This window comes from Proteus alimentorum, from assembly GCF_002607735.1.
In the GTDB taxonomy this organism is placed as follows: domain Bacteria; phylum Pseudomonadota; class Gammaproteobacteria; order Enterobacterales; family Enterobacteriaceae; genus Proteus; species Proteus alimentorum.
This window is the reverse complement of the sequence record NZ_NBVR01000031.1, coordinates 115,344-230,686: the sequence shown is the minus strand read 5'-3', so window position 1 is coordinate 230,686 and position 115,343 is coordinate 115,344. Positions and strand designations below refer to the sequence as shown.

Here is a 115,343-nt window from a genome sequence, read left to right as displayed (position 1 = left end):
ACGACTTCTAATATTGAGTTGTATGTTTCTGTTTTAATCACTTTATTAATTTTTAAATCTGCTTGATCTAATAATTCAATAAATTCTTCTTCAGTACGTTCCCCCGATTCAGGGAATGCACTCATACAAAGAATATCCATATACTTAGCAACGTCGGGAATGTTCTTTTTAAAGATAACAGGTTCAATAATAAGTATTTTAGAATCTTTCTTCATGGCCTTACGAAAGTTTTTAAAAATTTTAACAACACTATTACTATCCCAATCATGGATAATATATTTAATTAAATAGACATCAGATTCAGGATAATCTCCAAATAAATCACCTGGTATTAATTTCCAGCGACTATCATCACCTAATTCGACGAGTTTTGTTCTTTCTAATACATGTTGACGATCAAATAACTGTCCTTTTAAAGTCGGGTTTTCTTTTAAGACTTCTAATAATAATCCACCTAGTCCACCTGCTATATCAGTGACAGTTTTATTTTCTGGAAACTTATAGTGCTTAATAATAAAATAATTTTCTATTTTTGATAAAGAGCTCATACCTGATTGAAAATCATGATCTTCTCTTACATTCTCTTGCCAATATTGATAAAAAGACATGCCATATAAATTTTCAAAAGCGGGGTTGCCTTGGACTGATTCAATAACATCCCCCACTGGACGCCATAATGTTTCATTTGTTAACATCAATACTGCATCACGTAAACTATATTTATGGTCACTTAATAAAAATTGTCCTGCGGGAGCTAAAGAGTAATAAGATCCCTCTGACTCATAAAATACACTTTCAGACGCTAACATTCTTAATATTCTATTTAAAACATAAGGTACTGAATTTGTTTTCTCTGCAAGTTCATTAATGTTTTTAGGTCCTTCTTTTAATAAATCTGCAATTTTTAATTTCGCAGCAACTCTTAATGCGGCAGGAATAGTAAAACACATTGATTTTTTCATTAAATCTAATGCTGCTGATTTATTATTTAAGTCTAAATTATCATTCATAATGCAACACCCTATAATATACAATATAGTTAAAAGAAAAAATTGAATATCAAGATTAAATAACAGTTTCCAATATAGTATAGATTGTTTTTTTCTTTTGGTAACTTTATATTTAAATGGATATTTTAATTTCTATTTAATTTATTCATTATTGTTTGTGATTATTTTTATTATTACTTTTTAAAATTAAAATAATAAAAAAGCAAGGAATGGAGTGCATCACACTTTTGTTTTCACGTTATACTGTTTAAGTATTTTATTAAAATGGGGTGATTATGTATTTTCAGTATGGTGAAAAAGAGATAAATACATTAAAAAAACGCGATAAGCGCTTATCAGAACTTATTGAAAGAATAGGGGAAATTAAGCGTCCATTAACACCTGATCTATTTACAGCATTAGTTAAAAACATTATTGAACAACAAATTTCGGTTTCTGCTGCTATAACCGTTAATCAGCGATTACTCAATTTATGTGACGGTATTTACACACCAGAACGTATCGCAAAATTATCAGAACAAGAGATACAACAGTGTGGAATGACTCTACGTAAAGCTAATTATATTATAGGCATTGCTGACGCCGTTATTTCAGAAAGATTAGATTTAAATAAAATTCCTGATATGACAGATAAAGAGGTTATTGATACTTTAATTCAACTAAAAGGTATTGGGGTTTGGACAGCAGAAATGCTATTGATTTCTTCACTTAATCGGCCAGATATTTTAAGTTGGGGAGATTTAGCTATTCAACGCGGAATTATGCGTCTTTATCGTCATGAAACATTAGATAAAGCACGCTTCGAACGTTATCGAAAACGCTATTCACCCTATGGTTCCACTGCATCGCTTTATCTATGGGCATTATCTAAAGAACCAGAGTAATTGAGCAATAAACGGAGTTTTTTATTCATTATGTTTATCAATAATAACCATAATCCCGCATTTACAGGACTACCATAATGGAAAATAAACATAATCAACTTATTGAACAAGCCTGCCGTTTTATTGAAAAAAATAATGGTGACGTGTCGCTGACCTGTATTGCAGAGCATGTTATGGCAAGCCCATATCATTTCCATCGCTTATTTAAATCAACGATGGGGATCACACCAAAAGATTATGCTAATGCTTATCGTCAAAAATTAATAAAAAAAGCGTTAATTCAAGATGGCAGTATTACAGATGCGATTTATCAATCAGGCTTCAATGCAAATAGTCGTTTCTATGAAAATGCAACAGCAATATTAGGAATGACGCCAACAAATTGGCGCACCGGTGGTAAGAATATTACCATCTTTTTTGCTATCGCTCAGTGCTCTTTGGGAAGTATTCTTGTGGCGCAAAGTGAAAAGGGGATTTGTGCCATTATGTTAGGGGATGATGCAGAACTGTTATTAGACGATTTGCAAAAACAATTCCCTCTAGCTGAATTAATTGGTGCAAATGAAGAGTTTGAGCAAATCATAGCACAAGTCATCGGCTTTATTGAATTACCTAAACAACCCTTATCTTTACCTCTTGATATCCAAGGTACTGTATTTCAGCAAAAAGTTTGGCAAGCATTATTAGATATTCCTTTTGGTAGCACTATGACTTACCAAGAAATTGCCGACAAAATTGGAGCACCTAAAGCATATCGCGCAGTTGCGAATGCCTGTGCTGCTAATAAGCTAGCAGTTGCTATTCCATGCCATCGTGTTATTCGACAAAATGGTGAGTTATCCGGTTATCGTTGGGGAATTGAGCGTAAGGCCAAGTTACTTCAGGCGGAGGCTTTAAATAACATTCCAACGGGTAAAAAAGAATAAAAAAACCGTTATTGCATGATAAGATAATCAGCAACTTATCAATAAATTTATGAGTCAATATTATGTCGGCAATACCAACAGAAATTACTTTTTTTGAACGTTTAATTCCTTCCATTCTTGAGGAAAAAAAAGTGATTACTATCCGAGATGAAAGTGAAAGTGATTACAAACCGGGAAGCATTGTTGAATTATTTGCTAATGAACATCGTACTCATTATGGAAAATTGAAAATCATAGCAGTATCACCTTTGTGTTATGACGATATCAATGAGTATCACGCGCAACAGGAAGGTATGACACTTCCAGTATTGAAAACGCTTATCAAAGATATTTATCCGACAACACAGTCTTTATATCTTATTGAATATCAGTTAGTAAAATAAGAACATATAAAAAAGGATCACATAGTGATCCTTTTTGCTTAAACAAAACCAATCGCTTTTGCGTGCATATTGGCGGGTATTTCTTCAATAGCAGCAAATCGATATTGTTGTGTTGTACCAATCGCAACACCCGTAAATAATGTTCCAACCGAAAATAAAATTAAGTTTTGATGAAATATTCCAGCAATGGCAAATAAAGCACCAACTAAAATGGTGTTTACCTTATACCAATAGAATTGTTATCGTTATTGAGTCGTTATATCTTGAAATAGTGACGTTTTAACACTCTAAATCATAGAATTTCATCATTTTATCGTAATTTTTCGCAGATAAGAACTATCTACCTACATTGGGGGTTTTTATCATGATATATTGCTACCTATTCGCTATAGCTGTCCTATAAAAGGTTAGAAAATGAGTAAATTAAGAGTCGCTATTATTTTTGGTGGTAAATCCACAGAACATCAAGTTTCATTACAATCAGCAAAAAACATTATTAATGAATTAGATCGAACAAAATTCGACCTTTGCTTAATCGGTATTAATGAACAAGGTCAGTGGTATGAATATTCAGAAACTGATTATTTACTAAATAGCGATAATCCTAAAACTATTTCATTAAACAAACCTTTAAGAGCGGTTGCTATAATTCCTGGTAGTGTAAAAAACCAATTTATTTCACTTGAAGATGGTCAGGCATTACCTCAAATCGATGTTGTATTCCCAATTGTCCATGGTGCGTACGGTGAAGATGGGACACTCCAAGGCTTATTACACATGATTGATATGCCTTATGTAGGACCCAATATCATGAGTTCTGCTGCTTGTATGGACAAAGATATTACTAAACGCCTACTTGATGGCGCAGGATTAGCGGTTGCACCATTTATTACTATTATGGCGCATCAAATTAATGATATTCCTTACAACGAAATGGTTCGTCAATTAGGACTTCCTTTATTTATTAAACCTGCAAACTTAGGTTCTTCAGTAGGAATTAGTAAAGTTAATAATGAAGAAGAATTCAACGCTGCATTAGAAATGGCTTTTGAATATGATCTTAAAGTGATTGTTGAAAGTGCTATTGTCGGTCGTGAAATAGAGTGTGCCGTTTTAGGTAATGAAAATCCAGAAGTTAGCCCTTGTGGTGAAATCGTATTAAACGATGCTTTCTATGCCTATAACACAAAATATATTGATGAAGATGGCGCCAAAGTCGTTGTCCCTGCGGTAATGGATGAAAATACGAGTTTGCATATTCGACAAGTTGCATTAAAAGCATACCGTGTTCTTAATTGCTTAGGTATGGCTCGTGTAGATGTATTCTTAACGCAAGATAATCGTGTTGTGATTAATGAAATAAACACACTACCTGGTTTTACTAATATCAGTATGTATCCAAAATTATGGCAGAGTGCAGGTTTAGGTTATCAATCATTAATTACTAAATTAATTGAGTTGGCACTAGATCACCATAGAAAAACGGCTGTTTTAAAAACGAAGTGTGAACTTTAATTGATGTATAAAAAGTGAGTGCTTGATGAAAATTACACATCTTGATCATTTGGTATTAACTGTTGCTGATATTCAGGTAACCTGTGATTTTTATCACCGTGTATTAGGCTTTAACGTTATTACGTTTAAAGAAGGGCGCAAAGCTCTCACTTTTGGTTCTCAAAAAATAAATCTTCATCAAGTAGGAAAAGAATTTCTTCCCAAAGCAGCAAAACCAACAGCAGGTTCGGCTGATTTGTGTTTTTTAACACAAACACCGTTATCAGAGATTATTGAGCATTTAAATCATCAAGGTGTACAGATAGAAGAAGGACCTGTTCCTAGAACAGGTGCAACTGGCGCTATTATGTCGGTTTATTTACGTGATCCTGATAATAACTTGCTTGAGGTAGCCAATTTAATTGATGAGTAAAACACGCTATATAACCCTATTTAGCGTGTTTTTTAGTTTTTAAAAGCAAGCGTTTAATCAAGCGTATTTTCTTGAGCCAGCGACACAAAAAATAACGCCAAGGGTGACTAACAACATCAATAAATTGACAGATTCATGAAGTAATACTGCGGCTAAACCTAATCCAAAGAATGGTTGTAATAATTGAAGCAGTCCTACTGCTGCGATCCCGCTTTGTGAGATTGAAGCAACCAATTTCCTTGGCTTTCTCCTACACCCGCTTTATCCCATATATACACACCAATGCCAGCATCCAGTAAGCTATTAATTAATGGCAAATATCCACTATTTGAAAAGCGATCTTGGGCACCATCATCATGAACAAAAATAGCGACTGCTCTTATATTATTCTGATTAGGTAAAATTAATGTTCCAGATAAAGTATCTGTTTTAGAAGTAAAATTAATCGGTGTTATCGCTAAGGCATGATCATCCAATTCAAAATCAGAATACTGGCCACGACCAATGATAATCACAAAAAGAAGTACAATAAATCCTAAATAAAACTAAATTGATTTGAAACATTTTTTCATATCTTGAAAAATCCACTATGGGTGTAGACCCGTGAGTACTATAAATAAATCATTTATGTCCCTATTTTATATAATATGTATTAATTAGTCTAATTAGTCTAATTAGTCTAACCAATTGAAATGGTTTTATTAAAATTTGCTTAAATGGGAACTGGCACGATGAGTTTCGCATTAAAGTAAGATTGATTAGATGTTTTCATATTACGTTGCTTAAATGCGAAAAAACAAACAATAGAATATGGCTACTATTTTACTTGGTTTTTTTACAAATGACATGAATTGTTAAATAAAAAAAGATATTGAGTTATCATTTGTTTAAATTTGTATTGAATAAATGTGTTACCTAAACAAAATATCAGTATAATTACTCGGGATGAAATATTGCTATCTAAATTGGATTGTCTAAAACAGAGTGATTTTGCGTTGTTCTCACGTAATTGTCATATAAGAAATATTGCTAAAATGATAACGAACTTACTTTATTGTTATTTTTTAAATTAAGTAGTAAAGGAATGAAGTAAATATCTTTAGCGTATTCTTAATCAAAAAATGGACGGTGTGATGAAAAAACTTATCCTATTCGGTGCAATATCTGGCGGTATACTATTTTGGTCTATACATTTACAAGCAGATAATTTTGATTGTCGAAATGCGGCGACTCAAACTGAAATTAACCAATGTGTATATCAAGATTTTCAGCAAAAAGATGAAGAACTTAACCGTATCTATCAACAATATTACGCTAAATTAGAAGGTGGTCGAAAAGATCAATTTAAGCAAGCCCAGTTAGTTTGGATTAATTTTAGAGACCTCTCTTGCCAATATGAAGCAGACTATTATCAAGGCGGTAGTTTAGCGCCAATGGTATATAGCAGTTGTTTAAAAGATAAAACAAAAGAAAGAATTAGCGATCTTAAAAATTATATTGCTTTATATTAAAGAAAATATTAAACCTAAAAAATACAAACATATAAATATATATTCTTTTTATAATAATCAAATAAGTCTAGTGATTACCATGAAAATATTTTATATATGATATAAATGTAAGTTTTGTATTATTTTGAAACATAAAATTCCTTGACTAATCACTGCCACAAAGTAGTCTGATGCGCAATTAATAAGCAAAAAAGAAGTGAATACAATGAATAAGATATTAAAAATTGGGCTAGGATTACTTTTTTTATCACTACCATTCGCTTCAACATTAGCAGATATTAAACTCGAATATGGAGTAAATCTTATCGATTTTAATGGTGATGGTATTCCTGATGTTGTCGTTAAATCTAAACGACCATTAAGTGATTCAACATCTGTTGATATGGTAACGGTTTATATCAAAGATAGTGATCAAAAGGTTTATATTGTTCCGTCCATATATGCTAACGCATTGAGTCTTTACAACAATAAGATTAAAGGTACAGATATCACCATCTCTGATTTCAAATTTATTGAGAAAAAAGATCTCGTTGTATTGCTAAGTGCTGAAAAAGTGGGAAACAACCTACAAAAACCCACTCCAATTCGCTTTTCAAGTCATTCTATTTCAGAAAATAAAAAAAATGATGAAATTCAGTTTAAATGGCAATTTAATACCTATTGTGTAACTGAATTATCCTATCTTAGCGTAGAAGATGCATATTCTGATAATTGTATAAACAAAATTATTAATGAATAAACTGACAATTGAACAATAAACACATCATATTATGATGTGTTGCTTTTTTGTTTTATAAAACAATGTATTGTAAAAATATAAACAATATTCCTTTCTTTATATGCATTGGGTACTTGTATCATTTCTTGTTCCTTGTTATTAATCTACTGTTAGGATATTTCTTAATCAAAATGATTTTTATGGCACTGTTTTATCAAAGTCTGTTTAAGAGGGAGATATGAAGGAAATTATTACAGGTTTACTTCTAGCCTCAATATCGCTATTTACTGTATCTTGTTCACAAGAAGATACGCATAGAGTAAAAGTGGCAATTAATACAGGGCCTGATCAAGTGATTTGGGATGAAGTTATTCGTTTAGCGAAATTAACTGAAGGGTTAGATGTTGAGGTTATCACTTTCAATGACTATGTTCAGCCTAATAAGGCATTGAATAATAAAGAAGTTGATGCGAATGCGTTTCAATCCATTCCTTATCTTCAAGCTCAAATGAAAGAGCACGGCTACCAATTTCATATTGCCAGTAAAACGTACATCTTTCCTTTAGCTGCATACTCTAAAAAAATTAGCGATATAAATGAATTAAAGCCTGGTGATATCGTTGCAATTTCAAATGAAGTTAGCATGAAAGGGCGTGCACTTTTATTACTCGCAGAAAACCACCTCATTACTCTTAACGATAATGTTGGTTTCACGCCAACAGTAGACGACATTACCGATAACCCAAAAGAAATTACTTTTATTGAGGTCGATACACCTAAGCTTACTGAAGCATTAAATGATCCAAGTGTCACAATGGCTATAATCAATAATAATTTTTCATCTCAAGTCGGTCTCATTGCGACTCGTGATGGGTTGATCTTAGAAAATAAAAATTCACCATATGCTAATGTTATTGTTACGCGTGAAGATAACAAAAATGATGAAAATATAAAAAAACTGGTCTCAGTTCTGCATTCAAGACAAATCGAGTTAAAATTCAAAGAAATGTACAAAGGTGATGCAGTAAGAGCTTGGTAATATCTCTCAACTTAAAGGTAAAAAGAGGCGATCAATCTTTTTATCTTTAAGTTTATCCTGTCTTTTTCCTTTTTTAACTAGAATAATCAACTTTTATTTAGTCAAATCACCTTGATTAAATACCACTCAATGAATAGAACCTTTTATTTAACGTTATTTTTATGCTTGAACCCATTATGTTTATATAACTACTGGTTTTTATTCTATATAAAACATTCTAACAACATGAATTTTTTTCAGTATGATAAAGATCCTTCATTAAACATAAGAAATAAAAAATGACTGACTCTCAAATGAAAAAACAATATATTGGCGAACATAAACTCTCACCAGAAACACTAATGATGAGTTATGGCTATGATCCATTACTCTCTGAAGGCTCAGTTAAACCACCTGTATTTTTAACATCCACTTTTATTTTTAAAAGTGCTGAAGAGGGTAAAGCTTTTTTTGATACCGTAAGTGGTAGAAAACCTTTACCAGAAGGTGAAAAAGCAGGTTTAGTTTATTCTCGCTTTAATCAACCTAATAGTGAAATTGTTGAAGACAGATTGGCTGTTTATGAAAATACGCAATCTTGTGTATTATTTTCATCAGGAATGTCTGCAATCACCACAACATTAATGGCATTAACGCAACCCGGTGATGTTATTTTACACTCACAGCCACTTTATGGCGGAACTGAGACGTTAATTGCCAAAACACTGGCTAAATTTGGTATTCAAGCAACATCATTTACTGACGGATTAAACCATTCACTTATTCAAGAACAAGCGGATAAAGCCCGTCAAAAAGGGCGTGTATCTGTTATTTTTGCAGAAACTCCTGCGAACCCAACTAACTCCTTAGTTGATATTGAAGCATTAAAAAACGTTGCTGACCAATTAGAAAAAATACAAGGTTATCGTCCTATTATTGTTTGTGATAACACATTACTTGGTCCTGTATATCAACATCCGATAGAACAAGGTGCTGATATCTCAGTCTATTCTTTAACTAAATACGTCGGTGGGCACTCAGATTTAGTTGCAGGTGCTGCAATGGGCTCTCGTGAACTTATTAATCAAATCAGATTATTAAGAGGGGCAATAGGGACACAACTGGATCCTCATTCTTGCTGGATGTTAGGTCGATCTTTAGAAACATTGCAAATTAGAATGGAAAAAGCCAATCAAAATGCATTATTAGTTGCAGAGTTTCTGCGTGATCATGAAAAAGTAAAAACAATTCATTATTTACCTTTTGCAGATAAAAATTCTGTTGAAGCTCAGGTTTTTTCCAAACAATGTACAGGTGCGGGATCTACGTTCTCATTTGATATTGTGGGTGGAGAAAGTGAAGCTTTCCGTTTTCTTAATGCAATGAAAATTTTTAAGCTTGCAGTAAGTCTGGGGGGAACCGAATCTCTGGCATGCCATCCTGGTTCAACAACGCATTCGGGTGTACCAATAACATTACGACATAGTATTGGCATTCAAGACACCACCATTCGTTTATCTATTGGAATAGAAAATCCACAAGATTTAATTGCTGATTTATCCCAAGCATTAGCTAATGCTTAATTAAATTGTAGTTTTCATATTAAAAAACACCAGATAATGTGAATTTCACAATCTGGTGTTTTGTTTTAATAGGTCTGTTTTTGATTTCGCGTACTGCTCTTCAATAACGTGATGGAATTTAAATCCACATTTTTCTTGTGCTTTTTGTGATTTCTCATTATCAGCGAAATAGACACACCATAAATTATCTAGTTCCCGTGTTTCAAAACTATGCCGACTGATTTCTTTTACGGCTTCTGATATTAAACCTTTGCCCCAAAATGGAACGTCTATCCAATAAGAAACTCCAGCATTTATCCCCAATCAAGAAATTACTCTCACCTAAAGTGTAACCGTTCTTTTTTTACTGGCATTCATTCCTTGGATCATACAAAACCAAGCAAGACCGCAAATCACCATTAAAATCGCAAATAAGGAAACAGGCGGGAAAGAGGTTAGAATAAAACCACTGGCAAGTGGATTAAGCGCTGCACCTAACCAACCGAGTGACTGTGCAGAGAAATAACTTGCTTTCATTCCTAACGGTGCAATGTTATCAATCATCATATACTCACCAGGTGCATAAATTAACTCACCTAAGGTAAACACAGCGATAGCTAATGCCCAAAATATTAAATTATTACCTGCAAACATAAAACCAAGTAAGCCCATCATAAAAAATAGCGTACCAAGCGTCATTAATTTACGTAGTCTTTCGGCTGTAACATGCTTACCTACAATATATTGTAGAGAGACAACAATGGCGGCATTTACTGGTAATACAACCGCAATGACCGACTCTGCTAATTTCGCATCGTAAACTACTAAAATATATTGCGAAATACACGATGCAAAAGAGCCAAATGTTAATGTACCGAAAAAAGTAGAGAGTACAAACCAACTTAACGCTCTGTCTTTTAGCATTATTTTCGGATCCCATTTCACACTGTTTTCTTCACCAGCCTTTATTGCTTTAGAACGCTGAACAAATAACTGGATCATAAAAAGTGGAACACTGGCAGAAATAGCGGCAAGCCAAAACGGTAATTGTGTTCCATACATTAATAATAAGGTGCCAATAGGTGGGCCAACCGTCCATCCCATATTAATAAAGGTATAGTTTAAAGAGAATATTTTAGGTTTCGCTGAAACTGACAACGTTTCAGAAAAATAGGCCTTTAACACGGTTGAAAATACTAAATAAGAGCAGTTAATCACCGAGAAAAAAATAACGACTAAAACAGTACTATGGATCATAGGTATTGCAGCAAATCCAAAGATAAACGTTATAATAGATAGCAACATATAACGTTTTTTCTCAAATTTATCAGCAAGCATCCCAAAGCCAAGGCTGAAAAAAATACCCGTTGTTAATGCAATAGACATGGCAATACCAATATCATCAACAGGTAATTGATACTCCCGCGACAAATAGATCGCCATAAACGGTAATGTTGCACCTCTCCCTATTGTCAGAAGAAGTGATGAAAATAGCAGTGCAGTTGTTGATCGTGTTTTTTTTGAGAACATATTATCTTTATTCTAATTATTTGTATTTTATAGGATATTTTGTAATTTGTGCGATTTTTTGCGGGTGAAAAAATAACAAATTCGCACTGTATATTAATACATGACTTAATAATTGCTGTATAGCCTAAAGTTAGAGAAAAAGCTCTTTTTGATCTTGTCTTTTTTCCTGCTTATCTCCTCGTAATATTTAATTATCCCATTTTTGATAATAGTGTTTATCAAATTTCTCTCTATCAACACATTGTTATTTTTTCTAAACTGAGTCAATTACTGTTTTATTTACTGCATTAAATCCGAGGCCGTTATGTCTTTTATTCATCTTGAATTTGAAAAACCTATTGTTGAATTAGACGAAAAAATAGATGCATTGCTCACCTTTAAGCAATCTCAAGATGAACCAACAGGTATTAATTTAGATGAAGAGATCGCACGTTTAAGGCAAAAAAGCCTTTCACTAACAAAATCTATTTTTACCGATTTAGGTGCTTGGGAAATTGTGCAACTCGCTCGTCATCCCATGCGCCCATATACCCTTGATTATATTAAAGCGATTTTTACTGATTTTCAGGAGTTGGCGGGTGATAGAGCTTACGCCGATGATAAAGCGATTGTTTCGGGTTTAGCGCGTTTAGACAAAATGCCAGTTATGGTGATTGGGCAACAAAAAGGGCGTGATACAAAAGAGAAAATTCTTCGCAATTTTGGTATGCCATCTCCAGAAGGTTATAGAAAAGCATTACGTTTAATGAAAATGGCGGAACGCTTTCATCTACCCGTTATTATTTTTATTGATTCAGCTGGGGCTTATCCCGGTGTCGGTGCTGAAGAACGAGGACAAGCAGAAGCTATCGCGCGTAATATTCTTGAAATGTCACGATTAAAAACACCTATTATTTGCACTATTACTGGTGAAGGATTCTCTGGTGGTGCGCTAGCTATTGGTGTTGGTGATAAAGTTAATATGTTGCAATATAGTACTTATGCGGCAATTTCACCAGAAGGGTGTGCTTCTATTTTATGGAAAAGTTCTGATAAAGCGCCAATTGCGGCAGAAACCATGGGAATGACAGCACCTAAATTACAATCATTAGGTATTATCGACGCCATTATTCCAGAGCCATTAGGCGGAGCTCATCGTGATCATCAACAAGCTGCAGAATTTCTTAAACAACAGTTATTAACTGACTTAACCTTATTAAAAAACTATTCAACCGAAGAACTTTTAGATAAACGCTATCAAAAACTCATGTCTCACGGTTACTGTTAATTATTAACGAGTGAAAAGAAAATGAATGATACACTGCCTATATTGAGTAATAGAAATACAGTAGGCAGTGAGTTATTTATGCAAATCGATCTTAATTTATTACGTATTTTTTCTGCCGTTGCAGAGCAAGGGCAATTTGCAGCTGCTGCTCGGTTATTATCTATGCCTACCTCAAATATCAGTCGTGCAATTAAACAGCTTGAACAGCAACTTAATTGTAAACTTATTGATAGAACAACTCGAAAAATGCGCCTTACTGAACAGGGTAAAATACTCTATCAGCAAGGAACGAAAACTTTAACTGAATTAGACAATGTGGTAAGCAATATCACCAGTGATGGACCATTATCGGGCACTTTCCGTTTAACGATCCCAAGTGAATATGGCAGTGAGCTACTTGGTAATATTTTGGCTGATTTTGCTGCACTTCATCCCAATTTGCTTATTCAATGTGATACTCAATTAATGCCAAGAAATATCATCGATGATGATATTGATTTGCTATTAACTTTTCATCGTGGAAACTTAGCAGATAGTAGCTATCACTCACGCTTAATTAAATCATGGCGCAGTATTGTTGTGGCATCTAATGAATTATTAGAAAAAACAGGAATACCCACACATATTGAACAATTAAGCAAAATGCCTTGTATCTCTAGCTTGAGCGCACTAGAGGGGCAACCTTGGATATTTATGGATGATGATAAAAAACCAATCAGAGTAACCATTAATAGTAATTATCGAGTAAACAGTGCCATATTGGCAAAAGCAGCCGTATTAAAAGGATTGGGATTTGCTATTCTAGCTGAGCATTGCTGCCTTGATATGATCAAAGAGGGGAAGTTACGAGCTATTGAGTTTCCTCAACAACCCGCAACGATTAATTTAGTGGCAATATATGCAACTCGCAGCACGCTCTCACGTAATATTGAGTCTTTTCTTGAATTTCTAACTCAACGTTTATAAACATTAATCTGTGATTTGTTGGGTAAGTGTCTTATGTTTTGCTTTAACTGGAAAGAGCACAATAAATAGCGTTACAATACATGAGATCCCCGCAGTCACAATTGCATAAGCAAATCCCGAATTAAATGCCTCTGGTAACAGAGTGACAAATCCTTTGTCTAAATTATTTGTCGCATTTTCAGTCACCAAACTAACAATATCGATATAATTTACAGATATTCCCAATACCTGACTTTGTATCACCATATAATGAATTAATAGCAATAAATAACCCCCATATCATGAGTTTTCTGACTGAAAAATAAGAAGATAGTCGTCCAAACGACATCGAAAACAGTGCCATTGCAATAAATTCTGGTGCCATTCTCCAACCCGTTTCTAATGCACTCCAGCCTTGAGCTTTTTGCAAAAATAAACAAAAGTAATTGGGGCAACATTAACAGGACAACTTGTTGATTATTCTGGTGTTCAATCGGATATATGGATTGCAATTAGCGCAAGTGCTTTAGTGATGTTAATTGCATTTATTGGCTGTAAACGAATAAATAATTACAACAGTAAGATTTAGGCATAATCAATAATAATTAAAGCCTAAGAATATCAGCAAAAATTAATGTCAATATCTTAGGCTTTTCAAATCAACGGCTACGATTTAACAGCATTAAACAAAGGAAATAGCTACCGCCTAAAATTGCCACTAAAGTTCCCGCAGCAATTTGTGCAGGATAAATCAATATTTGCCCAAGCCAATCAGCCCAAACCATTAAAGTCGCACCGATTAATCCCGAAAGAATCAATTGTGATTTTATTTTTTGAGCACCAATTAATACCGCCATATGAGGGGCGACTAAGCCAATAAAGGCGATAGGGCCAACGGTTGACGTAACTAATGCGCATAACAGAGAAACAATGATCAATAAAATAATACTTGCTTGTGCTGTATGTAATCCTCGCGCTAAAGCAAAGCTTCGGCCAATAGATATTAATGCCAACCATCGAGTGAGTAATAACACAACGCCCACAATAAAGATGATAGCTAATGCAAAATAAATCGCTTGTTGCTCTGTTACACGATAAGTAGAGCCTGATAACCACAATAATATTTTATAGCTACTTAACGATCCCTTCGCTAAGAAAAACTGAATAAAAGCCTCTAAACTCGCGGTTAATGCAATACCTGTTAAGATCAAACTAGCAGGGGCATATTGGTGTCTTTTACCTAACACTAATAAGATAATCATAACAACACCGCTTCCTAATAGCGCTGTTCCCCATTGTGATGTTTGTAAAGTACTTCCCAGAATTAAGCTAGAAAATACTAAAGCGAAAGTGGCACCAGATGAAACACCTAAAATATCGGGGCTGGCTAACGGGTTATAAATTAAACGTTGTAAAATAACACCCGCAATAGCCAGTGCAACACCCGCAAAAAGTGCTGTTAATAGACGAGGAAAACGTAAAGCCCCTTGATAAACAGAAGGCACTTCCCAAAACCATTGGCGCTCATTAATATGAATAAACAAGGTAAGCGCTAATCCAAGCATTAATAATGCTGTTATTCCTATAACTGTATAATTCGATAGTTTTTTAGTTTGAGAAATAATTGAAATAGAAAGCTGATCTGAAGCTTGCATTTTCTTACGACTAAACCAAATTAATGCAGGCGCGCCAATAGCGGCAGCAGTAACACCACTTGGAATAACCGTATTAAGCCACTGGCCAGCCCATATTGCCAAGCTATCCGTAATAAGCAATAAACATATTCCCATAAGACCGCTGGCAATAAGTTCTTGGCGAGCAGTTCTTGCGCCTAATGTTCTTACAATATTAGGTGCAAGTAATCCGATAAAACTAATCACCCCAACAACAGTAATAGAGACAGAGACTAACCAAGTACATAATATAATAAAAAAGGCAAATGCAGGTAAAACAGATAACCCTCGAGCCGTCGCGCCTTCATGACCCAAACGTAACAATGTAAGAATACGAGGGGCAAAAATAAAAATAAGTAAAATAGGGGTGATCCGGGGTAATAACCAAAAAAACGGTTCCCAACCATCTTGAGCCAAATCTCCGGCTCCCCACATAAATATATTTTGCGCGAATTGAGCGTTTAATGTCACTAATGCCGTTGCAATAGCGCCTAATAGAATATTGACCACCATACCTGAAACAACTAAAGGTAAGCCGGTCATATTGCGAATTCCTGCAATAATAATTACCAAAGAAAAGGCTAATAAAGCCCCCATTGTTGCGGCTACTGCACTATAATCTGCAACCAATCCTGTGAACCAAATATTAACGATCACTAGGGCTAACCAAGCACCAGATGAAGTTCCTAAGGTTAAAGGAGAAGTTAAATTATTCTGCGTTAATTGCTGCATTAAACTGCCAACAACACCAAATAAACCGCCAATAACAACCGTCATGGCTAAACGTGGTAATTGCGCATGTAAGAAAAAAACATCCGCAAAAGGCATTGTTGTGGCTGAATGCGTCAATAAATATAGTTGGCGAGATAAAGAAAGAGAGTTATCAATTTGTAAGCTGATAATACTTAATAAGATGATCGCCAAAAAATAGAAAGTATATTGCTTAATTTTCATTATTCGGTGCCATATCTAATAAGCTTTCTGTAATTGCTTCCGCCATTAACGTTAACGATGTCATTCCTCCATAATTCCAGACAGGCTTGACGGAATGAAAATGCCCATTTTGTACAAATGGCATGGCTTTCCATAATACAGATTTTTGCAACTTACTTTCATCAGGGAAAGGCAACATATAAAGGACATAACCATATTTAATCTGTTGCAATACATTCATTCTTCGTTGATCAATCCCCCAAGGTTGAGGAGGTAATGATATTGCTGATTTCAGCCCCAGCTTATTTATCACATATTCGGTTGTTGAGTTTTCAGTATATAAAAAGACGGAGGTAAGCGTAGAAAAACGAATGACTTCTACTTCGGGTAATGTGATAAATGCCTGCTGTAACTTTGCTCTTAATTGCGCAAAAGTAGCATTCATTTCATCTAATTTTTGTTGTGCGAGAGTTTGCTTTCCCAAAAGTGAAGCAAGGGTATTAAAATGCGTTATAGCAACTTGTGCCGCATTATCTTGACGAGAAAAATTAGGTAAATAAATCACAGGGGCAATGGTTTCTAATACAGGTAGTAAGTCTTGCTGGGAGCTTGACGCTAAAATAAGATCGGGTTTTAACGTCGCTATTTTTTCTAAATTAGGCTCTGCCCGCATTCCGACTTCTTCAATAGAATTCGGTGCAATAGGGTGAGCAACCCATTGGTTATAACCTGCAATTTCAGTTGCCCCTACGGGGATAACGTCAAGTGTTAATATTTGCTCAAGTAAATCCCAGTCTAAAACAATAATACGCTGCGGTATGTTAGGAGCCTTTTCATTATTATTTTGCGCTGCATTTACTGTGGGAATAATGAATAAAATAACTAAACAAAAGGACAGCAAATTAACTATTTTTTGTAATATTACACGCATACCACTGCCACCTTATGTTGTTGTGAGCCTTTATTATCAGGGTGCTCAATCAGCTTAATCGGTGTTTCATAAAGTGCAGAAAGTCGTTTATCATCAAAAAGTAATGAAGCTTCACCTTCAAACGCAATTTTACCTTTTTTAAGCGCGATGATATGAGTGGCATAACGCAAGGCAAGGTTAAGATCATGCAAAATAACAATAATACCAACGTGCTGAGTCTGATTTAATTCACTCAACAATTCCATGAGTTGATATTGATGATGTATATCTAATGCTGATGTTGGTTCATCTAAAATTAAAATAGGTGATTGTTGAGCAAGTAACATGGCAACCCAAGCCCGTTGACGTTCGCCACCCGATAAATTATCAGCCAGCGTGTCAGCAAAAGGAAGGACTCCCGCTTTTTCCATCGCTATTGTGATAATTTCATCATCTTTTTTATTCCAACGGCCTAATGTGCCACGCCAAGGAAAGCGCCCTAAACGCACTAATTCTCTGACAGTTAATCCAGCAGAAGCAGGGAGTTTTTGAGGAAGAAAGGCGATTTGTTTAGCCAGATCACGAGGCTTATAATGTGAGATATTGCTGTTATTTAGTGTAATAGATCCACTATCTGGAACTTGCTGGCCTGATAACAAACTGACCAAAGTCGATTTACCTGAGCCATTATGGCCAAGCACAATGGTTAACCCTAGATCTGAAATGCGCAGTGAGGGGATTGATAGAATAGTGCGTCCACCGCGATCCATTTGAATATTTGAGAGTTCAAACATAGTCACTCATTTATAAAATGATATTCCGCCTTTTATTGTATGGTTAACAACAAAAGGCGGAATAATAAAGAAAATTACCAGCGATATTTAGCATTCAATAAAACGGAACGAGATTGCCCGTAATAGCAGTAATAATCACAACCAGAGAGATACTCTTTATCAAGAATATTGTTGATATTTAACTGTAATTGCCACTGTTTATTGAAATTATAAATTGCAGCCATATCCCATAATGTTGCACTAGGTACTGTTAAATCACTGCTCTTAGGATTATCTTTAGATTTACCTAAATAACGAACCCCCGTTCCTAAAGTTAAATCTTGGGTTCCCGTAATTGGAATGGTGTAACTCCCCCAAGCAGAAGCCGTATGTTTAGGAATTAAACCTGCTTGTTGTTTACCTTTATTACCCGTGTCATCGGTTTGCATATCGGTATAAGTATAATTGGCTTTTAATGCTAAACGTTCCGTTAATTGCATTTCAGTTGTTACTTCAATACCTTTTGACGTTACTTTACCGGTTTGGGTTGAAACAAAAGTCATTGGGTTTGCAACCAGTGCATTCTTCTGTGTGATATCAAACCAAGCAATATTAAAGTAACCATCTATAAAATCAGGTGTATATTTTATCCCTGCTTCAATCTGGTCACCTTTTAATGGTTTATACAGATCATGAGTCGCAGGATCGATAGTGCTCATTACTTCAAAAGACTCAGAATAACTCACATAAGGCGATAGACCATTATCCGCTAAATACATTAATCCTGCATTGAGGCTAAATTCGCTATCCGTGCGTGATTTATCCTCATTTTTTGCTTTGGCTCTATTTTCTGTTTTCACCCAATCTTGGCGTACACCCGCCATGGCGATCCAACGACTATCAAATTTGGTTTGATACTGTGAGTAAAGGCTATATTGTGTTTTATCAATGGTACGATTGACATTATCAGCAGAGTTAAGAGGAATATAGTTGCCGTAAACAGGGTTCCACGGATTAATCTTACCAAAGCTATAATTATCTTGCTCATCACCTTTGGTTTGGTGATATTGCAATTCAGCACCCGCTAATAACGTATGTTCGAAATTATCCGTATCCCATTCACCAACAATATTATTATCAAAAGAAATGCTTTGGTTTTTACCATCACGGAAAACAACACCACGATTTAGTTCTGTTGCTGTAATATCTGAATTAGGGAATGCATAAACACTACGCAATAACAGGTCGTTATAACCATAATTTAAACGTTGAGAAAAACGCCAAACATCATTGATATTACTTTCTAATAAATAACCTGCTGAAATTTGGGTGCGTTTATATTTATCGTAGCTTGGTTCACCTAAGTTAGTTGACGGTTTAATTTTACCAAAAGGAGATGAAATTAATGTACCGGCAGCAGGGAAGAAAGGATTGGTTGGAGTGCCATCATCATGCAAATAAGTTGCCATGAAGGTTATTGCTGTATCGTCAGTCAGATTAATTGCAACACTTGGCGCAAGGTAAATACGCTCATTATCAGTGTGAGATAATTCTCCATCTGACTTTTTCATTAGTCCAACAAGACGATAGCGCACACGTTTATCATCTGTTGTACTTGAAACATCAAAGCCTAACCCACGTTGGTCATTATTTCCGACCTCAAGAAAGACTTCATTTTGAGGCTTAAAGCTGGGTTTCTTTTGTACGACGTTAACCGCACCACCGGGTGTTGATTCGCCAAATAATACTGCTGATGCGCCTTTTACCACTTCAATTTGCTCAAAACCATAAGGCTCCAGTAGCCATGTATAATAACCATCACGAAAGAGACGACTGTTATCTAAATAAGTGGCAGCTTCGAAACCACGCACGCGAAGCCAGTCAGTATCGTTATCAGCACCAAAAGGCTGGGAAACAACACCGGAGGTATAACGTAAGGCTTCATCAAGTTTTTGAGGGGCATGAGTTTCGAGATCTTTTTGAGAAATGATAGAAACGGATTTAGGCGTTTCTTGCAGACTGGTATTTACTTTTAGAGCCTGAGCGCTAACGACAAGTTTCTCAACTTGTTCCGTTTTTGCTGTTTCTTCCGCAAAAGCCTGTGTAGTCAAAATAAAAGGAAGGGTGGCAGAACAAAGTAATGCCACGGGTTTTAATTTAAACGCACAAAATTTAATCACAATGAGTCACCGAATAATAATCATTACTATTACCACTATTATTCATGTAATCGATACTAAGGTAAATTAATTTATGCAAATATCTCTATAAATGACAACTTTTCGGGTTAATTAACTGGTTATGTCGATCCAAACAAGGTATCCACCGACAGAAGTGCTGCAATGTCGTGCATGATGGCTTATTTATAATCTATGCAATAAAAAAAAGGCCTGATAAATAGTCATCAAGCCTTTGTTTATTACTTTAATTCTGTTGCGAAATTAAAGCGTAACCCCTTTTTTCGCAAGAAACTCATCATAAGTGCCTTGGAAATTTGTCACTTTTTCAGGTGTAATTTCAATAATACGGTTTGCTAATGAACTGACGAATTCACGGTCATGAGAAACAAAAATCAATGTACCTTGATAAAGCTCTAATGCCATATTCAGTGATTCAATAGATTCCATATCTAAGTGGTTGGTTGGTTCATCCATAATTAGAATGTTTGGCTTTTGCATCATCAGCTTACCAAATAACATTCTGCCTTTTTCACCACCCGATAACACTTGGACTGATTTTTTCAAGTCATCTTGAGAAAATAGTAAACGACCTAACACACTGCGTACTGATTGTTCGTCGTCTTCTGGTTTCATCCATAAGCTCATCCAATCAAACACGGTCATATTAACTTCAAAATCAGTGGCATGATCTTGTGCATAATAGCCAATGTTTGAGTTTTCAGACCATTTTAAACGACCTGTATCTGGCGTTAATTCACCGACTAATGTTTTGATCATTGTCGATTTACCCACACCGTTATTACCTAAAATGGCAACCTTTTCGCCCACTTCCAGCATCATATTGACGTCTTTAAACAGCGGGGCATTATCATCATAACCCTTAGAGATATTTTCCACTTCAAGCGCATTACGGAATAATTTTTTCTCTTGTTCAAAGCGAATGAATGGGTTTTGACGACTAGAGGCTTTAACTTCGGCTAATTGAATTTTTTCAATTTGTTTTGCACGAGAGGTTGCTTGGCGTGATTTAGATGCATTAGCACTAAAGCGACTTACGAAAGATTGTAATTCACTAATTTGTGCTTTTTTCTTCGCATTATCCGCTAATAAACGCTCACGAGCTTGGGTTGCAGCAAACATATATTCATCATAGTTACCCGGATGAACAGCAAGCGCACCATAGTCTAAGTCAGCCATGTGCGTACATACCATATTGAGGAAGTGGCGATCATGGGAAATAATGATCATGGTACTGTTACGTTCATTTAACGTTTGCTCAAGCCAACGAATGGTATCAATATCCAAGTTATTCGTCGGTTCATCCAGTAACAAAATATCTGGATCAGCAAACAAGGCTTGTGCAAGTAACACACGTAATTTCCAACCCGGAGCCACTTCACTCATAGGGCCATTATGTTGTTCTAATGGAATACCTACGTTTAGCAATAATTCGCCAGCGCGAGATTCAACGGTATAACCATCCATTTCACCAAATTTCACTTCAAGATCGGCAACACGTAAACCGTCTTCTTCGCTCATTTCAGGTAAGCTATAGATGCGTTCGCGCTCTTGCTTCACTTCCCAAAGTTCAGTGTGACCCATAATCACCGTATCAAGCACAGTAAACTCTTCATAAGCAAACTGGTCTTGTTTTAGTTTACCAAGACGTTCATTAGGATCGAGGAATACGTTGCCGCTACTTGGCACTAAATCGCCACCTAAAATTTTCATAAAGGTTGATTTACCGCTACCGTTGGCACCGATTAAACCATAGCGATTTCCGCCACCGAATTTGACAGAAATGTTTTCAAACAGTGGCTTTGAGCCAAACTGCATAGTGATATTATTGCTGATTAACAAGACGAATACTCATTATTAGTGAATGACAAAAGGTAATGGGGCGGCATTATGCCACAAGTTACCCCCATTAAGACAGTAAAGTGACGAATGTCTGTTAAGGAATTTTTTCTGTAAGAAAAAAACTCATCATATTGTGAGTTATTGTCCATAACGAGAGTAAGAAAAAAGAGATAACGCAAATACGCTATCTCTTAATGGTGATCTTCACTTGAAACGTAATATATTTGCCGTATGCACAACTATTGGGTCACTATGTGGTGACTACTTAGACGGCACTAACCCCGGTTCAACCACGGCATAAACTTGATCATCGAGAAGATCGGCTTCAAGAAGCTGAGCCACTAAACGTGCAACATCTCGACGATTAACTAAACCATGTGTCTCTTCATATTGATAAAGCTGAGCTTTACCCGTTTCTTCACCATTAAGTAATCCACCCGGTCTGACTATCGCATAATCAAGGCGACTGGTTTGCAACCACACTTCGGCCAATGATTTTTCTCTTACAGCTTGACCAAATGCTGCTTTTGCTCTGTCAGATAAGGCAATCCAACTATCACCACATCCTAAAGATGAAACCATTAACATACGTTGAAAACCCATTTTCTCTGCCGTATCAATGACGGTTCGATGAGCGAGATAATCATTTTCACCGCCCATTGTGGAAATAATATCTGCTTCTTTTCCTGCCAATGCTAAAACGGCTTCGACAGCCTTAATATCAATCGCATCACCGATAACGGTTTTGATCCCTTTTTCTTCTAACCGATTAGCAGCTTCTTCGGAACGAACTAAAGCCACAATAGGGTGTTGCTGTGTAACGCCAATATCTGCAATATGCGCGCCAACACCTTTGCCGCCAGCGCCAAAAATAACCCATGTTTTCACGCGCAATTATTCCTTATTTAATTGTTGTGCTAATTGACGGAAGGCTGATAGTTGCTCTGGTAATAACTGACGATGTTCATCTCTACCAAGGAAAATCTTAAACATTGCAACGCCTTCTTGATTGAAAAATAAGATAGAGGCGGTATCCATACCCATAAATTTACGCTCGATCATCGCAATATATTGGCAATTTTCGGCTTTAATATGGCCTGTCATTCCTTTTTTACCACGTAAGTTAAAATAGCCATGTCGATGAAAACCACTAGGTAATTCACCGCTAAATTCTAAAATAACATCTTGAGTATGCACAAGTGTGGTGACATTACCCCATTTCATCACGTTATCCCACACAATATCGAATTGCTCACCACTCATTAATGAGCGTGATGGTAAATGTCTCACAACCTCCAACAAGGTTGTCTCAAATTGCGTTGCAATCGTTTCCAGCGTTCCATCAGGCTCGGTCATTAAAAATTGTTGTAACTCTTTATTCATGATGTTATTTCCATCTTCTAATTAATATTTAGGGGAATAAAATTAACGAGGTGTATTTAATTGCAAAATTAATTGCTGTAAGGATGTCAGCAAATTACTTGCCCAAAAACGGCCTTCATTGGTGAGTCTCATACAAAGAAAATCGTCTTCAACAAGACCGGCTTGATACCATTGATTTAATAAAGGAGTGAGCTGAGTCGCTTGCGGACTTAATTTAGCTAAATCAACACGCCCACACTCGATACCGGCTTGTAGTTCATGACGCCAACGAAAACCGCTATCGGTTGTACGGCTCATCATCATTAGGGGCTTTTGGTTATCTGTAATTTTTTGATAATAGCTATCCAGTGAACGATCTATCATCCATGAATAACCATTAACTGAACCACCAGCACCAGAACCAAAAGCAAGACAATCGGCACCTTGTTTGATTAATAAATTATAGAGATTGCGCTCACGGGTTGTTCTAGCCCAATGACTATTACTGATCTGATGCCAACCCACATTTTCCATAAAATCACAACCTTGAAGATAAAGTGCTCGCCGTTCTATCGGTGTTGGTACAGTCACTCGCTGATTTTCTACCGCTTTGCCTAATGGTGTGTTGGGCAATAAATTCAATGCGTATAAATCAACACCATCTAGGCCAATATCCTGGGCAATAGTAAGATCTTCTTGCCAATTCACCGCATTTTGTCCTGGTAATCCAAATAACAGATCACACACTACAGCGGCTCTATCTCGTAAGCAGAGTTCTTTCATAAACTGAGTGGCTTCTTCACCCGTTGATGTTCTTGCCATTCGTTTACGGATCTTACTGTTAAAGGTCTGAATACCAATAGAAAAACGGTTTGCACCTGCATCTAAACAAGCATCAATTCGATTATCATCAAAATTTAAAACGCGACCTTCAATTGTGATTTCACAATCTGGCGCTAAAGGAAGTGATTGGCGCAAATATGTGATCACTCGATAGAGATCTTTTGCTGATAATGCAGAAGGTGTCCCTCCACCAAAGTAAACGGCATGGATTGGCGCTGACTGATAAAGTAAGCTATCAGATTCAGCCGATATCTCACGTAATAATGCGTCGGTATAGCGCGTGCAGGCTTCTTCGTGATAGTTATTTTGATAAAAACCACAAAACGTACAATGCGTTGCACAAAAAGGAATGTGGATATACAACAAACGTTTACATGCAGGTGTTTTACTGTCTAATAAAGCTTGCCATGTTGATTGTTGTTCTTCTTTTGCAATAGGTACTGAGCCTCTCCATGGCATCGTGGCATGCCTATCACGAAAAGGGCTATCACCCTCAAGTGCAAAATGGGAAGTAAGATCAATTTCAGTCGAAGATTGCATACTATGTGTTGCGACTAATTCTTTCATTATTAAATCATTCCTACTTATTATCATTAACAGGATCAGCGGGATAAAACTGTTGATGCAATAACTCCACAGCATCGACAATACGAGGCCCCATTCCCAAAATAAGGGATTGATCAATTTCAATAATGCGTTGGTTTTTCCATGCTTGAGTCATTGAAACACCGGGAACAGAAGCGAGCCCTTCAGAGGCTCTTAATCCACCAGTTTTGTTTTCCTGACTTTGTGTTGTAATAACAATTAATTCTGGATTGGCAGCGATAATCGCCTCTGCACTGTAAATACGATAGTTCTCATGCGTGGCAATATTCTCGCCACCAGTTAAATGAAGAATGGCATCCGCGACACTGGTTTTTCCTGCAACTTGAGGGATCCCTCCACCTGGGGAAAGAAAAAACATCACTTTTACTTTCCGTTTAATGTGATTATTTTTTTCAGCAATAACCGCTAAACGAGATTGTAATGTGTGAATTAATGCGTCAGCCTCGGTTTGCTTATCAAGAGAAACCGCCAGTGTTCGAATATTTTTCAGCATCAATTCAAATGTGGCTGGTGTTCTTGGTAAAGAAATGACCTTTACGTTATGTTGCGCCAGTTGGCGCAACACCATTTTGGGTTCAGCATCATCCCAAGTGACAAAAGTTGAAGGTCGTAAAGAGAGAATTCCTTCTGTACTTAGTTGTTTCCAATATCCAATATGGGGCAATACTTGCGTTTGCTCTGGATAAGAGGTTGTTTCATCAACACCAACAACCTTATTGCCAGCACCTATGGCGTAAACTAATTCGGTTATAGAGCCACCAGCAATAACCCAACGCTCGCTATTCTTGCTATCTTTTGCCATTAAGTTAAAAGATAACAATAACAAGCTAAGTGCGATTACTCTTTTTTTCATCATTAGAATGCCCATGTCAGACCAACTGCAGCATTAATACCCGCAGCAGGAATAGATTCATGAGCAGTTTGATAACGCTTATTCAAAATATTATTTAAATCAAAGTTAATACGGTATTGATCGTTATTGCCAAATTCCGTGCTCAGTGACAGATTAACCGTTGTCCAACCTGCATAGTGCTGTTTATTTTCGGGGTTACTATGATCTTTCGCTCTTGTTGCTGCTCTTAAGTATAAATCTGATATTAAATTCATATTATTGAGCAATAATAAATGCTTAGCACCAATGCGAGAAGTTAATGTGGGTTCACCGGTATCCCATGTTTTCAATGTTGAGCCAATAAATTGACGACGCATCACATTGACAGAAACATAAGGGGTAATTGACCAACCTTGGTATTGCGCCATCACTTCCATACCATAAGTTTTGGCACGATCGATATTGTCATAATAGAAATAATCTGCTCGGCCAGTTTTACTATTTCCTTCGCAAATCGCTTCTCCTGCGCAGGCAAGAGATGTAATGTAATCCTTAGCTTCAGAATAATAAATCGCGCTATCGATATACCAATTATTCCCTTTATAACGTGCGCCAAACTCCACATTATTAGAACGTTCAGCGTCAAGATCTCGATTACCGTAAGTCACCGCACCGCCAGCAGTCGTATTCATAAATTGCTGAACGAGTGTTGGAAAAACATAGCCTTGTGCAAATGCGAGACGTAATTCTGTATCTTTAAGCCCAGAATAACGCAGATTAGAGGACACAATAAACGCGTTATCTCTTACAGGATCAGAACCTAATGTCTTATAACTTGTTCCCGTTTTGTTATGGTGAATAGTTTCATCACCATCTTGTAATTCTGATTTCAACCAATATTGTCTGGCACCCATTGTCCATGACCAATCATCTGTTATTTTCCAATCATTTTGGGCGAAAACAGAGATATTGGTTTGTTTACTGCGGTTATGTAACAGGGATTGTTTTTCATAATTTACGGCAGGTGGAACGCCTGTTGTGCTATTTGAAGCAGTTTGCCCATCGGACGTTTGTTTTACTTTATCTTGTTGATATTGCGAACCTAAAATCAATTCGTTATTTGCAGGTAAAGTAAAATTAGCCTGCATTGTTATACCTTGTGTATTCTGCGTATCTTTAGATTGAGTTCTATTTTTTACGGTTAAATTACCAATCATCGGTCTGCCTGTAGGCGTAACCACGCCTACGCGGTTTTCAAATTCTCGCTCTATACGTTGTGTATAGGCATCAATATGAAGTTTTTTAAAATAATCTCTATCTGCATCATAGTCATAAAATAATCCCACTTTTTCACGCTCAAGTTTAGGCACTTTAACGCTAAACTCTTGATATTTTCCTTCATCAGCATAATAAGATTGTGTTGATAAATTATAACGATCGAGCGAAAGGCCAAACTTATGTTTATTCACTTTATAGCCTAACCATGCACCTTGACCGTTATTTCTAAAATGCGTATTCGGTAAACGTCCATCAGGCGTATATCTGTCACCATGATCGGCATAACTTCCATTAAGTCGATATTCAAAATCACCGACAGTACCTGAAATTAACGCAGATTCTCGCCATCCCATCGTCGCTGAGTCATAAACAACTTTGACATTTCCCCCAAAAGGCTTATTGCCACCTTTTTGAGTAATTAAATTTATAACACCGCCAATAGCTTGCGAGCCATAAAGCACCGAATAGGGGCCTTTAACTACTTCAATGCGTTCTAGTGCAGATTCATCAATTAAAATACCGGCACCAAAGTTTTGACCACCGCGTTGATAGGTCACTTCTTGCCCATCAACCAACAAGAGTACGCGTGATGAAGCCTCGCCACGAATACGAATTTGTTTACGACCAGCAAGGCTATTATCAGTGACTTCAACACCAGGAATATCACGCAATTGATCAGCAATAGAAGAGGAGGTTGATTGAGTTATTGTTTCTTTATCAATAACTTGAATGGTAGCAGGGCTATTCCATAAAGAAGCTGCGCTACGTGTTGTTGTCACAACCAGTGTATCTTCTTTAGGTGAGACATTATCAGCGATAGCATATTGAGAGAGTGAGAGTGTTAAAGCAGACAACACGAAGCAAGATTTGAATTGAATGCACATAGCTGCAAACCTTAATGAGATCGTTAATTATTATCATTCGCTTTATAATTTAAGTTTGAGTATTCATCAACCTAAAAATGGCAAATAGAATACATCTTTGATTTAGATCAATGTGAAAATGTGATTTCATGCACATTGGATGCTTAAATAAACAAAAAATGGCACGAAAAGAAGGGTTTTTAAGCAAATATCACTGAGTCACAATTAATGTGTTATTTTAAAGGCTATAAATACAGATCATTTAATACCGAATAACAAAGAGAGTGCTGTTATGCCTATATGGGTTGATGCTGATGCATGTCCAAAAGTAATCAAAGAAGTGTTATATCGTGCCGCAGATAGAGAAAAAGTGATTATTACTTTTGTTGCTAATCAACGATTAATCGTACCCGCATCGCCTTTCCTACGTACATTACAAGTTTCTGCTGGGTTTGATGTTGCTGATAATGAAATTGTTCGCCGTACCAATAAAGATGACTTAGTTATTACTGCTGATATTCCATTAGCTGCCGAAGTCATAGAAAAAGGCGCGGTAGCTCTAAACCCAAGAGGTGAACGTTATACTGAAGCAACGATTCGGGAACGTTTAAATATACGTGATTTTATGGATACGATGAGAGCAAGTGGTATTCAAACTGGAGGACCTGCAAGTTTAAGTCAACGTGACCGCCAACTTTTTGCAAATGAATTAGATAAGTGGCTTTTGCAACAAAAAAAGCGCGCCTAATTTAGGTCAGTCTAAACGATTTTAATAAACAAACGGGCATAGAGATATGATTGCCCGTTTTTCTTTAAGATAAATTATTGATAAGACTAACTGAAATAAATTTAGGCAACAAATGTGATAATAACTTCAATTAATTATTTATTCGGTGATCTCATTTACTTTCAGTTGATATCAAAAGGCAATGAATTTATTTATAATATTAGGGAAATTTTCCCATCAAGACGAGAGGTAATGATGTCATTTTCTAAATCTATGCTTGCTTTGGCTGTAATGGCGGTCTCCTTTTCTAGTTATGCGGCAAAACAGGCTGATTTGATGATAGTTGACGGCACTGTTCTGACTATGGATCAGCAAAATAAAATTATTCAGCAGGGTACTGTTGTCGTAAAAGAAAATAAAATTATTGCCGTTGGTGGCCCTGAGCTTTCTAAAGAATATCAAGCCAATAAAGTATTAGATGTTGATGGTGATATTGTGATGCCGGGTTTAATTAATACCCATACTCATGGTTCGATGACTGTATTTCGTTCATTAGCCGATGATGTGCCAGACAGACTTCACCGTTATATTTTTCCACTTGAAAGTAAAATGGTTTCTCGCGAAATGGTTAGAGTGGGCGCTGATCTTGCCAATATCGAAATGGTAAAAGGTGGCGTAACAACTTACGTTGATATGTATTATTTCGAAGATGAAGTAGCCAAAACGGTTGATAAAATGGGAAATCGTGCAGTATTAGGAGAATCTGTTATTAATTTCCCTGTTGCCGATGCAAAAACACCAGAAGAGGGCATCCAATACGCAATAAACTTTATTAAAGAATATAAAGATCACCCTCGTATTATCCCCGCATTTGCACCACATGCTCCTTACACAAATACCACAGAAAACCTTCAGAAAATTGCTAAGTTATCAATAGAACTTGATGTTCCTGTTATGATCCATTTAGCTGAAACCGATCGTGAACAAGAAGAAATTGCTAAACGTACTGGTGGTAAAAGCCCCGTTCAATATATGGCAGATATTGGGGCGTTAAATAATAAAGTTATCGCGGCACACGCAATTATGGTCGATGATAAAGATATTGATTTACTGAAAAAATATGATGTTGGTGTCGCTCATAATATCAGTGCAAATACTAAATCAGCGAAAGGTGTTGCACCTGTCGTTGCGATGCTAGAAAAGGGTGTTCGTGTGGGTTTAGGGACTGATGGTCCAATGTCAAGTAACACGCTAACGACCATGAATGAGCTAAATCTTGTGGGTAAAATCCATAAATTAGAGAATAAAGATCGTGCTGCAATGCCACCATTAACCGTTGTTGAGTTGGCAACAATAGGTTCGGCAAAAGTATTACATATGGAAGATAAATTGGGATCTTTAGAATCAGGCAAACTTGCAGATATTATCGTTGTTGATACTAAATCCCCTAACATGGTGCCAATGTATAGTCCTTATGCGGCATTAGTTTATGGTGCAAATGGAAGCAATGTTCGCCATACCATTGTTGATGGAAAAATCTTGATGGAAGATCGCCAATTATTAACAGTTGATGAAAAATCCATTATTCAAGAAGCGCAAGATTTCTCTGATAAAGTCCGTAAAACGGTTATCGACAGTGGTGAAGTTGTTAAATAAAAATCGATACCAATCTCTTTATTCTAGGCAGTTTTTTTAAACTGCCTTTTTTTATTATTTATTATTTATTGTTTACTGTTTATCGCTAAAACTTATCTCTTTTTTTATCTAAAAAAGACTATATAAAGCTAATAAAAGCGCAATATCTCTCCATCATTAAGATAATCCTGATTACTTAAATTTGAAAATCTTAACATACTGTTTTATATGTATTTTTATCTTCGCACCATTAAATCTTTAAGCTTATTCTGTTATCTAATTTATTAAAGATGCAATACTATCTAAATATACTTGTGCAACAGTGCATCTCTATTTTGCAGTTTGTACTAATACAGCTCATCAACTATGGATAGAATGAAAATGATGATTAAACACAATAAACTAACACTATCGCTTATTACATTATCGATTATTAGTGCAACCAATGCTTTGGCTAATGAAATCAGTTCAATAGATCCCGCTCAACCACTTAATTATGATATAAAACTTAATCAAGCAACTATTTTTCTACGGGGTGCTGAACTCGATAATAATGTAACGCTCAACTTACCTGCTGGGCAGAGTGAAGTTGTTTTATCTAATGTTGCAAACAATATTGATCCTAAAAGCTTATCAATTAGCATTGATAATGACGATGTGATTATTAACACAATTAACGTTAAAAAAATTCCTATTGCCCCTAGTTATCCCTCTGCAGTTGCTGTATTGATGGAAAAGCAGAAAGATATTAGTAAAAGAATTGAAGTATTAAATATCAATATTAATGTGGGTGATGAACAAATTGCCTTACTAAAAGACCAATCATTTTTTGGCTATGGTGAAACTCAGTCATTAGAACACTCATCACAAAAGTTTGATTTTATTAGCCAAAAAATGACATCAATTTTAAATCAGCAAAAAATGGCTCGTGAAGAAATTGCTGAACTAACAGAACAATTAGAAGAATTAAGCCGACAATTAGAAATTGATATGCCAGTGATTACAAAAGATAAAACGCAAATTGTTTTATCTTTAGGCACATCAAAAAACCTAACCAGTAAAATGCGTATTTCTTATATAACACCAGATGCTGGATGGTCACCCGCTTACGATATTCGAAGTCAAGGAATGGATAAACCGATATTACTCACCTATAAAGCGGATGTTATTCAAAATACGGGTCTCAATTGGGATAAAGTTAAACTGATTTTAACTTCGACTAACCCATCACTTAATATTACGGCACCCACCTTATCACCTTGGTATTTATCTCTTTATAATAACACTGCGAAATTCAGACAATCTAATATGGATATGAAGATGGCAATGCCAGCTCCCGCATTAGAAGCAATGAGTGAAGCGCCAAGAGCGCAGTTAAGTAAAGGAGTGACTCGTTACGTAACAACCAATAATAATGGGATTAACTTAAGCCATGCTATTGCGTTACCTTACACCTTAAAAAATAGCACAGAGCCTAATACATTAGTGATTAACCAAAAAGAAGTTGTTGCCGATTATCGCTATTTAACGACACCCAAATTAGTTGAAGAAGTTTATTTACAAGCCGAAGTGAAAGATTGGGAAAATTTAAATTTACTCAATGGTCGCGCGAATATCTACTATATGAATAGCTTTGTTGGTAATAGTTATATTAATACTAACGAATTAACAGAGCTACTTAGCATTCCATTTGGAATAGATAAAAATATTCAAATTAGCCGTGTTAACAATGAGAAGATAAGAAAAGAGCCTATCTTTATTGGTACAACGATTGAACAAAAAGAGAGTTATACCATTAAAGTCAGAAATACTTACAATTCTCCTGTAAAAGTAACTATTTACGATCAATTACCACTTAGTCAGGAAAATAATATCAATGTATCAGATGCGGTTTATAAAGATGGCGTACTTGATAAAGATACCGGCGAAATTGAATGGAATATCACATTAGGTGCAAAAGAGGAAAAATCATTACCTCTAAATTATACGCTTTCTTATCCTAAAAACAGAAAAATTATGGGGTTATAATTTTCCTCATCTGAATTTAAAAAATAAAATAGAAGAGGGTGCTATGCACCTTTTTCTATTTTAAAAAAGAACTGATTTTATATTTTATCATATTTATTGACTGTGATTTTTAGTAAATATAGAAGAAAGCAAATGTGGCGTTTTGTATTAACCACAATGAATGATTTTAATCTTAATAATACAAGACTACCTAACACAAAAAGAGAACCATATTAAATTATATCGCTTAATTGGAATTGGTTTTCTGTCTGAATTATGTGCTTTACCTTTAGCTTTACAACTCTCAAATAAGGGGCAGGGAATTAACATTAATCGGTTTATTTTCCTTGAACTTTCTTTAGCAGTTCCTTTTTTCTTTGGTTTAGTGATTATCTTAGCAATAGGGTTATACCATACTAAGAAATAGGTCATACCGCTGATTATTACCTAAAAAGCCTCATAATATAAATTTACGAGGCTTTTCTTTGGTATTTTCTTTGGTATAGATATTTAATACCAGAAATCTTAGCTATCTACTCATTTTTAAACCACTGCATGACTTCTTCATAACGTCCTTGGTAAATAATTTTATCTTCCTTTTTGCTTAATTGATAACGATACATGGGATCGTAATACTCTTTAAGTAAAGGAGTTAACCAAGAAAAATGTGCCTCGGTGTTAGACTCTTTTTTCTGTATTTCTAGGGCATTATCTAGCAACTGAGTTAATTCGGTTGCTCTTTGAGAGCCTAATCGGCGGCGGATAGCAAATAAACCATGATGCAAATAATCACTGTAAGCTTGCCAGCCTTTTTCTTCGCCATACGCTTCCAGATAATCATGTGTCATGCGATCAAAATATTCTGCCTTCAAACGTTCTATGCGTCGCTCTAAAGGATCATCAACAACAACTATTGATGCCTCAACCATTTTTGCTCGTAAACATTCAGGTAATCCATTGGCGCCAATAGCGCGACCTTCATCCTCAAGTACCCATCGTGTATATTTCGGTGCTTTCTTCAACATTTCAACACCAAGATGGTTTTCAAAGGTTGCTTGAGGAAACTGATCTTCTACAATGCGGCCAAAAGATGAACCTCGATGGTGTGCAATACCTTCAAGATCAATACCTTCAGGTAACGAACGCACTAAAGTCGTTTTTCCATTGCCGGTACATCCACCAATTAAGATAATAGGTCGTTGAACCAATTCACTGGTCATTTCAATAATAGCCTGTCTTAGTGCCTTATATCCGCCTTCAATTAATGGATAATCTACACCTATTTCTTTAAGCCATTGCTGAACTATATGAGAACGCATTCCTCCTCGAGCGCAGCAAATATAACCATTAGGAAATTGCTCACAAGCTTCACGCCAAGCGGCAATACGGTTATCACGAATTTCACCATTCACCAATTGATGCCCTAAAGCAACCGCTTTTTGTGAACCTTGCTGTTTATAACAAGTCCCCACAGCAGCACGCTCTTCATCATTCATTAAAGGCAAATTGATAGCATGAGGGATTGAGCCTTGATTAAACTCAATAGGCGCCCGCACATCAATAATAGGTGTGTCGTTAGCAAGAATATGTCGAATATTTTGAGCAGAAAACGCTGATTCCATAATAAAAATTGTTACATCTAGTCTGGCTGAAAGATTGACTACTATACTCTTAAGCGCATGTGATGACACGCTCTGAACATATGTTTTTATTAAATTATAGAGTGCTATTTCTAACAGAATAATTTTTCTAGAACAAAGAAATAACTATCAAAAACAACTGAAGAGAACAAATGTTATCTTCAAGAAATACTTTTTCATAAATCTTTATATTGTTTTATTTAGGTGCGTATTTTTCACTTTTTTAATCATCGTGAATACAATTTAGATGATATTTTTTGTTTATCACTTATAATCACAGCGTATTCCAGAATAGCTCAGTGGTAGAGCATTTGGCTTCGGACCGAAAGGGCGCAGGTTCAACTCCGGCTTCTGGATCCCTCATTAATAATAATTTCTATTGCTTGACTCCTTTCAATACGCCAAATGACTATAATTATGATGATAAAGCATCACATCTTATTTTTTATGGTTGGTCTAAAAAATATTGGATGATGAAAACTATTTTACAAGCTAATGGTGAAGAAATTCTTGAATAACCCCCAATCCAATAAAGCAGGGCGTTATTTAAAATACACCGTTAAAATAGGTACTGTTACGAGGCTTAAGTGATATTTGAAATTTTTAGAACATCTATACATTACAGTTTACACTTTTTAGCGCCTATCTTATTAGGCTATCTGTTCTGGCGTAAGAATTGGAAGATAGCCTCACTGCTTATGATAGCAACAATGGCTATTGATATTGACCATTTATTAGCAACACCTATTTTTGATCCCAACCGTTGTAGTGTTGGGTTTCATCCATTACACACAGGTTGGGCCGCTTTGGTTTATTTGGGTATATGGTTTTTACCCTCATGGAAATTAAAAGCCATTGCAGTAGGGTGTTTATTTCATTTATTTACCGACTCGGTTGACTGCTATTTAGGTGGATTAAAACCCAATTTAACAATGACGATGAGTTGTGATAAAAATCACTTTACATCTAATCTAAATAACAACTTTATTATCCAAGAATAAAATAGATTCACTTTTCCCTTTAATTTTTTATTTGGATTGCTTAGTAAATTTAATTAACACACCACCTATAATCAGCAAAATACCTATTATTTGTAATAGTAGGTTATTGCTTCCAACACCACTAAATATATCAATAACCAGACTTGAGAACATTTGCCCACAAATAGCTAAAACAGACGTTAACATCACACCCAACAGCGGTAATACGTAGCTATTAATGACAACAAAGAACGCGCCAATAATACCACCAGCGAAGGCAATCAAAGGGGTCGTTGAGAGTTCAATAGAGTGATAATCTTTTATCCATAAAACGAAAATAGTTAAAAATATAAAGCCAACTAAATGATTGATTAAAGAGCTATAAAAAGCATTGCTATTTTGCGCTAGTTTACCATTCAAAGTGCGGCTTGTTACAATACAAACACCATTAAATAATGCAATTAAAATAAAAATACTCATTAGTTATCTACCTATAATTAATAATGCACTACCAGAAATAAGTAAAAGGCACATAAATAAATCACGTAAGGTGATTTTTCTTTTTTCAACGCCAAACCATCCCATTGCATCAACAATAACGCTAAAAAGAATTTGCCCTGTTATCATTAAAATAATGCTACCAGAAAGCGACAATACGCTATTTACTGTAATTGCAGCTAATAACACCGTAAATGTCCCAGGTATACCACCTAAATACCATAAAATTTTTATTTTATTATTGTTTTTTTTGCTCTGTTGATTCTTTCTTAAATATAAAATATATATAATTAAAGAGAAAATAGTCCCTATGCCGTGTGTTATCCATGATGCGGTTAATGGCGTTGTAAAACTGGCCAAGTAACTATTACTCATAATCATTAATGAAAGTAAAACACCAGAAAAAATTGCAATAAGAGAGAGAATATACTTGTTATTCATAACATTAAGTCTATATAAATCATTTTTTGTGTGAATTAAAATATTCCTTTTCGATAATACTGGCAAGAAAACACACTGTTTACTCTAGGTTGACAATATGAATGATATGAATGCCTTTCCCATCCTGATTGCTGTAGCTGAACACCTGAGTATTACCCAAGCTGCCAAAACATTAAATATGACAAAATCGGCAGTCAGTAAGGCTATCCAAGGTATAGAAGAGAAGTTAGGTGTACGCTTATTTCATCGAACGACAAGAAGTGTCAGTTTAACTGAAGAGGGAATTGTTTATATTGGTTATATTCGAGAGTCTTATAAGTTAGCTGTAATGGCAGAAGAGGCCGTTTCACAATTTAGCGATAAAGCAAAAGGTAGCATTAAAATTTCGGCTCCTATGTCATTTGGTACGTTACATATTGCTAAGATAATGCCTTTATTTATGCAGAAATACCCCGAACTGGATGTACAACTTTTATTTGATGACAAAGTAACGGATTTAGTCGCAGAAGGATACGATCTTGCAATTAGAATTGGTGAATTACCCGATTCATCATTAATAGCACGTCAATTATCACCTTGTTATAGCCAGCTTTACGCCTCTTCAGAATACCTTGATAAATATGGTGAGCCTATGCAAGTTTCTGAGCTAAAAAATCACAATTGCTTATCGTATTCATTATATCAAGCTGGCATGGAGTGGATTTTTTATCAAAAAGGTAAAAAATATAGCCATATTCCTAAAGGTAGCTATCGTGTTAATAACAGCGAGGCATTATTACAAGCTGTTTTACAAGGGATAGGTATCGCCTTACTTCCACATTTTATTACCCACACAGACTTATCAAACACAAATAAAAAGCTTATTCCTATTTTGGCATCCTTTGATTTACCTAAGCACTTTATTTATGCAGTTTATCCTGACAAGAAAAACCTTCCTCGTAAGATAACGCTATTTGTTGATTTCTTAAAAGAACAATTCGGTTCAAATAGCGACTACCAACGCAGCATCGAAAGAAAATCATCACAATAAACGGTTATCATCGCCGAAAAAGTCATCATCTAGCCACTGTGCTAAGGTTTTAGTATTAATTTGATTTGCTTGTAGCTTTTCAATCGCAAAATATTCAGGGAATGAGGCATCAGACTCATCATACTCTTTTTCGAGTTGTTCTAATTTGGCGAGCGCATTTTCATAGTTATCAAAAATGGCTTCAATATCACGATAGATCTGACCAAAACCTTCACTAAACCGTGAAACAGGGTAATAAAAATCGGAAAGGGGGATATCACAGCTAAAACTGTTTAATTTTACATCTTCGATTTCTATCCATCGCTCTTTTTCAGTGAGCACTTTAACTTGATTGTCTTCGCTTTGATTATCTTTAATGAATGCCGTTTTTGCTTTTTCAGCCGTATCTTCATTATCAAAAACACCTAAAATAAAATCAGGCCCTTCATAGCCTGAAATTCCTAGTATACATAAGTGAATTGTATTCATATTTTTTACTCTTTCCTGAGATAAGTCTTTAGATTGTTTTACAACCATTCTTAATATCATTTCAGGCATTATAAGCCTCTAATGAGCTAGATAACTTCACTTATTTTCTCTCTTTTAAGCCTCATAATCTGGTGGTAATTGCAAAAAGCTTGATGTAGAGTGCTCAGTCTTTTTTTAATGAAGTCTATTGGGGAGGCTGAATGTTTATTGGCTTTGACTACGGAACATCAAATTGTTCTGTTGCAATGATGAAAGAGGGAAAACCCACTCTTTTGCCTTTAGAAGGTAATGATGTGTATATTCCATCAACCCTTTGTGCGCCAACCCGTGAATCTGTTTCTGAGCACTTATTTCGCCATTTAAATATTAAACCTTCCAGTGAAGTTGGCGAACAATTACTAAGAAAGTCGATCGCGTTTAATCGAGAAGAAGATATTGAATTAGTTCCTGAAGATATTCTTTTCGGACAATCTGCATTAAGTTTATACCTACGTGATCCTCGTGATGTCTATTACGTTAAATCACCTAAATCCTTCTTAGGTGCCTCAGGGCTACATGACATACAAATTAGCTTCTTTGAAGATTTAGTTTGCGCCATGATGGCAAATATTAAGCACCAAGCAGAAAAAAGCACACAAGAAGCGATCACCGATACCGTTATCGGCAAACCTATTAACTTTAATGGGTTAGGTGGCGATGCTTCAAATAGGCAAGCTGAAAGTATTCTTATCCGTGCAGCTAAAAGAGCTGGCTTTAAGAATATTATGTTTGAATTTGAACCTGTTGCTGCTGGGCTTGAATATGAATCGACGTTAACGAAAGACCAAACGGTATTAGTCGTTGATATTGGGGGAGGTACAACTGACTGCTCGTTAATTCAAATGGGGCCAAGTTACCAAGGCAAAACCGACCGTTCAAATACATTACTTGCCCATAGTGGACAACGTGTTGGTGGTAATGATCTCGATATTTATCTTGCTTTTAAACAGCTTATGCCATTATTTGGTATGACAGGGTTAACGTCTTCAGGTATTAAATTACCGCTGAAACAGTTCTGGGATCCTATTGCGATTAATAATGTAGAAGCACAAAAAGAATTTTATTCTCGTCAAAACCTTGCTGTATTAAATCAGCTAAGACGGGATGCAAAAGAGCCTGAAAAAATAACACGTCTTATTGAAGTCTATAATGAAACATTGGGTTATAGCATTGTTCGACGTGCTGAAGAGGCTAAAATTGCCTTATCAGACTCTCCTGAATATATTGCTAATATCGCCTTATTAAGTGAAACCTTAGAATTAACTATCGAACATGATCAGATGGTTGAATCTATTGAATCGCCAAAAAGCAAAATGATTGAATTGGTTAATGATGCGGTAAAGCAAGGGGGAATAAAACCCGACGCGGTCTTTATGACGGGAGGTTCGGCACGTTCGCCTATTCTATGCCGAGCTATAGAACAACAGTTACCCAATGTTCCTATTGTTAAAGGTAATGACTTTGGCTCCGTCACCGCAGGATTAGCACGTTGGGGCGACGTTTGTTTTAAATAATCGGTTTTAAATAACTGGCTTTTTCAATATATTAAAGCGCTTTACATTCAATCTTTGTATTGATTAGATGTAGAGCGTTTTTCTTTATAAAACACGATAAAAACACAACATTCGACAGGAGAACACATGTACCGCTTCCAAAATGATTATAATGAAATTGCACACCCTGCGGTCATGAAGGCAATCACTGATACAGTGGGACAACGCTATGATGGATATGGCATGGATAAGCTTTGTCATCAAGCTGCTCAATCAATAAAACAGCGTATTCAACAACCTGATGCGGATATCCACTTTTTTAATGGTGGTACCATTACTAATTTAACTGCTATCTCTCATTTTTTACGTCCACACCAAGCGGTTATTTCTGTCAGTACTGGGCATATTGCTACACATGAAACAGGTGCTATTGAAGCAACAGGACATAAAGTTATTACAACATTTTCCGCTGATGGCAAATTAACCCCCGCATTGTTAAAACCTATTCTTGCAGAGCATAATGATGAGCATTGGGTACAACCTAAGCTTGTTTATATAACGAATGCCACAGAAATTGGTACGGTCTATCGTAAAGCAGAATTGCAAGCGCTACGTGATTTCTGTAACGAAAATAATTTGTGGTTGTACCTTGATGGTGCGCGTTTAGCAGCAGGACTCATGTCAGCACAAAGTGATCTGACTATTGAAGATATTGCCAGCTTAACGGATGCTTTTTATATTGGTGGCACAAAAATTGGGGCGATGTCAGCTGAAACGCTAGTGATTTGTCACCCAGCACTCAAATCTGATTTTCGTTTTAGCTTAAAACAAAAAGGGGGATTACAAGCGAAAGGTTGGTTGTTAGGCGCGCAATTTGAAGCTTTATTTAAAGATGATCTCTATTTTAAATTAGGTAAACACCTTAATGAAATGGCATCACAATTAACTGAATTCTTTACTGCACAAGGTTTTGATTTTTTAGCACCGCCAGAATCTAACCAAGTTTTTGTTATTTTGCCAAATACAATTGCAGAAAAATTAACTCAGCACTTTGTTTTTCATCGCGTTTTACTTGAAGATCCTAATTTGAGTTGTTTACGTCTTTGTACTTCTTGGGCAACAACGCAACAAGATATTGATGGATTTAAAGCCACATTTCTACAATTAGCTTAAGTTTTTCATTTATGCATTACGCATTTATTTCAGCGTAATGCATTCTCAATACAATAAGAAATTAAAGACCCAATTTTAAAAAATAGTGATGGTGAGGTGCCTTAATGATGCTATATTAATAGTTCCTCACTCAACATAAGTAGGGTAATAGAATGAAGAAATTGACACTCCAAGAAATGACAGATGCCCAACAAATGCGAGTCAGAACCCGAATAGGTCAAGAGAGAAAGAAATTAGGGCGAGAGTTAACTAACGCCGAAATGAATAAAGTCAAAGATTCCATTATTACCGAAATCTCCCTCGAAGTTGAAAAAGCCACTAAAAAAGCACAAGCCCTCAAAAAGAAGCAAAAACTAGCCCCGAGTGATGAAACCTATAGTTGGTCAGCCCAAAATCATACACGGGGATACCGTTAACTCATTAACTCATTAACTCATTTCATTAGCCTTGATTTATTTCAGGGCTAAGCAATTAATATTGCCTTTTATATTATCAGAACTAGAGTGATTATTGACTTTAAGTGAAAACTAATATTAGTAATTTATACTTTTATTTTTGCTTAATTTTTAAACACAAAGAGAGTTAATTAAAATCAAATAAAAAAATAGCGCCAATCCTTTAAAGATGGCGCTATTCTTTTACCCTGGTATTGACGCAATATTGCTATATTTCCATTGTATCAATTAATGAATATAGCTTTTTAAAAGCATGATATTTTTTTTGGTATGTTTTATGTTTTTCTAGATTTGGTGTATGGCGTTTTTCAAGCTTAGGTTGAGAAAGAATAACGTGTGATGAATGAGCGGGGTTTACTGCTAATTGTGCGAGCCTTGCTGCACCAAGTGCAGGGCCAACATCACCACCTTGGCGATAATCAAGGGTTTTTCCTGTAATATCGGCCAGAAGTTGCCGCCAATATTCACTTCTGGCACCGCCACCAATTAATGTAATATTATCAGCTAATTGACCTGCATTTTCAGCAACTTCAATCCCTTGTCGTAACGCAAAACTCACCCCCTCAAGAACAGCTTGGCATAAGTCAGGTCGTTGATGTTCATGGGTTAATCCCCAAAAGACACCTTTCGCATTCGGGTTGTTATAAGGTGTCCGTTCACCAGAAAGATACGGTAAAAACAGGAGGGGGCTATCAGCAAAAGTAGCATGTTCAACTTCTTTAAACATCGCACTCACACTCTCAATCCCTGTCAATTGACACACCCAATCAAGACATGATGCCGCACTTAACATCACAGACATTAAATGCCAAGTATTCGGTAATGCATGACAAAAACTGTGTACTGCATTATCACTATTTTGGAGAAATTTTTCGCTAACCACAAAATACACACCCGAAGTGCCTAAAGAAAGCATCGCTTGACCAGGTTGATAAACGCCGACACCCATTGCACCCGCGGCATTATCACCACCACCAGCAATAATAGGTACTTGGTTCATCTGCCATTTTTTAGCAATATCAGGCAATAGATAGCCCGTTATTTGATTGCCTTCAAACAATGTGGGCATTTGGCGGCGTGTTAAACCTGTCGCATTTAAAAGCTCATCACTCCAATCTCGCTTTTGCATATCTAACCAAAGCGTACCCGCTGAATCTGACATATCACTGGCAAAATTACCGCTCATCTTCCAACGTAAAAAATCTTTAGGTAATAAAACATGTTCAATGCGTTGAAAGATTTCAGGTTCATGTTCAGCAACCCACTGTATTTTTGGTGCCGTAAAGCCGGGCATCACTAAATTACCCGTGATTTTTTTAAACTGAGGATATTGCGCTTCAAGCGCTTGGCACTGTTTAAAACTACGACCATCGTTCCATAAGATCGCAGGACGTAGCACCGCTTGTTGAGCATCAAGTAAAACAGCACCATGCATCTGGCCGCTTAACCCAATCGCCTCGATTTGATCCATGGAGTAATTGCGTCCAAGTTGAAGAATAGCGTCTTCCGTTGCTTGCCACCATTGCTGCGGATCTTGCTCTGACCATTGAGGATGAGGGCGTGATATTGCTAAAGAAACGGAATGACTGGCAACAACGTCACCTTGCTCATTCATGATGATCGCTTTAACGCTTGAAGTGCCTAAATCTAGCCCTAAATACATGAAGTTACCTCATGATCTGTATCTAATTAATAAACACAGCGGAAAACCCGCTGTGTTATTACGTTTATGCCATTAACCAAAAATATAGCGATTCACTAAACTTTCTAGCATTTCTTGGCGCCCACTTTGTAACTGTGGCGCTAACGTATTGTTTTGTGCATATTTCGCCACATCTTCAAGGCTTAATTTACCTTGTAAGATATTTTGACCAAACTCCGCGCTCCAGCCTGAATAACGCTGTGCCGTAAATTTATCAAGACCACCATCTTGGATCATTCTTGCTGCAATGCGTAATGCCATTGCCATTGTGTCCATTCCTGAGATATGCCCGTAGAACAGATCATATTTATCATTACTTTGACGACGAACTTTAGCATCAAAGTTTAAACCACCCGTTGTAAATCCACCGGATTTAAGAATTTCATACATCACGAGTGCATTTTCTTCTACGCTATTTGGGAATTGGTCTGTATCCCAACCTAATTGAGGATCGCCACGGTTCGCATCAACAGAGCCTAAAATACCTAATGCAATAGCAGTCGCAATTTCATGGTGGAAGCTATGTCCTGCTAATGTTGCGTGGTTGGCTTCAATGTTTACTTTAACTTCTTTTTCAAGACCAAACTGTTTTAAGAAACCATAAACAGTCGCAGTATCATAGTCATACTGATGTTTTGTCGGCTCTTGTGGTTTGGGTTCAATCAGTAATGTGCCTTGGAAACCAATTTTATGTTTGTGTTCAACAACCATCTGCATAAAACGGCCAATTTGCTCTCTTTCTTGGCGTAAATCTGTATTTAATAGGGTTTCATAGCCTTCACGTCCGCCCCATAATACATAGTTTTCGCCGCCCAGCGCTTTTGTCGCTTTCATCGCTTCACAAACTTGTGTCGCGGCCCATGCAAAAACGTCTGGATCAGGGTTAGTTGCAGCACCTGCACCATAACGAGGATGAGTGAAGCAGTTTGCCGTTCCCCATAATAACTTAACGTTGGTTTCTTCTTGTTTTTTCGCTAATACATCGGTGATCGCCGCCATATTAGAGATATATTCATTGATGTTATTGCCTTCAGAAATAACATCGATATCATGAAAACAGTAGAAAGGAACATTGAGCTTATGAAAGAATTCAAAGGCAACATCAGCTTTGCGTTTTGCTTGCTCTAAGGCTTCACCCGATGTTTGCCACGGTCTATCAAAAGTACCGATACCAAACATATCAGCACCATTCCAACAGAAATTATGCCAATAACAGGCGGCAAATCTTAGATGATCTTCCATTCTCTTACCTAAAATAATCTCATCAGGATTATAGTAACGAAAGGCTAATGGATTATCGCTTGTTGTGCCTTCATATTGAATTTGTTCAATTTTATCAAAGTAAGACATGGAACCGTCCTTATTTAGTATCAAGTTGTAATTCTGAATGTGATTCAAGCTCAGCAGTCATCTCTTCCTGCTCTTCTGGTGTTAATTTGGCAATACCAAAGCCCGTGAACCCCCATAGCATGGCAAAGAAGATGCCACTCCAGCACAATACAGCCCAAGGTAAGTAACTTAAGGTTGCAACACCTAATGTACCTGCCATATAAGCACCTGCGGCTGTCCACGGTAAAATGGGTTCAAAGATAGTGGCGGAGTCTTCTACGGTACGAGCAAGATTTTTAGGGTGTAAGCCTCGTTCGATGTAGGCACCGCGTAACATTTCGATAGGAATAAGGATTGAGATTTGTCCATTGCAGGTCACACCAATCATGGTTAGTCCACAAGCAATTGTGGCTAAGATCATTGAACCGGTTGAGTGAACCATTTTTAACAATGCATGGACAATCACTTCTAATGCGCCACTTAACGATAAAGTCCCAGCAAAAGAGAGGGCGCAGAAACAGATAAGCAGGGTGCTCATCATCGAGTTCATGCCACCACGGTTTAGTAAGTTACCTAATAATTCCGGCACTTCTTTCCCTTGGATCATCGAGACATTAAAGCCATCAACTGCACTTTTTACGATGTCATGTAAGCCAAAACCTTGAATAAGATAAGCGTTAAACATCGCAATGGCAGCAGAGGCCAACATCACTGGGATAGTGGGTTTCTTCGTTACTGAACCATATAAAATCACTAATACAGGAATGAGAAGGATTAAATTGAAGTTATAAACACTCTCAAGACCATTTGTAATTAATGTCACTTTTTCCGGCACACCTTGGCCAGCTAAATCACCGTTCATGCCATAAACCGTCATCACAATCGCGGTTAAAATCAGCGAAGGCAGTGTGGTGTAAAGTAAATGCCAAATATGTTGATAGAGGTCGATCCTTGCAGCCATAGCAGCAAGGTTGGTATCACCTGATAATGGTGATAGTTTGTCACCAAAGTAGGCACCCGCCACTACGGCACCGGCGGTTGCAGCAAGGTTTGCATCCATACCGACGGCAACGCCCATAAAGGCAACACCGATGGTTCCTGCTGAACCCCATGAAGTGCCTGTGCAGACGGATACTAACGATGTGACCAATAATGCCGTGACATAAAGCATTTCTGGGCTGATCATTTTTAAACCGTAATAGATCATCAGTGGAATGGTGCCACCAATCATCCATGTGCCGATTAACAGACCCACACTGATTAAAATCAGCAATGCTGGCATGGTTTTAGCAATTTTTTGTGAGATTGCCGTTAAGATCTCGTCATAGCGATATCCTAATCGTTTTACTAATAGCGCAGCTACAACCGTAGATAGCACCATTAAAGGCTCTGGTGGTAAATCAAAAGCGGCGTAGCCTCCACCCAATAGCACCACCATGGTGAATATTGGAAAGAGTGATTCGAGTAATGTAGGTGTTCTCGGCGTGTTTATCGTTTGCGTTTTCATTGTAATTTATTCCAAACTGGCGTGAGGTAAGGTACGAATAAGCCGAGTGAAAACGGTTTCTAATATTGAACGAGGTGTCGCGATATTAATGCGGAAAAAACCATCCCCAACCGCACCAAAACCACGCCCCCAACTCATTTCCACTTCAGCTAATGAAACAAACCAATGTTTTAGTTGTTCTTCAGATAACTGCATTTTTTGGTAGTTGACCCATAGCATGTAGGTGCCATGACTTTGTGTAATAACCCAATCAGGAAAGTAACGTTTACATTGTTCTTTTACCCAACGTCGATTATCAGCAAGGTACGTTTTTAATTCACCAACCCATTGTTGGCCTTGTAAGGTGTAAGCTTGTAAAAAAGCGGGCACTGAAAAATAACCAGGATTATGAATACCCGCCGCAATTAAGCATTGCTTAAATTTTTCACGATATTCAGGATTGGCAATGACTATATTGGCAACTTCAAGCCCCGCTAAATTGAATGTTTTAGCGGGAGAAGTACAAATAAAGGTGTGTTGTTCTACATAAGTATTTACTGATGAAATAGGGTGATAAGTTGCGTCATCAAAAACAAAATCTGCATGCACATCATCAGAAATAATAAAAACCTGATATTTTTGTGCAAGTTCCGCTATTTTTAATAAATCACTTTTTTGCCATACCGTTCCTGTTGGATTATGTGGCGAGAGTAAAATAAAGCAGACAGACTGTTTAAACTTACTTTCCAAATCATCAAAATCAATTTCATAGTAACCGTCACGATAAATCAACGGGCTTTCTAATAGTTCACGTTGATTAACACAGACTGCATTGCTAATAGGATGATAAGCGGGAGAGAGTGTTGTCACTTTATCGCCCACTTGTGTGAAGTTCTGAATATAAAGTGAAACCGCTTGAATAATACGAGGGCAAAAAACAATAGATTCAGGCTCAACAACCCACTGATATTGCGTTTTAAACCAATTTGCAGCAACGTTATTCCAATCATGGCTAAGGTCGGTATAGCCATAAATGCCTTTAAGATTAAATTGGGTCAATGCATTAATAATAAAATCAGGCGCAGGAATATCCATATCTGCAACAGATAATGGGATAACATTGGCGTTACTATTACACCATTTTGCGCTATAGGTATTTTGCCTAGAAATTAATTTATTAAAGTTATTCTGATACATGAAAAATCTCCTCGGCAACCGTGTTTAAAAACAACATACGCGTTGTTCTTAACATTGGTTATTCCTATTTTTTACTTTGCTATTACGAAATTTGGCTTGTGTGATAGTAATCACATAGCGATGAAAGCAAGTTCTAGCAAAATTAAAGCTGTGGTTTAATGCGTAGCTGGATAATTAGGTAGGGTAAAATGAAAAAAGATAAATACTTTCGTATTGTGCTGTTGTTCAACGCTAATAAAGTGTATGACCGACAAGTGGTTGAGGGTGTTGGAGAATATCTTCAAGCATCACAGTGCCATTGGGATGTATTTATTGAAGAAGATTTTCGTACTCGACTGGATAATATTAATCACTGGGTTTGTGACGGTATTATTGCAGATTTTGACGATCCAATTATTGCTAAGCATTTAAGCCAATCGCCATTAGCGGTTATCGGCGTCGGCGGCTCTTATCATCAAGAAGAAAATTATCCCCCCGTTCCCTATATCGCCACTGATAATTATGAATTAGTTCAACAAGCCTTTTTACATTTAAAACAAAAAGGGCTTAAACACTTTGCTTTTTATGGTTTACCAGCAAAAGATCATCCTCATTGGTCTAATGAACGAGAGTACGCATTTCGTCAATTAGTCACCAGCGAAAAATATCCAGGCATTGTTTATAACGGCATGGATATTACTCAAGAAAATTGGCAACACGCACAAAACCGCTTATCGGATTGGATACAAACTCTACCACCACAAACGGGGATTATTGCGGTCACCGATGCAAGAGCACGACATTTACTGCAAGTTTGCGATAATTTAAATATTAATGTGCCTGAAGAAATCAGCATTATTGGTATTGATGATGAAGATATGACACGTTATTTATCGCGCATTGCATTATCTTCTGTTGTGCAAGGTTCACGACAAATGGGGTATTTAGCCGCAAAGTTGTTACATCAAACGCTAGAAGGGCATGTAACAGAGAAACAGCAACGAATATTAGTGCCGCCCGTTAAAATAGTCGAACGTCGCTCAACCGATTTTCATTCATTTAGCGATCCGACGGTTGTCCAAGCCATGCATTATATTTATTACAATGCCTGTAAAGGGATAAAAACAGAGCAAGTTTTGGATGCGGTTAATATGTCGCGTTCTAATTTAGAACAACGGTTTAAAAAGGAAATTGGCAAGACAATTCACACCGTTATTTATGAAGAGAAACTTAAACGCGCTCAAAATTTATTAGCCACAACAACCCTCGCAATCCAAGAAATATCGGTAATGTGTGGCTATCCATCACTGCAATATTTTTACTCTATCTTTAAAAAAGAATTTGGTATGACACCAAAAGAGTTTAGGGATGAGTGAGATAATAATGACAAAATAAATAAAAATGCTTATCGCTTTCTACTATTCGCCCACGGATCACAATCAGGATGGTCGATAACTTCAATCACATCATCAATATCTGCTTCTAAAGAATCAAGATATAGCGCTTCTACTTCGGCGCGTGCCCAAGGTGTTCTGCGCAAAAATTTTAAACTTGATTTCACGCTAGGATCACTTCTAAAGCAGTTAATTTTGATGAGTTGTCCTAATTTAGCCCAACCATATTTTGCTACCAGTGCATTTACTTGCATTTCAAGAGTGACGCCATGTAGCGGATCTTTAGAAATATGTCCTGTCATGATTTTCTCAAATACGTTTTATTGATTTCAAAGGTAAGAAGCGGTGCAGAGTACAAGAAAGCCGTGAGGGTGGCAATAAAAGGTGCCGAATAAAATAAACTTGGCACATACTATTACCCAGCATGACTCGTAATATAAAAGATTTCCCATTTGTCATCGCCGGTATGCCTTAGCGTGATCCTAAGATCAGTGGGGCCTTTAAATTCGATGTTTACATCCTGCATTTCTGTTTGTTCTCGCTGAATTATTACAAGAAAAAGACGAAGCACTTAGTTATTTAGAAAGCTTTCAACGCTATCAACATGCTGCTGAGCTGGCACGTTTGTGGGGAATGCGACCTGATCGTATTATTCGTTTATATTGCTTAGCTGGCGATATTCATTCTGCGGTTATTTACACTCGCCTACATAATACTTTTTCATACGTAATATTACAGTTACAAGAAAAACATCCTAGTATTGCAGATAAAATGCGGGAAGAGTGGGCTGAATATCTGGTTGACTGTGAAGATTATTTACAAGCTATCGATGTTATCTGGCCATTAAATAATGAAATAAGCCGCAATAAAGCCAAACATTGGTTAGCGTTGGCCTATCAAGCTGGTGGAGAATTAAGCCTACGCAGTCTTGTAAAATCAGTATTTCTATTACCTGATACTTTTCATTTATACCAAGCTAATATTAAAAAGGTATGTAACGATCCACTTGCAACTATTCAACGCGCTATTTTAGCCAGAGAAGTATTAGCATTACCTAATCAGACTAAATTAACAGAACAACTGATTAATCAACTTATTAGACCTATTATTGTTGATCAATATGGTGCAAATTCTGTGCTAGAAAGAAAAGAAATTAGCCAGCTTATTCATAGAAGCACCAATAAACTATTTAATAGTGAACCGAAAGAGCGCTGGTCGTATGTTTTACCTGAACGTCGGTTAACTCAACGAGAAAGCCTGCCTCATCATTTAAATGAGGGATTAAAATATGATCTTATGTCTCACTCATACTATGGCGTAAAGCATGATAAATGCGTGCTAACCTCTGCAAATTCACACTATACACAACGATTACAGCTGCCTAATACTCAATCTGTTGAAGAACAACTTTCTTTTTATTTAATAAAAAGAACAGCCACATTAGTTTATTGGCAAGAAAAGCAGTTAACGATATTTCGTCTATATAACAATCAGAATCACTGCACCTTTGAGCTTAAATGGCCCACAGATTTAACACCACAATATCGAAGTGAATTTAACCAATGGTATTTTTTCGATAAAACAGGGCGTTTAGTGCATTTAAATTGGAATAATGGGCGAATAAATACACTGAGTTTGCTTCTAAAATAAAGATAAACTTAAAAGAAGAGTATGATTTTTTATTCTTCTTTTAAAAGTGTCACAATGGTATTTCTTAACCAATTAAGCGCATTATCATTATCACTACGTTGATGCCAGACCATCTGAAATTCTAATTCAGGAATATCTATGGGAGGAGGAAATATAGAAAATTTCTGACGCATATTTTGAGGAATTGCTTTTTCAGCAATTGTCAAAATTAAATCAGTGTTTTCTAATAATTGAGGAGCAATTTGCCAATAAGGCACTGTGACTGCAATACGGCGTTGTTGATGCATTAATTGAAGTTGATGATCTATTTCATTGGCATCGAAAGGTTTCATACTGACTAAAATATGGGGTGCTAACAGCCATTCTGTTAAATTTATTATTTTTTCGGGGTATACCATTTTATCAACCACACTGACCATTTTATCGGTAAATATAGATTTCGAACGTAATGTATTATCGAAAATATTAAACACTCCAAACGCTAAATCTAAACTTCCTTCATTTAGCTTACTTTGCATTTCCTCTCGGCTACTGTGCCAAATTTTCAAATCAACATTAGGCGCATTAATATGTAAATAATGAATTAACTTGGTTGAAATCAGCGTTGCACCATAATCAGACATCGCAATATTAAAGCGTCTTTTACAATCTCTTGGCTGAAAATCTTGCTGTGCAATAAGGTTATCGAGTTGTTCTAATGCTTGAGTCAGGGGCTGATAAAGTGATTCAGCTTTACTGGTTAACTCATATTGCCCATTTTTTCTCACTGAAAGTGGATCTTGAAACAATTCTCTTAAATTATTGAGAGTATGGCTTACTGTGGGCTGGCTTTTATGTAATCGTTCTGCAGCGCGACTCACATGGCGTTCTCGCAATAAATAAAATAGAGTCACCAACTGATTCATAATTACAACGCTAGGCCTTGAGCAATTTAAAAATATGGGTATTGCTTTTCAAACAAAGCATTCTCGTAATATTTGTTGTCCATGTTTAGATTGGAGTGAGCGCCGTTTTCATTTAGGGGGACAAATCGGCACTGTTTTTCTTAATCACGCAGAAGCACAAGTATGGTTAACACGACATCAAGGATATAGAGAGGTAACCATTAGTGAAAAGGGATATAAAGTATTTGCTAGGCATTTTAATGTGAAAAGGTAAGGAGAAGGTTTGATACTAAATTGCCATTATGTGGGGCATTAATAGGTTTATAAGATCTGAGTTTATACATTAAACTCAATTTAACATAATATACATTATGCGAATCTAGGTATCTAAATATGGATAGGCACTGAAATCTCTGATTTAGGCTGATTAGATTATGTTAGTTCTTTTTAAACTAAAGCTCATTCGCCAATGCTTTTTCTAAGTCTTGAATATAAACTTTTTGTCTTTTCTTCAAATACCACTTCACTAAAGGTTTTAATAAAACCTTTTTAGATATCACAATTTCAGTGATGCCATTATCAGAAGTAAAAAATACCGACCCAATGACCTTTGATATTGTCATTTTCCACATCAAATTCCCATCGTCGATACTATCCTTATCAGTGTTATTAACCACCATTTGACGCCAAACAAAAATATCACCGTGTATTACTTCTATAATTACCAGCTTATTCATTGATACAGATGTGGTCACATGGTTAACAAACTGAATCTTAACTGGCCTGAATTTTTAGAAAAATACTGGCAGAAAAAACCTGTTGTACTGAAAAACGCATTTCCTAATTTTGTCGATCCTATCACACCAGATGAACTGGCAGGCCTGGCAATGGAGCCGGAAATTGACAGCCGCCTTGTCAGCCTTACTGGCGACAAATGGCAGGCAAGTCATGGTCCGTTTGAAGACTTCAGCGAATTAGGTGAAGAAGGATGGTCACTATTAGTACAGGCTGTCAACCATTGGCATATGCCAGCAGCTGAACTGGTGAAACCGTTTCGAGTGTTACCTGAATGGCGTCTTGATGACCTGATGATCTCCTATTCAGTGCCGGGAGGTGGTGTTGGCCCACATATTGATAACTATGATGTTTTTATCATTCAAGGAATGGGACGTCGTCGCTGGCGTGTGGGTGATGCCCTACCGATGCGCCAGTTCTGCCCTCACCCTGCATTACTGCATGTTGATCCGTTTGAGCCAATTATTGATGTGGAAATGGCTCCGGGAGATATTTTGTATATTCCGCCTGGATTCCCTCACGACGGCTTCACCTTTGAAGATACCATGAATTATTCTGTCGGCTTTCGTGGGCCAAACGGCCGTGATTTGCTGAGTAGCTTTGCAGATTATGCACTGGAACAAGATCTGGGCGGAATAAATTATGGCGATCCTAATCTGACAGTACGCGACAATGCAGGAAGAATGGAGACTCATGAAGTTGAACGCCTGCGCGCCATGATGATTGAGATGATCAACAAGCCGGGTGATTTTGAACAGTGGTTAGGCCGTTTTGCAACTACACCGCGCCATGAGCTAGATATTGCACCTTCAGAACCACCTTATCAGCCAGAAGAGGTACTAAATGCGCTGAATGATGGTGAAAAACTGATCCGGCTAAGTGGGCTGCGCGTCCTACGCATCGGAGAAAGTTTCTTTGTGAATACAGAAGCTTGGACTACCAAAGAAACGAAGGGAGCAGATGCATTATGCCAGTTTACGGAAGTTGGCGCAGATGAACTCGGTGAAGCACTGATGTCACCCGCCTTTGTTGCGGAATTAACCGAATTTATCAATCAAGGATATTGGTACTTCGAAGAATAAACCATATCTACTGATATATGATAAAGCACCTGCTTGCGGGTGTTTTATTTTATCATTTCCGCCCTTTTTCTTTCTAAAGTCAGTAATGCCGGCTTTATTACAATCCAAAAAAACCTCGTCTTAACGAGGCTTCTATTTAGAAAATAGTTAATAGACTCTTTTATATCAGTCTATTCCCTTTTTCATCGACAACATTTTGTCCATCTTCTTTTGAAAAGGCACCTTTCTGTGATTTTGGAAGAATATCTAAAACGACTTCTGAAGGACGGCATAACCGAACGCCTAATGGTGTCACAACAATAGGTCTATTGATCAATATTGGATATTGCAGCATATAATCAATAAGTTGCTCATCAGTTGCATTAATATGATCAAGATCTAATTTATCATAAGGTTCAACATTCCTTCGTAATAGTGCTCTAACCGAAATTCCCATATCAGTGATAAGTTTCTCTAAAACAGACTTAGAGGGTGGCGCATTAAGATAAAAGATAATGTCAGGCTCTACACCACTATTTCGGATCATTTCAAGCGTGTTTCGTGAAGTGCCACAATTGGGGTTGTGATAAATAATAATGCGATTCATATTGCCACCACTAATTCATTAATGTCAGTCTAAGTGCTAATGCAACCAATGTTACTGTAAGCACTGGGATGGTCATAACAATGCCTGTCTTAAAATAATATCCCCATGTAATGGTCATGTTTTTTTGTGACAACACATGCAACCACAATAATGTCGCTAAGCTTCCTATTGGCGTAATTTTGGGGCCTAAATCTGCACCGATGACATTGGCATAAATCATCGCTTCTTTAATTAAACCTGTGGCATTACTGCCTTCAATTGATAATGCTCCGACAAGAACTGTTGGCATATTGTTCATAATTGATGATAAAAATGCAGTGATATATCCCGTTCCTAGTGTTGCAATCCACACGCCTTTACTTGACAGAAAATCGAGAATTTCTGACAGGTATTGAGTCAAACCTGCATTACGTAATCCATAAACAACAAGGTACATGCCAAGGGAGAAAATCACGATTTGCCAAGGTGCCCCTCGTAAAACCTTTCGAGTATTAATCGTTTTTCCTTGTGCCGCAATAAACCACAAAATTACGGCACCAATAGCTGCAATGGCACTAATTGGAATCCCCAAAGGTTCTAGTATGAAAAAGCCAAGTAATAAAAGAAACAATACTAACCAACCTGCTTTAAATGTTTTCACATCTTTAATCACCGTCGCAGGCATCGCTAATTTAGAAGTGTCATACTGCTGAGGAATATCTTTGCGGAAAAACCAATGCAACATAATTAATGTCGCAGTAATAGCGGCAATATCAACAGGAACCATCACTGAAGCATATTCCGTAAAGCCGATATTAAAGAAATCAGCAGAGACGATATTAACTAAATTTGAAACAATTAAAGGCAAACTTGCGGTATCTGCAATAAATCCAGCCGCCATAACAAAAGCTAATGTTGTACCTTTACTAAACCCAAGAGCTAACAACATTGCAATCACAATAGGTGTTAAAATAAGTGCTGCGCCATCATTGGCAAACAGTGCAGCAACGGATGCACCTAGCAATATAATATAGCTAAATAAAAGACGCCCTTTACCACCGCCCCATTTTGCAACATGAAGTGCAGCCCATTCAAAGAAGCCACTTTCATCAAGAATAAGGCTAATAATAATAACAGCTACAAATGTAGCGGTTGCATTCCATACAATATTCCAAACCACTGGAATATCTTGAAGATTAATAACACCTAGTAATAGCGCGATTAATGCACCAATTGTTGCACTCCAACCGATCCCCAATCCTTTAGGTTGCCAAATAACAAAAGTGATTGTTAGAACAAATATTAATACTGCAATAAACATAAAAACCTCTTTCAGAAGACTTTTCTTTTAACTTTTCATATCTGTTTTTTCATATATATTAAGTTAAAAATTTTTATTCAGAACAGCAACTAACTTCCCCTTTCTTTTCAATCGATTTAAGTAAATCTGCTATTTTCCTTTTCTCTGTCTCATAGGTGACTTCAATAATATTTTTCACCCATGGTAATAATGTAGGAGACAAACGATAATGAACCCATTTCCCATGTTTAGAATCAAGTAATAATCCGCTTTCCCGCAACATCGCTAAGTGGCGAGAAGTTTTCGGTTGGGATAAATTTAGGGCTGTATAAATGTCACAAACACACAACTCGCCAGATGCTTTAAGTAGCAACACAATATCTAGCCTTGTTTGATCACTTAATACCTTAAATAATTGCAATGGTTCCATATTTGCTCCTTTCTTGAATAAGTTCTAACGTACACTCGGAATACATATCTGTCAAATCGCATATATTGAAAATGATTATTTTACTTAACCACACGTCATCAGATGAGCATATCCTGTTGACTTATATCAAATGAACCAAGGTTAAGCGAATCGATTCACCTCATTGATGAGCTACCTCTCTTGACTTAATAACCAATGGGGTGAGAATGCACTAATACTTTAATTTATCTGAATAATAATCTGATATTGGAAGGTTTATCATGAGCTATCGTATGTTTGATTACTTGGTACCGAATGTTAACTTTTTTGGTCCTGGTGCTATCTCTGTTGTTGGCGAACGCTGCAAATTATTGGGTGGTAAAAAAGCCCTGCTGGTAACAGATAAAGGTCTACGAGCAATAAAAGAGGGCGCCGTAGATAAAACTATCGGTTATCTAAAAGAAGCAGGTATTGATGTTGCTGTATTTGATGGCACTGAACCTAATCCCAAAGACACTAATGTGCTTGAAGGTCTTGCAATGTTCCGTAAAGAACAATGCGACATGATAATTACAGTGGGAGGCGGTAGCCCACACGACTGTGGTAAAGGTATTGGTATCGCAGCCACTCATGAAGGTGATCTTTACGATTATGCAGGTATTGAAACACTAACAAATCCACTTCCACCCATTATTGCAGTGAATACCACTGCGGGTACAGCAAGTGAAGTCACTCGTCACTGTGTTCTGACCAATACAAAAACTAAAGTCAAATTTGTTATTGTGAGCTGGCGTAACCTCCCTTCTGTTTCTATTAACGATCCACTTTTAATGATTGGCAAACCCGCAGGACTCACCGCCGCGACAGGTATGGATGCATTAACTCATGCAGTTGAAGCTTATATCTCTAAAGATGCTAACCCAGTCACTGATGCTTCCGCTATTCAAGCAATTCGTTTAATTTCTCGTAATCTACGTCAAGCCGTAGCCTTGGGAACAAACCTGAAAGCCCGTGAAAATATGGCTTATGCTTCACTTTTAGCTGGAATGGCATTTAATAACGCTAACCTTGGTTACGTACATGCAATGGCGCACCAATTAGGTGGTTTATATGATATGCCACATGGTGTCGCGAATGCGGTGCTGTTGCCACATGTGCTGCGTTATAACCTGATTGCAAACCCAGAAAAATTTGCAGATATTGCCGAATTTATGGGTGAAAATATCACAGGATTATCCGTGATGGATGCTGCAGAACGCGCTATTGCAGCTATCGCTCGCCTCTCTATGGATATTGGTATTCCGCAACATTTAAGGGAATTAGGAGTGAAAGAATCTGATTTCCCATATATGGCTGAAATGGCACTGAAAGACGGTAATGCATTCTCTAATCCTCGTAAGGGTAATGAAAAAGAGATCATTGAGATTTTCCGTCAAGCATTCTAATCTTTCCAAAATGATAAATCCGTCAGTGGTGTTATTCAACTGGCGGATTTAAGATCACGTCTTTTCATCTTTTGTCACATCAAATATAATAATACGTATAAATAACAAATAAATGCTAACTCTAACAAGGTAGTTTAATGAGTAAAAGTGGCAAGAATCATACAAAAGAAAAAATAACACAACGAAACTTATTGGAAAAAAAGAAAAATCACCCTGTTCGTCTTTTTATAAAAAGTTGGGATTTTTTAGGAAAATTACTACTTGGTTTTTTTATTTTTATTCCTTTGATTTATGTATTAAGTGATCATGGAAATAAATTTATTTTAATTATTACTTACGCTTGCCTTTGTACTCCTTTATTTCCATTTGCTAAAAAATGCAGTGATAATATACTACTTCGCTATTTCTCAAAGTATACTTTTGATGAGTATATCAATGGTCCAGACATTAGAAGTGGATTAATATTTTACATTATCTTAATTATTCCATTTATTATTCCGTTGGCAATAGGCTATTTTATTTATCAGATAAAAAATTATAGGGAATAATTAATACTTAGATATCTTTTTTATATTCACTCTAAATTATTTTCATAGGTTATTATTTTTTTCCGATATTTATATATGTATTTATCTATTTAATCTTGCTTAGGCTCTGTTTTTCTATCGTTTAAAGTGTTTTAGATGGACAACATAATTGTTTTAGCCCTCTAAAAAACCATAATAATGAATGCCAAATCAGTAATAAGATAATTAAATTAGCAAAGATAAATAGTGTTGTTGAGAGTAACTGCATAAAATGGCTATTAGATGTCATACTCATATTTAATGAGGCTTTTGCCAAGGCAGATACACCAAAAGAGAAACTCCAAAAGGGTAATGAAAAAGGCTGTTTAACAAACCAAGGAATTAATCTTACCATAAATAGAAGTTGTAAAATACCATAGCCTAATAACATTTTAGCAAAGAAATCAATATGATTATCGTTGATAGCCAAATAAGCGCTACAAGCAACTAAAGCGGGTGCTAATTGAATACCAAATGATAGCCGTGATTTTTCATCCATTAATCCTTCGCTGCGTATCCTTTTTAAAATAGCAGGTTCTAAACTTAACCAAGAAAATACACCGGCACCAAAAAATAAAGTTCCCAGATCATTAAAACCCAATGCACCACATGCCATAGTACAGATAAAATTATTCGCGACTGTGGGTAAATATAAGACTGGTGTCGTCGCCATTTTAGGGTATTCGCCCTTCCATTGATAACCAATCAACCAACTGGCATATCCCAGCTGAGCAATTGCACCAATGCTAAACAATACTAGAGAAAATAAGGGTAAATATGGGCTTAGCCCTATCGATACTAAAACTGTTGTTGCCGGAAATAAACTCGTAAATCCACTGGCAACTGGATGTTTAATTTCATCGAGAATAGCTTGTCGATGAAATAACCATTTATTTAGTAAGAATAACGTAAGCGTTAACCAGACCAAGCAACCGATACCAATAAATATTTCACCAATATAAGACGGATAGTTGTGCTCTTTTGCTGCATAGCGCCATGCCATTCCTGTACCAATCATCCCTAATACAACACCAAAATAGCCCGAGGCAAATTGTGAAGAGAGTGTTTTTAGTTTATTTATCAATATCATATTTTTACATTAACTCATATAAATGTCATAATTACATTGATGCTTTTTCCTGAGCATCAAATAATAATATAGATAATAAAATTTATTTTGATTAAGTGCATTTAAAATATATGTTATGAATGTTCACTCATTTTAAGAGTTTTCTCTCCATTGTTCCCGAATATTCCGATCCTAGTATAAATACGATAGGTTTATTTTTACATTGCCCTTTATATCGGAGTTTATAAAAATGAATATCACGTTAAAAAAGATTGGAACACTGTGTGTCGCTTCTGTTCTGCTTTTTTCACTTGCGGGTTGTTCTAGCATGACAAAACGCGACCGTAATACAGCAATTGGAGCCGGCGCAGGTGCTATCGGTGGTGCTATTTTAACTGATGGTAGCGCATTGGGTACCATTGGTGGCGGTGTCTTAGGTGGCGTTATTGGTCATCAAGTCGGTAAAAAATAACCATTCTTCTGCTAGGCTGAGTTTATATTTTTTAGCTCAGTCTAGTAACGTGCTACATTAAGATAATCTGCATTTATTTTGGTGTGACATGAACAAATCGTTTATCTCTCAATTAAAAAAAACCACCGTGGTTTTATATAAGTCGTTTAGCGATTTAATTCATATCGTAGTAACCTTTATTTTGTGTTACTTCTGTTTTCTTTTATCACCCACACTGGCGATTGCTACAATCGGTAGCATCATTATTATTGTCACTATGTTTTTACTTAGTTTATTCGTTTTACCGTGATACTAAACTTTACTGTGATACCGAGCTTGATCTTTGTCTACCTTATTTTTAATAAAAAAATAACGAAATAACCGCCTCTTTTTCTGTCAGTTAAAAACAAAAATACAGGTTACTCTTAAAGATAAAAATCTTTCATATAAGAAAAGGATCTTGTTTTTAACCTGATTTATCACAAAGCTGATTTTTAAACTTGACTCTTTCTAGTGATAGCCTTTTACTTTCAATTATTATAACTATCGAGGGTAATTAAATGATTATTTTTATCACGGGTGCTTCCGCTGGCTTTGGTGAAGCCATTGCTCGTCATTTTATCAGCCATGGACACAAAGTTATTGGTACTGCTCGTCGCTTGGATAAACTTAATAATTTGCATAAAGAGCTCGGTGAGCAATTTTATCCATTACAGTTAGATGTTACAGATAAAAAAGCAGTCAGTGAGATTTACACGCAATTACCTGAAAAATGGCGTGAAATTGATGTGTTAGTCAATAATGCAGGTTTAGCGCTAGGTTTAAACACCGCCGATAAAGCGAACCTTGATGACTGGGATACCATGATCGAGACAAATAATAAAGGTCTGGTTCATGTCACTCGCGCTATTCTTCCTTTTATGGTCGAAAGAAACAAGGGTCATGTAATTAATATCAGCTCAACAGCAGCTTCTTGGCCTTATATGGGGGGGAATGTTTATGGCGCGACGAAAGCGTTTGTTAAGCAATTCAGTTTAGGATTGCGAGCTGATCTCCAAGGTAAAAAAGTCCGAGTGACCGATATTGAGCCAGGACTTGTTGGAGGTACAGAGTTTTCATTAGTTCGTTTTAAAGGTGATAGTGATAAAGTTGAGCAAACTTATGCTAATGCAAATGCATTAACACCTGAAGATGTAGCAGAAGCGGTATATTGGACAGCAACATTACCTGCTCATGTAAATATTAACACCCTAGAAATGATGCCTGTGAGTCAGTCATTTGCAGGGTTAAGTGTGCATCGTCAAAACTAAACGCACTGAAAACGCATTTTTTATTAAGGTATCAGCTATAATTATTAAGATATAATAGTCATTGAAAGCAATAGCTACATAACTTTAGAGGATCGCAACCATGATAAACACACTAACTAAGAAACAAGTCATCAGAACCATGGTGTTCTCCTTATTTCTTGGTTTATCAGTGTCTTCTTTTTCTTCTGTTGCCGCTTCAACGAATGTAACCATTAATGGCGATGGCTATGACAATGTCTTAGATAAAGAACAAGCTCGACAAATGAAAGAAGACTGGGATCAAAAACGCGAGCTTCGTACCCAAGTCAATCAACGGGAAAAAATCGAATTTAATAAAATAGATAAAGCCATTGATGAGCGAGATGCTTGTCTGAAAAGCGCGAATATCTATGCATATTGGGAGCCTGAAACGCGTCGTTGTTTAGACAGTAATACAGGTCGCCCTGTTAACCCGTAAGAAAATAGTGTAAAACAGTGATGTTTTACTCCATAAAACAAGGAGAGAATGATATGAAAAAATATGTATTTGCAGTAATGGCCACACTGGTTGCGTTTGCACCTTTAGCCGCAAACGCGGGGTGTGATGAAGTCGTTGAGTCTATTCAACAAAAAATCGTTAATAATGGTGTGCCAGCCGCTAACTTTACCTTAACTGTCGTTGAAAACGACCAAGTTGCACAAACAGAAGGTAAAGTTGTCGGAACTTGCGAAAATGATAGCAAGAAAATCATCTATACTCGTCATTAATCTATAAGTTGATAAAATCATGTGATTAAAAAAGGGCGCTAACATTGCGCCCTTTTTCTTTTTCTGCGGTTTATCAATGACTACTCTTTTGATTTATCAGTATTTTATCTTATTTAGCCTTAATTTTGTGTGCTGTTTTTATCATTAGTAATACTTGAGGCTAAATCAGAAAAAACAAAAACACCCAATGAATTTATTCATCAGGCGTTTAAAAGTAACAAGTTTGGTATCGTTTAAAAACAGATAGCAATCCACTTCGTTACTTATTTATATTCTCTCTTAAGCTGGTACAGCGATTTCCAACTGACTTAAATCGAGGTAACAAGAGAGATCACGTTCTTCAGGACGTAATAAATACGGGATTTCACCAATCAGCGGCGCAGGAATATGCTGAGACAGCCTTTCCACAATTTTCGCGTAATAAGGTAATCCTGGATTTATTCTGTTTGCAACCCAACCTACTAATTTTACACCATCGTTAATAATAGATTGTGCTGTTAATATTGAGTGATTGACACAGCCTGGTTGAATACCCACAACCAAAACAACTGGGATTTGTTCTTTCACCACCCAATCAGAATAAAAGGTATTATCATCAAGAAGATAACGCCAACCACCATTACCCTCAATGACAACACACTCTGCTTTTTTACTTAAATTATCGAGCTCATTTGAAATCTTATTAAAATCAATTTCATTTTCGCTAACATAACAATTATCAAGCAAAATAGGATTAATTTCGTCGTAGCGAACTTCAACTGGCGATGAATTATGAATAATCATAGCATCACGATTACGTTCACCATCAGCTGTTTCATGCAATTCTGTTGCAATAGGCTTATAACCCACTGCCGTTGACCCGCCACGATTTAATGACTGAAGAAGTGCTCGGGTTACAACAGTTTTACCCACGTTGGTATCTGTCCCCGTAACAAAAAAGCGTGTTAACATATAATTTACTTCCGTTATGACAGATAAATCAGGTTCATAAAAAATGACAGAGATTAGAGTTTAGGGTAACACTGTTTCTGGTGGCTTGAGGTAGCTCAATTTTTTAGTTAATTGCCCCAAAATAGAGAATTCGTTAATGATCAATTGAGGCATTTACGCTTATAAAACAGTTTTTTTACGTTTTATTTGGCTTAATTTAGCCTTGCATTAATTCAATTAACAAAGAGCCATTGTAGAGAGCTTCTTTTACAAGCGAAGCCGCAGGCAATGTTCCTTTATTTCTTAACTCCGTTTCTTCAATAAGTAAAGACTGTGCATAACGAGGCATAACATGATGTTGAACCTGATCCAAGATCAAAGGAAAAAGAATGGATTTAGCTCGACAAAGCGGTGAACCAATTAATATTTTTTGCGGATTAAAGATATTAATCATTACAGCCAAAATAAAACCTAATCGCTGAGCGACTAAATTAACAATTTCAAGCGCGGGTTTATCACCAACTAATATCGCATCACACAATGTCTCAACGGTAATAGGATATTTGTTTAGCAACGAAGTGGGATCTTCTTGAGCTAATAATTGGGCTTTCTTGATTAATTGAGGAATAGCAATTTCTGTTTCTAAACACCCTTTTGCCCCGCAATAACAGTTATTTTGAGAATCGATAACTTTAGTATGTCCAATTTCAATGGCGCTATGACTGTTAGAATGTAATGTTTTTCCATTGCTTATCACGCCAGCACCAACAATATCATCGATAACAATTTGCAGAACGTCTGAATTGTTTTTTGCTGCACCATATAAAGATTCGGCCATTGTCCATGCGGTTACGCTATGTTGTAAAAATACAGAAACACCTGTTTTTGCATGTATTTTTTCGGCAAGTGGAATATCTTTAATATCATAATAAGGTGAGCTATAAATAACGCCACTAATGGGATCAACAATGGCATTCATTGTAATGCTAATTGCTGTCAGTCTTTCAACATGAGATTGATAACGCTCGAAGAATTTATCGATTGCAACTAAAAAGTGATTAAGAAAATCATCGCTGTATTCTTTAGGGAAATCGAATGTATCTTCAGTAACCAGTTTGCTATCTAACTCTCTTAAACTAAAAAGCAAACTGCCCTTATTGACACGAATACAAAGAAATTGCCAACCTTGGCTTTCTAATTTTAATCCGACAGCAGGTCGGCCACGAAATCCCACATCTGGGAACTCCGTTTCATGAATAAGATGCGCTTCAACTAATTCTCGCGTGATCTTAGTAATACTTGCTGGCGCAAGCTCTGCCTTTTTCGACAATGAGATACGAGAAATGGGACCATGTTCATCAATCAAGCGAAAGACTGTGCCAAGATTAAATTGTTTTACGTGATCGATGTGGCTAGGTTGGTTCCCCATTGAATGCATCCTTAATTAGAGAGCCATAATTAATTCGAGGCTCCAAATAATTCATTACCGATTATGTCGTCAATTTTTGATAATTGTACAATATTTACATAAAAAGCGTGATCAAAAACACAGATAAATCAATATTTTTGGTGATCTAAGATATTTTTCAACAGCAATTGCGTTAATCGATTCGCCGCCGCAGGAATAGCACGTTTATTATGTGAAACTAACCAAACTTCAGAGAACGCCTGAGAATTTGCAAAGTGTAGATAATGCACCCCATCGACTTTCATTCGTGTAAATGATTTTGTCACAATGGAAATACCAAGCCCTGCTGCAACTAGCCCTAAAATTGTCATGGCTTCACCCGCTTCTTGTGCAATAGTTGGTGTAATTCCTGACAAGCTAAGCAGCTGAATAATCTCATCATAAAGTGCCGTACCGACATCTCTTTCAAAGAAAACAAAAGGATATTGCCCGATATCTTGAATATTGACTCCCGTTTCTTTGTAAGCAAGTAGAGGATGTCCTTCATAAACCGCTAAAATAAAAGGCTCACGAAACAATAGCTGGTGGTGCAAATTTTCGGGTAATGTCGTATTTCGCATGATCCCAAGATCAATACGCCCCGTCAGTAGCGGCGATATTTGTTGTTTTGTATTCATTTGGTGCATATGAATACCAACTTCCGGGTAATTTTCTCTAAACTGTCGCAAACTCAAGGTAACTAAATGCATAAAAGGTGTCGTTGAGGTAAAACCAATTGAAATTTCACCTAATTCACCTTTTTCCATTCTAGCGGCGCGCGTTGCAGCTGCGTTGACCTGCGCCATAATTTGATACGACTCTTTTAAAAACATTTGTCCTGCAGGAGTTAACGAAACGGAACGGTTAGTTCGCTCTAAGAGTTTAGCGCCTATTTCGCTTTCAAGTGCTTGTATTTGTTGGCTTAACGGGGGCTGAGAAATATTCAATCTTTCTGCTGCTTTACCAAAGTGAAGCTCTTCTGCAACAGCAATAAAGTAACGTAAATGCCTAAGTTCAATATTCATATTTCTCTCATATTGTCATTGATACTTTAAAAGTCTTATTTCTAATGATTAATATATTAGACAAAAAAATCAAATATTTCTAACATTGACATAAATCAAATTTAAGTAATGGAAGTTTAATCAATATGGACACTCACGAAATAGACAGTAAAAGTATGAGTTTAGGCACTGATATTTCAGACAATACATCAAGTATAGAAAAGCCTGCTCATCGCCAATCTAACCCTAAACATTATATTCAGCGTGATGATGCACTGTATATAAAAGTGACAGTGTCATTTTTTATGGTTGGTTTAGCGACATTCGCCTTGCTCTATTTTGTGCAACCCATACTGCCGGTGTTATCTAACGAATTTTCCGTTAGCCCTGCAACCAGTAGTTTAGCGCTTTCACTTTCAACCGCTTTAATGGCATGTGGATTATTAATCACTGGCCCTCTATCAGATGCCTTTGGTCGTAAAAATGTCATGGTAATTGCCCTATTTTGTGCCGCATTCTTTACATTACTAAGTGCGACTATGAATAGCTGGACAGGTATTTTAATTACACGAGCTTTAGTTGGACTTTCATTAAGTGGCGTTGCAGCAGTAGCAATGACGTATTTAAGTGAAGAAATTCACCCTGCTTATCTTGCATTATCAATGGGTTTGTATATTAGCGGGAACTCTATTGGAGGAATGAGTGGACGCGTTATTACAGGAGTATTAAGTGATTATTATTCTTGGCGTTTATCCGTTGTTATTCTAGGTATATTTGCCCTTTTCGCTGCGATAACTTTTTGGAAGATATTACCTGCTTCACAGCACTTTAGACCGACAGCATTAAAACCTCGTAATCTTCTTATTACCACTAAATTGCATTTTAGAGATAAAGGACTGCCTTTATTATTTATTGAAGGTGGTTTATTAATGGGCGGTTTTGTTACTTTATTTAACTATATTGGCTATCGCTTATTAGATGCCCCTTATTTATTAAGTCAAACCACAGTAGGCCTGATTTCTATTGTCTATTTAAGTGGCACTTATAGCGCATCTAAAGCGGGCTTATTAACCACTAAATATGGTTTAGGCAGAGTTTTTATTGCTGGGATTTTAATGATGTTAATTGGCATATTGATTACCTTGATTGAATCACTGCCTATTATTTTTATTGGCATGCTGATCTTAACGACAGGTTTCTTTGCTGCACATGCGGTCGCAAGTAGTTGGGTTGGCCGTCGCGCTAAACGAGGAAGAGCCCAAGCTTCTTCACTTTATCTTTTTACTTACTATGCGGGATCTAGCCTTGCAGGTACCGTGGGTGGATTATTCTGGGTGAGTTTCGGTTGGCTTGGTGTAGGATTATTTATCGCCCTATTAATGACCATTGCGCTTTTAATTGCATTACGTTTAAACAGTACGCTTAGAAATTAATTATTACCTCTTATTGATATCAATAAAAAGTAATAGTTTATTGATAATAAAGAATATTGATTACATTTTTCTCCTTTTTTAAGATGGCGATGACAAACCAACCACAAAGGATAAAAATGATGAATTACTTAAAAAAATTACTTATAGCATTTTCCGTTTCTCTTGCTTTACTCACAACAACGGCTATCGCTTCTCCAGAATGCCCACCAACACATCCTGACTGTGGCGGTGATGTCTGGGTACAAAATCAATAAACACTGTTGTTTACTAAAAGGTTATTAACTAAGGATATATGTAACTACTTTAGGAGATATTTATATGAGTAAAGAAAATGTTTACATTAATAATCCAGATTCTTTCAAGCCTCATGCTGAAATAGAAACGAATGAGGTTGAGCTAAGAGAAACTTCCCATACTGGTCATTGCTATATAATAAATGCGAGTGGGCAAAATTTAAAAAAAGTTTATATAAAACATACGGTTCAAAAAATACATAACACCATTGTGAATGAGAAAACGTATAATGATATTAAAAATGCAGGATCTACGGCAGAACCATTAGTATTTACATACATTACAGGTGTTGGTTCTCCTTTCGATTACTGGTTTATTGATATTGAAGTTGAAGCAGGATACAAATACAAAACAAAAGATAATTTTTATTGCAGCGTTAGCAGTGATGATAATGGAATTGTGGTAATTACAATTAGTAGTAACTTAATCGCCCACTTTAATTTTTCTTCTTCTAGTGGCTGTGATATTGATTTGTTAGGACCTTATTAAATTTCAACTTTTGAACATCATTATTATTAAGGATCCTTCCACTAAACCGTAATAAATCCCCTTTTTGCGGTATACTGTATATAAACACAGTATACCGTATTTTTCGCATTTTTCCCTATTAGGCAAATGTACTTTTCACTGAAGTTAATGTATTGTTTTAAGTGAAGGCTAATTGTATGTTGTAACTAAATAAGGATATGAGTATGAACAAGTATGATTTAATCGCGCAATTTAACGACTGCTTTAAACAGTTAGAAACAGAGATTGAAATGTTGTCAACTTCACTTAGAACACTGACATTATTGCCTTCTGCTGTATTTGAATTACCTGATGTGAGTAAAGAAGAAGAACATGACGAGGTTGATAGCGTTACAGTGTCACCTTGTTATGATGATGAAGCCAGAGATATCACTTTAAAGCTAATGGCGAATCTTTTTATTTATGACAATGCCCCGCACATCAGTAGTAAACGCGCCATTCGTTTACCCGGTGTACTCTGCTTTAGTACAGATAACCAAACATTTAAGTCTGTCAGAAAACAAGTTGAACAAATTAATTTATTAAAAAAACAACTGTCCGATATTGTCACTAAAGAGTCTGGTATATCAAAAGAAGAACGTTTTGATTTCGTCCATAACCAACTAAAAGGCTTAATCACACTCAATGCTTATCGCACCCTCACCCTATTGTCTGATCCAGATACAGTGCGTTTTGGTTGGGCAAATAAGAATATTATAAAGAATTTAACGCGTAACGATGTTTTATCTCAATTAGAGAAAAGCCGTGAGGCCAATCGCGCAGTCCCCCCTTATACCAGTGAACAATGGGCTGAACGCTTGGATAAAGAGATCATCACTCTTTCTCAATTACCTGAAAATGCAAAATTAAAAATAAAGCGTCCTGTCAAAGTACAACCTATTGCACGAGTTTGGTATTCAGAACTTCAAAAACAAGTGCAATATGCGTGTCCCTTGCCTTTATTAGCTTTCTATATTGATAAAGAGAGCGACTTTAAACCTGTTATTGGCGAACTTCCTGATTATGATGCCGATAACATTCAAATTCGCCATCGCCCTAAAGCTAAAAAGCTGGAATTAATTATTCCAAGAATGCACTTGTATCTTGAAAAATAGAGAATAAATAATATCTTATTTTTCAATAAGTTTAATTGAGCTTCCTTGAATAATTTGCTGAAGATAATCATTAAGCTGAGTAAAATGATTCTCTTCAATATCTAAATGGATTGTTATCACCACATTGTTTTTTAATACAAGGATAATATTTTTTCGATCAAGGGTAACTTTTTCAAGCGTATTAATGGCTTCAATATCAGATAAATGCGTCATCAAACCAATTGAATTATCAATATCTTCATCTTCTTCATCAAATCTTGAAAGAATAATGAAATGATCAGGAGAAACAGCATCATCCCCTATTCCGATAATGGTGACATCATCTTCGACATAGCAATTAACTTCTGTCGCAGTAAACGTAATTTCTTCAATCATTATTTTTCCTATAAGATCTAAAAATCCCGCCATCATAGCGGGATTTAATATCAGTTAAATAAGTGTAGTTAACACTTATTTTTTCATGCTACCGACCATATCTTCTGGGCGTACCCAACTATCGAATTCTTCCGATGTCAGGTAGTTCAGTTTCAGTGCAGATTCTTTTAACGTTAAACCTTCTTTATGCGCTTTCTTCGCAATTTCAGCAGCTTTATCGTAACCGATATGAGTATTTAACGCAGTAACTAGCATTAATGATTCATGCAGTAGTTTATTGATACGTTCACGGTTTGGCTCAATACCAATTGCACAGTGTTCATTGAAACTACGCATACCATCAGCCAATAAACGGACTGATTGTAAGAAGTTATCAATGATCATTGGACGATAAACGTTTAGTTCAAAGTTACCTGATGCGCCACCAATATTAATAGCAACATCATTACCCATTACTTGAGCACATAGCATTGTTAATGCTTCACATTGTGTTGGGTTAACTTTACCTGGCATAATTGAACTACCTGGTTCGTTTTCTGGGATAGCGATTTCGCCAATACCACAACGAGGACCAGAAGCTAACCAACGCACGTCGTTAGCAATCTTCATTAATGATGCGGCTAAGCCTTTTAATGCGCCATGTGAATGAACGAGTGCATCACAAGTTGCTAATGCTTCAAATTTATTAGGCGCTGTTACAAATGGCTGGCCTGATAATTCAGCGATACGTTTAGCAACACGAACAGCATATTCGGGATGAGTATTTAACCCTGTGCCCACTGCTGTACCACCTAGCGCTAGTTCACAAACATGAGGAACTGAATCATCGATATGTTTGATGCTGTGCTCAAGCATAGCAGCCCAACCGGAGATCTCTTGACCTAATGTCAGTGGTGTCGCATCTTGCAGGTGAGTACGACCAATTTTAACGATATCATGGAAAGCTTCGGCTTTCTCTTTGAATACTTTTAGCAGTGATTTTAATTCTGGCAGTAAATCCTGACGTAATGCAATAACAGCAGCGACATGCATGGCAGTTGGGAACACATCATTTGAACTCTGACTTTTGTTAACATCATCGTTCGGATGGATTTTGCGTTCCATGCCACGGATACCACCTAGTATCTCACTACCTCGGTTAGCTAACACTTCATTCATATTCATGTTTGATTGAGTGCCAGAACCGGTCTGCCAAATTGCTAATGGGAATTCAGTTGGATGTTTACCTGCAAGCACTTCATCTGCAGCTGCGATAATTGCATCAGCGCGCTCTTTTGGTAATAAACCTAAATCCATGTTAACACCAGCGGCTGCTTTCTTCGTGATAGCAAGCGCATGGATCAGTGCAACAGGCATTTTTTCAACTGAAATACGGAAGTGTTCAAGAGAACGCTGCGTTTGAGCTCCCCATAACTGGTCAGCTGGTACTTCGATTTGTCCCATTGAGTCTTTTTCAATGCGAGTGGCTGCCATTTCAATCTCCTTAAGTACACAGAATAATTGATTAATTCCGAATCACTTTCTAGTAAATAACTCGGATATCAGTATCATGCCATAAACAGAATAATAAATATGAGAGCTAAAGCGAGCTTATGAAATTTATAACAGAATGAAATCTGTTGATTTTTTTGGGAAATATGGTTAGCAATCTTATTTTCTTGCTAATGTTATTATTTAAGCTTTCATATTTATATCCACACATATTATGAGCCTTTATTATTCATCATAAATAGAATCACATCACAATTAAATATTGTCTAAATCTAAAAATGAGTAAGAAAAAAGAGTTTTAGTGCTTATTTAAATTATCTTATAAATCATATTCATTTTGCTTTAAACTCATTACGTTAGCGATCAACTAAGTAAGTTCTGATTGCGATTTTATTCCACTAAATCTATATTTACGGTTAGTATAGATGGCGATGTATATATGTGGATTATCTATATTTAAATTTAGTAAAATTTATCACCAATTTATCGGGTTGTTTAAGGGTTACAAAACAACCTTTATAACGTACATCGCCAGATGTACACAGAGGATGGACTAGAATTATGAAGAAATCGCTTGTCGCTGTTGGTGTTATCGTCGCACTCGGTGTTGTTTGGACTGGTGCGTCGTGGTACATGGGCAGCAAAATTGAAAGTCGCTTACAGGAAGAAACGAAACTAGCTAATGAGCAATTGGCGCAACTTGCTAAAAATGCACAGTTTGGTGCTGATGTTAAACTTGAAATTCGTGACTATAAGAAAGGGGTTTTCACCTCTAATGCAGACTTTGCTGTCGTGATTTCAAAAGATGCTAGTGATGCAGACCAAGAAAAAAAAGTAGAAGAAGTTGTCTTCTCTACTGAAATTGACCACGGTCCATTCCCTCTTTCTGATCTGGCTAAATTTAATTTGGCACCAAAATTAGCGGCGATGAATAATACGTTGGTTGATAACAACTCAACAAAAGAGTTATTCAAACTGACTAAAGAAAAATCTATTCTTAGTGGTCACACCTCTTTAGCTTTCGATGGTTCAGTCTCCGGTACTGCGACACTAAGCTCTATCGATTTTGCTGAAAACGGTGGCACAGTTAAAACAACACCTATCACTGTTGAGTTCTCATCAGACAAAAATGCAACAAACTTTTCAACCAAAATTAAAGGTGATCAAGTTGTTGTGACTAAAGAGGGTGAAGAAACTTTCACCATTAAAAACATCGCGGGTTCTATCGTTGGAACGAAAGTTAATGACGATCAGTACTTATTTAATGAGCAATTATTAAATTTTGCTGAAATCGCGCATACCAGCAAAGACAAAGCATCTGATTTCTCACTGAAAGATTTTTCTCTGACAACAAAAAGTGATATCAAAGATAAACTCTTTAATATCTCTCAAACTTATTACTTTAAGTCACTGAATGTTGCAGGACTAGAATTTGGTGCAGGTAAATTTGGCTATTCAATCGATAAAGCTGATCCAGATGCTATGTTGTTATTAACCAAAGTTTATAACAACTCATTGTTACCGTGGAATAAAAATCATTTCGACAATTCAGAAATGGTTGAACAAGCCGTTCGTGATGTTCTGGAAAAAGGCTTAGTTTTCCGTATCGATGAAGCCTCTTTAACAAATAAAAGCGGTGCAAGTAAGTTAGCCTTTAACTTAGACTTAAATGCTTTTAACGTTAAAGTATTAGAAAGCCAAGAGAAATCACCAGCAGAGTTATTTAACTATCTGTTTAAAAACATCGATTTCAATATTGATTTATCTCTTCCGATGTTAGCTGAATTCCGTAACACCACTCAATACCTTGATGCGGCTCGCTACCAAGAAACGGCATTAACAGATGAAGAGAAAAAAGAGATCGAAGTAGCAACGGCGGCTGATATTGAACAGTTAAAAACTGAGTTACAGCAAAATATCAACCAAACTTCTCAAGACGAGAAAGATGCATTACCTCTGATGTTACTTGCACAAGATGGTAACGCATTAAGCATGAAACTGAACTATGCCGCTGATAAATTTACCATGAATGGTAAAACTTATACTTTTGATGAGTTTATGGAAGTAACTCAAGCTCCTCAAATGTTAGGTTTAGCCGCAATGTTATTCGGCATGGGCGCATCATCTTACGATTACGATGATTCTGATTATTCAGAAGAAAGTTATCAAGAAGAGATGACAGAAGATCCAGCCATTATCGAAGAGCAAGACATTATTATTCCAGAGCAGCCTGCTTCAGCGCAATAATTCCATTTGTCTTTATGAACACCCTTTTGTAACACTGAACTGCACCCCAAAAGTTGGACACCAACTTTGGGGTGTTTTTTTATCTCGTGATGACTCACCTTTATTGACTGAGCAATAACACTTGTAACTGGAAATAATCGTTCTTAATTTATTAAGAAAAAATATTCCATCATAAGATGGATGTATAAAATAAACGTATATTAATATTGATATTTTATTCTCAACAAAAAAATGATTGGTTTACTTTTTTATTTTTTACTTCCTATTATTTCTCATTAAATAAAAATGTTATTTTATTTTTCATTATCAAATTTAATGACAGGTTATTTCAATCATACTGATAGTTGAATTTTACCTTAAAAATCAACGTATCAGTTAGTTTGATAATACGCATCAATTACACTGAATAATCTAGCCAATAAATAAACAATACTATTTTTCACTTTTTATTTTTGAACTTAAAAATGAAAAAAACAGCCTTTTTTCGTTTCAAAAATAGCCAATTCAAGCTTATTGATTAGTGAATAAAATAAAAATCAGTCATAATAATCTGCAACTCATTTATATTTACCCGATTATAAGAAAATCACTATAAACGATAGATTTTCATTATTTCTATTAAAAGGAAAATAACACGTGATTGACACACAGTTGCCTTTAACCGATTTACATCGCCATTTAGATGGTAATATCCGCCCACAAACTATTTTAGAGTTAGCAAAGCAACATAATATTGCACTCCCTGCTTACGAATTAGAAGCATTGCGCCCTCATGTACAAATTACAAAAAATGAGCCAAGTCTTGTTAGCTTTTTACAAAAATTAGATTGGGGTGTGGCGGTTTTAGCAGACTTAGATGCATGTCATCGTGTTGCTTATGAAAACGTGGTGGATGTGGTTAATGCTGGTATCGATTACGCTGAACTGCGATTCTCACCTTATTATATGGCAATGAAACATCAACTACCGGTTGAAGGCGTCGTGGAAGCCATTATTGATGGTGTACAAAGCGCACTGCAATCACACGATGTAGACATTCGTTTAATCGGTATTTTAAGCCGTACCTTTGGTGAAGATGCCTGCCAACAAGAATTAAATGGCTTACTAAAACATCAAGATAAAATTACAGCACTTGATTTAGCGGGTGATGAATTAGGTTTTCCTGGTCATTTATTCCAACCTCATTTTAATCGTGCTCGTGATACTAATTGGCATATTACGGTTCATGCTGGTGAAGCGGCAGGTGCAGAAAGTATTTGGCATGCAATTAAAGAATTAGGTGCAAGTCGTATTGGTCATGGTGTTAAAGCGATTGAAGATCCACGCTTAATGGACTACCTTGCCGAGCATCAAATTGGTATTGAGTCTTGCTTAACGTCGAATATTCAAACCAGCACAATCAGCTCTTTTGCGAACCATCCACTAAAAGCCTTTTTAGAGCACGGTATTCTCGCGTCATTAAATACAGATGATCCTGCGGTTGAAGGTATCGAATTAGAACATGAATATACCGTTGCAGCTCCTGCTGCGGGATTAACGCCAGAGCAAATCCGCCAAACACAGATTAATGGTTTAAAAATGGCATTTATTAGCCAAGTAGAACGTGATGCGTTAATTAAAAAGATCAGCCAGCGTTAATTAACGATTAGGTAAAATAAAAAAAGCATCTTTCTATTCAATATGAGAGATGCTTTTTCTTCGTTATTTATCCACCAGCGGTTATTTCTTTTCAGCTTCTTTAGCTTGATTAGCGTACCGCTGCGCCAACACAGCACAAACCATTAATTGGATCTGATGGAATATCATTAATGGTAATAACATTACCCCAACAGTCGCGGCAGGAAATAACACATTCGCCATAGGAACGCCATTTGCTAAGCTCTTTTTAGATCCACAAAAAACAATGGTGATTTCATCTTCTTTATTAAAACCAAGCAATCTTGCACTGTATACGTTCACCAAAATAACAATCGCTAACAGAATACAACTCACTACGGCAATCAGTAATAGCGACCAACCATCAATTTTATGCCAGATCCCTTCAACAACGGCCTCACTAAATGCCACATAAACCACCAGCAAAATAGAAGAACGATCTGTTCTATTCACTAATTTCTTATGCTTATCGACCCAACGGCCAATTAAAGGGCGTGATAAGTGACCAATAATAAAAGGTACCATTAATTGCAGTAAGATAGATTGGATCGCTCCTGCCGTATCAAAATCACTGGCAGAGCCTTGCGTTTGCATTAAAAAACCGACTAATACGGGTGACAGAAAAACACCCAAAATACTGGATGCAGATGCACTACAAATCGCAGCCGCGACATTTCCCCCTGCCACAGAAGTAAAAGCAATGGCAGATTGAACCGTTGCAGGCAACGCACAGAGATATAAAAAGCCCATATAGACAGTGGGTGACATCCATTCAGGCACTATAACTTGTAAACCCAGCCCTAGAATTGGGAAAAGAATAAAAGTGCTAGCAAAGACAGTAAGATGTAAACGCCAATGTCCAAGCCCTGCCAGTATCGCTTCTCTAGACAGCTTCGCGCCATGCAAGAAGAACAGCAGTGCTATCGCGCCAGTCGTAAGATATTGGAACAGGACTTTAATATCGCCTTGTGCGGGTAGTAGCGTTGCTAGCGTCACCACACAAATCATAATCATGAGAAAAGGATCAAGTTTTAGTTTTTGCCACCAAGACATTAGATTTAGCGCTCCCTTTTACTTATAGCGTAATGGTTTGTTTTAAACGATTAGAAATTTCGCCAGCTTCAATCAAACGCATAATGGCTGTTGCTTGTATTGGCGTAACTGGATTTTCTTCACCCAATGTAATTGCACGATAAATTTGTTGATAGTAAGCGGGATAATCACCAGGAAGTGTCGTGAGTGTGGTTGTCTCTAACTCTCCAGATCCTGATAGTGTTGTTAATTCACCATCATTATTATCCATTCCCCAATTATAAGTTTGATTAGGAAGATAACCGGCTTTTAAGGCATCTTCTTGGGTATCTAAGCCATACTTAACATAGCTTCCTTTTGTTCCATGAATAGCAAAAATAGGTGTTGGAGACGCAACTAGCATAGAAGCATGAAGAACAACTCTAAGATTGTCATATTCTAGTAATGCATGAAAGTAATCGGCATTTTTTGCATTAGGGCGTAATTGAGCAATATCAGCAGTAATTGCTTTAGGTTCACCAAATAGGCAAATCGCTTGGTCAAGAACATGAGGAGCGAGATCGTACCAAAGCCCGCCTCCAATGCCTGCATCTTCTCGCCAACGTTGACGTACAGTTGGGCGAAAACGATCAAAATGCGCTTCATATGCGCTGATGTCGCCCAGTGTTTTATCAGCTAAAAGTTTTTTAACCGTTAAGAAACCGGAATCCCAACGACGATTATGAAAGACAGAAAGGAGCTTACCAGCCTCTGTTGCTTGCTGAGTCAATTTTTCAGCTTCTTCCAGTGTCAGAGTAAACGGTTTATCAACAATAACATGTTTACCTTTTTCCAGAGCCTGTGAAGCCAGTGAATAGTGAGTATTATTCGGTGTTGGAATAATAATTAAGTCTATTGAGGGATCATTAATCAGTGCTTGAGGATTTGCATAAACCGTAATGTGAGGAAAATCTTGTTTAACTTTATTTTCATCAGAGCTTGAAATTGCACTAAGATTTAAGCCTTCGGTTGTTGTTATTAGCGGAGCATGAAAGGTTTTACTGGCATAGCCATACCCGATAATTCCAACATTGAGTTTAATTGCCATCACCCTATCCTATTTTTATATGCTTTTTTATTAACAAAAATCACTTTCACTTTTGTAGCTAAATAAATAATAACAAAGTTTGTGATAATATCCCGTTTAGTTCTATACATACGAGTAGGAATAATTAATTAATGAAATTTGATCTCAAAGCAAACACGCAGAATAACCTTTCAGGAAAAGCGCCTATTACAGGGTGGTTGCTTGCGCCATTGGCGTATATGATCTTGTCAGTTATTGGTTCTGGGTTGATGTCTGTTCTTTATGTTATTAAATATTTTTCAGACTTTTCGATCCTCCACCAGCTTCCTTTTCATTTGATATCAAGTTGGTATCTCTCCGCGTTAACAACATGGGTAATGTTTAGCTTTACACTTTATCTACTAAGACAATTTTTTTATCGAGCTAAAAACTTTCCACGCCTGTTTATTTTTTGGTTGCTTATCAACTTACTATTAGCAATTAAGAGCTTTGGCTTTGCACCTGTTGATGACCAAACAGCACTACAATCCCTTCTATGGTCTGTTTTCTCGACTGTCTGCTTTGTGCCTTATATCAAGTACTCTAAACGTGTTCGTGAAACTTTCACACAAGTTCGATAACTTCACGTCTTTACCCTTGATATTATATACGCTTGTTTAGCCTCTTTATTTCAGGAGGCTTTTTGTTTCTCTGTTTAACAATTTTGGCATAACAATGACTGATTACTTGCTTCTATTCGTCGGCACCGTATTGGTGAATAACTTTGTACTCGTCAAATTCCTTGGTTTATGCCCATTTATGGGTGTATCAAAAAAATTAGAAACTGCGATTGGTATGGGATTTGCGACAACCTTTGTTATGACTCTCGCCTCGATTAGTTCTTGGCTGATGGATAATTTTATTTTAGTTCCTTTGGACTTACTTTATTTACGCACACTGAGCTTTATTTTAGTTATTGCAGTAGTTGTACAATTCACTGAGATGGTCGTAAGAAAAACAAGCCCAACCCTCTATCGTTTATTAGGGATCTTCTTACCTTTAATTACCACAAACTGTGCCGTATTAGGTGTGGCATTATTAAATATCAATCAAGCCCACACATTTATGCAATCGGCCGTTTATGGTTTTGGTGCAGCCGTCGGTTTCTCTCTGGTAATGGTATTATTTGCCGCTATTCGAGAGCGCTTAGCCGTCGCCAATGTACCAGCGCCATTTAAAGGTGCTTCAATTGGTTTAATTACCGCAGGTTTAATGTCTCTCGCCTTTATGGGTTTTAGTGGTTTGGTGAAACTGTAATGAATTCTTTATGGATAGCAATTGGCGTACTGGGTGCGCTAGGTCTTATCTTTGGACTAATTTTGGGCTATTCCGCTCGTCGTTTTAAAGTGGAAGAAGATCCCATTGTCGAAAAAATTGACGCGATATTACCGCAAAGCCAATGCGGACAATGTGGCCATCCGGGATGTCGTCCTTATGCAGATGCTGTCGCAAACAATGGTGAGATGATTAATCGTTGTGCGCCGGGCGGCGAGCAAGTAATGTTAAAAATAGCGGAATTGATGGGGGTCGATCCTCAACCGCTTGATGGTGATGAAGAAGCGCTAAATCCAATTAGAAAAGTCGCCTTAATTGATGAAGATAATTGCATAGGATGTACTAAGTGTATTCAAGCATGCCCTGTTGATGCCATTGTGGGCGCAACACGCGCTATGCACACCGTTATTGAAGACTTATGTACCGGGTGTGACTTATGTGTTCCGCCTTGTCCTACTGACTGTATCACATTGATTCCTGTCAAAGTTACAACCTCAAACTGGAAATGGGATTTAAATACAATCCCCGTAAAAAACATTCCTGCAGAGCCAGAAGAAACACCTGAAGATGAACCGTCATTAAAGACGGAGGATAACGCTCATGTTTAATCTCTTTTCGTTATTTAAAAAAGATAAAATCTGGGATTTTAAAGGCGGTATTCATCCTCCTGAAATGAAATTACAGTCAAGTCGCACCCCAATGCGTATAGCGCAATTACCTGATGAAGTCATTATTCCTATTCATCAGCACTTGGGTGTACCAGGTCAACTTTGTGTCAGCGTAGGTGAACATGTATTAAAAGGCCAACCGTTAACAAAAGGCGTTGGCAGAACCTTACCTGTACATGCATCTATCTCTGGTACGGTGACGGCAATAGAACCTTTTCCAAGTGCACACCCTTCTGGATTACCTGAAATTGCAGTAAAAATTCAATCTGATGGTAAAGATGAATGGCGAGAGAAATCACCTATCATCAATTACCAATTAGAAAGCAGAGATACATTACTTAACCGTATCCATGAAGCCGGTATTGCTGGATTAGGCGGTGCAGGATTCCCAACTGCATCAAAATTAAAAGGTGGTGGCGATCTCGTTAAAACATTGATCGTCAATGCGGCCGAATGTGAACCTTATATCACCGCAGACGATCGCTTAATGCAAGAACACGCTGATGAAGTGATTGCTGGATGTCAGGTCTTAATTCACCTTCTTTCTCCCGATGAAGTCTTAATTGGTATTGAAGATAACAAGCCTGAAGCCATTGAATCATTAAAACACGCCTTAAGTACAGTACCTGATGAGAAACGTATTTTCATTCGTGTTATCCCAACAAAATATCCATCAGGTGGTGCTAAACAACTCACTAAGATCTTAACGGGTAAAGAAGTTCCATCAGGAGGTCGTTCGTCTGATATTGGTGTTTTGATGCAAAACGTAGGGACTGTTGTCGCCATCAAGCGTGCCATTATTGATGATGAGCCATTAATTGAACGTGTTGTCACGGTAACGGGTAATGGTACTAAAACACCGGGTAACTTTTGGGCTCGTTTAGGTACACCTATTTATTCCTTACTAAAACAAGCGGGCTTTGTTGCCGGCTCTGAACAAATGGTAATTATGGGTGGGCCATTAATGGGCTTTACCTTACCAGACTTAAATGCCCCTGTTGTTAAGATAACGAACTGCCTACTTATCCCTTCTGTTGAAGAGATGGATACAGATAACCTTGAAGAAGCCTGTATTCGTTGTGGCCATTGTGTTGATGCTTGCCCTAGTGGTTTATTACCTCAGCAACTTTACTGGTTTAGTAAAGGTAAAGAGCATGAGAAAGCGCAACAACATAATTTATTTGATTGTATCGAATGCGGTGCTTGTGCGTTTGTTTGCCCAAGTAATATCCCGCTAGTTCAATACTATCGCCAAGAAAAAGCAGAAATACGAGAAATTGATGCGGAAGCAAAACGCGCAACTGAAGCCAAAGCACGTTTTGAAGCGAAGAAAATACGTATGGAGCGTGAAAAACTTGAGCGTGAAGCAAGACATCAACGTGCTGCAGTTAAACTTGATGATGAAGAACACGGCGAAGTCCAATCAGCACTTTCTCGCGTAAAAGCGAAACAGAGTATCGGCAAAATTATTTCTGTAAAAGCCGGTGAAGAGCCAGATAACGCCGCTGCTATTGCCGCACGTAAAAAACGTAAAGAAGAAGTCAGAGCAAAACAAGCCGCAAAATTAGCACAACAAAAAGCGCTAGAAGCGTCAAGTGAGAATATAGCAAGTAAGAGCGAAGATGCTGATCCACGCAAAGCTGCCGTTGCTGCCGCATTAGCTCGCGTTAAAGCTAAGAAAGCACAGCAAGCTTCTCAATCATCAGCAACCGTAGAGGCGCCTGTTCAAAATGCTGAAGCGGAAGATGTCGATCCACGCAAAGCTGCCGTTGCTGCCGCATTAGCTCGTGTTAAAGCTAAGAAAGCACAGCAAGCTTCTCAATCATCAGCAACCGTAGATGCGCCTATTCAAAATGCTGAAGCGGAAGATGTCGATCCACGCAAAGCTGCCGTTGCTGCCGCTATTGCTAGAGTAAAAGCGAAAAAAGAGTCTACTCAACAAGCTCAAGCCGAAACAACTGTTGATGTAGCACCAGCTCAAAATGCTAAAGCGGAAGAAACCGATCCGCGCAAAGCCGCCGTTGCTGCCGCTATTGCTAGAGCAAAAGCGAAAAAAGAGGCTGTTCAACAAGCTCAAGCCGAAACAACTGTTGATGTAGCACCAGCTCAAAGCGCTAAAGCGGAAGAAACCGAACCACGCAAAGCTGCCGTTGCTGCCGCTATTGCTAGAGTAAAAGCGAAAAAAGAGGCTACTCAACAAGCTCAAGCCGAAACAACTGTTGATGTAGCACCAGCTCAAAGCGCTAAAGCGGAAGAAACCGAACCACGCAAAGCTGCCGTTGCTGCCGCTATTGCTAGAGTAAAAGCGAAAAAAGAGGCTACTCAACAAGCTCAAGCCGAAACAACTGTTGATGTAGCACCAGCTCAAAGCGCTAAAGCGGAAGAAACCGATCCGCGCAAAGCTGCCGTTGCTGCCGCTATTGCTAGAGTAAAAGCGAAAAAAGAGGCTACTCAACAAGCTCAAGCCGAAACAACTGTTGATGTAGCACCAGCTCAAAGCGCTAAAGCGGAAGAAACCGATCCGCGCAAAGCTGCCGTTGCTGCCGCTATTGCTAGAGTAAAAGCGAAAAAAGAAGCCGAACAACGTCGAGCTAAAGATGAAGTTACCTTGGATTAATCACAGATGAAATTCAGACCAATACAAAATAACAATAGTAAATTAAAAATTGCGAGTTCACCTTTTACGCATAATCAACAATCCACCAGCCAAGTAATGCTATGGGTAACATTAGCAGCACTGCCGGGGATCTTAAGCCAGATCTATTTCTTTGGCTTAGGAACCCTTTACCAAATTGTGTTAGCTATTATCGTCGCGCTTGTCACTGAAACACTCTGTGTAAAGCTCAAAAAAGAAGACCCTTTACTTTATCTGAAAGACAATTCAGCGCTACTGACGGGTGTATTGCTCGCCATTAGTATTCCGCCTTTAGCGCCGTGGTGGATCATTGTTTTAGGGACTTTTGTTGCCATTGTTATTGCAAAACATATTTATGGTGGCTTAGGACAAAATCCATTTAACCCCGCAATGGTGGGTTATGTGGTTTTACTGATCTCATTCCCAGTACAAATGACATCTTGGATGCCCCCTGTTGAATTACAAGCTGTCTCTTACAATCTCATGGATAGCTTAAGTATCTTCTTTACAGGACATACATCATCTGGCTTAACGCTTGAAGATTTAAGACGCTCTGTTGATGGCATTACACAAGCAACACCTCTTGATAGTTTTAAAACAGGCTTACTGACACATTCTATTGATGAAGTCTTAGCGACACCGATTTTACAAGGTGAATTTGCGGGTATTGGCTGGCAATGGGTGAATGTGGCTTATTTAGTTGGTGGATTAATCCTGCTTTATAAACGCATTATTAGCTGGCATATCCCTGTTGCGATGATTTCTGTATTAGCACTATGTTCCGTTATTAGCTGGGGTATTGATCCCACTCGTTACTCTCAACCACTATTACAGATTTTCTCTGGAGCCACGATGTTAGGGGCATTTTTTATTGCCACAGATCCAGTTAGTGCCTCAACAACACCTAAAGGTCGTTTAATTTATGCAGGGATGATTGGTTTATTAGTTTGGGTTATCCGTGTTTATGGCGGATATCCAGATGCCGTCGCTTTCTCTGTCTTACTTGCTAATATCGCTGTACCTCTTATTGATAGCTATACACGCCCTCGTGTTTACGGGCATTAATCCCAAGGAGGAAATGATGATCGAAATATTAAAACGCCATGGACTCACATTAGCTATCTTTGCAGCTTGCACTACGGGTTTAACCGCCGTGGTCTATCACCTCACTGCGGATACCATTGCAGAACAAGTTGCCTTAGAGAAACAAAAATTATTAGATCAAGTGATCCCCCAAGCGATATATAACAACTCGCTTTCTAAAGATTGCTATCTTCTTACCGCACCCGAATTAGGAAATACCAAGCCTCATAAACTTTATGTTGCCCGTTTAGACGGTAAACCTGTTGCTGCCGCGTTAGAATCGACAGCGCCCGATGGATATTCAGGCGCAATTGAGCTTCTTGTCGGCGCCGACTTTAAAGGAAATGTTCTTGGTGTACGAGTTACTGCTCATAATGAAACCCCAGGACTGGGTGATAAAATTGAAACTCGTATTTCGGATTGGATCACAACACTGAGTAATAGATTCATTTCCAGTGAAAACGATCCGCGCTGGGCAGTCAAAAAAGATGGCGGAGATTTTGATCAATTTACGGGGGCGACGATCACCCCTCGTGCTGTCGTCAACTCATCAAAGCGTACGGCATGGTTAATACAATCTTTACCAGAGAAACTCGATACACTCTCTGTCTGTGAGGCAAATTAAGATGAACTCAATTAAAGAGCTCTTTTCTCAAGGGTTATGGAAAAATAACTCGGCTTTAGTGCAATTACTTGGATTGTGCCCGTTGCTTGCAGTTTCCTCAACAGCAACAAACGCCTTAGGCTTAGGGCTTGCAACAACATTAGTGCTCTTTTGTACTAATGTTGCGGTTTCTAGCTTACGTCGTTGGGTTCCTTCTGAAATTCGTATCCCAATTTATGTTATGATAATTGCGTCAGTCGTCAGTGCTGTGCAATTACTGATCAACGCATATGCCTATGGCTTATATCAATCTTTAGGGATCTTCATTCCATTGATCGTAACTAACTGTATTGTTATTGGTCGTGCTGAAGCGTTTGCCGCTAAGAATGAGGTTTTTCCTTCTGCTATTGATGGTCTAGCGATGGGATTAGGTGCAACTGCCGCACTCTTCGTTTTAGGTGCTATACGTGAAGTGTTAGGTAACGGTACATTATTTGACGGGGCTGATTTATTATTAGGTGAATGGGCACAAGTATTAAGAGTGGAGATAGTACATTTAGACTCACCCTTCTTACTCGCTATTTTACCACCGGGTGCTTTTATCGGCTTAGGCTTTATGTTAGCAGCAAAATACCTAATCGATGAAAGACAGAAAAAGCGCAGCGCTTCGACAACAAAAACTTACGAAAAAGAACAAGGCTGTGGTAGTCATATCGTTAAAAATTAATTTGTGAGCATAATGAATCAAGCAAAACGTATTGAAATTCTAACTCGGTTGCGTGATGACAATCCGCAACCAACGACAGAGCTAAAATTTAACTCTCCGTTTGAACTATTGATCTCCGTATTACTCTCTGCACAAGCCACTGATGTGAGTGTTAATAAGGCAACTGCTAAGCTTTATCCTGTTGCCAATACACCTCAGGCGATACTCAATTTAGGGGTTGATGGTCTTAAAGAATATATTAAGACCATTGGTCTCTATAATACCAAAGCTGAAAATGTGATTAAGACATGTCAAATCTTAGTCGATAAACATAACAGTGAAGTGCCTGAAAACAGAGAAGCCCTAGAAGCCTTACCTGGTGTCGGTCGCAAAACAGCAAATGTCGTTTTAAACACGGCATTTGGCTGGCCAACTATCGCTGTCGATACGCATATCTTTAGAGTAAGTAATCGCACAGGTTTCGCCCCCGGTAAAAATGTCAATGAAGTTGAACAAAAACTGTTAAAGGTTGTTCCGGCAGAATTTAAAGTTGATTGTCACCATTGGCTTATTCTTCATGGTCGTTATACCTGTATTGCACGAAAACCACGGTGTGGCTCTTGTATTATTGAAGATCTTTGTGAATTTAAAGAAAAAACAGATCCTGAATAATTTTTTGCCGATTTGTCTGTTTTTCTGATGCGATATTACTTGCGTCGCTACACACAATCGAATAAAACTATTGCCCACTTTTATTATTAAAACTGCCGACTTTCCGGAAAAATATGTTTCAAGACAATCCGCTGCTTGCACAGCTAAAACAGCAACTCCATGCCCAGACACCGCGCGTGGAAGGCCTTGTAAAGGGAACAGATAAAGGCTTTGGCTTCCTTGAAGTTGATGGTCAGAAAAGCTATTTTATCCCCCCTCCGCAAATGAAAAAAGTGATGCACGGCGACCGCGTTATTGCTGCCGTTCATACAAATGGCGATAAAGAGTCGGTTGAACCCGAAGAATTAGTTGAACCTTTCTTAACGCGTTTTGTCGGTCGTATTCAGAAAAAAGAAGGTGATAACCGTCTGTGGATAATTCCAGACCATCCTCTTTTAAAAGACGCTATTCCTTGCCGTCCAGCTCAAGGCTTAACACATAGCTTTGTTGATCAAGATTGGGCTGTTGCCGTAATGCGTCGTCACCCACTAAATAAAGGTGATAAAGGTTTTCAGGCAGAAATAACCGACTATATCACGGATAAAGATGATCACTTTGCCCCTTGGTGGGTAACTTTAATGCGCCATCAACTTGAACGTGATGCGCCTGAAATGGGTAGCGAAGCGCTGACATTACATGACGCGTTACCTCGTGAAGACCTGACCTCTCTCTCCTTTGTCACTATTGATAGTGCATCAACAGAAGATATGGATGACGCACTCTTTATTCGTAAAGAAGAGAACGGTCAATTAACGCTGTTTATTGCCATCGCCGATCCAACCGCTTATATTCTGCCAAATAGTGAATTAGATAAGATTGCCGCACAACGCGCACTCACTAATTATCTACCCGGCTTTAATATCCCAATGTTGCCTCGCGAGCTGTCAGATAACATCTGTTCATTACGCCCTAATGAAAAACGCCCTGCGTTAGTTTGCCAAGTCAATATCACTGAAGATGGTGCACTGCTTGAAGATATTCACTTCTACTCGGCATGGGTAGAATCAAAAGCTAAACTGGTTTATGACAATATTTCAGATTGGTTAGAAAGTGAAAACTCACAATGGCAACCTGAAAATGAAATGGTTCATGAGCAAGTGATGTTATTAAAAGAGATGTGTGAAAAACGTCATGAATGGCGTGAAAAACATGCTCTGGTCTTTAAAGAACGTCCTGATTACCGTTTTATTCTTGATGACGGTGGCAATGTTTTAGATATCGTTGCAGAAAAACGCCGTATCGCAAACCGTATTGTTGAAGAAGCGATGATCACAGCCAATATCTGTGCGGCAAAAGTACTGGCGAAAAACTTAGGTTTTGGTGTTTATAACGTTCATACTGGTTTTGATCCACTTTATATCGATCAAGTTGTGCAGACCTTAAAAGATAATGGTATTGAAACGACGTCTGAAAGTTTATTAACGCTTGAAGGTTTCTGCCAATTACGTCGTGAACTGGATAATCAGCCAAATCAATTCCTTGATAGCCGTATTCGCCGCTTCCAAAACTTTGCTGAAATCAAAGCTGAGCCAGGTCCTCACTTTGGTTTAGGATTAGAAGCTTACGCAACATGGACTTCACCCATTCGTAAGTACAGTGATATTTTAAATCACCGTTTGCTCAAAGCGATTATCAGCAAAGAAAGTGCTGAAAAACCACAAGAAGAAGATGGCATTCGTATTGCAGAGCGTCGCCGCGCTAATCGTATGGCTGAACGCGATGTGGGTGATTGGTTATATGCGCGTTTCTTAAAACCTTTTGCTGGTACTGAAACACCATTTAATGCAGAAATTATCGATATTACTCGTGGTGGTGTTCGTGTTCGTCTAGTTGAAAATGGTGCGGTTGCCTTTATTCCAGCCCCATTCTTACATGCTGTACGTGATGAAATTCAATGTAGCCAAGAAACAGGCACCGTCATTGTAAAAGGCGAAACTGCTTATAAGCTCAATGATATCATTCCTGTTCGTATTGAAGATGTAAAACTAGAAACACGTAATATCGTCGCTCGTCCTATCTAATAGGACTTAAATCGGTATACAATAAGCTGATAGCTCTATTAGAACTATCAGCTTTTTTATATCCCTAATTTCGCGCCAAACGAGTGATAAAAAGAGCATTAAAAAGAAAGGAAATGTTTTTATGATGCATTGATATTTTCTCTTGCGTCATAAATTTAATAGGTAATAAATGGATTAAATCAATGAAAGACAAAGTACAAATTAGTCGTTTTTTAAGTTATATCTTACGTCATGCCCCTGAAAGTATCGGTTTAACATTGGATGATCAAGGATGGGGTGAATCACACAAGCAGTGCCAGTAAAATATCTAAAAATCGATGAGAAAAAATAGAATAGAATGAAATGCAAAAAAATAGGTGACACCGTCACCTATAATCAAACGAATGGAGTCCGCTGTTTTACTAATCATTAATCTGGATGGCCAGTGATCGTGATTTTAGTACCTTTTTGATCTTCTTCTAAAACAAACTCCGTAATCCCCCCCGCAAATTGTTGCTCTATCATTAATTTCTTTGGATTTTCCCATTTGTAGTCAACAGAAACCTCATCTTTTGTATACTCTTTTTGGATGTTATTGTTCACCTTAATGGTTTTTACCAGATAATCTTCATCATGCTCATCGACATATTTTTTATATGCATCTGCGATTGAAAGCCCAGTATAAACACAATATGTTAGCGCTCCATTCTCAAAGACTTCGTCCATAGTTTGTTCTGGTGAAGAGCAATATTTATCATGAACAATCATGTTCTTTGTTGGGGTTTCTGCAAAAAGCGCAGAAGAATATAACAGCGAAACAATCATCAAATACGCTTTCATAAAATACCTTTCAAAAGACATCTCTTTATGACAATAAAAAATGCGCTAACCTCAATAGAAAATCAGCGCACTATCATTTATTTTGTTGCTATCTATCTAGCTAAATCAGCCACCAGCAAGCTTAACTTTCATTCCTTTGGCTTCTAAGAGTGATTTAATTAAATCACGTTTATCACCTTGGATCTCAATTAAACCGTCTTTGACACTACCGCCACAGCCACATTTTTTCTTCAGTTCAGCCGCCAGTTTGGCTAACTCAGCATCATCCAGATCGATACCCGAAACAACACAAACACCCTTGCCTTTACGTCCACTAGTTTGGCGCTGAATACGCACAATACCATCACCAGCAGGACGCACTGGCTTTTGTTCTTCTTCTTTTATGCGACCCGCATCTGTGGAATAAACCAAACGAGAGTTATTATCCATGTTAATTACATACCTTGTATATATTCGTCATACTTCAAGTCACAGCGTTCGTTGTTGACTGCGTTTACTCGCATTAGTCACATACCTTTGTATACTTCTAGTCACTCATTTACTTGTCTCTTAGTCGTACCTTGAAATATTTAGAGTATAGAGTGATTAATTTGTTGCAACGTTTTTAGTGGATCATCACTACGTGTAATTGGACGCCCAATCACCATATAATCAACGCCTGCTGCAATGGCCTGCTCTGGCGTCATTACGCGACGTTGATCGCCAACATCGCTTCCTGCGGGGCGAATCCCCGGAGTAACTAATAAGAAATCATCACCACAAATTTGCTTAAAACGCGTTGCTTCATGTGCGGAGCAAACAACCCCGTCAAGACCACAAGATTTTGTCAGTAACGCTAAACGTTCTGCCTGTTCTGCGGGCGTCAATGTTATTCCCAATTCAATTAAATCAGATTGGTCCATACTGGTAAGTACAGTCACTGCCGTTAAAAGTGGTGCATCTTTACCAAATGTGGCAAGACTCTCTTTAGCAGCACGCATCATACGACTTCCACCACTCGCGTGTACATTGACCATCCATACACCTAAATCAGCGGCGGCAGCGACAGCTCTTGCAACAGTATTGGGAATATCATGAAATTTTAAATCTAAGAAAATATCAAACCCTTCTTTTTGTAATTGAGTCACAAATTGAGGGCCAAAACGGGTAAACATCTCTTTACCAATTTTTAAACGACACGATGAGGGATCAATACGCTGTGCAAAATCTAATGCACTTTTTTGGTCTTCATAGTCTAGTGCCACAATAACGGGCGCGCAGGTAAGCTCGGGCGATTTTTTATCACAATGAAATGACATTTTAGGGCCTTTATTTATAGAGAGACTATTAAAAAAGTGACATTGTCACTGACCATCTAAACCGCGAATAGGTTTAACGGTATCCCATGAACGACAGGATGGACAATGCCAATATAATGCATGAGAGGTAAAACCACATTTATGGCAACGGTAATCTGGTTTCGTGCGAATTTGTTCACCCACCATATAGCGCAATAAGATAAGGCTCTCTTTAGCGCGTCCTTCTTCCGCTTCTGCTAAATGGTAACGCATTAAACGATAGAACAAGCGCATGGTTGGATGACGCTCTAATTGACGATTAATGTATAACTGAGCCGCTTCAATACCTTCTTTAGCTTCAATAATGTCAGCAAGGTAAAGCTCAGCAATCGCACCACAATTACTATCCACACATTGACGTAAATAAGTTTCCCAACGAGAAATATCGTCGCCTTGAGCTTGGAAACATTCAAAAAGCATAGGCAAGGTTTCGCTGACCATCTCTTTATCTTGCTCAATAACTTTCATCAGCATATCAATGGCTTTTTGTTTCTCATCACGGGCAATATAAATACGACCATACATAATGGAAACACGAGCACAGAGGGGATCAGCTTGCCCTGCTTTTTGTAAGAAATTAAGTGCACTATCAAGATTATCACTGCTCATTTCTTGAAGTGCCAATTCACAATAAAAATGTGAAATTTGTTCTTTTAATTCATGCTGGCCTAATTTAACCAATTTTTCAGCCGTTTCTATGGCTTTTCCCCAATCACTGGTTAACTGGTAAATAGCAAGCAAAGATTGTAGTGCACTTTGACGAAATTCTTGTTCATCAATAAGTTGCTGAAACATATTTTCAGCACGATCATAAACCCCCGCCGCGACATAGTCACGACCTAACTGTTGAACAGCAAGTAGACGTTGATCGAAAGAAAGCGCAGCACTCTCCATTAGCGATTGATGGATACGAATAGCACGTTCGACTTCGCCACGAGAGCGAAAAAGATTACCTAAAGTAAGATGAGCTTCAAATGCAGAGCTATCTTCTTTAAGCATTTCGAGAAAAAGATCAACGGCTTTATCTTGTTGATCAGAGAGTAAAAAGTTAACACCCGCCACATACTCTCGTGACAGGCGATCGGCGTTCTGCTGTTTGTCCTGTTGAGCGCCACGACGCCCCATATACCAGCCGTAAGCCGCAGCGACAGGTAATAACAGAAACAGCAATTCTAGCATCAACTATCGTCCTTATTTCGTAGCAGAAGCAACCGTTGGGCGACTTTCTTGGTTTTCTTGTTTTGTTTGGGCGCTTTCAAGACGTTTAATTTTACGTTTTGCTCGGCCTAGTGATAAACGTACACGTAGATAAAAAACACCACTTACAATCCAGCCTAGTACAAAACCCACTCCAAACAAAGTCGCTAACAAGGTAGAAATACGATATTCGCCTTGAGCAATAAGGTAATTAAATGTGACCACCTGATCGTTATTTGTGCCTAAAGTCATGGCAATCACCACGATGGCAAGAACAAGAATAACCAAAATAAAAAGTAGGACCTTTTTCACATTATTTCCTTTTTTATTCTCTTTTCTTTAGTAGACAGATAAAGGTAGCATTTTCACTGCGCACAAAGAAAGTCATTTCTTAGAATCATCTGATTTTCGTATATTTTTTCACATAAATATCGAAAAAGACATTCTGTATCTCAAAAATAAGGGTTATCGTCAGGATTTGAGCAATAAACGACGCTCAATCACCTTAAATGCACACAAAACCAGCACTGTGCTGATTAGAATACCGACAATCACATCAGATGCCCAGTGCATTCCTAATACAATACGCCCCACCGTGACATCAATTCCCCATAATAACCCGAGTGACGCTAAAAAATAATGACGACACAACATAAAAAGGACAAAAACAAATAACGCGAGTGTGGCTGAAAATAAACTATGACCAGACGGAAAAGCATAACCCGTTTCAGCTTTCCAATGTTTAAGTTGCCATTCAGGGATCACCGGTGAGTTAGCTAATCCATTTTGGAGCCATTGTTCTCGCTCAGGCCTTGATACTTGATAAAAAGCCTCAGTGCTAATGTGCAAATTTTCACTCACCCAAACAACATAAGGGCGAGGCTCTTTTACTGTATTTTTGACTGCAACCTTAATTAATTGCCCAATAGATAATGTAGCAATAATTATTACAGCTAATTGAATAAAATGGTTGCGTTTTAATTTCAAAGCCATAAAGAGCAACGCTAACAAAACCATCATTGTCACAAATCCCCAAGGTTTTGCTGCACTATTTGCTATCCATAATGTACTTATCCCCCCTAAAGGGTGATCAGTAGGTTGCCATTTCCAACCCAATATCAACACTGCACTTGGTATGATTAAGAGCAACATACTACCTAATAGAATCAACTTTGTTATTTGCCTATTCAATATATTGCCTCTTCTTAAATACAAATATTATCTTCCTCTCACCGCTAAAGATTATCAGTATAAACGATGCAAGTTTAGCAATAAATCATTATGCAAGAAGGTGCAAAATCTGATAATTTGTAGTGGTGTGAATGTATAAGTGTGTGTTACCCAATTCCTTGCCTATCAGACATGGAAGCATTTCAGTGTTTTATTTCTCTTTGTTCTCGTTATAAAGTGTATAATCTTGAACGAGAGTTTCACCTGAAATTATGAGTCAAAAATAATGAAATTAAGACGTATCGCAGAAGCAAAACTACCTACTCCTTTTGGTGAGTTTTTAATGGTTGGTTTTGAAGAAATCGCAACAGGAAAAGATCATGTCGCCCTTGTTTATGGCGATATTTCAGGCTCAGAGCCCGTGTTATCTCGTATTCATTCAGAATGCTTAACGGGTGATGCTTTATTTAGCCTACGTTGTGATTGTGGTTTCCAACTTGAAGCTGCGCTTTCACAAATAAGCAAAACAGGTCGTGGCGTATTACTTTATCATCGCCAAGAAGGCCGAAATATTGGATTACTCAATAAAATACGAGCTTACGCATTACAAGATAAAGGATTAGATACCGTTGAAGCGAACCTTGAGTTAGGTTTTAAAGCTGACGAACGCGATTTTACCCTTTGTGCTGATATGTATAACCTATTAGGTGTTCATGAAGTTCGATTATTAACCAATAATCCTAAGAAAATTGAAATCATGAAAGCAGCAGGCATTAATGTTATCGAGCGAGTTCCTTTGATCGTCGGACGTAATCCAAGTAATGCACATTATCTTGATACTAAAGCCGATAAAATGGGCCATCTTTTATTTAAGAAAGCGCAATAATAAAGTAACAGCACAGCATTAATTATTTTCCAATCCGAGCTTGAATTGCTCGGATTTTTTATTTAGTCCTTTTATTCTATTAGCTTGCAAATTCATTCACTATTCATTTTTCTTTTCTTGCCTCTGATTTCACGTCTTTTTTATCATTAAATTATATCATGTGAAAATTTGTCATATGCGATTTCATTGACTATCCATCGGTTCCTAAGTTATTTATTAATAAATAAATTTTGATAGGAATGCATTATGCCATTACATTTTTCTGGTAGGATTTTCGGCGCGCTATTATTAGCAGGAACATTATTAACAGGCTGTGATAATAGCGATAAAAACAGCTATTCAATCAAGGTTGGTGTGATTAATGGTGCTGAACAAGATGTGGCTGAAATTGCCAAAAAAGTCGCAAAAGAAAAATATGGCTTAGAGGTTGAATTGGTGAGTTTCAGTGGTTCTTTATTGCCTAATGATCCCACGGCCAATAAAGAACTTGATGCCAATGTTTTTCAACATCGCCCTTTTCTTGCCCAAGATAATCAATCTCGTGGTTATAATTTAGTCGCAGTGGGTAATACCTTTGTTTTTCCAATGGCGGGCTATTCAACTAAGATTAAACATCCTTCGGCGTTAAAATCAGGCGATACTATTGCAGTTCCTAACGATCCCACCAATTTAGGTCGAGCATTACTGTTATTAGATAAAGAAAATCTTATTACATTAAAACCCAACAGTGGTTTATTGCCTACGGCTATCGACATCATAGATAATCCACTTAAACTTAACATTATGGAGCTAGAAGGCGCGCAATTACCACGAGTTTTAAACGATCCAAAAGTGACTGTTGCTATTATCAGTACAACTTATATCCAGCAAATTAATTTATCTCCTACCAAAGACAGTATTTTTATTGAGGATAAAAACTCGCCTTACACCAATATTATTGTGACAAGAGAAGATAACAAAGACGCTGATAATGTGCGGGATTTTATTAAGGCTTACCAATCCCCCGAAGTTGCCACAGCTGCTGAAAGTATTTTTAACGGTGGCGCAATACAAGGCTGGTGATTGTTTATTAGATCCTTTATGACATAACAAAAAAACGCCCCATTATTTTTATAATGAGGCGTTTGATTTATAACAACTAAACTGAATTAAAGCATATTACGAATAACATAATGCAAGATGCCACCATGTTGGAAATAGGCTAATTCAGTTTGAGTATCAATACGGCAACGCGCCATAATAATTTCAGTACGATTATCGGCGAAAGTAATATTAACCGCGACATCTTGGCTCGGTATTAATGCATTCAGCCCAGTGATCTCAATTTTTTCATCACCTTTTAAGCCCAATGTTTGACGAGATACCCCTTTAGGAAACTCTAAAGGTAAAACCCCCATACCGATTAAGTTAGAACGGTGAATTCGCTCAAAAGAGCCTGCGATAACAACTCGCACACCTAATAAACGCGTTCCCTTCGCGGCCCAGTCTCGGCTAGAGCCTGAACCGTATTCACTACCAGCAATAATCGCCAGTGGCGTATTTTCTTGCTGATAACGCATTGAAGCATCATAAATAGCCAGAATTTCACCCGTTGGAATATGCTTGGTAAAACCACCTTCTATTCCTGGCACCATTTCGTTACGAATACGAATGTTGGCAAATGTGCCTCGCATCATGACTTCATGATTACCGCGTCTTGAGCCATAAGAGTTAAAATCTTTTGGCTCGACACCATGTTCACGTAAATAACGTCCAGCGGGACTATCTATCTTAATATTACCAGCAGGTGAAATATGATCCGTTGTCACCGAATCACCTAAAATAGCTAAAATACTGGCTTGATGAATATCTTTAATCGGAGCCGGCGTTTTTGACATTCCCTCAAAAAAAGGAGGATGGCGAATATAGGTAGAGTCGGGTTGCCAATCATAGACGGGTGTATCTTGTGTTTGCAGTGATTTCCATGTCTCATCACCTTCAAACACGGCGGAGTACTCTTTATGGAACATCTCTGTTTTAACTTTCTCAACAGCATCAGCAATCGCTTTACTGTCAGGCCAAATATCTTTTAAATAAACGGGAGCCCCCTGTTTATCTTTACCTAATGGCTCTTTAGTAAGATCGATATTCATATTTCCTGATAAGGCATAAGCAACCACTAAAGGTGGCGATGCTAACCAGTTGGTTTTCACTAAGGGATGAATTCGACCTTCAAAATTACGGTTGCCGGATAATACAGCCGCAATAGTTAAGTCATTATCTTTAATCGCACTTTCAATCGGTGCTAATAAAGGCCCAGAGTTGCCAATACAGGTTGTGCAACCATATCCCACAAGATTAAACCCTAACTCATCAAGATAAGGCGTTAATCCTGATAGATTAAGATAATCCGTGACCACTTTAGAGCCAGGTGCCAAAGAAGACTTAACCCAAGGTTTACGCTGTAATCCTTTTTCTACCGCATTTTTAGCCAGTAACCCAGCAGCCATTAAGACATTAGGGTTGGATGTATTGGTACATGATGTGATCGCCGCAATAACGACCGCACCATCGGTTAACTCAAATGCAGGATAATCATCAATTTTTACTTGAGGAAACTGCACCAGTGGTTTCTTATTGGTTTCAAGATCGACTGCCGCTTTAAATGCCTTAGGTACACTTGATAAATTAACTCTATCTTGAGGGCGTTTAGGCCCTGCAAGGCTCGCTTCAACAGTTCCCATATCTAGCGATAATGTTGACGTGAAGATAGGTTCATCACCGGTATGTCTCCATAGACCTTGCTCTTTACTATAGGCTTCAACAAGTGCAATCTCTTGTTCTTCACGTCCTGTTAAACGCAAATAATCAAGAGTGATATCATCTATTGGGAAGAATCCACAGGTCGCGCCATACTCTGGCGACATATTCGCTATTGTTGCACGATCAGCTAAAGGTAATGACGCTAAACCATCGCCATAGAACTCCACAAATTTCCCCACAACACCATGAGCGCGTAACATCTGTGTGACGGTTAAGACCAGATCAGTTGCCGTGATCCCTTCACGTAATTTTCCGGTCAGTTTAAAACCAACAACATCTGGAATTAGCATAGAGATAGGTTGGCCTAACATTGCGGCTTCTGCTTCAATGCCTCCTACCCCCCAACCTAACACGCCAAGACCATTGATCATTGTGGTATGAGAATCCGTACCAACTAAGGTGTCAGGATAAGCGACATGACGTCCATTCTGCACTTCAGACCAAATAGCTTTACCTAAGTATTCAAGATTTACCTGATGGCAAATTCCTGTACCCGGCGGCACGACACGAAAGCGTTCAAAGGATTGCTGCCCCCAACGTAAAAAAAGGTAGCGCTCATAGTTACGCTCCATTTCAATTTCCACATTTTCAGCAAACGCATTTTTACTGGCATATTCATCAACCATAACAGAGTGGTCAATCACTAAATCAACGGGTGATAATGGATTAACTTTATCCACTTGCCCACCCAATGATTTCACCGCTTCACGCATAGCGGCTAAATCAACAACCGCAGGTACACCTGTAAAATCTTGCATAAGCACCCTTGCAGGTCGATACGCAATTTCACGCGATGTATGAGCTGTTTTTTGCCACTCAACGAGTGCCTTAATATCCTCATCAACAACAGTATCATTGTCGAGATAACGCACTAAGTTTTCTAGTAACACCTTCAGAGATTTAGGAAGACGGGTAATATCGCCTAATTGGCGGGCAACTTCAGAAAGACGGTAGTACTCATATTCTTGAGATCCGACTAAGAGCGTGGCATGGCTCTCTTTTTTCAAACGTAACGACATAGCTCCTCCTTCTTATTTTTATACTGACAGCATGTTTAAACTATCAAAATAGGTAAGGTTATTTATTAAACATATCATATAACGCTAAATTTCGCTTAAAGACCACACAATTTGTTAACGCAATGTTATGACTGTCATAGTGTTAATAAATTTTAGTCTCTAAATTTTTGCTTAATGAGGTTTTAATGATGGAGGTATAACTGCGTAAGGATAATATTTATGAATAACAAACAATCTGATTTACTAAAAAACATTATGAATGCCGATCACTATTTTGCGGAGCCTATTACTCCCCCTTTTCCGCAAACCTTATCGATGAATGCATTACATTCGCAAAATATAAAAGATTCAGAAGGATTGGTGCAATTTATCATCGCATCACCAAAACCTTTTGAGCCTTCCGAAATAGAAAAAATGTCACAACTTAAAAATATTCAAATTGGACTCATTTCTATTATGGCAAACCATCTTGCCGCATTAAAAAAAGAGGATAATGAAGCCTATTATCGCCCCGAACATTGGTTAGATACGCTCAACCATTTACCACTTCTAGGACACAATAAAATCGAAACAAAGAAATTTCATAAACAAACCTTTGATTTTTCTGTTGCTCAAGCGTTTATTCAATTATTACTAGGCGCTGCAATCAATGCGACCTCTCCTGCACTTGGAGAATTTATTGATTTTTTAAATTCCCAAGGACAAAAAATAGAAATCGGATTACGAAAATCATTAGATAGCTATCAAACAATAACTATTGCGGGGATCACGGAGATACTCAATCATAATAATCATCTTATTTTTGTTCCAAAGCTGAAAATTTTGAGCCTACGTTTTTCTTATCAATCAGCAAAAATGCTACTCGCCAGTTGTATAGGTCGCAAATTTACCCTCTCTTTAGAGTACACCACCATTACCTCTGTTTTTGATGCGAGCGCACTTGATGATCCACTGATTAATCAGCAGTTTTATGACTTTTTAAATAAATATCGTCAGCTAAGTATTGCAAAATCAGATGCTTTTTTTAGTGGGGATTTTTATTTGAAATGAGTGATCACAAAAATTAGGTTTATGAACACGCTTGAAGGCGGGAACGACCCGCCTTTCAGTATTACACTAGTGGTAATTCGATATCTTTAAATAACGCTTCAATCTCTTCGTTAGTCCGCAACGCAACAGCTTGCTCAATCAAATTACGCGTAAGATGTGGTGCAAAACGCCACATAAAATCATACATATAGCCACGTAAGAAACCACTACGACGAAACGCAATTTTAGTGGTGCTATAACTAAATTTATCACGCATATCAATGGCAACTAAATCGCTATCGAGTACCGGATCAAATGCCATACTGGCAATGACACCGATACCTAAATGCAGTCTCACATAAGTTTTAATGACATCCGCATCGGTTGCAGTGAAAACAATTTTAGGTTTTAACCCTACTTTACCAAAAGCATCATCAAGATCTGAACGTCCTGTAAAACCTTGGGTATAAGTAACGATATCGTAACCCGCAAGCTCTTTTAACGTCACTTCTCGTTTTTGCGCCAGTGGATGATCTTTTGAAACCACCACAATACGGTTCCAACGATAACAAGGTAGCATCACTAAATCGTTATAAAGATGCAGTGATTCGGTCGCGATCGCAAAATCACTTTTACCTCTGCATACATCTTCAGCAATTTGCGTCGGCGAACCTTGGTTCATATGCAATGAAACATCGGGATAACGCTCAATAAAACCTTTTATTACGGGAGGTAATACATAACGAGCTTGCGTATGCGTTGTTGCAATCGATAATGAGCCTCTATCTGGATAAGTGTGTTCACCTGCAGCAGATCGAATAGCTTCTGTTTTTGACAAAATCTCTCTAGACAGCCTTACAATTTCTTCACCCGCAGGCGTCACATGCGTTAGATGCTTACCACTGCGAGAAAATATTTGTATACCTAGCTCATCTTCTAACATGCGAATTTGTTTACTTATTCCCGGTTGAGATGTATACAAACGCTCTGCCGTGGTCGAAACATTTAGATCGTTATTCACCACTTCAACGATATAACGCAACTGTTGTAATTTCATGGAGAGGCTATCCCTTCAACAAAAGACTTATTATTCCGTTATTCTATTTATATTCATATAACTAAAAAGAATAATAAAGATGTAATATATAACCACTATATCACTTATTTCATTTCGGTCTAACGTAATTAATAGCGTTATTTAGATTTTGTTATATCAAATAGTTATAAGCTATAAATAAGCATAAAAAAAGCCGACCTCATCTGTCAGCTTTTATTTCATAATACTGGTAGCGCTAAATTATTTAATCACACCACATGCCATTCTTGCACCCCCACCACCAAGCGCAGCAGGATCATCAGAATAGTTATCGCCACCCACATGCACCATAATTGCTTTATCTTTCACTTGATCAAGCTTAGTGAGTTTTGGCGCTAATACAGCGTAATCAGCAACACCTTTGTCATTCACAACTAATCCGGGTAAATCACCTAAATGCCCATCTTTATTATAAGGACCCAAGTGAACACCGACTTTTTCAGGATCTAAATGCCCCCCTGCTTTTAAAGCCGGTACCGGTTTACCCTCTTTCATATCCGGCTCACAAGAACCATTGGCATGAATATGAAAACCATGAATACCCGGTGTTAATCCGGTCAGTTTTGGCGTAAATAACAGCCCGTAATCAGTTTCAGTGATAGTGACAACACCAATATCGTTGCCTGCCCCCGTCGGTAAAGCTTCTTTTAATGTGACATCTAACGTCGCAGCACTTGCCACAGAAGTAAAGAGTAAACCAGATAGTAACAAAGGTATCAGCTTCATAGTATCTCCGTCTTATTATTAGCAAAGTAAAACATCAGACAAATAGAAATTAACCATTAATACTGTTGCAGTGTATTTAATTAGCATACCTTCTTAATACAAAAAAGCGACTAACTCTCATTAGTCGCTTTTTTATTTATCACGTCATGCCAATATTATTTGGTTTTTTCAACCCATTTGCCATCGACATAAAACGCAGACCAGCCTGTAGCCTTGCCATCTTTCTCTGAAGAAACATATTGCTGTTTTGTTTTACGACTAAAACGCACAATAGTTGGGTTTCCTTCAGGATCAGCCACCGGAGCTTCTGCTAAATAGCGCATTTTCTCTGCTAAACGGTCTTTAAAACGAACCAGCTCTTCTACTTTTGGTGCGCGCGTTTCTCTTGATTTAGGGAACGTGTTTGCAGCCAAGAATACACCAGCAGCCCCGTCTCGTAAGACAAAGTAAGCATCTGATTTTTCACATGGCAATTCAGGAAGTGGAACGGGATCTTCCTTCGGTGGTGCAATTTCACCGCTTTTTAAGATCTTACGGGTATTTTTACAGTCATCATTAGTACAACCCATGTATTTACCAAAACGCCCCATTTTCAGGTGCATTTCAGCGCCACATTTATCGCACTCAATAACTGGACCTTCATAACCTTTTAAGCGGAATTCACCCTCTTCAACTTCATAACCATCACATGCAGGGTTATTACCACAAACATGTAATTTACGATGAGTATCAATCAGATAACTGTCCATTGCAGTACCACATTTCGGGCAACGACGACGTGCACGTAATGCGTTAGTTTCTGCATCTTCCCCTTCAAGAATATTTAATAATTCGTCTTCAGGGATAAGGTTAATGGTTTGCTTACAACGTTCTTTAGGCGGTAAAGCATAACCTGAACATCCTAAGAATACGCCTGTTGTCGCCGTTCTAATTCCCATATGACGAGAGCAAGTTGGACATTCAATTGACGTGATCACCATTGGGTTTGGTCGCATTCCACCTTCTTCAGGATCTTTTTCAGCAACATCTAATTGCTGACTAAAATCGGTGAAGAATGCATCTAATACCGCTTTCCAGTTTTCTTCATTATTAGCAACATGGTCGAGGTGATCTTCCATTTGCGCAGTAAAATCGTAATTCATTAAATCGCTAAAATTCTCTTCTAAGCGATCGGTTACAATTTCACCCATTTTTTCTGCATAAAAACGACGGTTTTCAACTTTCACATAACCACGATCTTGAATAGTCGAGATGATAGATGCATACGTTGAAGGACGGCCAATACCGCGTTTTTCTAATTCTTTAACTAAAGTCGCTTCGCTAAAACGTGCTGGTGGTTTAGTAAAGTGCTGAGAAGGTTCTAATTCAGCTAAAGCCAGTTTTGCCCCTACATCAACAGCAGGTAAAGTTTTATCTTCATCTTTATTACGCATCGCAGGCATGACTTTCGTCCAACCAGCAAAACGTAAAGTACGACCTTTAGCACGTAGTTTATAATCACCTGATTCGACTGTTAATGTGGTTGAATCATATTTTGCTGGTGTCATTTGACAAGCAACAAATTGATTCCAAATCAGTTGATATAAACGTTTGGCATCGTTATCCATATCTTTTAAAGATTCAGCGATAACGTTGATATCAGAAGGACGGATAGCTTCGTGCGCTTCTTGAGAATTTTCTTTGCTCGAATAAACATTTGGCTCCTTCGGCAAATATTTAGCACCAAAATTCTCATTAATATAATCACGTGCCATCTGAATTGCATCTTGACTCAAGTTAGTTGAGTCAGTACGCATATAGGTTATATAACCTGCTTCATAAAGGCGCTGAGCTAGCATCATCGTCTTTTTCACACCAAAACTTAAACGCGTACTTGCCGCTTGTTGTAAGGTTGATGTGATAAGTGGTGCACTTGGTTTGCTTGATGTTGGTCTATCTTCACGATCTTTTACCGTGAAGGTCGCATGTTGTAATGCGTTAACTGCAACCTGTGTTTCATCGGAAGAAACAGGGTTGAAAGCTTTATCATTATAATGCGTGACTTCCATACGCAATGGTTGCTCATCAGGCGTTAGCAGTGATGCATGTAATTGCCAATACTCTTCAGGAACAAAGGCTTTAATTTCACGCTCACGTTCAACTAAAAGACGCACAGCAACGGATTGCACTCGACCTGCAGATAATCCACGAGCCACTTTTTTCCAAAGCAAAGGTGAAACCATATAGCCCACAACACGATCCATAAAGCGACGTGCTTGTTGCGCGTTAACGCGATCTATATTTAACTCACCCGGAGTTTGGAAAGCTTGTGTAATGGCATTTTTAGTGATTTCGTTAAAAACCACTCGACTAAATCGTTCATCATCACCGCCGATAACTTCGCGTAAATGCCACGCGATAGCTTCTCCTTCGCGGTCAAGGTCCGTCGCGAGATAGACATGATCAGCTTTCTCAGCCAATGCTTTTAGTTCAGCCACGACTTTTTCTTTGCCGGGTAGAATTTGATAGTTCGCATTCCATCCATTATAGGGATCAACCCCCATACGGCTGACTAAGGCTGATTTCTCATCCTTTTTAACTTTTTTCACGCCTTTCGTGGCGGATGAGTTTTCGCTCTTCTGGCTGCCAGAACCACTCTTTGGCAAATCACGAATGTGACCCACGCTAGATTTAACTACGTAGTCATTGCCAAGATATTTATTGATCGTTTTGGCTTTAGCCGGGGACTCCACGATAACAAGAGCTTTACCCATAATTACCTTTACCTAATTAAACTTTGTTATGACGGTATCGTTTAATACCCTCAACTAAAAAAATGTTTAAAATCTCTTTTTTATATTGCGTTAGTTTTGCAATATATCAACCTGTTTTTATTCAAAGCTTTTGTTTAAGCTCAAAACTCATGACTTTTTTTGAGGTATTTTAATCACCTCACTGCTTTGATCGAGTACAGGCAAATCATTGTTTGCTACATATATAGAGTAGCTAAGCTTTTAAAAATGCCACACTCTACCTGATAAAAAGTGAGGCGCAACAAATTATTTTTCTAAGGAGCACATATTATGTCAACACAAACTACACCGATTACAACAGAGATGCTACTTGAAAAAGCGAATAAAATCATATGTGAACATGAAGATTATTTACAAGGAATGCGTGCTGATTCGGTTGAACAGAAAGATAATGTCCTCGTATTTAAAGGTGAATTTTTTTTAGATGAACAAGGTTTACCGACTGCTAAAAGCACAGCAGCATTCAATATGTTTAAGCATTTAGCTCATGTGTTATCTGATAAATACCATTTAGAATAAGTCTTCTTCATGATTATTTTTATTTAATCACTGAAGTAAATTACTTTACTTTTTCTCGATAACAAAAAAGCGACGTTACTTGCCAGTTATTGCATTCTTTTAAATGCCAATAGCTGGCATAATTAAACAAAAATAAAGAATAATAATTCAAACTACTTATAATGCTGTTTTTTTGTCGCATCTTAACTCATGATTACACTTACCTATCAATACAATCAGCAATATCCATTATTTTTATTCTCTATTTACGGCTATATTAAGACCTCCTAGAAAGAGGAAATATTTACCCTGTTGTTGTTATAAGCAATATCAATTATTTCTTTGATTGCCAGTGAATTTTTCACTGGCTTTTTTTTTCCTTATCGAAATAAAAGCTTTTAAAATAGAAAGTTAGAATATTTATCGGAAATGTTTAGGAATAGTGATTGGAGTGTGATTGGGTAAGAAAGGATGATATCAGCGATAACCTGTATCACTGATATCATTTATTGCGTACTTATTGGCTTATAGCAGCGGTTTTTTACTTCTTTGTACCCAACGCATCATCAGTTTATCAATGCTTTCCATTGCGCCGCCTGTAACACGTTCAACCATTTTCTTTTTAGTAACATATTGGACAGAGAGAACTTCAAAATCATTAATATGATCGATCAACCAATCATCACTCACACCAACTTCATCAATTAAGCCTCTATTTAGTGCTTCTGAGCCGTACCAATATTCACCAGTTGCAACACTATCGATATCAAGTTGAGGGCGATATTTATGCACAAATGATTTAAACAATAGATGCGTTTCATTTAAATCTTGCTTAAATTTCTCACGACCTTCTTCGGTATTTTCGCCTAATAAGGTCAATGTGCGCTTATATTCGCCAGCCGTATGTAACTCAACATCAATATCATTTTTCTTGAGTAAACGGTGAATGTTGGGGATCTGGGCCACAACACCTATCGAGCCAATAATCGCAAATGGCGCAGCAACAATTTTATCAGCCACACATGCCATCATATATCCCCCGCTAGCAGCCACTTTATCGACAACCGCAGTCAGTTTAATGCCCTTTTCTTTTAAGCGTGTTAATTGAGCTGCTGCTAATCCATATCCGTGAACCATGCCACCGGGGCTTTCTAAACGCAGTAATACTTCATCACCTGCTTGTGCAACAGAAAGAATAGCACTGATTTCTTCACGTAATGCCCCCACTTCGTGGGCATCCATGCTACCGTTAAAATCAAGCACATATAAACAAGGTTTTACAACGCCTTTTTTACCTTCTTTTGCATTGTTTTTACTCTGTTTATTCTCTTTTTTCTGCTGCTTTTTAAACGCTTTATACCAGACTTTTAATTCAGCATCGTCCATTTTTGCTTGTTGCATAACGCGCTGTTTTTCTTCATAAGCTTCAGCAAGATCTGTGACTCTTAATGTCCCTTTACGATTTTGCTTCTTGTTTCCAATCACAACGAAAAACAACACGATAGCGATAATCGCCACAACAACAGTGACAATTTCTGCTAAAAACAGTCCATATTGCAAAATATACTCCACAAAGACCTCTTTTTAAGGTTAATAACACTGACTAAAACCAATATGCCTAGTTTAACGAAATTCTGCTTTAGCGCCAGTAACAAAGGCATGATTATGTTTAATACCATAAAGAAAACAGCCATAAATTGTAAACAAAAAGTCAGACTAAACTGGTCGCTAGACAAATAAGACGTTACACTTTATTTACTTTTTACTAGACAGGATATCAATATGTTGCAATATCAACCCGATCATAGCGTGCTAAAAGATAAAATTATTCTAGTAACGGGTGCTGGTGATGGCATAGGAAAAGAAGCCGCACTAACTTATGCGCAATATGGCGCAACACTTATCTTATTGGGCCGTACGCTATCAAAACTTGAAGATGTTCAAGAAGAGATCATCACATCAGGTGGCCAACAACCCATGTTATATCCACTTGATCTACTTACAGCAACCGAGAATGATTTTCAGCAATTTGCTGATACTCTCGTTAAACGCTTCCCTCATCTTGATGGTGTATTACAAAATGCTGGTTTATTGGGTGTTGTTGAGCCGATCATTAATCAACCGAGTAATCTTTGGCATGACGTTATGCAAGTCAACGTTAATGCAACATTTATGCTCACAAAAGCATTATTACCATTGATGCTCAAAGCACCTCATGCAAGCCTTATTCTCACCACATCGAGTGTAGGTCGCCAAGGTCGTTATGGTTGGGGCGCTTATTCTGTGTCTAAATTCGCAACAGAAGGCTTTATGCAGGTACTTAATGAAGAATATAACGAAAGTACTTTGCGTATTAACTGCATTAATCCTGGTGGCACTCGTACCGCAATGCGAGCAAGTGCATTTCCAGATGAAAATGCACAAAAACTGAAAACACCTAAAGATTTGATGCCGTTATATCTCTATCTGATGAGTGATGACAGTATTGATGTGAAAGGACAATCTTTAGATGCGCAACCCGGTCGTAAAGCTGGTCCTGCTGAATAACATAATGTAAGTTTGAGGTAGTCCAATGAGTGATGCACAACACCAAAAACGCCAACAACGCTTAAAAGAAAAAGTAGATACCCGAATTGAGCAAGCTCAACGAGAACAAGGTATTGTGATAATTTTCACCGGTAATGGTAAAGGAAAAACAACAGCAGCTATGGGAACAGCGACCCGCGCAGTTGGTCATCAAAAAAAGGTCGGTGTTGTGCAATTTATTAAAGGTACTTGGGAAAACGGTGAACGTAACCTACTGGAACAATTTGGTGTACCTTTCTATGTGATGGAAACGGGATTTACTTGGGAAACTCAAGATAAAAGTACAGATACAGCGGCCTGTTTAAATACTTGGCAATATGCACTCAAACTGCTTAATGATCCAGAATACGATCTGGTTATTCTTGATGAAATTACCTATATGATTAGCTTTAACTATTTGCCATTAGATGAAGTTCTTTCAGCTATTAGCTCTCGTCCTTCCCATCAAAATATCATTATTACCGGAAGAGGATGCCATAGAAAATTAATCGAGTTAGCAGATACCGTGACAGAAATGCGTCCTATTAAACATGCTTTTGATAGTGGGATAAAAGCACAAAAAGGCATAGATTGGTAATAATCTTTTACCTCTTATTCAATTATCTGAAAAATGAATAATTATTTATATTAAAACTGGCTCACTTAATATGCCAGCACCAAATATGCGCCCTGTTTCATTCATCAGTTTTAAATAGGCTTCTTTATCATCGAATATATCATTTTGTATTTGTTGACTATAAACCATAGCCATTGCCATTATATGAAAATGATATTCATTATAGTAATTTTGCTTTTCATTCAGATCACGTGAAGCTAAATAGGAATTGGTGACTTTATAAATACTTTTAGCTTCTTTCAGCATTTCGCTATTATTAAACTCAATATGACTCAATGTCGGAATAAAATCATCTGTCCGCGTGTTTTCATCATTTATCCAATTGTATTTATCTTTTTCTTTATGCGCTTCTAATAAATTACGTCCTGAATAAACATGAATACCATAGGGCTTTCTTGATATAAAATCTTGAAACTCAGACTGGGAAAAACACTTAGTTAATACATTTACCACTCCCTTATTACTCCAGTTAGGTAAATAAGTCGGAATAGGTTCATTTAAAGGAACTTCACAGCGGAAAACATTATTATCAATAAACATAGCATCAGAACTATTAATAGCGCCATGCACAAGCTGACCATCAATCCAAACGGAACGCATTGTTAAGTACAAATGCTCACTGTCTTCTTTAGGAGAAAATATAGAAGTAAAACTATAGTAGATTTCCCTAGATGGGTTAATTATTCCGCCATGATTACCAGGATAAATCATAAAGGTTTTCTTTTTCCCATCAGCATCAACTAATACATGCTTCCCATTCTCTAATTTTATTTCTTTTACTTCACCTGTATTTAGCCAAAAAGAATTATTATCAATTAGAAAGACTAACGGTGTTGTTTTATTGTTACTAATGTAAAACACGCCAGATTGTGAATTTAAATTAGTCGCTGGCTCACAACCCGTAGTAAGAGTAGTCGCACATAACATAGTTGTTAAATAAAAAGAACGATGCATATATCGCGTATACCTTATCGTAAAATATACAAATAAAATATTATTTAATAAAAATGACTTCTCATCTCATTAATCCGTGCATCATAGTTTTATTTATGAAAAAAAGAAAGTCATCAAAAAAATAAGCACCCTATTTCTATGAGTGCTTATTTATAAAAAATGATATTTTAATTTAAAATAATAAATAATTATTCGCTAATTACTTTTTATTTCCTGCTGATTGGCGACGACTTGACGCTCTTTTAGCAGGTGATGTTGAAGTACGTGTTGATATTTTAGTATGACGCTTAACCGCACGACGGATCTGATTCGCTTTGATGCGACGCTGATCTTTTTCTACTGCAACTTTTGTTACTGTTTCGTCATTTAATTCAACTAACTGACGTAAATAGTTGATTTGATCTAATCCAAGCTCAACCCAGCCACCACGCGGTAAACCTTTTGGTAAATCAATATCACCGTAACGAACACGAATAAGACGACTGACTTGTACACCAACAGCTTCCCACATACGGCGAACTTCACGGTTACGCCCTTCGGTAAGTGAAACGTTGTACCATTGGTTAATCCCTTCACCACCACGGTAAGAAACAGAGCGGAATGAAGCTGGACCATCTTCTAATTGTACACCACGCGTTAATTGACGAATTTTCGCATCATCAATTTCACCAAAAACACGGACAGCGTATTCACGCTCAACTTCACGGCTAGGATGCATTAAACGGTTGGCTAATTCACCATCTGTTGTAAATAACAGTAATCCACTAGTATTCACATCGAGACGGCCCACTGCAATCCAGCGTGCATTGTTAAGGCGAGGAAGACGTTGGAAAACCGTCGGACGACCTTGTGGATCACTGCGAGTACACAATTCACCTTCAGGTTTATAATAAGCAAGCACACGGCAAACCTCTTTTTGTGCTTCACGGATATTTAGAATGCGGCCATCTAAGCGGATTTTTGCTGTAGTGGTGACATCAATACGATCACCTAATTTCGCTTTTGTACCATCAATGCTGATACGTCCTTCTTGAAGATAGCCTTCAATTTCACGACGAGAACCGTGGCCAGAACGAGCAAGGATTTTTTGTAATTTTTCAGTGCGTTGCGATTTATCGCTCATGAAACAACCTCATGTGTCGCCTTCACAGGCGTCATAAAAATAGAATTAATTTTTAAAAATCAATTAAATAAAAATAACCCATGTTTATTAAAATAAGAAATAAACACAGGTTTATTGATTCAATAGTGAACAATCTTGATGATTTTTTACATCAACTTTCTACATCAACATTGTGATAAATAGTGACGATAAAACGATGTTGGCAAAACCTAACGGCAACTTAACCGTTTGTCTACAGATCGAGTTATTGTGTTTAGCGTGTAAAATACGCGTTGATATAACCGATTTCAAAAAACAAGCACCGTAATTTTTATCGCAATGTATAAATTTAACACAAGCGATAAATCCCTTCACCTTTTATCTCTTTATCTCGTGATAAATTTCTTCACTATCGAGCCTTTTGCGCCCAATTCAGTTTAATCAGCTCAATGGACTTACTGAAATGGCGTAATATCACCCGTGCCTTCACGCACGATAACGGGTGTATCTTCTGTTAAATCAATTACCGTTGTCGGTTTTTGTCCTAAATAGCCACCGTGGATCACCAAATCAACTTGTTTGCTTAATAAATCTTCGATTTCTTCCGGATCAGACTCAGCAAAATCATTGCCCGGTAAAATCAGGCTTGTAGACATTAATGGCTCACCAATATTTTCTAACAATGCCAATGCAATAGGGTTAGAAGGAACACGCAAGCCTATAGTTTTACGTTTATCATTCATCAAACGCTTTGGTACATCTTTAGTCGCTTTTAAGATAAAGGTGTAATTACCGGGAGTGTTATTTTTTATTAAACGAAATACAACATTATCTACATAAGCGTAATTGGCAATTTCTGATAAATCACGGCACATCAGTGTGAAATTGTGGTTTTTATCTAATTGGCGAATACGACAAATTCGCGTCATTGCATCTTTATTTTCTAAACAACAGCCAATCGCATAACCAGAGTCTGTTGGATAAATCACTACACCGCCTTTGCGTAAAATATCAGCACTTTGTTCAATTAAACGAGCCTGCGGATTATCAGGGTGAATATAAAAAAGTTGGCTCATACATCCCTCAACAAATTTCTAATGTTACTCTTGCCATAGCGACCAAACTGGTTCTACGCCACTGGGCAACCATAAATTACGCCCCAATTCTATCCACGAGCAAGGGCGATGAAAATCAGAACCTAACGAAGCTTTTAACCCATAAAGTTGCGCTAATGCCGCGTGTTGTTCCCGTTCTTGTGGTGGTTGTTGGCATTGTGCCACTTCGATTGCATCACCACCTAATTGTTTAAAATAAAACGTTAAGCGTTTTAACCATTTAGAGGATAGACCATATCGTCCCGGATGCGCTAATACTGCAACGCCACCAGCCGCATGAATTGCTGTGACAGCGTCACCAATTGAGCACCACTGTGGTGGCACGTAACCTGTTTTACCCTTCGCTAGATAACGTTTAAATACTTTATTAACCGAAGCAACATGCCCTTCATTCACAAGAAAGCGGGCAAAGTGTCCTCTTGTCACTTGTCCACCCTGTGCTAAGGTTTTTGCCCCTTCAAATGCATTTGCAATACCCGCTTTTTCTAATCGCTCACCTATCATTATCGCACGAGTTTCACGACATTGACTTTGTGATGAAAGGAGCGCCTTCATTGCGTTATGGTTGATATCAATATTCAATCCAACAATATGGATTTCTATATTCTCCCACAAAGTCGATATTTCGACACCTGATATCAGGGTAAGAGGCAGATTTTTTTCTGCAATATAATCATTAGCAGGAGTCATCGCCGCCGTTGTATCGTGATCAGTAATCGCTAAGACATTAATTTGACGCTCTATCGCTCTGTCCACCAATGCTTCTGGTGAAAGCTCGCCATCTGACGCGGTAGTGTGGCTGTGCAAATCATAAATCACTCTTAAATCAGATAGCACTTCTGTCATCGCTTTTCCCTTTTCATCTTAGCAAGATAATAATTTTTAAAGAGTATGCCATAAAGTACTTGACGAACCTAACGCAATCCAGTTTACTAGTACACAACACGAGCTAGTCTATTAACTTATTATCTGTCGTTAGCTGTAAGGAGATTTTATGAATATCAATCAACGTCTTATCGCTCTTTGGTGGCGCAATACTCTTTTATGGGCGGTTTGATCTCCTGCTTCACGTCAGTGATATCTAAAACCCGCCTACGCGGGTTTTTTTATGCATTAAAAACAATTAGTAAAAAATAATATAGAGCGATAATAATGAATACATCACTTGCATTCTCATTTAATACTAAGGCAACGCCACTACCTTACTACAGCGAACCTGCTTTACTTTTCAATACTTTATGTGAAAACAAACATCACACATTGTTGTTAGAATCTGCACAAATTGACACTAAAGCAAACTTAAAAAGCTTGTTAATTGTTGATAGCGCATTACGTATCAGTGCAGTAAAAAATCAAGTTACTATTGATGCATTAAGCGTTAATGGACAAGCTTTATTGCCTGCATTAAAAATCGCACTAAAAGAAAAAGCCATCTTAATACAACAAAGCGATAAACAGTGTGTTTTCACTTTTTCGCCACCTGCACAAAATATTGATGAAGAAAGCAAATTAAAATCAGCCAGCGTATTTGATGCTTTACGCTTCTTCCTTGCTAATAAAGACAATAAAGATGCTAATGCTATTTTTGTCGGCGGTTTATTTGCTTATGATTTAGTCAGTGGATTTGAACCCATTCCTGAATTAGACACCGTTTTTTCATGCCCTGACTACTGCTTTTACTTAGCAGAACAATTGATTGTGATCGATCATCAGAATAAAGATAGCCAGTTAATTTCTATTGCTTTTACTGATGATGAAACAGAGTATCAGCGCCTCACTTTACGACAAACTGAGTTAATTTCGCTGGCTAAACACCCCTTAAAACAACCTATTCGCCGTGCTTTAACAGCAGCAGAGTCAACAATACAAGACAATATGGATGATAAAGGTTATGGCGATATTGTTGAGGTAATGAAAACCTATATTCGTCGTGGTGATATTTTCCAAGTTGTTCCATCTCGCCGCTTTCAAGTTGCTTGCCCTTCACCACTTGCCGCTTATCAAGTGTTGAAAGAGAAAAATCCAAGCCCTTATTTATTCTATATGCAAGATGCTCTGTTTACGGTATTTGGCGCATCACCAGAAAGTGCATTGAAATATCAAACAAACGATCGCCAAATTGAAATCTATCCCATTGCAGGAACTCGTCCAAGAGGACGTAACACAGATGGTTCGATCAATGCAGATTTAGACAGTCGAATTGAACTTGAAATGCGCACGGATACAAAAGAGCTTTCTGAACATTTAATGTTAGTTGATTTGGCTCGTAATGATTTAGCGCGTATTTGCCAAGCTGGTAGCCGTTATGTTGCGGAATTAACAAAAGTTGACCGTTATGCGTTTGTCATGCACTTAGTCTCAAGAGTCGTCGGAAAGTTACGTGATGACTTAGATATTTTTCATGCTTATCAAGCTTGTATGAATATGGGTACGTTATCGGGTGCGCCTAAAGTTAGTGCAATGCAATTGATTGCTCGTTATGAAAAAACAAAACGTGGTAGTTACGGTGGCGCTATCGGCTATTTCACTGGCGCAGGCGATTTTGATACTTGCATAGTTATTCGCTCTGCTTATGTTGAAAATAATATTGCAACTATTCAAGTTGGTGCCGGAATTGTGCTTGATTCAGATCCTCAAATGGAAGCTGAAGAAACACGTAATAAATCCCAAGCTGTCATCAACGCTATTTTACAAGCTCATACTGATACACAACTGCAGGAGGCTTGCTAATGGCGACTATCTTACTGCTCGATAATATCGACTCATTTACTTATAACCTTGTCGATCAATTACGTAGCCTTGGCAATAACGTTGTGATTTATCGCAATAGCGTCACTGCCGATTTTATTGAACAAAAATTACGTGAACTCGATAACCCGATTTTACTGTTATCTCCGGGGCCAGGAGCACCTTCACAAGCAGGCTGTATGCCTGAACTGTTAAAACGTGTATTAGGCACATTACCTGTGATTGGTATTTGCTTAGGCCATCAAGCCATTATTGAGGCTTATGGTGGCAAAGTTTCCTCATGTGGAGAAATCTTACACGGTAAAGCGACATTCGCTGAACACGATAACAGCGAAATGTTTTTGAATTTACCTAACCCTTTGCCCGTTGCTCGTTATCATTCGCTTTCAGGAGAACAAGTTCCAGAACAACTCATTATTAATGCTTGGTGCGATAACACTGTTATGGCGGTGCGTCACCGTCAACATAAAACCTGTGGTTTTCAGTTTCATCCAGAATCAATTTTAACCACAAAAGGCGCACAACTTTTAGAACAGACAATCGCATGGGCATTAACTCCTAAAGGAGACGCATAAAATGGAAACTATCTTCAACAAATTATTTAGCGCACAACAGTTAACATTAGAAGAAAGCCAAACACTGTTCAGCGCTATTATTCGCGGTGAGTTAACGGAATCACAATTAGCGGCTGTTTTGATCAGCATGAAAATGCGTGGTGAACATCCTCAAGAAATCGCGGGTGCAGTGCGTGCATTACTTGAAAATGCACAGCCCTTTCCTCGTCCTGATTACACTTTTTGCGATATTGTCGGCACTGGTGGAGATGGATCCAACAGTATCAATATTTCAACAGCAAGCGCATTTGTTGCGGCTGAAGTCGGTATCAAAGTTGCTAAACACGGCAATCGTAGCGTATCCAGCCGCTCTGGATCTTCCGACTTATTAGCGGCATTTGGGATCCCTTTAGACAGAAGTGCCGATGATGCACGCCAATTACTAGATGAAGTGGGTTTATGCTTTTTATTTGCACCTCAGTATCACAGTGGTTTTCGTTTTGCGGCACCGGTTCGCCAACAACTGAAAACACGCACGTTATTTAATGTATTAGGCCCATTGATAAACCCTGCTCGCCCGCCATTAGCCTTAATTGGTGTGTATAGCCCAGAATTATTGATACCTATCGCAGATACATTAAAAGTTTTAGGTTATGAACGTGCGGCCGTTGTTCACAGTGGTGGAATGGATGAAGTTTCACTACATGCACCGACTCAAGTCGCTGAATTACGTAATGGTGAAATTACTCGTTATGAACTGACACCCAGTGATTTTGGCCTTCGCCCTTGTGCCATTACTGATTTAGAAGGTGGTACACCTGAAGTAAACCGTCAATTATTAGCAGATTTACTACAAGGTGAAGGAAAAAGAGCACATACCGAATCTGTTGCAGCTAATGTCGCTTTATTAATGCGTTTACATGGGCAAGAAGATTTAAAAATGAATACTGAAGTTGCTATGCACGCCATTTATAGCGGTAAAGCAATAAATCGTGTCACCGCATTAGCAGCAAGAGGATAAGCGTATGACTGTATTAAACGCCATTGTAAAAGACAAAGCGGAATATTTGATTGCACGTAAAGCAAGCCAACCATTATCAGAATTTGCGCACCAAATAGAGCCTTCAACACGCTCGTTTTATCAGGCATTAACTCAGCCTAATACTGTTTTTATTTTAGAGTGTAAAAAAGCATCGCCCTCAAAAGGTCTAATCCGTGCTGATTTTGATCCCGCGATGATTGCAAAAGTTTATCAGCCTTATGCTGCTGCAATTTCGGTATTAACAGATGAAAAATATTTTCAAGGAAGTTTTGATTATTTACGTCAAGTTAGCCAAGCCGTACATCAACCCGTTTTATGCAAAGATTTTATTATTGATGAATACCAAATCTATTTAGCACGTTTTTATCAAGCAGATGCCATTTTATTAATGCTCTCTGTCTTAAATGATGAGCAATATCGTGCACTATCAGCCGTTGCTCATCAATTAAATATGGGCGTATTAACCGAAGTTAGCACCGAAGAAGAGCGCCAACGTGCCATTAATCTCAATGCCAAAGTTATTGGTATTAATAATCGCGATTTGCGTGATCTCTCTATCGATTTAGTGCGTACCCAGCAGTTAAGCCAAGGATTGCCTAAAGATGCAATCGTGATCAGTGAGTCGGGTATTCACACCCACCAGCAAGTTCAAGCATTAAGCCAATATGCTAATGGTTTTCTGGTCGGTAGCGCCTTAATGTCTCAAGAAAATATTGACCAAGCGGTAAGAGCGCTAGTGTTGGGAAAGCATAAAGTGTGCGGGTTAACTCGTACACAAGATGTAACAGCAGTTTACCAAGCCGGTGCTTATTATGCTGGATTGATTTTCGCGGAGAAATCCCCTCGTAAAGTGACGTTGTCACAAGCACAAGAGTTGATTACACAAGCACCTTTGGCTTTTGTAGGCGTTTTTCAAAACCAATCTATGGAGCTTATTTGTGACTATGCTGAAAAACTTAATTTAGCTGCCATTCAACTACACGGACAAGAAGATGCTCAGTTTATTGAGCAACTTAGACAAAGAATTCAACCTAACTGTGAGATTTGGCAAGCAATAAATATGGCAACCCACGCAGATATTTCTCCTGTGTCACACGTTAATAAATATGTACTTGATAACGGCACTGGTGGCACAGGAACAACGTTTAATTGGCAAAAAATTCCTAATACATTACGTGAAAAAGCGTTACTTGCAGGCGGTCTTAACAGTGAAAACTGTTTGGATGCAGTTAAAACAGGTTGTATCGGGCTTGATTTTAACTCTGGAGTAGAATCGGCTCCTGGCATAAAAGATGCACAACGTCTGAACCAAGTATTTACACAGTTACAGCTCAGCTAAATTTCACAAAAATAAAATTTTAAACAGGATGACATCACAATGAGAAAACTTAACCCCTACTTTGGCGAATTTGGTGGCCAATATGTGCCTGAAATCTTAATTCCTGCATTGGATCAACTCGAACAAGCTTTTATTGATGCGCAAAACGATCCCTCTTTTCAGCAAGAATTCCAAGATTTATTAAAAAATTACGCAGGCAGACCTACGGCTCTCACGCTCTGTCGTAATTTAACGGAAGGTACGCGAACTCGTTTATATCTAAAACGTGAAGATTTACTGCATGGCGGTGCGCATAAAACTAACCAAGTATTGGGTCAAGCCTTGTTAGCAAAACGTATGGGTAAAACTGAAATTATTGCAGAAACAGGTGCGGGTCAACACGGTGTTGCAACTGCTTTAGCCTGTGCACTGCTTAATATGAAATGCCGTATCTATATGGGAGCTAAAGACGTCGAACGTCAATCGCCTAACGTATTTCGTATGCGCTTAATGGGTGCCGAAGTGATCCCTGTTCACAGTGGTTCATCTACCTTAAAAGATGCGTGTAATGAGGCATTACGTGACTGGTCTGGTTGTTACGATCGCGCGCATTACTTATTAGGAACAGCGGCAGGTCCTCATCCTTATCCAACCATTGTTCGTGAGTTTCAACGTATGATTGGTGATGAAGCTAAAGCACAAATTCTAGAGCGTGAAGGTCGTCTACCTGATGCGGCTATCGCTTGTATTGGCGGTGGTTCTAACGCTATCGGTTTATTTGCTTCTTTTATTCCAGAAACTTCGGTGCAACTCATTGGTGTTGAGCCTGCAGGAAAAGGTATTGAAACAGGTGAACATGGCGCACCACTGAAACACGGAAAATTAGGGATCTATTTTGGTATGAAGTCCCCAATTATGCAGACTGATGAAGGACAAATTGAAGAGTCATATTCAATTTCAGCCGGTCTTGATTTCCCCTCTGTCGGGCCTCAGCACGCACATTTAAATAGCATTGGTCGTGCTGATTATGTTTCTGTTACCGATGATGAAGCCATAGAAGCATTTAAAGCACTTTCTCGCCGTGAAGGGATTATTCCAGCCTTAGAATCTTCTCATGCCTTGGCTTATGCACTGAAATTAATTGCACAAAATCCTGATAAAGAGCAGCTATTAATTGTCAATTTATCAGGCCGTGGCGATAAAGATATTTTTACTGTAAACGATATTTTAGCAGCAAGAGGAGAAATCTAATGAGCCGTTATCAAGTATGCTTTGACGCATTAGCACAAAAACAGCAAGGCGCATTCGTTCCTTTTGTCACATTAGGTGATCCTTCACCTGAGCTGTCATTACACATTATTGATGCGTTAATTGAAGGTGGCGCAGATGCATTAGAGATTGGTATTCCCTTTTCCGATCCTCTTGCAGATGGTCCTACTATTCAAGGTGCTAATTTACGGGCACTGAATATAGGTGTAACTCCCACTGATTGCTTTGCACTTTTAGCAAATGTGCGCAAAAAACATCCTAATATTCCTATTGGCCTATTAGTTTATGCCAACCTTGTTTTTAGTAATGGTATTGATAATTTTTATAATAAATGCGAGCAAGCAGGCGTAGATTCTGTCTTAATTGGTGATGTACCTTTACGTGAATCAAAAGAGTTCCGTGAAGCAGCACAACGCGCAAATATCAGTCCTATTTTTATTTGCCCTCCTAATGCTGATGATGAACTTTTACAAGAATTAGCAACATCAGGTAAAGGTTATACCTATTTACTATCAAGAGCAGGTGTAACCGGTACAGATAAACGAGCAGAACAATCACTAACACATCTTACTGACAAGCTAAAAACCTATCATGCTCCCCCTGCATTACAAGGATTTGGAATTTCAGAACCTAGACAAGTAAAAGAAGCGATCGAAAATGGCGCGGCTGGTGCAATTTCGGGCTCAGCGGTTGTTCAAATTATTGAGAAAAACCTACATCAGCCAGAGGTAATGCTTAAAACACTGACTCAATTTGTTAAAGAAATGAAAGCGGCAACTATTGCCTAATTGCCCTTTTTGATCCGCTTTAGAGGAATAGTTTGCTATTTTTCTAAGCGGATTACTCTGAAATCCACAGTGATTAACGCACGCTTTTTATTGCTTATTTTGCTGCTTAACCCGCATAAAATGGTGCTATATCCCCTTTTCTCTTATTTCAAGAAACTTGAACTGCACTGATAAAAATTTGGCAAAATTTTATTTTTTGCACATACTTTATAAAGCGCTTTATATTTTCTTTTCAGAAATACTCAATCAATAATGTAATTAAAAGGAGTTTGATAATGAAACTATGGGCAAAAATCTCCGCTGTTATGGCAGCATTACTTATGGCGTTTACCTTATCAGCATGTTCTCCTACTGCAACATCAGAAGGTACTGGGGGTTATTTTGATGACTCCGTGATCACCACTAAAGTTAAAACAGCATTAATAGGTGAAAAAAATCTTAACTCAACACAAATTAGCGTCGAGACATTTAAAGGTAAAGTTCAATTAAGTGGTTTTGTCTCTTCTCAAGCGGATGCCAACCGTGCCATTGAAACAACCCGTAAAGTTACAGGCGTAAAAGGTGTTATCAACTCAATGGTGATCCGCTGATCCCCTCTTTATTCTAGTCTTCCTTTAGCCTTACTTTTTAGACCACCCTTTCGGTGGTCTTTTTTTGCCAAGCACGTCATTCTCAGCATGAGCTTTTATCATAAGACAGATCAATTTTTATAAAAAATGCCAATAGATTAAAAAAAGGTTGTTTTTATCCAGCCTTAAAAATCGTTCACAAAAAGAACAATCAAAAAGAATAATTAATCATTTTATGATTAAAACCTAATCTTCTTATTTTTATGAATCTCCCTTATCTTAAACGCCTTTTATTCTTTTTTTATTTTTTTCTATCTCTTGGTGCACAAAGCGCTTTGACTAAAATAAAATGAAAGATGTGTTTTAAATACATCTACATGGTACCTTCTTTTATTTACTAAAAGATCATTCGTTTTTAATAAATAAAAATACACTTTTTTATCTTATTAATAAGGCAAAAATATAAGATATATATAAAATACACCTTTGTTGATGTTTTAATATTAAATGTTTTATCTAAAATACATCTTTTTCTATTTATCTCTATTTTTAATTACCCACAAATGATGTATTCAACAATAAAACAGAGACTTTATATAATCTAAAAGTGACAGGTTTGGTTCAGATTTAAAAGATAAAAAAAGCGAAGATAATCTTCGCTTTTAATTCTGAATTATTCTTTTAAAGAAAGAATAATTAGAAACGGTAACCCACACCAAACATAAATACAAATGGGTCTAGGCGTGTGCTAATTGATTGTCTATCTTCACCCGCTTTAAATTTAACATCCGTTTCAATATTCATCCACCAAACAGACGCATTCAGCATCCAGTTTTTATCGAGGTTATAATCTAGACCGGCTTGTGCGGCAAAGCCCCATGAATCCTTCAAATCTAAGTCAGAAAGACCTGCGTTTTTACCTGCTGAATTAAATTTCTCATCAAAGAAAGTGGTAAAGTTCAGACCTGCACCTAAATAAGGGCGTAGTTTGTCTTCGCCATTACCGAAGTAATATTGTGCCATTAATGTTGGTGGCAAATGTTTAACAGTCGCAATTTCACCAAAGTTTGTTAATGATACTTTGTGCTCAAAAGGAGTAGCTGCTAATAATTCAACACCAATATTATCAGTAATCATATACCCAAAGGTTAAACCTAGTTGGGTATTATTATTAGCTTCGAAATGCCCAATATCTAATACATTATCAGAACCGGCATTAGGACGAACAGTTG

The 115,343-nt window shown here is 37.5% G+C and carries 109 protein-coding genes, 1 tRNA gene and 2 pseudogenes (2 of these 112 cut by a window edge); 58 read left to right on the top strand and 54 right to left on the bottom strand.

What is annotated here, in order from left to right; genetic code table 11:
- Positions 1-1,010: the 5' portion of an ArsR family transcriptional regulator gene (locus tag B6258_RS11640; protein ID WP_240531573.1), read on the bottom strand. Its footprint begins 10 nt before the window's first position; the window shows 1,010 of its 1,020 coding nt (coding positions 1-1,010); its start codon is at positions 1,008-1,010; its stop codon lies beyond the left edge, outside the window.
- 275 nt (positions 1,011-1,285) lie between these two features.
- On the opposite strand from B6258_RS11640, the gene B6258_RS11635 reads away from it, so the two are divergent.
- From B6258_RS11635 to B6258_RS11610, 5 genes are all read left to right on the top strand, one after another.
- On the top strand, positions 1,286-1,894 hold the full coding sequence (locus B6258_RS11635) for a DNA-3-methyladenine glycosylase family protein (RefSeq protein ID WP_099075388.1): 609 nt from the start codon (positions 1,286-1,288) through the stop codon (positions 1,892-1,894).
- A 77-nt stretch (positions 1,895-1,971) separates the two neighbouring features.
- The gene (gene ada / locus B6258_RS11630; protein WP_099075387.1) at positions 1,972-2,820 is read left to right on the top strand and encodes a bifunctional DNA-binding transcriptional regulator/O6-methylguanine-DNA methyltransferase Ada; all 849 of its coding nucleotides are present in this window, start codon (positions 1,972-1,974) and stop codon (positions 2,818-2,820) included.
- A 62-nt stretch (positions 2,821-2,882) separates the two neighbouring features.
- The gene (gene yqfB / locus B6258_RS11625) at positions 2,883-3,203 is read left to right on the top strand and encodes a N(4)-acetylcytidine aminohydrolase (RefSeq protein WP_099075386.1); all 321 of its coding nucleotides are present in this window, start codon (positions 2,883-2,885) and stop codon (positions 3,201-3,203) included.
- 414 nt (positions 3,204-3,617) lie between these two features.
- Complete coding sequence (ddlA, locus tag B6258_RS11615) at positions 3,618-4,718, top strand: D-alanine--D-alanine ligase (RefSeq protein ID WP_099075385.1); 1,101 nt, start codon at positions 3,618-3,620, stop codon at positions 4,716-4,718.
- A 25-nt stretch (positions 4,719-4,743) separates the two neighbouring features.
- The gene (locus B6258_RS11610; RefSeq protein ID WP_099075384.1) at positions 4,744-5,130 is read left to right on the top strand and encodes a VOC family protein; all 387 of its coding nucleotides are present in this window, start codon (positions 4,744-4,746) and stop codon (positions 5,128-5,130) included.
- A gap of 57 nt (positions 5,131-5,187) precedes the next feature.
- On the opposite strand, the pseudogene B6258_RS11605 reads toward B6258_RS11610, so the two are convergent.
- Together B6258_RS11605 and B6258_RS11600 are read right to left on the bottom strand one after the other, a co-directional pair.
- Positions 5,188-5,352 (bottom strand): annotated as a pseudogene (locus B6258_RS11605) (EamA/RhaT family transporter); the annotation flags it as partial.
- Entirely contained in the window at positions 5,325-5,645 is a 321-nt protein-coding gene (locus tag B6258_RS11600) for an alpha/beta hydrolase family protein (RefSeq protein ID WP_099075383.1), read from the bottom strand. The gene B6258_RS11600 and the pseudogene B6258_RS11605, both read right to left, overlap by 28 nt.
- Before the next feature lie 618 nt (positions 5,646-6,263).
- Here B6258_RS11600 and B6258_RS11595 point away from each other — a divergent pair.
- From B6258_RS11595 to B6258_RS11580, 4 genes are all read left to right on the top strand, one after another.
- Positions 6,264-6,641 carry a lysozyme inhibitor LprI family protein gene (locus B6258_RS11595; protein ID WP_240531572.1) on the top strand — a complete coding sequence of 126 codons (378 nt, stop codon included), beginning with the start codon at positions 6,264-6,266 and terminating at the stop codon, positions 6,639-6,641.
- A 205-nt stretch (positions 6,642-6,846) separates the two neighbouring features.
- Entirely contained in the window at positions 6,847-7,380 is a 534-nt protein-coding gene (locus B6258_RS11590) for a carbapenem self-resistance protein CarG family protein (RefSeq protein ID WP_099075381.1), read from the top strand.
- Between the two features lie 217 nt (positions 7,381-7,597).
- Positions 7,598-8,398, top strand: a complete 801-nt coding sequence (locus tag B6258_RS11585) for a MetQ/NlpA family lipoprotein (protein WP_099075380.1) — start codon at positions 7,598-7,600, stop codon at positions 8,396-8,398.
- A 278-nt stretch (positions 8,399-8,676) separates the two neighbouring features.
- The gene (locus B6258_RS11580) at positions 8,677-9,960 is read left to right on the top strand and encodes a cystathionine gamma-synthase family protein (RefSeq protein WP_099075379.1); all 1,284 of its coding nucleotides are present in this window, start codon (positions 8,677-8,679) and stop codon (positions 9,958-9,960) included.
- 45 nt (positions 9,961-10,005) lie between these two features.
- Here B6258_RS11580 and B6258_RS11575 read toward each other — a convergent pair whose 3' ends face one another.
- Entirely contained in the window at positions 10,006-10,263 is a 258-nt protein-coding gene (locus tag B6258_RS11575; RefSeq protein WP_240531571.1) for a GNAT family N-acetyltransferase, read from the bottom strand.
- A gap of 18 nt (positions 10,264-10,281) precedes the next feature.
- Positions 10,282-11,469 (bottom strand): efflux MFS transporter YdeE, encoded by a 1,188-nt coding sequence (gene ydeE / locus B6258_RS11570; protein WP_099075378.1) that lies wholly within the window; start codon positions 11,467-11,469, stop codon positions 10,282-10,284.
- A 304-nt stretch (positions 11,470-11,773) separates the two neighbouring features.
- Here ydeE and accA point away from each other — a divergent pair, with 304 nt between their 5' ends.
- Together accA and B6258_RS11560 are read left to right on the top strand one after the other, a co-directional pair.
- On the top strand, positions 11,774-12,736 hold the full coding sequence (gene accA / locus B6258_RS11565) for an acetyl-CoA carboxylase carboxyl transferase subunit alpha (RefSeq protein WP_099075377.1): 963 nt from the start codon (positions 11,774-11,776) through the stop codon (positions 12,734-12,736).
- 78 nt (positions 12,737-12,814) lie between these two features.
- A complete protein-coding gene (locus B6258_RS11560; RefSeq protein WP_099075698.1) occupies positions 12,815-13,702 on the top strand; it encodes a LysR family transcriptional regulator in 888 nt (295 codons plus the stop codon).
- A 3-nt stretch (positions 13,703-13,705) separates the two neighbouring features.
- Here the strand turns inward: B6258_RS11560 and B6258_RS18380 are convergent, their stop codons facing one another.
- The 11 genes from B6258_RS18380 to B6258_RS11505 all read right to left on the bottom strand — a co-directional run bounded on the left by B6258_RS18380 (position 13,706) and on the right by B6258_RS11505 (position 27,815).
- Positions 13,706-13,966, bottom strand: coding sequence for a hypothetical protein (locus B6258_RS18380; RefSeq protein WP_240531570.1), 261 nt, complete (start codon positions 13,964-13,966; stop codon positions 13,706-13,708).
- A gap of 374 nt (positions 13,967-14,340) precedes the next feature.
- On the bottom strand, positions 14,341-16,308 hold the full coding sequence (gene fhuB / locus B6258_RS11550) for a Fe(3+)-hydroxamate ABC transporter permease FhuB (RefSeq protein WP_099075376.1): 1,968 nt from the start codon (positions 16,306-16,308) through the stop codon (positions 14,341-14,343).
- On the bottom strand, positions 16,298-17,218 hold the full coding sequence (locus B6258_RS11545; protein ID WP_099075375.1) for an iron-siderophore ABC transporter substrate-binding protein: 921 nt from the start codon (positions 17,216-17,218) through the stop codon (positions 16,298-16,300). Before B6258_RS11545 ends, fhuB begins: the two co-directional genes overlap by 11 nt.
- Positions 17,209-17,991 (bottom strand): ABC transporter ATP-binding protein, encoded by a 783-nt coding sequence (locus tag B6258_RS11540; RefSeq protein ID WP_099075374.1) that lies wholly within the window; start codon positions 17,989-17,991, stop codon positions 17,209-17,211. Before B6258_RS11540 ends, B6258_RS11545 begins: the two co-directional genes overlap by 10 nt.
- 74 nt (positions 17,992-18,065) lie before the next feature.
- The gene (locus B6258_RS11535) at positions 18,066-20,150 is read right to left on the bottom strand and encodes a TonB-dependent siderophore receptor (protein WP_099075373.1); all 2,085 of its coding nucleotides are present in this window, start codon (positions 20,148-20,150) and stop codon (positions 18,066-18,068) included.
- Between the two features lie 261 nt (positions 20,151-20,411).
- Complete coding sequence (locus B6258_RS11530; protein WP_088495593.1) at positions 20,412-22,010, bottom strand: ABC-F family ATPase; 1,599 nt, start codon at positions 22,008-22,010, stop codon at positions 20,412-20,414.
- Between the two features lie 261 nt (positions 22,011-22,271).
- Positions 22,272-22,898 carry an NAD(P)H-binding protein gene (locus B6258_RS11525; RefSeq protein WP_099075372.1) on the bottom strand — a complete coding sequence of 209 codons (627 nt, stop codon included), beginning with the start codon at positions 22,896-22,898 and terminating at the stop codon, positions 22,272-22,274.
- A 6-nt stretch (positions 22,899-22,904) separates the two neighbouring features.
- Positions 22,905-23,393 carry a heme utilization cystosolic carrier protein HutX gene (gene hutX, locus B6258_RS11520; RefSeq protein ID WP_420820590.1) on the bottom strand — a complete coding sequence of 163 codons (489 nt, stop codon included), beginning with the start codon at positions 23,391-23,393 and terminating at the stop codon, positions 22,905-22,907.
- Between the two features lie 42 nt (positions 23,394-23,435).
- On the bottom strand, positions 23,436-24,782 hold the full coding sequence (gene hutW / locus B6258_RS11515; protein ID WP_420820589.1) for a heme anaerobic degradation radical SAM methyltransferase ChuW/HutW: 1,347 nt from the start codon (positions 24,780-24,782) through the stop codon (positions 23,436-23,438).
- Between the two features lie 13 nt (positions 24,783-24,795).
- A complete protein-coding gene (locus B6258_RS11510; protein ID WP_099075370.1) occupies positions 24,796-25,677 on the bottom strand; it encodes a heme/hemin ABC transporter substrate-binding protein in 882 nt (293 codons plus the stop codon).
- Positions 25,677-27,815, bottom strand: a complete 2,139-nt coding sequence (locus B6258_RS11505) for a TonB-dependent receptor plug domain-containing protein (RefSeq protein WP_099075369.1) — start codon at positions 27,813-27,815, stop codon at positions 25,677-25,679. Before B6258_RS11505 ends, B6258_RS11510 begins: the two co-directional genes overlap by 1 nt.
- Positions 27,816-28,086: 271 nt before the next feature.
- Here B6258_RS11505 and B6258_RS11500 point away from each other — a divergent pair, with 271 nt between their 5' ends.
- The 3 genes from B6258_RS11500 to B6258_RS11490 all read left to right on the top strand — a co-directional run bounded on the left by B6258_RS11500 (position 28,087) and on the right by B6258_RS11490 (position 32,184).
- A complete protein-coding gene (locus B6258_RS11500) occupies positions 28,087-28,542 on the top strand; it encodes a YaiI/YqxD family protein (RefSeq protein ID WP_040133470.1) in 456 nt (151 codons plus the stop codon).
- 234 nt (positions 28,543-28,776) lie between these two features.
- Positions 28,777-30,177 (top strand): amidohydrolase, encoded by a 1,401-nt coding sequence (locus tag B6258_RS11495; protein WP_099075696.1) that lies wholly within the window; start codon positions 28,777-28,779, stop codon positions 30,175-30,177.
- Positions 30,178-30,537: 360 nt separating this feature from the next.
- Positions 30,538-32,184 (top strand): DUF4139 domain-containing protein, encoded by a 1,647-nt coding sequence (locus B6258_RS11490; RefSeq protein WP_164996162.1) that lies wholly within the window; start codon positions 30,538-30,540, stop codon positions 32,182-32,184.
- Between the two features lie 512 nt (positions 32,185-32,696).
- On the opposite strand, the gene mnmH is transcribed toward B6258_RS11490, so the two are convergent.
- On the bottom strand, positions 32,697-33,785 hold the full coding sequence (gene mnmH / locus B6258_RS11480; protein WP_099075367.1) for a tRNA 2-selenouridine(34) synthase MnmH: 1,089 nt from the start codon (positions 33,783-33,785) through the stop codon (positions 32,697-32,699).
- Positions 33,786-34,088: 303 nt separating this feature from the next.
- Here mnmH and B6258_RS11475 point away from each other — a divergent pair.
- Positions 34,089-34,160: transfer RNA gene (locus B6258_RS11475), tRNA-Arg, on the top strand.
- Positions 34,161-34,390: 230 nt separating this feature from the next.
- Positions 34,391-34,804, top strand: coding sequence for a DUF6122 family protein (locus tag B6258_RS11470; RefSeq protein ID WP_099075366.1), 414 nt, complete (start codon positions 34,391-34,393; stop codon positions 34,802-34,804).
- Between the two features lie 27 nt (positions 34,805-34,831).
- Here the strand turns inward: B6258_RS11470 and B6258_RS11465 are convergent, their stop codons facing one another.
- On the bottom strand, positions 34,832-35,263 hold the full coding sequence (locus B6258_RS11465; RefSeq protein ID WP_099075365.1) for a DMT family transporter: 432 nt from the start codon (positions 35,261-35,263) through the stop codon (positions 34,832-34,834).
- 3 nt (positions 35,264-35,266) lie between these two features.
- Positions 35,267-35,788, bottom strand: a complete 522-nt coding sequence (locus tag B6258_RS11460) for a DMT family transporter (protein ID WP_338064493.1) — start codon at positions 35,786-35,788, stop codon at positions 35,267-35,269.
- Between the two features lie 31 nt (positions 35,789-35,819).
- Between B6258_RS11460 and B6258_RS11455 the strand changes: the two genes are divergently transcribed.
- The gene (locus B6258_RS11455; protein WP_099075363.1) at positions 35,820-36,752 is read left to right on the top strand and encodes a LysR family transcriptional regulator; all 933 of its coding nucleotides are present in this window, start codon (positions 35,820-35,822) and stop codon (positions 36,750-36,752) included.
- On the opposite strand, the gene B6258_RS11450 is transcribed toward B6258_RS11455, so the two are convergent.
- Positions 36,744-37,220, bottom strand: a complete 477-nt coding sequence (locus B6258_RS11450) for a hypothetical protein (protein ID WP_129586857.1) — start codon at positions 37,218-37,220, stop codon at positions 36,744-36,746. The genes B6258_RS11455 and B6258_RS11450 overlap by 9 nt on opposite strands.
- A gap of 200 nt (positions 37,221-37,420) precedes the next feature.
- On the opposite strand from B6258_RS11450, the gene yegD reads away from it, so the two are divergent.
- From yegD to B6258_RS11435, 3 genes are all read left to right on the top strand, one after another.
- A complete protein-coding gene (gene yegD / locus B6258_RS11445) occupies positions 37,421-38,773 on the top strand; it encodes a molecular chaperone (protein WP_099075361.1) in 1,353 nt (450 codons plus the stop codon).
- Positions 38,774-38,899: 126 nt separating this feature from the next.
- Positions 38,900-39,925, top strand: a complete 1,026-nt coding sequence (locus tag B6258_RS11440) for a threonine aldolase family protein (RefSeq protein WP_099075360.1) — start codon at positions 38,900-38,902, stop codon at positions 39,923-39,925.
- A gap of 152 nt (positions 39,926-40,077) precedes the next feature.
- Positions 40,078-40,341, top strand: coding sequence for a YjbD family protein (locus tag B6258_RS11435; RefSeq protein WP_099075359.1), 264 nt, complete (start codon positions 40,078-40,080; stop codon positions 40,339-40,341).
- 247 nt (positions 40,342-40,588) lie between these two features.
- Here B6258_RS11435 and xylB read toward each other — a convergent pair whose 3' ends face one another.
- From xylB to B6258_RS11415, 4 genes are all read right to left on the bottom strand, one after another.
- Entirely contained in the window at positions 40,589-42,043 is a 1,455-nt protein-coding gene (xylB, locus tag B6258_RS11430; RefSeq protein WP_099075358.1) for a xylulokinase, read from the bottom strand.
- Between the two features lie 72 nt (positions 42,044-42,115).
- Positions 42,116-43,432 (bottom strand): xylose isomerase, encoded by a 1,317-nt coding sequence (gene xylA / locus B6258_RS11425; protein ID WP_099075357.1) that lies wholly within the window; start codon positions 43,430-43,432, stop codon positions 42,116-42,118.
- Positions 43,433-43,442: 10 nt separating this feature from the next.
- Positions 43,443-44,918 carry a Na+/H+ antiporter NhaC gene (nhaC, locus tag B6258_RS11420; RefSeq protein ID WP_099075356.1) on the bottom strand — a complete coding sequence of 492 codons (1,476 nt, stop codon included), beginning with the start codon at positions 44,916-44,918 and terminating at the stop codon, positions 43,443-43,445.
- Positions 44,919-44,924: 6 nt separating this feature from the next.
- Complete coding sequence (locus tag B6258_RS11415; protein WP_099075355.1) at positions 44,925-46,094, bottom strand: MalY/PatB family protein; 1,170 nt, start codon at positions 46,092-46,094, stop codon at positions 44,925-44,927.
- 188 nt (positions 46,095-46,282) lie between these two features.
- On the opposite strand from B6258_RS11415, the gene B6258_RS11410 reads away from it, so the two are divergent.
- A complete protein-coding gene (locus tag B6258_RS11410) occupies positions 46,283-47,449 on the top strand; it encodes a XylR family transcriptional regulator (RefSeq protein ID WP_099075354.1) in 1,167 nt (388 codons plus the stop codon).
- Positions 47,450-47,478: 29 nt separating this feature from the next.
- Here the strand turns inward: B6258_RS11410 and B6258_RS11405 are convergent, their stop codons facing one another.
- Entirely contained in the window at positions 47,479-47,769 is a 291-nt protein-coding gene (locus tag B6258_RS11405; protein ID WP_099075353.1) for a VF530 family protein, read from the bottom strand.
- A 331-nt stretch (positions 47,770-48,100) separates the two neighbouring features.
- Between B6258_RS11405 and B6258_RS11400 the strand changes: the two genes are divergently transcribed.
- Complete coding sequence (locus tag B6258_RS11400; RefSeq protein WP_099075352.1) at positions 48,101-49,117, top strand: hypothetical protein; 1,017 nt, start codon at positions 48,101-48,103, stop codon at positions 49,115-49,117.
- Between the two features lie 29 nt (positions 49,118-49,146).
- Here B6258_RS11400 and B6258_RS11395 read toward each other — a convergent pair whose 3' ends face one another.
- Positions 49,147-50,022 (bottom strand): LysR family transcriptional regulator, encoded by an 876-nt coding sequence (locus B6258_RS11395; RefSeq protein ID WP_099075351.1) that lies wholly within the window; start codon positions 50,020-50,022, stop codon positions 49,147-49,149.
- 34 nt (positions 50,023-50,056) lie between these two features.
- Here B6258_RS11395 and B6258_RS11390 point away from each other — a divergent pair, with 34 nt between their 5' ends.
- The gene (locus B6258_RS11390; protein WP_240531569.1) at positions 50,057-50,275 is read left to right on the top strand and encodes a hypothetical protein; all 219 of its coding nucleotides are present in this window, start codon (positions 50,057-50,059) and stop codon (positions 50,273-50,275) included.
- 178 nt (positions 50,276-50,453) lie between these two features.
- Here B6258_RS11390 and B6258_RS11385 read toward each other — a convergent pair whose 3' ends face one another.
- On the bottom strand, positions 50,454-50,738 hold the full coding sequence (locus B6258_RS11385; protein ID WP_099075350.1) for a hypothetical protein: 285 nt from the start codon (positions 50,736-50,738) through the stop codon (positions 50,454-50,456).
- Between the two features lie 18 nt (positions 50,739-50,756).
- Here B6258_RS11385 and B6258_RS11380 point away from each other — a divergent pair, with 18 nt between their 5' ends.
- A complete protein-coding gene (locus B6258_RS11380) occupies positions 50,757-51,878 on the top strand; it encodes a ribosomal protein uL16 3-hydroxylase (RefSeq protein ID WP_099075349.1) in 1,122 nt (373 codons plus the stop codon).
- Between the two features lie 160 nt (positions 51,879-52,038).
- On the opposite strand, the gene arsC is transcribed toward B6258_RS11380, so the two are convergent.
- From arsC to B6258_RS11365, 3 genes are all read right to left on the bottom strand, one after another.
- A complete protein-coding gene (arsC, locus tag B6258_RS11375) occupies positions 52,039-52,464 on the bottom strand; it encodes a glutaredoxin-dependent arsenate reductase (protein ID WP_099075348.1) in 426 nt (141 codons plus the stop codon).
- Positions 52,465-52,474: 10 nt separating this feature from the next.
- A complete protein-coding gene (locus tag B6258_RS11370) occupies positions 52,475-53,764 on the bottom strand; it encodes an arsenic transporter (protein WP_099075347.1) in 1,290 nt (429 codons plus the stop codon).
- Between the two features lie 73 nt (positions 53,765-53,837).
- Positions 53,838-54,173, bottom strand: coding sequence for a metalloregulator ArsR/SmtB family transcription factor (locus B6258_RS11365; RefSeq protein WP_099075346.1), 336 nt, complete (start codon positions 54,171-54,173; stop codon positions 53,838-53,840).
- 260 nt (positions 54,174-54,433) lie between these two features.
- On the opposite strand from B6258_RS11365, the gene dhaT reads away from it, so the two are divergent.
- Together dhaT and B6258_RS18375 are read left to right on the top strand one after the other, a co-directional pair.
- The gene (gene dhaT / locus B6258_RS11360; RefSeq protein WP_099075345.1) at positions 54,434-55,597 is read left to right on the top strand and encodes a 1,3-propanediol dehydrogenase; all 1,164 of its coding nucleotides are present in this window, start codon (positions 54,434-54,436) and stop codon (positions 55,595-55,597) included.
- A gap of 137 nt (positions 55,598-55,734) precedes the next feature.
- Positions 55,735-56,145: a hypothetical protein gene (locus tag B6258_RS18375; protein WP_240531568.1), complete on the top strand. Its 411-nt coding sequence runs from the start codon at positions 55,735-55,737 to the stop codon at positions 56,143-56,145.
- Between the two features lie 121 nt (positions 56,146-56,266).
- Here the strand turns inward: B6258_RS18375 and tehA are convergent, their stop codons facing one another.
- On the bottom strand, positions 56,267-57,253 hold the full coding sequence (tehA, locus tag B6258_RS11350; protein WP_099075344.1) for a dicarboxylate transporter/tellurite-resistance protein TehA: 987 nt from the start codon (positions 57,251-57,253) through the stop codon (positions 56,267-56,269).
- Positions 57,254-57,482: 229 nt separating this feature from the next.
- Between tehA and osmB the strand changes: the two genes are divergently transcribed.
- From osmB to B6258_RS11325, 4 genes are all read left to right on the top strand, one after another.
- Positions 57,483-57,704: an osmotically-inducible lipoprotein OsmB gene (gene osmB / locus B6258_RS11345; protein WP_006536908.1), complete on the top strand. Its 222-nt coding sequence runs from the start codon at positions 57,483-57,485 to the stop codon at positions 57,702-57,704.
- A gap of 539 nt (positions 57,705-58,243) precedes the next feature.
- Positions 58,244-58,993, top strand: a complete 750-nt coding sequence (ydfG, locus tag B6258_RS11335; RefSeq protein WP_088495659.1) for a bifunctional NADP-dependent 3-hydroxy acid dehydrogenase/3-hydroxypropionate dehydrogenase YdfG — start codon at positions 58,244-58,246, stop codon at positions 58,991-58,993.
- 100 nt (positions 58,994-59,093) lie between these two features.
- The gene (locus B6258_RS11330; protein ID WP_099075342.1) at positions 59,094-59,450 is read left to right on the top strand and encodes a DUF1283 family protein; all 357 of its coding nucleotides are present in this window, start codon (positions 59,094-59,096) and stop codon (positions 59,448-59,450) included.
- Positions 59,451-59,503: 53 nt separating this feature from the next.
- Positions 59,504-59,740, top strand: coding sequence for a DUF1161 domain-containing protein (locus tag B6258_RS11325; protein ID WP_099075341.1), 237 nt, complete (start codon positions 59,504-59,506; stop codon positions 59,738-59,740).
- 279 nt (positions 59,741-60,019) lie between these two features.
- Here the strand turns inward: B6258_RS11325 and bioD are convergent, their stop codons facing one another.
- The 3 genes from bioD to B6258_RS11310 form a co-directional block, all read right to left on the bottom strand.
- Complete coding sequence (gene bioD / locus B6258_RS11320; protein WP_088495662.1) at positions 60,020-60,691, bottom strand: dethiobiotin synthase; 672 nt, start codon at positions 60,689-60,691, stop codon at positions 60,020-60,022.
- 196 nt (positions 60,692-60,887) lie between these two features.
- Positions 60,888-62,099 (bottom strand): sugar metabolism global transcriptional regulator Mlc, encoded by a 1,212-nt coding sequence (gene mlc / locus B6258_RS11315; RefSeq protein ID WP_099075340.1) that lies wholly within the window; start codon positions 62,097-62,099, stop codon positions 60,888-60,890.
- Positions 62,100-62,227: 128 nt separating this feature from the next.
- Entirely contained in the window at positions 62,228-63,142 is a 915-nt protein-coding gene (locus B6258_RS11310) for a LysR family transcriptional regulator (protein WP_099075339.1), read from the bottom strand.
- A gap of 125 nt (positions 63,143-63,267) precedes the next feature.
- Here B6258_RS11310 and B6258_RS11305 point away from each other — a divergent pair, with 125 nt between their 5' ends.
- The 4 genes from B6258_RS11305 to tus all read left to right on the top strand — a co-directional run bounded on the left by B6258_RS11305 (position 63,268) and on the right by tus (position 66,470).
- A complete protein-coding gene (locus tag B6258_RS11305; protein ID WP_099075338.1) occupies positions 63,268-64,554 on the top strand; it encodes an MFS transporter in 1,287 nt (428 codons plus the stop codon).
- Positions 64,555-64,673: 119 nt separating this feature from the next.
- Complete coding sequence (locus B6258_RS18460; protein WP_276307770.1) at positions 64,674-64,808, top strand: hypothetical protein; 135 nt, start codon at positions 64,674-64,676, stop codon at positions 64,806-64,808.
- Positions 64,809-64,872: 64 nt separating this feature from the next.
- Entirely contained in the window at positions 64,873-65,337 is a 465-nt protein-coding gene (locus B6258_RS11300) for a hypothetical protein (protein WP_099075337.1), read from the top strand.
- 203 nt (positions 65,338-65,540) lie between these two features.
- Positions 65,541-66,470, top strand: coding sequence for a DNA replication terminus site-binding protein (gene tus, locus B6258_RS11295; protein ID WP_099075336.1), 930 nt, complete (start codon positions 65,541-65,543; stop codon positions 66,468-66,470).
- A gap of 15 nt (positions 66,471-66,485) precedes the next feature.
- Here tus and B6258_RS11290 read toward each other — a convergent pair whose 3' ends face one another.
- Positions 66,486-66,845, bottom strand: a complete 360-nt coding sequence (locus tag B6258_RS11290) for a hypothetical protein (protein ID WP_099075335.1) — start codon at positions 66,843-66,845, stop codon at positions 66,486-66,488.
- 75 nt (positions 66,846-66,920) lie between these two features.
- A complete protein-coding gene (gene fumC, locus B6258_RS11285) occupies positions 66,921-68,318 on the bottom strand; it encodes a class II fumarate hydratase (RefSeq protein WP_075673810.1) in 1,398 nt (465 codons plus the stop codon).
- A 579-nt stretch (positions 68,319-68,897) separates the two neighbouring features.
- On the opposite strand from fumC, the gene B6258_RS11280 reads away from it, so the two are divergent.
- Together B6258_RS11280 and add are read left to right on the top strand one after the other, a co-directional pair.
- Positions 68,898-70,583 carry a YdgA family protein gene (locus B6258_RS11280; protein WP_099075334.1) on the top strand — a complete coding sequence of 562 codons (1,686 nt, stop codon included), beginning with the start codon at positions 68,898-68,900 and terminating at the stop codon, positions 70,581-70,583.
- A 636-nt stretch (positions 70,584-71,219) separates the two neighbouring features.
- Complete coding sequence (add, locus tag B6258_RS11275; protein WP_099075333.1) at positions 71,220-72,221, top strand: adenosine deaminase; 1,002 nt, start codon at positions 71,220-71,222, stop codon at positions 72,219-72,221.
- An 81-nt stretch (positions 72,222-72,302) separates the two neighbouring features.
- Here the strand turns inward: add and B6258_RS11270 are convergent, their stop codons facing one another.
- On the bottom strand, positions 72,303-73,292 hold the full coding sequence (locus tag B6258_RS11270) for a bile acid:sodium symporter family protein (RefSeq protein WP_099075332.1): 990 nt from the start codon (positions 73,290-73,292) through the stop codon (positions 72,303-72,305).
- Positions 73,293-73,314: 22 nt separating this feature from the next.
- The gene (locus B6258_RS11265; RefSeq protein WP_099075331.1) at positions 73,315-74,358 is read right to left on the bottom strand and encodes an oxidoreductase; all 1,044 of its coding nucleotides are present in this window, start codon (positions 74,356-74,358) and stop codon (positions 73,315-73,317) included.
- A 131-nt stretch (positions 74,359-74,489) separates the two neighbouring features.
- On the opposite strand from B6258_RS11265, the gene B6258_RS11260 reads away from it, so the two are divergent.
- From B6258_RS11260 to B6258_RS11215, 10 genes are all read left to right on the top strand, one after another.
- Complete coding sequence (locus B6258_RS11260) at positions 74,490-74,957, top strand: DUF2569 domain-containing protein (RefSeq protein ID WP_099075330.1); 468 nt, start codon at positions 74,490-74,492, stop codon at positions 74,955-74,957.
- A gap of 94 nt (positions 74,958-75,051) precedes the next feature.
- Positions 75,052-75,633 (top strand): electron transport complex subunit RsxA, encoded by a 582-nt coding sequence (rsxA, locus tag B6258_RS11255; protein WP_006536930.1) that lies wholly within the window; start codon positions 75,052-75,054, stop codon positions 75,631-75,633.
- The gene (rsxB, locus tag B6258_RS11250; protein ID WP_099075329.1) at positions 75,633-76,259 is read left to right on the top strand and encodes an electron transport complex subunit RsxB; all 627 of its coding nucleotides are present in this window, start codon (positions 75,633-75,635) and stop codon (positions 76,257-76,259) included. The genes rsxA and rsxB overlap by 1 nt, the downstream gene beginning before the upstream one ends.
- Positions 76,252-78,936 carry an electron transport complex subunit RsxC gene (gene rsxC, locus B6258_RS11245; RefSeq protein ID WP_099075328.1) on the top strand — a complete coding sequence of 895 codons (2,685 nt, stop codon included), beginning with the start codon at positions 76,252-76,254 and terminating at the stop codon, positions 78,934-78,936. Before rsxB ends, rsxC begins: the two co-directional genes overlap by 8 nt.
- A gap of 6 nt (positions 78,937-78,942) precedes the next feature.
- The gene (gene rsxD, locus B6258_RS11240) at positions 78,943-80,019 is read left to right on the top strand and encodes an electron transport complex subunit RsxD (protein WP_099075327.1); all 1,077 of its coding nucleotides are present in this window, start codon (positions 78,943-78,945) and stop codon (positions 80,017-80,019) included.
- 16 nt (positions 80,020-80,035) lie between these two features.
- Positions 80,036-80,662, top strand: a complete 627-nt coding sequence (rsxG, locus tag B6258_RS11235; protein ID WP_099075326.1) for an electron transport complex subunit RsxG — start codon at positions 80,036-80,038, stop codon at positions 80,660-80,662.
- 1 nt (position 80,663) lies between these two features.
- Positions 80,664-81,368 carry an electron transport complex subunit E gene (locus tag B6258_RS11230; RefSeq protein WP_099075325.1) on the top strand — a complete coding sequence of 235 codons (705 nt, stop codon included), beginning with the start codon at positions 80,664-80,666 and terminating at the stop codon, positions 81,366-81,368.
- Between the two features lie 12 nt (positions 81,369-81,380).
- Entirely contained in the window at positions 81,381-82,019 is a 639-nt protein-coding gene (gene nth, locus B6258_RS11225) for an endonuclease III (RefSeq protein ID WP_099075324.1), read from the top strand.
- A 113-nt stretch (positions 82,020-82,132) separates the two neighbouring features.
- On the top strand, positions 82,133-84,079 hold the full coding sequence (locus B6258_RS11220; RefSeq protein WP_099075323.1) for an exoribonuclease II: 1,947 nt from the start codon (positions 82,133-82,135) through the stop codon (positions 84,077-84,079).
- A 182-nt stretch (positions 84,080-84,261) separates the two neighbouring features.
- Positions 84,262-84,381 (top strand): RNA 2'-phosphotransferase, encoded by a 120-nt coding sequence (locus B6258_RS11215; protein WP_099075322.1) that lies wholly within the window; start codon positions 84,262-84,264, stop codon positions 84,379-84,381.
- A gap of 106 nt (positions 84,382-84,487) precedes the next feature.
- Here the strand turns inward: B6258_RS11215 and B6258_RS11210 are convergent, their stop codons facing one another.
- The 6 genes from B6258_RS11210 to pgpB form a co-directional block, all read right to left on the bottom strand.
- Complete coding sequence (locus B6258_RS11210) at positions 84,488-84,898, bottom strand: hypothetical protein (protein WP_099075321.1); 411 nt, start codon at positions 84,896-84,898, stop codon at positions 84,488-84,490.
- A 105-nt stretch (positions 84,899-85,003) separates the two neighbouring features.
- Positions 85,004-85,327, bottom strand: coding sequence for a stress response translation initiation inhibitor YciH (gene yciH, locus B6258_RS11205; RefSeq protein ID WP_088495683.1), 324 nt, complete (start codon positions 85,325-85,327; stop codon positions 85,004-85,006).
- 140 nt (positions 85,328-85,467) lie between these two features.
- On the bottom strand, positions 85,468-86,196 hold the full coding sequence (gene pyrF / locus B6258_RS11200) for an orotidine-5'-phosphate decarboxylase (RefSeq protein ID WP_099075320.1): 729 nt from the start codon (positions 86,194-86,196) through the stop codon (positions 85,468-85,470).
- 45 nt (positions 86,197-86,241) lie between these two features.
- Entirely contained in the window at positions 86,242-87,414 is a 1,173-nt protein-coding gene (gene lapB, locus B6258_RS11195) for a lipopolysaccharide assembly protein LapB (RefSeq protein WP_099075319.1), read from the bottom strand.
- Between the two features lie 12 nt (positions 87,415-87,426).
- The gene (locus tag B6258_RS11190; protein WP_231128925.1) at positions 87,427-87,684 is read right to left on the bottom strand and encodes a LapA family protein; all 258 of its coding nucleotides are present in this window, start codon (positions 87,682-87,684) and stop codon (positions 87,427-87,429) included.
- Positions 87,685-87,903: 219 nt separating this feature from the next.
- Positions 87,904-88,623, bottom strand: a complete 720-nt coding sequence (gene pgpB / locus B6258_RS11185; RefSeq protein ID WP_099075318.1) for a phosphatidylglycerophosphatase B — start codon at positions 88,621-88,623, stop codon at positions 87,904-87,906.
- Positions 88,624-88,888: 265 nt separating this feature from the next.
- Between pgpB and ribA the strand changes: the two genes are divergently transcribed.
- Both ribA and B6258_RS11175 read left to right on the top strand, forming a co-directional pair.
- On the top strand, positions 88,889-89,488 hold the full coding sequence (gene ribA / locus B6258_RS11180; RefSeq protein ID WP_023582272.1) for a GTP cyclohydrolase II: 600 nt from the start codon (positions 88,889-88,891) through the stop codon (positions 89,486-89,488).
- 246 nt (positions 89,489-89,734) lie between these two features.
- Positions 89,735-90,550, top strand: a complete 816-nt coding sequence (locus B6258_RS11175; protein ID WP_099075317.1) for a MetQ/NlpA family lipoprotein — start codon at positions 89,735-89,737, stop codon at positions 90,548-90,550.
- Positions 90,551-90,636: 86 nt separating this feature from the next.
- Here B6258_RS11175 and acnA read toward each other — a convergent pair whose 3' ends face one another.
- Positions 90,637-93,309, bottom strand: coding sequence for an aconitate hydratase AcnA (gene acnA / locus B6258_RS11170; protein WP_099075316.1), 2,673 nt, complete (start codon positions 93,307-93,309; stop codon positions 90,637-90,639).
- Between the two features lie 219 nt (positions 93,310-93,528).
- On the opposite strand from acnA, the gene B6258_RS11165 reads away from it, so the two are divergent.
- A complete protein-coding gene (locus B6258_RS11165; RefSeq protein ID WP_099075315.1) occupies positions 93,529-94,359 on the top strand; it encodes a hypothetical protein in 831 nt (276 codons plus the stop codon).
- A 61-nt stretch (positions 94,360-94,420) separates the two neighbouring features.
- Here B6258_RS11165 and cysB read toward each other — a convergent pair whose 3' ends face one another.
- From cysB to topA, 3 genes are all read right to left on the bottom strand, one after another.
- The gene (gene cysB, locus B6258_RS11160) at positions 94,421-95,395 is read right to left on the bottom strand and encodes an HTH-type transcriptional regulator CysB (protein WP_023582276.1); all 975 of its coding nucleotides are present in this window, start codon (positions 95,393-95,395) and stop codon (positions 94,421-94,423) included.
- Positions 95,396-95,635: 240 nt separating this feature from the next.
- Positions 95,636-96,160, bottom strand: coding sequence for a superoxide dismutase family protein (gene sodC / locus B6258_RS11155; protein WP_099075314.1), 525 nt, complete (start codon positions 96,158-96,160; stop codon positions 95,636-95,638).
- A 155-nt stretch (positions 96,161-96,315) separates the two neighbouring features.
- Complete coding sequence (topA, locus tag B6258_RS11150) at positions 96,316-98,913, bottom strand: type I DNA topoisomerase (protein WP_099075313.1); 2,598 nt, start codon at positions 98,911-98,913, stop codon at positions 96,316-96,318.
- Positions 98,914-99,222: 309 nt separating this feature from the next.
- Here topA and B6258_RS11145 point away from each other — a divergent pair, with 309 nt between their 5' ends.
- Positions 99,223-99,471: a YciN family protein gene (locus B6258_RS11145; protein ID WP_099075312.1), complete on the top strand. Its 249-nt coding sequence runs from the start codon at positions 99,223-99,225 to the stop codon at positions 99,469-99,471.
- Positions 99,472-99,975: 504 nt separating this feature from the next.
- On the opposite strand, the gene sohB is transcribed toward B6258_RS11145, so the two are convergent.
- On the bottom strand, positions 99,976-101,022 hold the full coding sequence (gene sohB, locus B6258_RS11140; RefSeq protein ID WP_099075311.1) for a protease SohB: 1,047 nt from the start codon (positions 101,020-101,022) through the stop codon (positions 99,976-99,978).
- Positions 101,023-101,235: 213 nt separating this feature from the next.
- Between sohB and B6258_RS11135 the strand changes: the two genes are divergently transcribed.
- Positions 101,236-101,997 (top strand): YciK family oxidoreductase, encoded by a 762-nt coding sequence (locus B6258_RS11135; RefSeq protein WP_196566073.1) that lies wholly within the window; start codon positions 101,236-101,238, stop codon positions 101,995-101,997.
- A 25-nt stretch (positions 101,998-102,022) separates the two neighbouring features.
- Positions 102,023-102,613 carry a cob(I)yrinic acid a,c-diamide adenosyltransferase gene (gene cobO, locus B6258_RS11130; RefSeq protein ID WP_099075309.1) on the top strand — a complete coding sequence of 197 codons (591 nt, stop codon included), beginning with the start codon at positions 102,023-102,025 and terminating at the stop codon, positions 102,611-102,613.
- A 45-nt stretch (positions 102,614-102,658) separates the two neighbouring features.
- Here cobO and B6258_RS11125 read toward each other — a convergent pair whose 3' ends face one another.
- From B6258_RS11125 to rnm, 4 genes are all read right to left on the bottom strand, one after another.
- Complete coding sequence (locus B6258_RS11125) at positions 102,659-103,606, bottom strand: hypothetical protein (protein WP_099075308.1); 948 nt, start codon at positions 103,604-103,606, stop codon at positions 102,659-102,661.
- A 199-nt stretch (positions 103,607-103,805) separates the two neighbouring features.
- On the bottom strand, positions 103,806-104,729 hold the full coding sequence (gene rluB, locus B6258_RS11120) for a 23S rRNA pseudouridine(2605) synthase RluB (protein WP_099075307.1): 924 nt from the start codon (positions 104,727-104,729) through the stop codon (positions 103,806-103,808).
- 434 nt (positions 104,730-105,163) lie between these two features.
- Positions 105,164-105,784: an L-threonylcarbamoyladenylate synthase gene (locus B6258_RS11115; protein WP_023582284.1), complete on the bottom strand. Its 621-nt coding sequence runs from the start codon at positions 105,782-105,784 to the stop codon at positions 105,164-105,166.
- Between the two features lie 24 nt (positions 105,785-105,808).
- Entirely contained in the window at positions 105,809-106,669 is an 861-nt protein-coding gene (gene rnm, locus B6258_RS11110) for an RNase RNM (RefSeq protein WP_099075306.1), read from the bottom strand.
- 306 nt (positions 106,670-106,975) lie between these two features.
- On the opposite strand from rnm, the gene B6258_RS11105 reads away from it, so the two are divergent.
- The 6 genes and pseudogenes from B6258_RS11105 to B6258_RS11075 all read left to right on the top strand — a co-directional run bounded on the left by B6258_RS11105 (position 106,976) and on the right by B6258_RS11075 (position 114,132).
- Positions 106,976-108,553: an anthranilate synthase component 1 gene (locus tag B6258_RS11105; protein WP_099075305.1), complete on the top strand. Its 1,578-nt coding sequence runs from the start codon at positions 106,976-106,978 to the stop codon at positions 108,551-108,553.
- A pseudogene (trpD, locus tag B6258_RS18625) lies at positions 108,553-110,146 on the top strand (bifunctional anthranilate synthase glutamate amidotransferase component TrpG/anthranilate phosphoribosyltransferase TrpD). Before B6258_RS11105 ends, trpD begins: the two are co-directional and overlap by 1 nt.
- 4 nt (positions 110,147-110,150) lie before the next feature.
- Positions 110,151-111,506 carry a bifunctional indole-3-glycerol-phosphate synthase TrpC/phosphoribosylanthranilate isomerase TrpF gene (trpCF, locus tag B6258_RS11090; protein WP_099075302.1) on the top strand — a complete coding sequence of 452 codons (1,356 nt, stop codon included), beginning with the start codon at positions 110,151-110,153 and terminating at the stop codon, positions 111,504-111,506.
- 39 nt (positions 111,507-111,545) lie between these two features.
- Positions 111,546-112,736, top strand: coding sequence for a tryptophan synthase subunit beta (gene trpB, locus B6258_RS11085; RefSeq protein ID WP_036937130.1), 1,191 nt, complete (start codon positions 111,546-111,548; stop codon positions 112,734-112,736).
- Complete coding sequence (gene trpA / locus B6258_RS11080) at positions 112,736-113,542, top strand: tryptophan synthase subunit alpha (protein ID WP_099075301.1); 807 nt, start codon at positions 112,736-112,738, stop codon at positions 113,540-113,542. Before trpB ends, trpA begins: the two co-directional genes overlap by 1 nt.
- Positions 113,543-113,817: 275 nt before the next feature.
- Entirely contained in the window at positions 113,818-114,132 is a 315-nt protein-coding gene (locus tag B6258_RS11075; protein ID WP_006536978.1) for a BON domain-containing protein, read from the top strand.
- Positions 114,133-114,807: 675 nt separating this feature from the next.
- On the opposite strand, the gene ompW is transcribed toward B6258_RS11075, so the two are convergent.
- Positions 114,808-115,343: the 3' portion of an outer membrane protein OmpW gene (ompW, locus tag B6258_RS11070; RefSeq protein WP_099075300.1), read on the bottom strand. It continues 100 nt past the right edge of the window; 536 of the gene's 636 nt are visible here — the last part of the coding sequence; the start codon falls outside the window, past its right edge — the gene reads right to left on this strand; it ends in the stop codon at positions 114,808-114,810.

Bases quoted from the DNA above. Each gene is read 5' to 3' on its own strand.
- B6258_RS11635 (WP_099075388.1), top strand. From the start codon at position 1,286: ATGTATTTTCAGTATGGTGAAAAAGAGATAAATACATTAAAAAAACGC.
- ada (WP_099075387.1), top strand. From the start codon at position 1,972: ATGGAAAATAAACATAATCAACTTATTGAACAAGCCTGCCGTTTTATT.
- yqfB (WP_099075386.1), top strand. From the start codon at position 2,883: ATGTCGGCAATACCAACAGAAATTACTTTTTTTGAACGTTTAATTCCT.
- ddlA (WP_099075385.1), top strand. From the start codon at position 3,618: ATGAGTAAATTAAGAGTCGCTATTATTTTTGGTGGTAAATCCACAGAA.
- B6258_RS11610 (WP_099075384.1), top strand. From the start codon at position 4,744: ATGAAAATTACACATCTTGATCATTTGGTATTAACTGTTGCTGATATT.
- B6258_RS11595 (WP_240531572.1), top strand. From the start codon at position 6,264: ATGAAAAAACTTATCCTATTCGGTGCAATATCTGGCGGTATACTATTT.
- B6258_RS11590 (WP_099075381.1), top strand. From the start codon at position 6,847: ATGAATAAGATATTAAAAATTGGGCTAGGATTACTTTTTTTATCACTA.
- B6258_RS11585 (WP_099075380.1), top strand. From the start codon at position 7,598: ATGAAGGAAATTATTACAGGTTTACTTCTAGCCTCAATATCGCTATTT.
- B6258_RS11580 (WP_099075379.1), top strand. From the start codon at position 8,677: ATGACTGACTCTCAAATGAAAAAACAATATATTGGCGAACATAAACTC.
- ydeE (WP_099075378.1), bottom strand. From the start codon at position 11,469: ATGTTCTCAAAAAAAACACGATCAACAACTGCACTGCTATTTTCATCA.
- accA (WP_099075377.1), top strand. From the start codon at position 11,774: ATGTCTTTTATTCATCTTGAATTTGAAAAACCTATTGTTGAATTAGAC.
- B6258_RS11560 (WP_099075698.1), top strand. From the start codon at position 12,815: ATGCAAATCGATCTTAATTTATTACGTATTTTTTCTGCCGTTGCAGAG.
- fhuB (WP_099075376.1), bottom strand. From the start codon at position 16,308: ATGAAAATTAAGCAATATACTTTCTATTTTTTGGCGATCATCTTATTA.
- B6258_RS11545 (WP_099075375.1), bottom strand. From the start codon at position 17,218: ATGCGTGTAATATTACAAAAAATAGTTAATTTGCTGTCCTTTTGTTTA.
- B6258_RS11540 (WP_099075374.1), bottom strand. From the start codon at position 17,991: ATGTTTGAACTCTCAAATATTCAAATGGATCGCGGTGGACGCACTATT.
- hutX (WP_420820590.1), bottom strand. From the start codon at position 23,393: ATGAATAAAGAGTTACAACAATTTTTAATGACCGAGCCTGATGGAACG.
- hutW (WP_420820589.1), bottom strand. From the start codon at position 24,782: ATGAAAGAATTAGTCGCAACACATAGTATGCAATCTTCGACTGAAATT.
- B6258_RS11510 (WP_099075370.1), bottom strand. From the start codon at position 25,677: ATGATGAAAAAAAGAGTAATCGCACTTAGCTTGTTATTGTTATCTTTT.
- B6258_RS11505 (WP_099075369.1), bottom strand. From the start codon at position 27,815: ATGTGCATTCAATTCAAATCTTGCTTCGTGTTGTCTGCTTTAACACTC.
- B6258_RS11500 (WP_040133470.1), top strand. From the start codon at position 28,087: ATGCCTATATGGGTTGATGCTGATGCATGTCCAAAAGTAATCAAAGAA.
- B6258_RS11495 (WP_099075696.1), top strand. From the start codon at position 28,777: ATGTCATTTTCTAAATCTATGCTTGCTTTGGCTGTAATGGCGGTCTCC.
- B6258_RS11490 (WP_164996162.1), top strand. From the start codon at position 30,538: ATGATGATTAAACACAATAAACTAACACTATCGCTTATTACATTATCG.
- mnmH (WP_099075367.1), bottom strand. From the start codon at position 33,785: ATGGAATCAGCGTTTTCTGCTCAAAATATTCGACATATTCTTGCTAAC.
- B6258_RS11465 (WP_099075365.1), bottom strand. From the start codon at position 35,263: ATGAGTATTTTTATTTTAATTGCATTATTTAATGGTGTTTGTATTGTA.
- B6258_RS11455 (WP_099075363.1), top strand. From the start codon at position 35,820: ATGAATGATATGAATGCCTTTCCCATCCTGATTGCTGTAGCTGAACAC.
- B6258_RS11450 (WP_129586857.1), bottom strand. From the start codon at position 37,220: ATGAATACAATTCACTTATGTATACTAGGAATTTCAGGCTATGAAGGG.
- yegD (WP_099075361.1), top strand. From the start codon at position 37,421: ATGTTTATTGGCTTTGACTACGGAACATCAAATTGTTCTGTTGCAATG.
- B6258_RS11440 (WP_099075360.1), top strand. From the start codon at position 38,900: ATGTACCGCTTCCAAAATGATTATAATGAAATTGCACACCCTGCGGTC.
- B6258_RS11435 (WP_099075359.1), top strand. From the start codon at position 40,078: ATGAAGAAATTGACACTCCAAGAAATGACAGATGCCCAACAAATGCGA.
- xylB (WP_099075358.1), bottom strand. From the start codon at position 42,043: ATGTATTTAGGGCTAGATTTAGGCACTTCAAGCGTTAAAGCGATCATC.
- xylA (WP_099075357.1), bottom strand. From the start codon at position 43,432: ATGTCTTACTTTGATAAAATTGAACAAATTCAATATGAAGGCACAACA.
- nhaC (WP_099075356.1), bottom strand. From the start codon at position 44,918: ATGAAAACGCAAACGATAAACACGCCGAGAACACCTACATTACTCGAA.
- B6258_RS11415 (WP_099075355.1), bottom strand. From the start codon at position 46,094: ATGTATCAGAATAACTTTAATAAATTAATTTCTAGGCAAAATACCTAT.
- B6258_RS11410 (WP_099075354.1), top strand. From the start codon at position 46,283: ATGAAAAAAGATAAATACTTTCGTATTGTGCTGTTGTTCAACGCTAAT.
- B6258_RS11405 (WP_099075353.1), bottom strand. From the start codon at position 47,769: ATGACAGGACATATTTCTAAAGATCCGCTACATGGCGTCACTCTTGAA.
- B6258_RS11400 (WP_099075352.1), top strand. From the start codon at position 48,101: ATGCGACCTGATCGTATTATTCGTTTATATTGCTTAGCTGGCGATATT.
- B6258_RS11395 (WP_099075351.1), bottom strand. From the start codon at position 50,022: ATGAATCAGTTGGTGACTCTATTTTATTTATTGCGAGAACGCCATGTG.
- B6258_RS11390 (WP_240531569.1), top strand. From the start codon at position 50,057: ATGGGTATTGCTTTTCAAACAAAGCATTCTCGTAATATTTGTTGTCCA.
- B6258_RS11385 (WP_099075350.1), bottom strand. From the start codon at position 50,738: ATGAATAAGCTGGTAATTATAGAAGTAATACACGGTGATATTTTTGTT.
- B6258_RS11380 (WP_099075349.1), top strand. From the start codon at position 50,757: ATGGTTAACAAACTGAATCTTAACTGGCCTGAATTTTTAGAAAAATAC.
- arsC (WP_099075348.1), bottom strand. From the start codon at position 52,464: ATGAATCGCATTATTATTTATCACAACCCCAATTGTGGCACTTCACGA.
- B6258_RS11370 (WP_099075347.1), bottom strand. From the start codon at position 53,764: ATGTTTATTGCAGTATTAATATTTGTTCTAACAATCACTTTTGTTATT.
- B6258_RS11365 (WP_099075346.1), bottom strand. From the start codon at position 54,173: ATGGAACCATTGCAATTATTTAAGGTATTAAGTGATCAAACAAGGCTA.
- dhaT (WP_099075345.1), top strand. From the start codon at position 54,434: ATGAGCTATCGTATGTTTGATTACTTGGTACCGAATGTTAACTTTTTT.
- B6258_RS18375 (WP_240531568.1), top strand. From the start codon at position 55,735: ATGAGTAAAAGTGGCAAGAATCATACAAAAGAAAAAATAACACAACGA.
- tehA (WP_099075344.1), bottom strand. From the start codon at position 57,253: ATGATATTGATAAATAAACTAAAAACACTCTCTTCACAATTTGCCTCG.
- osmB (WP_006536908.1), top strand. From the start codon at position 57,483: ATGAATATCACGTTAAAAAAGATTGGAACACTGTGTGTCGCTTCTGTT.
- ydfG (WP_088495659.1), top strand. From the start codon at position 58,244: ATGATTATTTTTATCACGGGTGCTTCCGCTGGCTTTGGTGAAGCCATT.
- B6258_RS11330 (WP_099075342.1), top strand. From the start codon at position 59,094: ATGATAAACACACTAACTAAGAAACAAGTCATCAGAACCATGGTGTTC.
- B6258_RS11325 (WP_099075341.1), top strand. From the start codon at position 59,504: ATGAAAAAATATGTATTTGCAGTAATGGCCACACTGGTTGCGTTTGCA.
- bioD (WP_088495662.1), bottom strand. From the start codon at position 60,691: ATGTTAACACGCTTTTTTGTTACGGGGACAGATACCAACGTGGGTAAA.
- mlc (WP_099075340.1), bottom strand. From the start codon at position 62,099: ATGGGGAACCAACCTAGCCACATCGATCACGTAAAACAATTTAATCTT.
- B6258_RS11310 (WP_099075339.1), bottom strand. From the start codon at position 63,142: ATGAATATTGAACTTAGGCATTTACGTTACTTTATTGCTGTTGCAGAA.
- B6258_RS11305 (WP_099075338.1), top strand. From the start codon at position 63,268: ATGGACACTCACGAAATAGACAGTAAAAGTATGAGTTTAGGCACTGAT.
- B6258_RS18460 (WP_276307770.1), top strand. From the start codon at position 64,674: ATGAATTACTTAAAAAAATTACTTATAGCATTTTCCGTTTCTCTTGCT.
- B6258_RS11300 (WP_099075337.1), top strand. From the start codon at position 64,873: ATGAGTAAAGAAAATGTTTACATTAATAATCCAGATTCTTTCAAGCCT.
- tus (WP_099075336.1), top strand. From the start codon at position 65,541: ATGAACAAGTATGATTTAATCGCGCAATTTAACGACTGCTTTAAACAG.
- B6258_RS11290 (WP_099075335.1), bottom strand. From the start codon at position 66,845: ATGATTGAAGAAATTACGTTTACTGCGACAGAAGTTAATTGCTATGTC.
- fumC (WP_075673810.1), bottom strand. From the start codon at position 68,318: ATGGCAGCCACTCGCATTGAAAAAGACTCAATGGGACAAATCGAAGTA.
- B6258_RS11280 (WP_099075334.1), top strand. From the start codon at position 68,898: ATGAAGAAATCGCTTGTCGCTGTTGGTGTTATCGTCGCACTCGGTGTT.
- B6258_RS11270 (WP_099075332.1), bottom strand. From the start codon at position 73,292: ATGTCTTGGTGGCAAAAACTAAAACTTGATCCTTTTCTCATGATTATG.
- B6258_RS11265 (WP_099075331.1), bottom strand. From the start codon at position 74,358: ATGGCAATTAAACTCAATGTTGGAATTATCGGGTATGGCTATGCCAGT.
- B6258_RS11260 (WP_099075330.1), top strand. From the start codon at position 74,490: ATGAAATTTGATCTCAAAGCAAACACGCAGAATAACCTTTCAGGAAAA.
- rsxA (WP_006536930.1), top strand. From the start codon at position 75,052: ATGACTGATTACTTGCTTCTATTCGTCGGCACCGTATTGGTGAATAAC.
- rsxB (WP_099075329.1), top strand. From the start codon at position 75,633: ATGAATTCTTTATGGATAGCAATTGGCGTACTGGGTGCGCTAGGTCTT.
- rsxC (WP_099075328.1), top strand. From the start codon at position 76,252: ATGTTTAATCTCTTTTCGTTATTTAAAAAAGATAAAATCTGGGATTTT.
- rsxD (WP_099075327.1), top strand. From the start codon at position 78,943: ATGAAATTCAGACCAATACAAAATAACAATAGTAAATTAAAAATTGCG.
- rsxG (WP_099075326.1), top strand. From the start codon at position 80,036: ATGATCGAAATATTAAAACGCCATGGACTCACATTAGCTATCTTTGCA.
- B6258_RS11230 (WP_099075325.1), top strand. From the start codon at position 80,664: ATGAACTCAATTAAAGAGCTCTTTTCTCAAGGGTTATGGAAAAATAAC.
- nth (WP_099075324.1), top strand. From the start codon at position 81,381: ATGAATCAAGCAAAACGTATTGAAATTCTAACTCGGTTGCGTGATGAC.
- B6258_RS11220 (WP_099075323.1), top strand. From the start codon at position 82,133: ATGTTTCAAGACAATCCGCTGCTTGCACAGCTAAAACAGCAACTCCAT.
- B6258_RS11215 (WP_099075322.1), top strand. From the start codon at position 84,262: ATGAAAGACAAAGTACAAATTAGTCGTTTTTTAAGTTATATCTTACGT.
- B6258_RS11210 (WP_099075321.1), bottom strand. From the start codon at position 84,898: ATGAAAGCGTATTTGATGATTGTTTCGCTGTTATATTCTTCTGCGCTT.
- yciH (WP_088495683.1), bottom strand. From the start codon at position 85,327: ATGGATAATAACTCTCGTTTGGTTTATTCCACAGATGCGGGTCGCATA.
- pyrF (WP_099075320.1), bottom strand. From the start codon at position 86,196: ATGTCATTTCATTGTGATAAAAAATCGCCCGAGCTTACCTGCGCGCCC.
- lapB (WP_099075319.1), bottom strand. From the start codon at position 87,414: ATGCTAGAATTGCTGTTTCTGTTATTACCTGTCGCTGCGGCTTACGGC.
- B6258_RS11190 (WP_231128925.1), bottom strand. From the start codon at position 87,684: ATGACTTTAGGCACAAATAACGATCAGGTGGTCACATTTAATTACCTT.
- ribA (WP_023582272.1), top strand. From the start codon at position 88,889: ATGAAATTAAGACGTATCGCAGAAGCAAAACTACCTACTCCTTTTGGT.
- B6258_RS11175 (WP_099075317.1), top strand. From the start codon at position 89,735: ATGCCATTACATTTTTCTGGTAGGATTTTCGGCGCGCTATTATTAGCA.
- acnA (WP_099075316.1), bottom strand. From the start codon at position 93,309: ATGTCGTTACGTTTGAAAAAAGAGAGCCATGCCACGCTCTTAGTCGGA.
- B6258_RS11165 (WP_099075315.1), top strand. From the start codon at position 93,529: ATGAATAACAAACAATCTGATTTACTAAAAAACATTATGAATGCCGAT.
- cysB (WP_023582276.1), bottom strand. From the start codon at position 95,395: ATGAAATTACAACAGTTGCGTTATATCGTTGAAGTGGTGAATAACGAT.
- sodC (WP_099075314.1), bottom strand. From the start codon at position 96,160: ATGAAGCTGATACCTTTGTTACTATCTGGTTTACTCTTTACTTCTGTG.
- topA (WP_099075313.1), bottom strand. From the start codon at position 98,913: ATGGGTAAAGCTCTTGTTATCGTGGAGTCCCCGGCTAAAGCCAAAACG.
- B6258_RS11145 (WP_099075312.1), top strand. From the start codon at position 99,223: ATGTCAACACAAACTACACCGATTACAACAGAGATGCTACTTGAAAAA.
- cobO (WP_099075309.1), top strand. From the start codon at position 102,023: ATGAGTGATGCACAACACCAAAAACGCCAACAACGCTTAAAAGAAAAA.
- B6258_RS11125 (WP_099075308.1), bottom strand. From the start codon at position 103,606: ATGCATCGTTCTTTTTATTTAACAACTATGTTATGTGCGACTACTCTT.
- rluB (WP_099075307.1), bottom strand. From the start codon at position 104,729: ATGAGCGATAAATCGCAACGCACTGAAAAATTACAAAAAATCCTTGCT.
- B6258_RS11115 (WP_023582284.1), bottom strand. From the start codon at position 105,784: ATGAGCCAACTTTTTTATATTCACCCTGATAATCCGCAGGCTCGTTTA.
- rnm (WP_099075306.1), bottom strand. From the start codon at position 106,669: ATGACAGAAGTGCTATCTGATTTAAGAGTGATTTATGATTTGCACAGC.
- B6258_RS11105 (WP_099075305.1), top strand. From the start codon at position 106,976: ATGAATACATCACTTGCATTCTCATTTAATACTAAGGCAACGCCACTA.
- trpCF (WP_099075302.1), top strand. From the start codon at position 110,151: ATGACTGTATTAAACGCCATTGTAAAAGACAAAGCGGAATATTTGATT.
- trpB (WP_036937130.1), top strand. From the start codon at position 111,546: ATGAGAAAACTTAACCCCTACTTTGGCGAATTTGGTGGCCAATATGTG.
- trpA (WP_099075301.1), top strand. From the start codon at position 112,736: ATGAGCCGTTATCAAGTATGCTTTGACGCATTAGCACAAAAACAGCAA.
- B6258_RS11075 (WP_006536978.1), top strand. From the start codon at position 113,818: ATGAAACTATGGGCAAAAATCTCCGCTGTTATGGCAGCATTACTTATG.